This is a genomic window from Amycolatopsis sp. GM8 (genome assembly GCF_021653975.1).
Lineage (GTDB): Bacteria > Actinomycetota > Actinomycetes > Mycobacteriales > Pseudonocardiaceae > Amycolatopsis_E.
The window spans coordinates 236,433-351,775 of the sequence record NZ_JAJKFK010000004.1; the positions used below are offsets into that span (position 1 = coordinate 236,433).

At 67.5% G+C, this 115,343-nt stretch carries 104 protein-coding genes, 1 pseudogene and 1 riboswitch (2 of these 106 cut by a window edge); of the genes and pseudogenes, 68 read left to right on the top strand and 37 right to left on the bottom strand.

The window, feature by feature from the left end; all coding sequences use genetic code 11:
- Both LOZ83_RS19695 and LOZ83_RS19700 read left to right on the top strand, forming a co-directional pair.
- Positions 1-959: the 3' portion of a cytochrome P450 gene (locus LOZ83_RS19695; RefSeq protein WP_236792316.1), read on the top strand. 229 nt of this gene lie to the left of the window's left edge; only the last 959 of its 1,188 coding nucleotides appear in the window; the start codon falls outside the window, past its left edge; the stop codon is at positions 957-959.
- 14 nt (positions 960-973) lie between these two features.
- Positions 974-1,186, top strand: coding sequence for a ferredoxin (locus LOZ83_RS19700; RefSeq protein ID WP_236792317.1), 213 nt, complete (start codon positions 974-976; stop codon positions 1,184-1,186).
- A gap of 77 nt (positions 1,187-1,263) precedes the next feature.
- Here the strand turns inward: LOZ83_RS19700 and LOZ83_RS19705 are convergent, their stop codons facing one another.
- The 4 genes from LOZ83_RS19705 to LOZ83_RS19720 form a co-directional block, all read right to left on the bottom strand.
- Positions 1,264-2,256, bottom strand: a complete 993-nt coding sequence (locus LOZ83_RS19705) for an aldo/keto reductase (protein ID WP_236792318.1) — start codon at positions 2,254-2,256, stop codon at positions 1,264-1,266.
- A gap of 11 nt (positions 2,257-2,267) precedes the next feature.
- Positions 2,268-2,765 (bottom strand): hypothetical protein, encoded by a 498-nt coding sequence (locus tag LOZ83_RS19710; protein ID WP_236792319.1) that lies wholly within the window; start codon positions 2,763-2,765, stop codon positions 2,268-2,270.
- 144 nt (positions 2,766-2,909) lie between these two features.
- A complete protein-coding gene (locus tag LOZ83_RS19715; RefSeq protein WP_236792320.1) occupies positions 2,910-5,711 on the bottom strand; it encodes a LuxR C-terminal-related transcriptional regulator in 2,802 nt (933 codons plus the stop codon).
- A gap of 380 nt (positions 5,712-6,091) precedes the next feature.
- Positions 6,092-6,868, bottom strand: a complete 777-nt coding sequence (locus LOZ83_RS19720; protein WP_236792321.1) for an AfsR/SARP family transcriptional regulator — start codon at positions 6,866-6,868, stop codon at positions 6,092-6,094.
- 259 nt (positions 6,869-7,127) lie between these two features.
- On the opposite strand from LOZ83_RS19720, the gene LOZ83_RS19725 reads away from it, so the two are divergent.
- Positions 7,128-8,339 carry a cytochrome P450 gene (locus LOZ83_RS19725; protein ID WP_236792322.1) on the top strand — a complete coding sequence of 404 codons (1,212 nt, stop codon included), beginning with the start codon at positions 7,128-7,130 and terminating at the stop codon, positions 8,337-8,339.
- Positions 8,340-8,390: 51 nt separating this feature from the next.
- On the opposite strand, the gene LOZ83_RS19730 is transcribed toward LOZ83_RS19725, so the two are convergent.
- Positions 8,391-9,836 carry an MFS transporter gene (locus tag LOZ83_RS19730; protein ID WP_236792323.1) on the bottom strand — a complete coding sequence of 482 codons (1,446 nt, stop codon included), beginning with the start codon at positions 9,834-9,836 and terminating at the stop codon, positions 8,391-8,393.
- A gap of 92 nt (positions 9,837-9,928) precedes the next feature.
- On the opposite strand from LOZ83_RS19730, the gene LOZ83_RS19735 reads away from it, so the two are divergent.
- The 7 genes and pseudogenes from LOZ83_RS19735 to LOZ83_RS19760 all read left to right on the top strand — a co-directional run bounded on the left by LOZ83_RS19735 (position 9,929) and on the right by LOZ83_RS19760 (position 14,737).
- Positions 9,929-10,519 (top strand): TetR/AcrR family transcriptional regulator, encoded by a 591-nt coding sequence (locus LOZ83_RS19735; RefSeq protein WP_236792324.1) that lies wholly within the window; start codon positions 9,929-9,931, stop codon positions 10,517-10,519.
- Positions 10,520-10,566: 47 nt separating this feature from the next.
- Positions 10,567-11,526 carry an alpha/beta hydrolase gene (locus tag LOZ83_RS19740; protein WP_236792325.1) on the top strand — a complete coding sequence of 320 codons (960 nt, stop codon included), beginning with the start codon at positions 10,567-10,569 and terminating at the stop codon, positions 11,524-11,526.
- 147 nt (positions 11,527-11,673) lie between these two features.
- Positions 11,674-12,783 (top strand): acyltransferase, encoded by a 1,110-nt coding sequence (locus LOZ83_RS19745; protein ID WP_236792326.1) that lies wholly within the window; start codon positions 11,674-11,676, stop codon positions 12,781-12,783.
- Positions 12,784-13,121: 338 nt separating this feature from the next.
- A complete protein-coding gene (locus tag LOZ83_RS19750) occupies positions 13,122-13,898 on the top strand; it encodes a hypothetical protein (RefSeq protein WP_236792327.1) in 777 nt (258 codons plus the stop codon).
- 172 nt (positions 13,899-14,070) lie between these two features.
- Positions 14,071-14,202, top strand: a pseudogene (locus LOZ83_RS40795) (hypothetical protein); the annotation flags it as partial.
- A gap of 13 nt (positions 14,203-14,215) precedes the next feature.
- The gene (locus LOZ83_RS19755; RefSeq protein ID WP_236792328.1) at positions 14,216-14,431 is read left to right on the top strand and encodes a hypothetical protein; all 216 of its coding nucleotides are present in this window, start codon (positions 14,216-14,218) and stop codon (positions 14,429-14,431) included.
- Between the two features lie 123 nt (positions 14,432-14,554).
- Positions 14,555-14,737 (top strand): hypothetical protein, encoded by a 183-nt coding sequence (locus LOZ83_RS19760; RefSeq protein ID WP_236792329.1) that lies wholly within the window; start codon positions 14,555-14,557, stop codon positions 14,735-14,737.
- A gap of 93 nt (positions 14,738-14,830) precedes the next feature.
- Here LOZ83_RS19760 and LOZ83_RS19765 read toward each other — a convergent pair whose 3' ends face one another.
- Positions 14,831-15,211 carry a MerR family transcriptional regulator gene (locus LOZ83_RS19765; RefSeq protein ID WP_236792330.1) on the bottom strand — a complete coding sequence of 127 codons (381 nt, stop codon included), beginning with the start codon at positions 15,209-15,211 and terminating at the stop codon, positions 14,831-14,833.
- Between the two features lie 147 nt (positions 15,212-15,358).
- Here LOZ83_RS19765 and LOZ83_RS19770 point away from each other — a divergent pair, with 147 nt between their 5' ends.
- Complete coding sequence (locus tag LOZ83_RS19770; protein WP_236792331.1) at positions 15,359-15,694, top strand: EthD domain-containing protein; 336 nt, start codon at positions 15,359-15,361, stop codon at positions 15,692-15,694.
- 13 nt (positions 15,695-15,707) lie between these two features.
- On the opposite strand, the gene LOZ83_RS19775 is transcribed toward LOZ83_RS19770, so the two are convergent.
- Together LOZ83_RS19775 and LOZ83_RS19780 are read right to left on the bottom strand one after the other, a co-directional pair.
- Entirely contained in the window at positions 15,708-16,427 is a 720-nt protein-coding gene (locus tag LOZ83_RS19775) for a hypothetical protein (protein WP_236792332.1), read from the bottom strand.
- Entirely contained in the window at positions 16,424-17,068 is a 645-nt protein-coding gene (locus tag LOZ83_RS19780; protein ID WP_374202677.1) for an RNA polymerase sigma factor, read from the bottom strand. The genes LOZ83_RS19775 and LOZ83_RS19780 overlap by 4 nt, the downstream gene beginning before the upstream one ends.
- A gap of 412 nt (positions 17,069-17,480) precedes the next feature.
- Here LOZ83_RS19780 and LOZ83_RS19785 point away from each other — a divergent pair, with 412 nt between their 5' ends.
- The gene (locus LOZ83_RS19785) at positions 17,481-18,578 is read left to right on the top strand and encodes a hypothetical protein (RefSeq protein WP_236792333.1); all 1,098 of its coding nucleotides are present in this window, start codon (positions 17,481-17,483) and stop codon (positions 18,576-18,578) included.
- An 18-nt stretch (positions 18,579-18,596) separates the two neighbouring features.
- Positions 18,597-20,360 (top strand): hypothetical protein, encoded by a 1,764-nt coding sequence (locus LOZ83_RS19790; protein WP_236792334.1) that lies wholly within the window; start codon positions 18,597-18,599, stop codon positions 20,358-20,360.
- A 28-nt stretch (positions 20,361-20,388) separates the two neighbouring features.
- Here LOZ83_RS19790 and LOZ83_RS19795 read toward each other — a convergent pair whose 3' ends face one another.
- Positions 20,389-20,775 carry a helix-turn-helix domain-containing protein gene (locus tag LOZ83_RS19795; RefSeq protein WP_236792335.1) on the bottom strand — a complete coding sequence of 129 codons (387 nt, stop codon included), beginning with the start codon at positions 20,773-20,775 and terminating at the stop codon, positions 20,389-20,391.
- A 154-nt stretch (positions 20,776-20,929) separates the two neighbouring features.
- Between LOZ83_RS19795 and LOZ83_RS19800 the strand changes: the two genes are divergently transcribed.
- The 8 genes from LOZ83_RS19800 (at position 20,930) to LOZ83_RS19835 (ending at position 29,586) form a co-directional block, all read left to right on the top strand.
- Positions 20,930-21,886 carry an NADP-dependent oxidoreductase gene (locus LOZ83_RS19800; RefSeq protein WP_236793491.1) on the top strand — a complete coding sequence of 319 codons (957 nt, stop codon included), beginning with the start codon at positions 20,930-20,932 and terminating at the stop codon, positions 21,884-21,886.
- A gap of 1 nt (position 21,887) precedes the next feature.
- Positions 21,888-22,076, top strand: a complete 189-nt coding sequence (locus LOZ83_RS19805) for an NIPSNAP family protein (RefSeq protein ID WP_236792336.1) — start codon at positions 21,888-21,890, stop codon at positions 22,074-22,076.
- A 124-nt stretch (positions 22,077-22,200) separates the two neighbouring features.
- Positions 22,201-22,764 (top strand): dihydrofolate reductase family protein, encoded by a 564-nt coding sequence (locus tag LOZ83_RS19810; RefSeq protein WP_236792337.1) that lies wholly within the window; start codon positions 22,201-22,203, stop codon positions 22,762-22,764.
- A 445-nt stretch (positions 22,765-23,209) separates the two neighbouring features.
- Positions 23,210-23,773 (top strand): hypothetical protein, encoded by a 564-nt coding sequence (locus LOZ83_RS19815; RefSeq protein ID WP_236792338.1) that lies wholly within the window; start codon positions 23,210-23,212, stop codon positions 23,771-23,773.
- Complete coding sequence (locus tag LOZ83_RS19820) at positions 23,770-26,397, top strand: caspase family protein (protein WP_236792339.1); 2,628 nt, start codon at positions 23,770-23,772, stop codon at positions 26,395-26,397. Before LOZ83_RS19815 ends, LOZ83_RS19820 begins: the two co-directional genes overlap by 4 nt.
- Positions 26,398-26,591: 194 nt before the next feature.
- Positions 26,592-28,421, top strand: a complete 1,830-nt coding sequence (locus LOZ83_RS19825) for a hypothetical protein (RefSeq protein WP_236792340.1) — start codon at positions 26,592-26,594, stop codon at positions 28,419-28,421.
- Between the two features lie 51 nt (positions 28,422-28,472).
- Positions 28,473-29,333 carry a recombinase family protein gene (locus LOZ83_RS19830; protein WP_236792341.1) on the top strand — a complete coding sequence of 287 codons (861 nt, stop codon included), beginning with the start codon at positions 28,473-28,475 and terminating at the stop codon, positions 29,331-29,333.
- Positions 29,311-29,586, top strand: a complete 276-nt coding sequence (locus LOZ83_RS19835; RefSeq protein WP_236792342.1) for a hypothetical protein — start codon at positions 29,311-29,313, stop codon at positions 29,584-29,586. Before LOZ83_RS19830 ends, LOZ83_RS19835 begins: the two co-directional genes overlap by 23 nt.
- Positions 29,587-29,929: 343 nt before the next feature.
- Here the strand turns inward: LOZ83_RS19835 and LOZ83_RS19840 are convergent, their stop codons facing one another.
- Entirely contained in the window at positions 29,930-30,280 is a 351-nt protein-coding gene (locus tag LOZ83_RS19840) for a MerR family transcriptional regulator (protein WP_236792343.1), read from the bottom strand.
- 90 nt (positions 30,281-30,370) lie between these two features.
- Here LOZ83_RS19840 and LOZ83_RS19845 point away from each other — a divergent pair, with 90 nt between their 5' ends.
- The 7 genes from LOZ83_RS19845 to LOZ83_RS19875 all read left to right on the top strand — a co-directional run bounded on the left by LOZ83_RS19845 (position 30,371) and on the right by LOZ83_RS19875 (position 37,446).
- Positions 30,371-31,270, top strand: coding sequence for an NAD-dependent epimerase/dehydratase family protein (locus tag LOZ83_RS19845; protein WP_236792344.1), 900 nt, complete (start codon positions 30,371-30,373; stop codon positions 31,268-31,270).
- 495 nt (positions 31,271-31,765) lie between these two features.
- Positions 31,766-31,969 carry a hypothetical protein gene (locus tag LOZ83_RS19850; RefSeq protein ID WP_236792345.1) on the top strand — a complete coding sequence of 68 codons (204 nt, stop codon included), beginning with the start codon at positions 31,766-31,768 and terminating at the stop codon, positions 31,967-31,969.
- A 670-nt stretch (positions 31,970-32,639) separates the two neighbouring features.
- Positions 32,640-33,035, top strand: coding sequence for a RidA family protein (locus tag LOZ83_RS19855; protein WP_236792346.1), 396 nt, complete (start codon positions 32,640-32,642; stop codon positions 33,033-33,035).
- Positions 33,036-33,105: 70 nt separating this feature from the next.
- Entirely contained in the window at positions 33,106-34,392 is a 1,287-nt protein-coding gene (locus LOZ83_RS19860; protein ID WP_236792347.1) for an acyl-CoA dehydrogenase family protein, read from the top strand.
- Between the two features lie 28 nt (positions 34,393-34,420).
- Complete coding sequence (locus LOZ83_RS19865) at positions 34,421-35,311, top strand: enoyl-CoA hydratase (protein ID WP_236792348.1); 891 nt, start codon at positions 34,421-34,423, stop codon at positions 35,309-35,311.
- A gap of 82 nt (positions 35,312-35,393) precedes the next feature.
- The gene (locus LOZ83_RS19870; RefSeq protein WP_236792349.1) at positions 35,394-36,413 is read left to right on the top strand and encodes a phosphotransferase family protein; all 1,020 of its coding nucleotides are present in this window, start codon (positions 35,394-35,396) and stop codon (positions 36,411-36,413) included.
- A 340-nt stretch (positions 36,414-36,753) separates the two neighbouring features.
- Positions 36,754-37,446, top strand: coding sequence for a TetR/AcrR family transcriptional regulator (locus tag LOZ83_RS19875; protein WP_255824469.1), 693 nt, complete (start codon positions 36,754-36,756; stop codon positions 37,444-37,446).
- A gap of 1 nt (position 37,447) precedes the next feature.
- Here the strand turns inward: LOZ83_RS19875 and LOZ83_RS40800 are convergent, their stop codons facing one another.
- Positions 37,448-37,768 (bottom strand): CoA transferase, encoded by a 321-nt coding sequence (locus tag LOZ83_RS40800; protein WP_374202678.1) that lies wholly within the window; start codon positions 37,766-37,768, stop codon positions 37,448-37,450.
- A 127-nt stretch (positions 37,769-37,895) separates the two neighbouring features.
- Here LOZ83_RS40800 and LOZ83_RS19880 point away from each other — a divergent pair, with 127 nt between their 5' ends.
- From LOZ83_RS19880 to LOZ83_RS19945, 14 genes are all read left to right on the top strand, one after another.
- The gene (locus LOZ83_RS19880; protein WP_236792351.1) at positions 37,896-38,279 is read left to right on the top strand and encodes a RidA family protein; all 384 of its coding nucleotides are present in this window, start codon (positions 37,896-37,898) and stop codon (positions 38,277-38,279) included.
- Between the two features lie 386 nt (positions 38,280-38,665).
- A complete protein-coding gene (locus LOZ83_RS19885) occupies positions 38,666-39,715 on the top strand; it encodes an extracellular solute-binding protein (protein WP_236792352.1) in 1,050 nt (349 codons plus the stop codon).
- Positions 39,716-39,719: 4 nt separating this feature from the next.
- Positions 39,720-40,553: an SDR family NAD(P)-dependent oxidoreductase gene (locus tag LOZ83_RS19890; protein WP_236792353.1), complete on the top strand. Its 834-nt coding sequence runs from the start codon at positions 39,720-39,722 to the stop codon at positions 40,551-40,553.
- Positions 40,550-41,503 (top strand): hypothetical protein, encoded by a 954-nt coding sequence (locus tag LOZ83_RS19895; RefSeq protein WP_236792354.1) that lies wholly within the window; start codon positions 40,550-40,552, stop codon positions 41,501-41,503. The genes LOZ83_RS19890 and LOZ83_RS19895 overlap by 4 nt, the downstream gene beginning before the upstream one ends.
- Positions 41,500-43,485, top strand: a complete 1,986-nt coding sequence (locus LOZ83_RS19900; protein WP_236792355.1) for an acetoacetate--CoA ligase — start codon at positions 41,500-41,502, stop codon at positions 43,483-43,485. Before LOZ83_RS19895 ends, LOZ83_RS19900 begins: the two co-directional genes overlap by 4 nt.
- Positions 43,486-44,709, top strand: a complete 1,224-nt coding sequence (locus LOZ83_RS19905) for a PLP-dependent aminotransferase family protein (RefSeq protein ID WP_236792356.1) — start codon at positions 43,486-43,488, stop codon at positions 44,707-44,709. It begins immediately after the preceding gene.
- 11 nt (positions 44,710-44,720) lie between these two features.
- Positions 44,721-45,602, top strand: coding sequence for an LLM class F420-dependent oxidoreductase (locus LOZ83_RS19910; protein ID WP_236792357.1), 882 nt, complete (start codon positions 44,721-44,723; stop codon positions 45,600-45,602).
- The gene (locus tag LOZ83_RS19915) at positions 45,595-46,404 is read left to right on the top strand and encodes an SDR family NAD(P)-dependent oxidoreductase (RefSeq protein ID WP_236792358.1); all 810 of its coding nucleotides are present in this window, start codon (positions 45,595-45,597) and stop codon (positions 46,402-46,404) included. Before LOZ83_RS19910 ends, LOZ83_RS19915 begins: the two co-directional genes overlap by 8 nt.
- Before the next feature lie 46 nt (positions 46,405-46,450).
- The gene (locus LOZ83_RS19920; protein ID WP_236792359.1) at positions 46,451-47,710 is read left to right on the top strand and encodes an acyl-CoA dehydrogenase family protein; all 1,260 of its coding nucleotides are present in this window, start codon (positions 46,451-46,453) and stop codon (positions 47,708-47,710) included.
- Positions 47,711-47,712: 2 nt separating this feature from the next.
- The gene (locus LOZ83_RS19925; protein WP_236792360.1) at positions 47,713-48,771 is read left to right on the top strand and encodes a phosphotransferase family protein; all 1,059 of its coding nucleotides are present in this window, start codon (positions 47,713-47,715) and stop codon (positions 48,769-48,771) included.
- Positions 48,772-48,774: 3 nt separating this feature from the next.
- Entirely contained in the window at positions 48,775-49,575 is an 801-nt protein-coding gene (locus tag LOZ83_RS19930; RefSeq protein WP_236792361.1) for an SDR family NAD(P)-dependent oxidoreductase, read from the top strand.
- 84 nt (positions 49,576-49,659) lie between these two features.
- On the top strand, positions 49,660-50,685 hold the full coding sequence (locus LOZ83_RS19935; RefSeq protein ID WP_236792362.1) for an aldo/keto reductase: 1,026 nt from the start codon (positions 49,660-49,662) through the stop codon (positions 50,683-50,685).
- 90 nt (positions 50,686-50,775) lie between these two features.
- Positions 50,776-52,617: an iron ABC transporter permease gene (locus LOZ83_RS19940; RefSeq protein WP_236792363.1), complete on the top strand. Its 1,842-nt coding sequence runs from the start codon at positions 50,776-50,778 to the stop codon at positions 52,615-52,617.
- Between the two features lie 19 nt (positions 52,618-52,636).
- Entirely contained in the window at positions 52,637-53,767 is a 1,131-nt protein-coding gene (locus LOZ83_RS19945) for an ABC transporter ATP-binding protein (RefSeq protein WP_236792364.1), read from the top strand.
- 198 nt (positions 53,768-53,965) lie between these two features.
- On the opposite strand, the gene LOZ83_RS19950 is transcribed toward LOZ83_RS19945, so the two are convergent.
- On the bottom strand, positions 53,966-54,133 hold the full coding sequence (locus tag LOZ83_RS19950; RefSeq protein WP_236792365.1) for a hypothetical protein: 168 nt from the start codon (positions 54,131-54,133) through the stop codon (positions 53,966-53,968).
- Between the two features lie 141 nt (positions 54,134-54,274).
- On the opposite strand from LOZ83_RS19950, the gene LOZ83_RS19955 reads away from it, so the two are divergent.
- Both LOZ83_RS19955 and LOZ83_RS19960 read left to right on the top strand, forming a co-directional pair.
- Complete coding sequence (locus LOZ83_RS19955) at positions 54,275-55,678, top strand: aldehyde dehydrogenase family protein (protein ID WP_236792366.1); 1,404 nt, start codon at positions 54,275-54,277, stop codon at positions 55,676-55,678.
- Positions 55,678-56,025, top strand: a complete 348-nt coding sequence (locus LOZ83_RS19960) for a DUF779 domain-containing protein (protein ID WP_236792367.1) — start codon at positions 55,678-55,680, stop codon at positions 56,023-56,025. The genes LOZ83_RS19955 and LOZ83_RS19960 overlap by 1 nt, the downstream gene beginning before the upstream one ends.
- A 307-nt stretch (positions 56,026-56,332) precedes the next feature.
- On the opposite strand, the gene LOZ83_RS40445 is transcribed toward LOZ83_RS19960, so the two are convergent.
- A complete protein-coding gene (locus LOZ83_RS40445; RefSeq protein ID WP_236792368.1) occupies positions 56,333-56,581 on the bottom strand; it encodes an MFS transporter in 249 nt (82 codons plus the stop codon).
- Positions 56,582-56,587: 6 nt separating this feature from the next.
- Here LOZ83_RS40445 and LOZ83_RS19970 point away from each other — a divergent pair, with 6 nt between their 5' ends.
- The 3 genes from LOZ83_RS19970 to LOZ83_RS19980 all read left to right on the top strand — a co-directional run bounded on the left by LOZ83_RS19970 (position 56,588) and on the right by LOZ83_RS19980 (position 59,898).
- The gene (locus LOZ83_RS19970; RefSeq protein WP_236792369.1) at positions 56,588-57,226 is read left to right on the top strand and encodes an iron-containing alcohol dehydrogenase family protein; all 639 of its coding nucleotides are present in this window, start codon (positions 56,588-56,590) and stop codon (positions 57,224-57,226) included.
- Between the two features lie 158 nt (positions 57,227-57,384).
- Positions 57,385-58,683, top strand: a complete 1,299-nt coding sequence (locus LOZ83_RS19975) for a DUF1800 family protein (protein ID WP_236792370.1) — start codon at positions 57,385-57,387, stop codon at positions 58,681-58,683.
- A gap of 6 nt (positions 58,684-58,689) precedes the next feature.
- Positions 58,690-59,898 carry a DUF1501 domain-containing protein gene (locus LOZ83_RS19980; RefSeq protein WP_236792371.1) on the top strand — a complete coding sequence of 403 codons (1,209 nt, stop codon included), beginning with the start codon at positions 58,690-58,692 and terminating at the stop codon, positions 59,896-59,898.
- Here the strand turns inward: LOZ83_RS19980 and LOZ83_RS19985 are convergent.
- The 4 genes from LOZ83_RS19985 to LOZ83_RS20000 all read right to left on the bottom strand — a co-directional run bounded on the left by LOZ83_RS19985 (position 59,865) and on the right by LOZ83_RS20000 (position 64,458).
- Complete coding sequence (locus tag LOZ83_RS19985) at positions 59,865-61,178, bottom strand: cell wall metabolism sensor histidine kinase WalK (RefSeq protein WP_236792372.1); 1,314 nt, start codon at positions 61,176-61,178, stop codon at positions 59,865-59,867. The two genes, LOZ83_RS19980 and LOZ83_RS19985, sit on opposite strands and share 34 nt — an antisense overlap.
- Positions 61,175-61,852, bottom strand: a complete 678-nt coding sequence (locus tag LOZ83_RS19990; RefSeq protein WP_236792373.1) for a response regulator transcription factor — start codon at positions 61,850-61,852, stop codon at positions 61,175-61,177. Before LOZ83_RS19990 ends, LOZ83_RS19985 begins: the two co-directional genes overlap by 4 nt.
- Positions 61,853-62,227: 375 nt before the next feature.
- Positions 62,228-63,367, bottom strand: coding sequence for an acyltransferase (locus tag LOZ83_RS19995; protein WP_236792374.1), 1,140 nt, complete (start codon positions 63,365-63,367; stop codon positions 62,228-62,230).
- Positions 63,364-64,458: an alpha/beta hydrolase gene (locus tag LOZ83_RS20000; protein ID WP_236792375.1), complete on the bottom strand. Its 1,095-nt coding sequence runs from the start codon at positions 64,456-64,458 to the stop codon at positions 63,364-63,366. The genes LOZ83_RS19995 and LOZ83_RS20000 overlap by 4 nt, the downstream gene beginning before the upstream one ends.
- Positions 64,459-64,556: 98 nt before the next feature.
- Between LOZ83_RS20000 and LOZ83_RS20005 the strand changes: the two genes are divergently transcribed.
- The 4 genes from LOZ83_RS20005 (at position 64,557) to LOZ83_RS20020 (ending at position 68,506) form a co-directional block, all read left to right on the top strand.
- Positions 64,557-65,525 (top strand): sensor histidine kinase, encoded by a 969-nt coding sequence (locus LOZ83_RS20005; RefSeq protein WP_236792376.1) that lies wholly within the window; start codon positions 64,557-64,559, stop codon positions 65,523-65,525.
- Complete coding sequence (locus tag LOZ83_RS20010; RefSeq protein ID WP_236792377.1) at positions 65,522-66,178, top strand: response regulator transcription factor; 657 nt, start codon at positions 65,522-65,524, stop codon at positions 66,176-66,178. The genes LOZ83_RS20005 and LOZ83_RS20010 overlap by 4 nt, the downstream gene beginning before the upstream one ends.
- A 134-nt stretch (positions 66,179-66,312) precedes the next feature.
- The gene (locus LOZ83_RS20015; protein ID WP_236792378.1) at positions 66,313-67,041 is read left to right on the top strand and encodes an FkbM family methyltransferase; all 729 of its coding nucleotides are present in this window, start codon (positions 66,313-66,315) and stop codon (positions 67,039-67,041) included.
- A 493-nt stretch (positions 67,042-67,534) separates the two neighbouring features.
- Positions 67,535-68,506, top strand: coding sequence for a VWA domain-containing protein (locus LOZ83_RS20020; RefSeq protein ID WP_236792379.1), 972 nt, complete (start codon positions 67,535-67,537; stop codon positions 68,504-68,506).
- 17 nt (positions 68,507-68,523) lie between these two features.
- Here LOZ83_RS20020 and efeB read toward each other — a convergent pair whose 3' ends face one another.
- The 8 genes from efeB to LOZ83_RS20060 all read right to left on the bottom strand — a co-directional run bounded on the left by efeB (position 68,524) and on the right by LOZ83_RS20060 (position 80,013).
- On the bottom strand, positions 68,524-69,744 hold the full coding sequence (gene efeB, locus LOZ83_RS20025) for an iron uptake transporter deferrochelatase/peroxidase subunit (RefSeq protein ID WP_236792380.1): 1,221 nt from the start codon (positions 69,742-69,744) through the stop codon (positions 68,524-68,526).
- A 35-nt stretch (positions 69,745-69,779) separates the two neighbouring features.
- Positions 69,780-71,789, bottom strand: a complete 2,010-nt coding sequence (gene efeU / locus LOZ83_RS20030) for an iron uptake transporter permease EfeU (protein ID WP_236792381.1) — start codon at positions 71,787-71,789, stop codon at positions 69,780-69,782.
- A 144-nt stretch (positions 71,790-71,933) separates the two neighbouring features.
- Positions 71,934-73,556, bottom strand: a complete 1,623-nt coding sequence (locus tag LOZ83_RS20035; protein ID WP_236792382.1) for an NRAMP family divalent metal transporter — start codon at positions 73,554-73,556, stop codon at positions 71,934-71,936.
- 287 nt (positions 73,557-73,843) lie between these two features.
- Positions 73,844-74,019: riboswitch (M-box (ykoK) riboswitch) on the bottom strand.
- A gap of 300 nt (positions 74,020-74,319) precedes the next feature.
- Positions 74,320-75,543, bottom strand: a complete 1,224-nt coding sequence (locus LOZ83_RS20040) for an LCP family protein (protein WP_236792383.1) — start codon at positions 75,541-75,543, stop codon at positions 74,320-74,322.
- Positions 75,544-76,524: 981 nt separating this feature from the next.
- Entirely contained in the window at positions 76,525-77,055 is a 531-nt protein-coding gene (locus tag LOZ83_RS20045) for a VOC family protein (protein WP_236792384.1), read from the bottom strand.
- Between the two features lie 1,333 nt (positions 77,056-78,388).
- On the bottom strand, positions 78,389-78,685 hold the full coding sequence (locus LOZ83_RS20050; RefSeq protein WP_236792385.1) for a YciI family protein: 297 nt from the start codon (positions 78,683-78,685) through the stop codon (positions 78,389-78,391).
- Between the two features lie 66 nt (positions 78,686-78,751).
- The gene (locus LOZ83_RS20055) at positions 78,752-79,711 is read right to left on the bottom strand and encodes a TIGR03086 family metal-binding protein (RefSeq protein ID WP_236792386.1); all 960 of its coding nucleotides are present in this window, start codon (positions 79,709-79,711) and stop codon (positions 78,752-78,754) included.
- Positions 79,708-80,013, bottom strand: coding sequence for a helix-turn-helix transcriptional regulator (locus LOZ83_RS20060; RefSeq protein ID WP_236792387.1), 306 nt, complete (start codon positions 80,011-80,013; stop codon positions 79,708-79,710). Before LOZ83_RS20060 ends, LOZ83_RS20055 begins: the two co-directional genes overlap by 4 nt.
- Before the next feature lie 323 nt (positions 80,014-80,336).
- Here LOZ83_RS20060 and LOZ83_RS20065 point away from each other — a divergent pair, with 323 nt between their 5' ends.
- Complete coding sequence (locus LOZ83_RS20065; RefSeq protein ID WP_236792388.1) at positions 80,337-80,504, top strand: hypothetical protein; 168 nt, start codon at positions 80,337-80,339, stop codon at positions 80,502-80,504.
- 365 nt (positions 80,505-80,869) lie between these two features.
- On the top strand, positions 80,870-81,652 hold the full coding sequence (locus LOZ83_RS20070) for a recombinase family protein (RefSeq protein WP_236792389.1): 783 nt from the start codon (positions 80,870-80,872) through the stop codon (positions 81,650-81,652).
- 747 nt (positions 81,653-82,399) lie between these two features.
- Here LOZ83_RS20070 and LOZ83_RS20075 read toward each other — a convergent pair.
- From LOZ83_RS20075 to LOZ83_RS20090, 4 genes are all read right to left on the bottom strand, one after another.
- A complete protein-coding gene (locus tag LOZ83_RS20075) occupies positions 82,400-83,032 on the bottom strand; it encodes a GAP family protein (protein WP_236792390.1) in 633 nt (210 codons plus the stop codon).
- A 74-nt stretch (positions 83,033-83,106) separates the two neighbouring features.
- Complete coding sequence (locus LOZ83_RS20080; protein ID WP_236792391.1) at positions 83,107-84,435, bottom strand: chloride channel protein; 1,329 nt, start codon at positions 84,433-84,435, stop codon at positions 83,107-83,109.
- A gap of 216 nt (positions 84,436-84,651) precedes the next feature.
- On the bottom strand, positions 84,652-85,197 hold the full coding sequence (locus LOZ83_RS20085) for a hypothetical protein (protein ID WP_236792392.1): 546 nt from the start codon (positions 85,195-85,197) through the stop codon (positions 84,652-84,654).
- A 236-nt stretch (positions 85,198-85,433) separates the two neighbouring features.
- Complete coding sequence (locus LOZ83_RS20090) at positions 85,434-86,180, bottom strand: MFS transporter (RefSeq protein ID WP_236792393.1); 747 nt, start codon at positions 86,178-86,180, stop codon at positions 85,434-85,436.
- Between the two features lie 261 nt (positions 86,181-86,441).
- Here LOZ83_RS20090 and LOZ83_RS20095 point away from each other — a divergent pair, with 261 nt between their 5' ends.
- The gene (locus LOZ83_RS20095; protein ID WP_308190249.1) at positions 86,442-86,798 is read left to right on the top strand and encodes an ATP-binding protein; all 357 of its coding nucleotides are present in this window, start codon (positions 86,442-86,444) and stop codon (positions 86,796-86,798) included.
- Positions 86,799-87,291: 493 nt separating this feature from the next.
- Here LOZ83_RS20095 and LOZ83_RS20100 read toward each other — a convergent pair whose 3' ends face one another.
- Positions 87,292-91,134 (bottom strand): hypothetical protein, encoded by a 3,843-nt coding sequence (locus tag LOZ83_RS20100; RefSeq protein WP_236792394.1) that lies wholly within the window; start codon positions 91,132-91,134, stop codon positions 87,292-87,294.
- A 710-nt stretch (positions 91,135-91,844) separates the two neighbouring features.
- Between LOZ83_RS20100 and LOZ83_RS20105 the strand changes: the two genes are divergently transcribed.
- Positions 91,845-92,219 carry a recombinase family protein gene (locus LOZ83_RS20105; RefSeq protein WP_236793493.1) on the top strand — a complete coding sequence of 125 codons (375 nt, stop codon included), beginning with the start codon at positions 91,845-91,847 and terminating at the stop codon, positions 92,217-92,219.
- A 218-nt stretch (positions 92,220-92,437) separates the two neighbouring features.
- On the opposite strand, the gene LOZ83_RS20110 is transcribed toward LOZ83_RS20105, so the two are convergent.
- Entirely contained in the window at positions 92,438-93,496 is a 1,059-nt protein-coding gene (locus LOZ83_RS20110; protein WP_236792395.1) for an aminotransferase class I/II-fold pyridoxal phosphate-dependent enzyme, read from the bottom strand.
- A gap of 98 nt (positions 93,497-93,594) precedes the next feature.
- On the opposite strand from LOZ83_RS20110, the gene LOZ83_RS20115 reads away from it, so the two are divergent.
- Entirely contained in the window at positions 93,595-95,061 is a 1,467-nt protein-coding gene (locus LOZ83_RS20115) for a class I adenylate-forming enzyme family protein (protein WP_236792396.1), read from the top strand.
- 4 nt (positions 95,062-95,065) lie between these two features.
- Here the strand turns inward: LOZ83_RS20115 and LOZ83_RS40450 are convergent, their stop codons facing one another.
- Genes LOZ83_RS40450 through LOZ83_RS20140 form a run of 5 tightly spaced genes read right to left on the bottom strand, consistent with a single transcriptional unit; the run spans position 95,066 to position 101,002 of the window.
- Entirely contained in the window at positions 95,066-96,988 is a 1,923-nt protein-coding gene (locus LOZ83_RS40450) for a nodulation protein NodU (RefSeq protein ID WP_236792397.1), read from the bottom strand.
- A 59-nt stretch (positions 96,989-97,047) separates the two neighbouring features.
- On the bottom strand, positions 97,048-97,920 hold the full coding sequence (locus LOZ83_RS20125) for a TauD/TfdA family dioxygenase (RefSeq protein WP_236792398.1): 873 nt from the start codon (positions 97,918-97,920) through the stop codon (positions 97,048-97,050).
- 39 nt (positions 97,921-97,959) lie between these two features.
- Positions 97,960-98,586 (bottom strand): 2OG-Fe(II) oxygenase, encoded by a 627-nt coding sequence (locus LOZ83_RS20130; protein ID WP_236792399.1) that lies wholly within the window; start codon positions 98,584-98,586, stop codon positions 97,960-97,962.
- Positions 98,583-99,617: a tRNA pseudouridine(13) synthase TruD gene (truD, locus tag LOZ83_RS20135; RefSeq protein WP_236792400.1), complete on the bottom strand. Its 1,035-nt coding sequence runs from the start codon at positions 99,615-99,617 to the stop codon at positions 98,583-98,585. The genes LOZ83_RS20130 and truD overlap by 4 nt, the downstream gene beginning before the upstream one ends.
- A complete protein-coding gene (locus tag LOZ83_RS20140) occupies positions 99,614-101,002 on the bottom strand; it encodes a hypothetical protein (RefSeq protein WP_236792401.1) in 1,389 nt (462 codons plus the stop codon). The genes truD and LOZ83_RS20140 overlap by 4 nt, the downstream gene beginning before the upstream one ends.
- 592 nt (positions 101,003-101,594) lie before the next feature.
- Between LOZ83_RS20140 and LOZ83_RS20145 the strand changes: the two genes are divergently transcribed.
- The 11 genes from LOZ83_RS20145 (at position 101,595) to LOZ83_RS20195 (ending at position 110,349) form a co-directional block, all read left to right on the top strand.
- Complete coding sequence (locus LOZ83_RS20145) at positions 101,595-101,804, top strand: hypothetical protein (RefSeq protein ID WP_236792402.1); 210 nt, start codon at positions 101,595-101,597, stop codon at positions 101,802-101,804.
- A gap of 101 nt (positions 101,805-101,905) precedes the next feature.
- Positions 101,906-102,796: an aldo/keto reductase gene (locus tag LOZ83_RS20150; RefSeq protein ID WP_236792403.1), complete on the top strand. Its 891-nt coding sequence runs from the start codon at positions 101,906-101,908 to the stop codon at positions 102,794-102,796.
- Positions 102,793-103,452: a 2OG-Fe(II) oxygenase gene (locus LOZ83_RS40455; protein ID WP_236792404.1), complete on the top strand. Its 660-nt coding sequence runs from the start codon at positions 102,793-102,795 to the stop codon at positions 103,450-103,452. Before LOZ83_RS20150 ends, LOZ83_RS40455 begins: the two co-directional genes overlap by 4 nt.
- 38 nt (positions 103,453-103,490) lie before the next feature.
- On the top strand, positions 103,491-105,401 hold the full coding sequence (locus LOZ83_RS20160; RefSeq protein ID WP_236792405.1) for a hypothetical protein: 1,911 nt from the start codon (positions 103,491-103,493) through the stop codon (positions 105,399-105,401).
- A complete protein-coding gene (locus tag LOZ83_RS40460) occupies positions 105,398-106,024 on the top strand; it encodes a 2OG-Fe(II) oxygenase family protein (RefSeq protein ID WP_236792406.1) in 627 nt (208 codons plus the stop codon). Before LOZ83_RS20160 ends, LOZ83_RS40460 begins: the two co-directional genes overlap by 4 nt.
- A gap of 5 nt (positions 106,025-106,029) precedes the next feature.
- Positions 106,030-106,683, top strand: a complete 654-nt coding sequence (locus LOZ83_RS20170) for a hypothetical protein (protein WP_236792407.1) — start codon at positions 106,030-106,032, stop codon at positions 106,681-106,683.
- Complete coding sequence (locus tag LOZ83_RS20175) at positions 106,680-108,026, top strand: radical SAM protein (RefSeq protein ID WP_236792408.1); 1,347 nt, start codon at positions 106,680-106,682, stop codon at positions 108,024-108,026. The genes LOZ83_RS20170 and LOZ83_RS20175 overlap by 4 nt, the downstream gene beginning before the upstream one ends.
- Complete coding sequence (locus LOZ83_RS20180) at positions 108,023-108,784, top strand: tyrosine-protein phosphatase (RefSeq protein WP_236792409.1); 762 nt, start codon at positions 108,023-108,025, stop codon at positions 108,782-108,784. Before LOZ83_RS20175 ends, LOZ83_RS20180 begins: the two co-directional genes overlap by 4 nt.
- Positions 108,726-108,977, top strand: coding sequence for an acyl carrier protein (locus tag LOZ83_RS20185; protein WP_236792410.1), 252 nt, complete (start codon positions 108,726-108,728; stop codon positions 108,975-108,977). The genes LOZ83_RS20180 and LOZ83_RS20185 overlap by 59 nt, the downstream gene beginning before the upstream one ends.
- Positions 108,977-109,777: a 5'/3'-nucleotidase SurE gene (gene surE, locus LOZ83_RS20190; RefSeq protein ID WP_236792411.1), complete on the top strand. Its 801-nt coding sequence runs from the start codon at positions 108,977-108,979 to the stop codon at positions 109,775-109,777. The genes LOZ83_RS20185 and surE overlap by 1 nt, the downstream gene beginning before the upstream one ends.
- Positions 109,774-110,349, top strand: a complete 576-nt coding sequence (locus tag LOZ83_RS20195) for an adenylate kinase (RefSeq protein WP_236792412.1) — start codon at positions 109,774-109,776, stop codon at positions 110,347-110,349. The genes surE and LOZ83_RS20195 overlap by 4 nt, the downstream gene beginning before the upstream one ends.
- Before the next feature lie 67 nt (positions 110,350-110,416).
- Here LOZ83_RS20195 and LOZ83_RS20200 read toward each other — a convergent pair whose 3' ends face one another.
- On the bottom strand, positions 110,417-111,148 hold the full coding sequence (locus LOZ83_RS20200; protein ID WP_236792413.1) for a thioesterase II family protein: 732 nt from the start codon (positions 111,146-111,148) through the stop codon (positions 110,417-110,419).
- 204 nt (positions 111,149-111,352) lie between these two features.
- Here LOZ83_RS20200 and LOZ83_RS20205 point away from each other — a divergent pair, with 204 nt between their 5' ends.
- Positions 111,353-115,343, top strand: the 5' portion of a protein-coding gene (locus tag LOZ83_RS20205) for a non-ribosomal peptide synthetase (RefSeq protein WP_236792414.1). Its footprint extends 2,342 nt past the window's final position; 3,991 of the gene's 6,333 nt are visible here — the first part of the coding sequence; it begins with the start codon at positions 111,353-111,355; its stop codon lies off the right edge, out of view.

Consider the following 115,343-nt stretch of genomic DNA (forward strand, 5'->3'; position numbering starts at 1 on the left):
CCCCGGTCGCGCGCAGCCTGGCGATGATCGCCATGGATCCTCCCGAGCACGACATCTACCGGCGCTACCTGAACCCGCATTTCAGCCTCAAAATGGTGCGCACGATGCGCGGCGACATCGAGCGGATCGTGGCGGGGTTCGTCGACGAGATCATCGAGCACGGGCCGCCCGCCGATCTCATCCCGATGCTCGCCATGCCGTTGCCGTCGCTGGTGATCTGCCAGCACCTCGGGGTCCCGTATCACGATCACGAGTTCTTCCAGGACGCCAGCGGGAAGGTGATGCTGGGCGACGAGTCCGAGTCGGCCACCGCGGCGGACAGCCTGGTCACCTATCTCGACAACCTGGTGACCGAGCAGCTGTCCCGGCCCACCGACGGCCTCCTCGGCCGGCTGGTCACCGAACGGGTGGCCGAGGGCGACATCGGGCACGACGAGCTGGTCTCCATCGCACTGGTGCTGCTGATCGCGGCGCACGAAACCACCGCCTCCTCGCTCGCCCTGGGCATCATCACCCTGCTCGAGCACCCGGAGCAGCTGGCCAAGCTGCACGCCGACATGAGTCGCCTGCCGCGGGCGGTCGAGGAGCTGTTGCGGTTCATCGGTACCACGGACCTGGTCGCCACCCGCGTGGCCAAGGGCGACATCGAGATCGCGGGCACGCTGATCCGGGCGGGCGAGCCGGTGCTGGTGTCCGGGGTGCTGGCCAACCGGGACGAGGCGAACCACCAGCGGCCGGACGAGTTCGACATCCTGCGCGAGGACACCCACCACCTGACGTTCGGGTTCGGCATCCACCAGTGCCTGGGGCAGAACCTGGCGCGGCTGGAACTGGAGGTGGCGTTGCACCAGTTGCTCACCCGGATTCCGACGCTCAAGCTCGCGGTGCCCGTCGACCAGCTGCCGATCCTCGGCGCCGGGACGGTGCAGCGCGTGCTGGAGCTGCCGGTCGAGTGGTAGCGGGGAGCCCCGGAATGCGCGTGGAAGCGGATCGGGACCGGTGCATCAGCGCGGGCCGCTGCATGGCGACGGCGCCGCGGATCTTCGATCAGGACGACGACGGGATCGTGGTGGTCGTGGTCCCGGAGACCGGGCCGGACGACGAGGCACAGGTCCGTGAGGCGGGTTTTCTCTGTCCCGCGCAAGCGATCCGGATCACGGCCGTGCGCTCAGAACCCGGCGACTAGTCGCCGGGTTCTGGTCCGCACGGCCGAAAGTACGTCGCGGCCGGGCCTCCGAGGGGAGCCCGGCCGCGGCGTTCGTGTCAGCGGCCGATGAAGCTCATGCTGTAGTCGTTCCATCGCGCTCCCGCGACGTCCTCGGCGGGAAAGGTGGCCTCGACCGCGGACAGCTCGGCGGGGGAGAGCTGGAGGAACGCGGCGTCGACGTTCTCCTCCAGGTGCGTGCGGTACCGGGTGCCCGGGATCGGCACGACATCCGGTCCGCGATGCTGCAGCCAGGCCAGCGCCAGCTGCGCCGCGCTCACCCCGATCTCCCCGGCGAGGAGAAGCAGCCGCTCCGCGAGGGCGAGGTTCTTCTCCAGGTTGCCCGGGGCGAAGCGGGGCAGGGCGGTGCGGCGGAAGTCGTCGAGTTCGCCGGTGCCGGTGATCCTGCCACTGAGGAACCCGCGACCGAGCGGGGCATAGGCGACGATCGTGATGCCGAGTTCCCGGCACAGGGGCACGATTTCGTCCTCGATGTCCCGCGACCACAGCGACCACTCCGTCTGCAACGCCGCGACCGGGTGCACGGCGTGCGCGCGGCGGATGCTGTCCGGCCCGGCCTCCGACAGCCCGATCTCGCGGATCTTGCCGGCGGTCACGAGGTCCGACAGCGCGCCCGCCGTCTCCTCGATCGGCACTGCACTGTCCACTCTGGTCAGTGTGAAGAGGTCGATGTGGTCGACGCCGAGCCGGCGCAGTGAGGCGTCACAGCATTCCCGTACATAAGCGGCGTCGCCCCGCACGCCTGTGCCCACCCCCGGTCCGGGGCGCAGCACACCGAACTTGGTCGCCACCACGGCGTGGTCCCGCCGACCGGCGACGGCCCGCCCGATCAGGGACTCGTTCTCACCGTGGCCGTAGACATCGGCGGTGTCGAGCAGGGTGGCGCCGAGTTCGAGTGCCCGGTGAATCGTCGCGATCGACTCGCGCTCCTCCGCCGGCCCGTAGAGCTCGCTCATGCCGAGGCAGCCGAGGCCTTGGGCACCGGCGGTGAGCTTGCCGACCCGGCGGGCCGGCAACCTGGTCAACGTCATGTCCGCCGCGCTCACTTCCGGTACAGCACGATCGATGACGTGTAGGTGTCGTGCGTTTCGAGCACCACCGGCCGGAACTGCCGGTACCCGATAGCGCCGCGGAGCGGGCCCGCGACCACGACCGCGGGAATGGTCGCGCTCTCCCCGGCGGTCAGCCGCGCGTCGTCCACCAGCCCGCCGGCCCGGATGATGTTGCCGTCCAGCAACGAGATCCGCTCACCGAAGTAGCCGACGAACTCGCCGTTGTCCTGTTTGAAGAGCATGCGGCCCGCACCGGTGGTGTGGCCGATCAGCTCGCCCGAGGGCGCGAACATGTCCAGTTTCACGGTCGCGAAGTCGCTCTCGGTGGGGGTGGTCCCGGTCATGTCTGGGTTGGTCGACTCGTACGCCGTGACCTTCTCGGTGAGATCGCGGAGAATCAGCGAGTTGCCGCCGTCCTCCAGCGCCGAGACCTCGGCGGAGCCCGCGGCGGGCGGAACGGCGAAAGTGGACAGGACCAATGAGTTCACGACGCTTCTCAGGTGGGAGAGGTTCCTCGTCAGGGGACCCTGGAGCAAGAACACGATCGCCTCCTCGCGAGACCGGATGAGCGGCACAGGTGAGGTCAAACTAGGTCAACCGCCTCAAGTGCTTCTAAAATGCCGGGCCCGGCATCAGCTGGAGCGGGTGGCCGTCGTGATCGCGAGGGTCAGCTGCACCTTCGAATTGACCCCGGTCTTCCGGTAGATCCGGGTGAGGTGGACGTCGACGGTTCTGGTGCTGATGTACAGCCGCTCCGCGATCTCACGGCGTTTCATGCCGGAGCAGATCAGGAAGGCGATCTCGCGCTCCCGCCGGGTCAGGTCGCCGAGCACGTCCGGCTCCACGAGCGCCGGCTCGGGAACGGCCGTCTGCGTGCTCAACCAGTGCTGCAGGGTCAGTGCCCGGGACCTGCTGGCGATCTCGTGGGCGAGCGCGGCGGTCTCGGCGGCTTCCGACGCGCGGCCCAGTCCTTTGAGGACACCGGCGGCCAGGCCGAGCGCGTAGGACTGGTCGATGGACATGTCCACGGACGCGAACTCGTCGGCCGCGTCCAGGTAGCACCGTGCGGCGTCACGGTGCTCATCCCGTTCACGCAGTGCGTGGCCGCGGGCGAGTGCCGCGTAGCCGCGGTTGTGGGGGAGCGGCGCGGCGCGCGCGTATTCCTCGCATCTCGCAGCGGAATCGGACACGGGCAGGCCCGCGTCGTAGGCGGCCGCACACAGCAGCTCCCAGGTTTTCCCCCGCTGGTTCATCGGGATACCGGTGAGCCCCAAGCCCTTGCCGTCGTTGAGCAGCAGCGCCACACAGTGCTTGGGATCCCCGTTCAGCCAGGCCGACATGGCCAGCGACAACGCCGCGATCGAGGCGGAGCCGTTGACGCTCGCCCGGTACGGTGACTGCTTGGCGAGCGCCAGCTGCGCCAGTGCCTTCGCCTGCTCGCTGTCCGCGGGCTGCAACCAGACCTCGCTCATCGATTTGAGCGCGACCGCCTGGGCGTGCCGCAGGGAGTTCCCGGAGCCTGACTCGATGATCGCGGCGTCCGCGCAGTCCCGCGCCTGCACGAGCTGTCCGAGGTTGCGCTCGGCCTCGGACAGCAGAACGAACATGGTCGGCAGCACGAAGATGTGCTGGCGCCGCTGCGCGATCGCGACGCCGCGGCGCAGGTGCCGCCGCGCTTCCCCGTAGCGTCCGAGGTAGATGTTGGCCAGGCCGATGATGAACACGGACTCCAGCCGGCGGCCCACCAGGTGTTCGGGGCAGCGGTCGAGAATCCGGCTCGCGGCCTCGGCGTCGGTGAGCGCGGCGCAGGAGTTCTCGCCGGCGATCGTGGCGAGCGCGCGGACCCCGAGCAGCCCGGCCGTGCTGACCTCGTCTCCGTGCCGGCGGGCCGCGGCCAGGGCCTGCTCGGTCTGGCGGGCGTCCGCCGCGAGGCCCTGCATCGCCATCCGGAAGTCGTGGGCGAGCACGAGCCTCGGCCAGAACTCCTCGTCCGACAACCGGTCGCGGCAAAGGAAATCCGTGAGCAGGGCGAACGCCTGGACGTCCTCGCTCAGCAGGCCTTCCACGATCGTGACGAAGGCGATCTGCTCGCCGAGGGCGACCTGGTCCACGGCGTAGTCGGACTCGTGCACCAGGAACAGCAGCTCGCGGCTCTCGGCCATCCGCCCGGAGAGCCCCAGTGCCGTGCTGAGGGCGAGCCGTGCGCGGACACCGAGTTCGCTGTCGACCGGCACCTCCGCGACGACCGGGATGAGCCAGGACAGCGCCTCGCTCAGGTCGCTGTCCATGATTCCGCACGCCGCGTCCACGATCCGGGCCAGCTCACCGGTTTCGGCGTGGGAAAGCGAATGTACGAGATGGAATCCCAGGTTCCGGTCGGTGACGCTCTGCGCGGACAGCGCCCTGATGGCGCGCTGGTGCGCTTGGGTGGCCCAGCAGGGATCGACGGTGCGGTGCAGGAGCGTGCCGACCACACCGTCGCGGACGGAGAAGAAGCAGCTTCCCGACGAGTCCGCCCGCACCAGGTCCCGCCTGATCAGGCTGCCGAGCACCGCGGGCACGATCAGCGGATCGAGGTCCGCGACGGTGGCCAGCATGTCGACGTCGAAGCGGGAACGCAGCACCACAGCGGCATTGAGGACGTAGCGTTCGTTCAGGGTGAGCCCGCGGGTCTCGCGGACCAGCGCGAATTCGAACGGGGCCGCCACGGTGTCGTTGCCGGACCGAGCCGCCTCCTCGAGCGCCTGCAGGGCGCACAGGTTGAACGGGTTGCCACCACTGCGATGCCTGAGATCGAGTGTCGCGGAGCCATAGGGCCTCGACGAGGACAAGGTCAGCATCTGCTCGTCGGTGAGCGGTCCGAGCCCGATCTGCCGTGTCGAGCCGAAGGCGGCGCCGTGTGCCACCGCTTCCGCGAGTTCGACCGGGGTCTGCCGCGGTCGCAGTGACACGACGACGTCGGCCAGCGGACGGGTCGCGCCGCTCGCCATGTCACTCAGCTCGCGGACGGTCTGTTCGTCGGCCAGGTGCGCGTCCTCGACCACCAGCAGTTCCCGCACCGGGCTCCGCCGGCGGAGCCTCGTCACGTTCGTCTCGGCACCCGTCCCGTCGTGCCCGGCGGACGATCGGCGGGCCTGGCGCATGAGCCGCCGCACGGCGTTGATCACGGTTTCCTGCTCGTTGCGCGCGCACTGGTAGACCACGGCCGGCTGCTCGGTCCACATCCGGCCTTTGACGAGCGCGGCGAGCAGCTGCGTCTTCCCCGTTCCCGGTTCCCCGGTCACGGCGATGAACGTGCCCTCGTCCCCGGGGTTTCCGATCGCATCCCGCAGCACCCGCAGCTCCGCGGTCCGCACGGTCGCCGTGTCCGCCGGTTCCGAGAAGGGCGCCTGGTACGCCGCCGGATCGGTGGTACCGGGTATGCGCGCGGACATGCGGACCTCCCCAGGTGGTCTGGACCAGACAGGGTTCCCGCCGCATTGTCCCGGTGCGCGCCGAACCTCGCCGGCGCGGGCCGCCACTCCCGGATTTCCGGAAACCGGTTGACGACATTGTCAAGTGACCGATCGTCGACCAGTCTCATGTGCTCGAATGGCCTTCCCTGAAAAAGTAGTATATGGACGCGTTTTTGACGGTGTCCAGCCCGACATTCGGGTGAGGGGTGTCACACGCTGCTGCCGATCATCAATATTGCGGTGCCGGGGGCCGGTCAGGGGCCAATTCCTGCGTGTTTCGCATTGTGGTTGATACGAACGGCGGAAATGGAATCCAAAAAGTGTCCCGAGGCGTGAGAAAATGATTTTACCCGGGAGTCTCAGCCGACCGGGGCGGGCGCCGGCGAGCTGTAGTCGGGCTCGGAGTCGAGAATGGCTGTCTGCAGCCTGCGCATGGTCAGCCCCGGCTCGAGCCCGAGTTCCTCGCGCAGGACCTTCCTGGCCGAGTGGTACGCGGCGAGCGCGTCCGCCCGGCGGCCCGACCGGTGCAGCGCGAGCATCAGTTGCTCCCGGAACGCTTCGTGCAGCGGGTGTTCGTCGATCCAGCCGGACAGGTCGCTCACCAGTTCCCGGTGCCGCCCCGTCTGCAGCGAGCAGCGCGCGATCGATTCCAGGCACTCGAGGCGAACGGCCTCGACCATGCGGCTGAAGGTGCTGACGATGGCCCTGTCCCGGATGCGCGCGAGCACCGGCCCGCGGAACAGTTTCGTCGCGGCGGTGAAGCAGGCGAGCGCGCGTTCCGGCGACGAGGGCAGCAGCTCCCGGCCGCGCGCGTGCAGCGCCCGCAGCTCGAACAGGTCGACCAGCGACTCGTCGACCCGCAGCAGGTAGCCGTTCGCCTGGGTCTCGATCACCGCACCGCCGGCGTCCGGACGAGCGAAACCCTTACGCAGCTGGGAAACGTAGACATGCAGTCCGGCGCGGACACGGCGCGGCGGGTTGTCACCCCAGATCTCACCGATCAGCTCGTCGGAGGAAACCGTCTGGTTCGCGCGGATCAGTAGTACGGCGAACAAGGTCTCGATCTTCGGCGCGCCGACGGTTCTGATCTCGCCGCCCTCCACGACCTGAAGCGGGCCCAGCAGCTGGTATCTCACGTCGTCCCCCCGTTGCGTCCGGTACTTGGCTCAGACCATTGTTGCCAACCGGGGGCGGCCGCACATCAGCGGAAAGACCTACTTGGCCCCCTGCGCCCAGTACGTATCGGCGCGGCGGCGAACACTGAAGCCGGGCCAAAGGGGGCGCAAAGCCGCGCCGGGGCCGCGGTTGCCGGGTACCCGAAACCGGTCTTAGCGTCAGCGGCCGACCGGGCCACCCGAAGGCCGTGGCCCGACGAGGAACTGTGAGGCCACCGTCATGGAATCCGTTGCTGCGGCGGAAGCCGCCGGCGCGCCGGTGTTTCCCCAGCCGCGCGAATGTCCCTACCAGCCGACCCCCGCCTACCAGCGCCTCGGCGAGGCCGGCCCGATGCACGAGGTCACCCTGTGGAACGGCGCGCGCGCCTGGTTCGTCACCGGCGACGCGCACGCCCGGCAGCTGCTTTCCGACCCCAGGTTCTCGGCCGACCGCGCCCGGCCGGAGTTCCCGGTCGTGCTGCCCCGGTTCGACGCCGCCATCTTCAAGCCGCTGTACCTCATCGGTTTCGACCCGCCGACGCACGAGGTGCACCGCGGTCTCCTCACCGCCGAGTTCAGCCTCAGGCGAGTCCGCGCCCTGCGGCCCGCGGTGGAGCAGCTCGTGGGCGAGCGGATCGACGACATGCTGCGCAAGGGGCCACCCGCCGACCTGGTGCGTGATTTCGCGCTGCCGGTGCCGTCGATCGTCATCTCCGAACTGCTCGGGGTGCCCTACGTGGACCACGACTTCTTCGAGGAGGCGACTCGCGGGCTGCTGCAGGCGGCGGACGAGAAGGCCGCTGATGCCGCGGGACAGGCGCTCCTCGACTATCTGGACAAGCTGCTCACGATCAAGCAGCGGGAGCCGGACGGGCGCGTGCTCGCCAAGCTGGCCGAGCACCTCGACGAGGAGATCACCCGGCACGACCTGCTCCGGATCGCGCTGACGCTGCTGGTCGGCGGGCACGACACGACGTCGATGATGATCGCGCTCGGGGTCGTCACGCTGCTCGAACACCCGGATCAGCTCGACCTGGTGCGCGCCGACCCCGAGAAGATGCCGGCCGCCGTCGAGGAGCTGCTGCGGATCGTGGCGGTCACCGACATGGCGGGTGTCCGGGTCGCGACCGAGGACGTCGAGATCGGCGGGCAGGTCATCAAAGCCGGCGAAGGCATCCTGGTCTCTTCCTCGATGACCAACCGCGATTCGGCCGCGTACGAGTCGCCGTACACCTTCGACATCGGCCGCACGGGCAGCAAGCGGCACCTGACGTTCGGCTTCGGCATCCACCAGTGCCTCGGGCAGAACCTGGCGCGGATGGAGCTGGAGGTCGCTTTCCGGCTGCTGTTCGAGCGCATCCCGGAACTGCGGCTGGCGGCCGGGCTGGACGAGTTGCCGTGGCGCCGCGGCGGCACCATGCAGGGCGTGCACGAACTCCCCGTGACCTGGTAGGCGCGGGAGGGAAGTGTGCTCCGACAACGCCGTCGGAGCACACCTACGCGATCAGCTCTGCGCCTGTTCGGTCGCCGTCTCGGGCACGGCCTCCCGTTTGCTGCCCGGGAGCAGCCAGAACAGCACCAGCACCAGCAGGCCCGCCACCGCGGCGACGGTGGCCCACGTGAAGACCTCCGAGATGTTGTCCGCCACCACGCCCGCGCCCGCGTTGAACGGGATCAGCAGTACGGCCAGGCCGATGCACGCGCCCACGGTGATCGCGGCCTGCAGGATCCCGGCGGTGATACCGGTGTCTTCCGGCCGTGAAGTGGACAGCACGAGCATGTTGAAGGGAACGATCGCCAGCCCGACGCCGAGGCCGACGATGAACAGCTGGGGCAGGACGTCGGCCGCGTAGCTGCTCTGCCCGTCCAGCCTGGTCAGCCAGCCCACGCCGATCACCAGCAGGACAAGGCCGATCGCCGCGCGAGCCCGCAGGTCGAGTTTGGCCACGACCTTGGTGAGCAGCTGGGTGCTCACCAGCAGCCCGACGCCGAAGGGGAGCACGGCGAGTCCGGTCTGCAGCGGGTTCATGCCCAGCCCCAGCTGCAGGTACTGGGCGATGTAGAACACGAAGCCGCCCAGCACGGTGGCCAGCAGCAACAGGTTGATCATCCCGCCGACCCGCTCCCTGCTGGCGAACACCCGCAGCGGAAGCAACGGTTCCGGCGCGCGCGAGTCGACCGCGAGCAGCACACACACCAGGACGGCGGCGATCACCAGCGGTATCAGCGTCCAGGTGTCGCCCCAGCCGTGATCGGCGGCGTGGACCAGACCATAGACTGCGGCCGTCAGCGCGCCGGTGACCAGGACCGCGCTGGGCAGGCCCAGCGAGTGCCGCGCTTTCGCGGCGTCGGAGAACCCGACCACTTTCAGCGCGACGAGCACGACGACCAGTCCGATCGGGACGTTCACCAGCAGGCTCCACCGCCAGTCGCCGGCCCAGGTCAGGATTCCGCCGAGAATCATCCCGGCGGCGGCACCCAGCCCCGTGACCGTCGAGTAGAGCCCGAAAGCCCGCTGCTGCCGTGCGCCGTCGAACAGGATGGCGAGCAGTGCCAGGCCGGTGGGACCGGCTACGGCGGCGCCGGCGCCCTGTAGCGCGCGACCGGCCAGCAGCACCGGGAAGTTCGGTGCCAGGCCGCCGATCAGCGAGGCGATGACGACGATGCTCACGCCCACGATGAACAGGCGGCGGTGGCCGAGGACGTCACCCAGCCTGCCCGCCAGCAGGAGCAGCCCGCCGTAGGCCAGGAGGAAGACGTTCGGCACCCACGACGTCGTCGTGAGGGACAGGCCCAGGTGGCTCGCCACGTTCGGCAGCGCCACGTTCACGAGTGTGCCGTCCATCTGCAGCATGAACTCCGCGCCGACGATCGCGGCGAGTACGAGCCCCCACGCCTTCGGCGGCGGCGCGCCGTCGATGGCGTCGTCGGGGCTTACTTCGGTGCTCATGGAAAGGACCTCCGGAAATGCTATACTGAGACCGCCTCAGGTTGTCGTCAGTTAACCTGAGGCGGTCTCCGGTAGTCAAGCGGGAGGTTTTCGTGAGCGGCAGTGAGCCGTACATAGCCCGGCGTCCGAAGCGGGCCGACGGGCAGCGCAACTACGACGCGATACTCGCGGCCGCCTTCAAGGCCTTTCACGCCGATGGGGCGAGCGCGTCCCTGGAGGACATCGCGAGTCAGGCCGGCGTGGCCATCGGCACCCTTTACCGGCACTTCCCGACCCGCGCGTCGCTCGTCGAGGCGGCGACGAGGGACGGTCTCACGTCGCTCGTCGACCTCGCGGAGGAGACGTCCGCGTCCGGTGACCCGCTGGCCGCGCTGACCGGCTGGATGTCCAGCGCGGTCGAGCACTTCAGCACTTTCCGCGGGCTGGTGGGAATTCTGGCCCAGAGCATGTACGACGAGGGCACGCCGTCGCACGCCGTGTGCGCGGCCATGCACCAGTCCGGCGCGGACCTGTTGCGCAGGGCGCAGGACGCGGGCCGGGTTCGCGCGGACCTCACCCCGGCCGAGCTGTTCGACCTGCTCAGCGGTGCGGCCTGGGTGCGGGAGAACGCGGCGCCCGGGAAGCCGGGTGCCACCCGCTTCCTGGAGCTGATCCTCACCGGGATCACCGTCGCGCCGCGGTAGGGAGCCTTCTCCGTCCTAAGTGGAATTCACGACAAGGGGGGCAAATCTTGCTGGCAGCAGGTGAAAGCGGCACGGGCCGGGTCGTAGCCGAACCGTTGACCGATCTGACCGTGCGCATGGACCCCGAGCTGGTGCCCGTGTACCTCGCGCCGCGCCCGGGAATGCGCACGATCAGTCCCGGGGCGAAGGTCGGCCACCGGGACTTCGCTGTGAAATCGCCTGACTCCGGTCGCGAGGTCCCCGTCCGCGTCTACGAACCGGAATCGCCGCGGCCGGGCGCACCGTCCATGTTGTACGTTCACGGCGGTGGCTTCGCGGCCGGCACTCCAGCGCAGTTCGACCCCATCTGCGACTTCTACGTCCACGAACTCGGCTGCGTCGTCGTCTCGCCGGACTACCGGCTCGCACCCGAACACCCTTTTCCGGCCGCAGTTGAGGATTGTCACGACGTTTTCCGCTGGCTCGTTGCGGCGCAAGAGGAACTGGGGATCGGCTCCGGCGCGCCGGCTGTCGTGGGAATCAGCGCCGGCGCGGCCATCGCGGCCGGCCTGGCATTGCTGGCCCGGGACCGCGGTGGTCCGCGTGCGTCGCTGCTGCTGTTGAATTCGCCGTGCCTCGACGATCGCCACCTGACCCGTTCGAGCCATGAGATCGCCGATCCGCGTGCGTGGAACCGGGACGCTTCGGCGGCGAGCTGGCGCAGTTATGTGGGCCCGGGCGCCGATGAGGTGTCGCCATACGCCGCCCCGGCACGCGCCGAGGACCTGACCGGGCTTCCCCCGACCTACCTCTCCACCGGGGAACTCGAAGTCAGCCGAGACGAAACAATCGAGTTCGCGCAACGGTTGTCGGCCGCCGGGATCCCGGCCGAACTGCACGTCTACCCGGGTTGCTACCACGGTTTCGAGGTGAAGGACCCGGGAGCCGGGGTCAGCGCGGCGTCGCTGGCCGGTCAGATCCGGGCGCTCCGCGGTGCGTTCCGCGCGCACGAAGCGACCGGGCGGTGACTGTCCGCCTCCACCAGCGTTTTCTTTAGTTCTGGCCTAGGCCTCGCGCCGAGACTGTGGGAAATCCGTCTCTCGTGGCGCTCGGAGGTCTTCGCCTTGACCACATCGCTCGATCCACAACTTTCCCGGCTGCCTTCGCTGACAGGTATGAGGTTCATCGCCGCGTTCATGGTTTTCGCCTGCCACGCCTGCTCGATGGCCTACTTCCACGCCGACGTCGACGCGGCGCTGCTGCCTTACGTGTTCGGCTCCGGCTGGAGCGGCGTCGAGTTCTTCTTCATCCTCAGCGGATTCGTGCTGACCTGGTCGGCGCGGGACGACGACCAGTTACGACGTTTCTGGCGACGCCGTTTCGTGAAGATCTACCCCAACCATTTGCTCACCTGGGCCGTAGCGGTGGTGCTGGCGCTGTGGGCGGGCGAGGCGGTCACCACCGGCCGCGTGCTGCCCAGTCTTTTCCTGGTGCACACCTGGTTTCCTGATCTGACGGTCATCACGTCGATCAACGTGCCGAGTTGGTCGCTCAGCTGTGAGCTCTTGTTCTACCTGAGTTTTCCGCTGCTGCTGCGGCTGGTGCGCAAGATCCGGCCGAACCGCCTGTGGCTGTGCGCCGGCGTCGTCGCGGCGACGATCATGATCCTGCCCCTGTTCGCCGACTACCTGCTGCCCGGCACGCCCACTCTGCCCGGCCAGCACATGTCGCTGGTGCAGAACTGGTTCCTGGTTTCCTTCCCGCCGGTCCGGGTGCTGGACTTCACGCTGGGCATCCTGATGGCGAGGATCGTGCAGACGGGCAAGTGGATCCGGCTGCCCATGAGCGCCGCGGTGCTTCTGCTGGTCGTCGGGTGCGTGTTCGAAGTCCTGCTGTTCCCCACGGTTTACGGCCTGACGGCTCCCGTGGTGATCCCGCTCGCGCTGGTGATCGCGGCCGGCGCCACCGCCGACGTGGAGCGGAAACCGTCCCTGGTGCGCGGAAAGGTCATGGTCTGGCTCGGCGAGATCTCGTTCGCCATGTACCTGGTGCACTTCCTGGTGCTGAAGTACGTGCACGACGCGCTCGGTGCCGACCGCACGTGGGACACGCCGATCGCCGTGCTGATCATCGTGGGGCTCCTGGGACTGACGATTTTCATCTCGTGGCTCATGTACACCTTCGTCGAACGCCCGAGCATGCGCCGGTGGAGCCGCCCACGTTCTGCCGGGCCACGTCCAGGGAGCCGGACTCGGCCGGCAGAAGCAGCGGTGCGTGCGGACTAAACACCTGTGCGGTTCTTGGTCGGTTCGGGTCGGTCGGCTTCTACGTCGTGGCGGCTGGGGTGGTGAACGCGCAGCCGTCCACATAACCGTTCGACGGCTGGGTGGCCATTGTCCAGGCGTCTGACGAGGCGGGTCCTGAGCAGGTGGCGCTGTGGGCGATGGCCGTTGAGCCCGGCGCGCCAGGAGATCGTCCACGCGTGCGCTGTTCGGTCGTTGTTTGCGGGGACCGGCCGTTCCACGGCGTACTCCTCATCGGTGGCCAGGCACGCCTGGACGGACCAGCGATTCCCGGGGCGGGGCAGCCGGCCAGTGGGCTCAACGATGTGGGGAATAGTGCCTTGTCGCAGCTCGGCACGGCAATCGAACTGGGACCTGTTCAGCTGGCGGAGGTCACCATCGACCGGCCGGCGCGTTGTGTCGCCGAGCCGGGAAGCGAGGTGCTGGCGGGAACGGCGTACTCACTGGAGGGCCGGGTGCGGGCGCTGATCCACCATCAGGCCACTTTCCGGGGGATCAGTACTCCGCGGCAGAGCGAGGTTTGGCCATGCGTGGGTGGGTTTCCTGGTGTTGCTGACGGGAATCTTGGTATTTTCGAGGGGAGCGGGGTGCTTAGCGGGACGTGGATGGTCCCTGCGGGGATGCGCACCCGCGTGACCGAGGGCTCCCTGCGAGCCAAGATGATCGTTGACGTCGCGGTTCCACCCCTGCCCGATACCAGCACGATCGACTGGGACGAGCCCGATCCGAATGCGCCAACCGTACGGATGACCGACGTCGACGCGATGGCCAGTGGCCAGCAGATGCTGGCGGCGGGAATCGGCGGTTCCGTACTCGCGAGCTGGCTGTTCGAGGCACTGAAAGGCCGCCTGGGCTCGACGTGGCCCGCCACCACCTGCACGACGACCGCGCCCGGATGGACCTTCACGCCACAGCACCACACCGTCCCTGTCCCACCCCGCCAAGCTCACAATCGGCGGCCTGCTCCTTCTGGTGGGCCTGACCTGGCATCGCCGACGGCGGTAGGGATGTCCCTGAGGAGTCATGGCCACCTAGTCGATCGATACACGTATAACGACATATACGCAACCGATTTGTCGTGCGCCAACACTCCGTAACGCCACATCTCGCAAAACAATCGGCTAATGACCAGGAAGGGTATCGGTTTGTGAATAATGCGTTGTCGTTGCGGTTGGTGCTGGATGAACTGTGGGAGTTGGTGGGCCGTTGATCTCGAAGTTCCAGCGTCGGCCGCAGGGTGGCGGTACGGCCCCGCTGCCGCCGAGCACCGTGGACATAGTCTCGCCACCCACGAACCACCGGACCGACGGCTGCGGCGGCCCGCTCGAGTACCGCATGCGGATCGTCATGGAGATCTTGGACCAGATGCGGGAAATCGTCCCGGACGCGATGGTGCTGGGCATGCGGATCAGCGGTGGGGGGACTCGAGAACGGCCTCGGAAACCCGGAATGGGTGGAGATCGCGAGGCGGCTGGTCGCCACGGGCAAGGTGGACTACCTGTCGTGGGTCTTCGGCCGGATCACGACGCCGGACCAGGCCGAAGGCATCCTGACCGTCTGCACTTTTAGTGGGTGCTTGGCGGGTTCATGGTCGACGTCGTCGGTCGCTGTCAGCTACGTACATGGCTGACATCGGTAGCGGGATCCGTAGATCTGCCGGTGTATCGGAGGCGCGCCTCGACCATCTTTGCTCCATGCCTATGTACCCAGGCATCCGAATGACCGCCCCCCGCCCTCGGAACCGGAACACCCCATGAAACAGCTCACCGATCTCGAACTCAGCGACCTTCAGCACATCCAGGCAGCGATGGCCCGATTCCGCCGGAATCACACATCCGAATTGACTCTCGACGAGATTCGCGAGATCAGTGCGGTCATGACGGCCGTGCGCATCCTCATGCGACGCTACACACACGCACTGCCTGCCGCCATTTAGCGCCTGCGTGACGCGTTGACAGGCATCTCACCCCGACGAAATGTCTGCCCAGTATGCGACGTAGCCTTCGGCCGACGTCGATGTGACCGCCGATCAGTGCGTCACCCGTTTTTCGGCGTGCTCAACGAGATAGGTCCGGTTGAAGTCGATCAGTTCGTCGAGTGCGTCCCGGGCACCCGCGAGACTGGAAATCGCCGACGAAAGTCGGTTCCGCTCACGTTCCATCGTCGCCAGGGCCCGCCGGGCCTTGGTCGTGCTGGGTTCGGCCATGCACGGCACCATGTCGGCAATGGCCCGAGTGGACAGACCCGCGGCAAGGAAGGCCCGGATGAGTTCGACCCGCCGGATGTGATCGTCGTCGTAGTGCCGCTGCCCGCTGGCAGCCCGCGCACTCACCAGCAACCCCTGATCCTCGTAATAGCGCAGGAGTCGCCGGCTGACGCCCGTCCGCGTGGACAGCTCGCCGATCCGCATTCCCCACCTCCTCCTGTGTTCCCGGCCACGGCCGCTTGCCTCTCACATGGATGTCAGCCTTTAGCGTAGCTCGCATACGGATCCGGCCGCGGCCCGGCCAGAAACCGGTCTGACACCCACACGAAGAACACAGGAGCACGGGGACACATGATCAAGTTCGCCTATCTGATCAACCGCGCCGAAGGCATGACCTTCCAGCAATTCGTCGAGTACCACCGCGACCACCACGCGCCGCTGTTCACCTCGATTCCCGAGGCCCGCCAGTATGTGAAGAAGTACACCGTTTCGCACCCGGTGCCGGCGCCCGGTTACCCCAGCCCAGCCTATGACGGTCTGACCGAGATCTGGTTCGAGGACTGGGCAGGCCACGACGCCTTCTTCACGTCGGAGAACTACAAGACGCTGGTGAATCCGGACGAGGCGAAGTTCATCGATCCGAATTCCGTCGGGACAATGGTCACTACCGAGACGGGCGTGATCTGACCAGCCGCGTTCCTCAGCGGGAAGGGCCTTCGATCACCTGTCCGTTTTTGAGGGTGACCCGGATGAGGCTGGTGGTGGGCTGGCCGCTGTTCTGAGCGAACTTGGTCTTCGCGAGGAAGGTGCCGTCACGCAGGATTGCGGGAGTCACCGACTTGTCCGGTCCGACTATCGACACGGCGATCACGTCGCTGGTCGCGATTCCGAAGTGGACGGATTCGGTGGCGGGGTAGTTCCAGTTCCAGGGGGCGAGGTAGTCGAATGGGCGTGCTGCGGTTAGCGCGTTATATGCATCGCGCGTGTTGGTGCCTTGTATGAGGCCCGTGCTGTTGCCATTTTTGAGGACACAGACCACCGCGTACTTGTCGTTGCGGACCGCCAGGAAGCCATTTTCCGCATCGATGTCGATTCGGGCGCCCGCCCGCCAATTCTGAGCCGGCGGGAGCTCGTTGTGGTCGGCCTGGATGCATTCGTTGACCAGTTGCACGTCCCCAGGGGAACCGGCAACGGCGATCACCGCGTCGCCGTTGCCATGGCCCCGAAGCTGGGGGAGCGCGATCGCGACCCCAGCGGCGAGCACGACCACTGAGGCGGCCACGGCCAGCGGTGCGCGCATCGTCCTGAAGCGGCCGCCGGAACCCCGCGTCTCCAATTGCGGCTCGAGCTCGTCCCACAACCGATCCCGCAGACCTTCGGGCATCGGTCGCCGTTCTGGCAGGTCGGAGGTCTCGTTCATCGCCCCTCCTCGAAGGCTGTCGTCTCGATGCCCGTGCCAGTGTCCCGCAGGAAACCGCGCAGTTTAGCGCGGGCACGGGAGATCCGTGCCCGCACGCTCACCTCGGCGATCCTCATCACCTCCGCGGCTTCGGCCGTGGACAGCTCACCGAGCAGGCACAGTTCGACGGCTTGCCGTTCACCTTTGGGCAGCTTGCTCACAGCGTCGAGCACCGTGCGCAGCCGGTGGTCCGCGTCGACTTGGTCGGCCACGTCGTCAGCATGGTCACGCGTGGTGTCATTGAGCGGGATCCGCGTCAGCAGCCGGGAGAACCGGCCCAGCCGGCGGTATTCGTGGCGGGCCAGGTTGCTGGCCACGGTGAACAGCCACGGCCGCGCGCTGGAGTTGACCAGCGTCATGTCGGACAACTTCTGCCACGCGGTGAGGAACGTCGAGGACGTGAGGTCCTCGGCCGTTGCCCACGAGCCGGTCAGCCGGTAGGCGTAGTTCCACACGGCCTCGGCGTGCCGCCGGTACAGCTCTCCGTACGCGGCGCGATCCCCGCGCGCTGCCTGTTCCCACAGCGTCTGGTCGTCACTCAGCGGAAGAGCTTCAGGGTCCGCGTCACCGCCGTGTCCAGCACGCGTTTCTGGTCGCGGCACCCACTCTCCAACCATCGTCACACCGGGTGTGTTCCCGCTCGGCTCGTCGGCGTTGCATGCGCCTCGGGTCGGATACTAGCCGCGGTATGGACCTTTGCTCACTGGCCGGTGCTGAAGGTGGCCCGGACATGGTTGGTGGCTGGCTCACCCGCAATCGTGGCGTGGATCACTAACGCAACGCGGGTCGGGCGGCCGGGAACACACCGGGCATGACGACAAACAGGTTGACCCTCTCCTTGGCTGCGGCCCGGCCTGCGGTTGAGGGCGCCTCGATCGACGGTCTTGCGAAATGATCTCCTTGATACCGGAGCGCAATGGCTCTGTCGGGGAAATTGTGTCTCTGATTGGCTCTCACCCGGAACTGGAGGAGCACAGGGACCACCTCCCGGCTTCACGCCTGACCCGCCTCCGTATGCTCGCCCAACCGGCCGCGATCGTGCTGGCCATCCGCGCCTTGAGCCTTTTCATCACCTGGGCGATGTGCGCCGTCAACAACCGCCCCTTCGATTTCCGAGCCTGGGACGGCGCCTTTTACTACGGCCTCGCCAGCCACGGCTACGGCGGGTTCGACCCGTCCGTCACCTACGACCTGGAGGGCCGCTATTTCCCGGACGCGCCAATGGCATTCTTCCCCGGCTACTCCATCGCGGTGCGCCTGCTCGGTTTGCTGTTCGGCGGGCACCTCCTGGCAGTCGCGGTCCTCCTGTCCGTCGCGGCCTCGGTCGTCGCCGGATATGGGATAGCGCGCCTAGCCCGTCACCTCGGCGCTGGGCAACGTGGCCAGCTGGCCGCGGTCGCCCTCACCGCCGGGGCACCCATGTCCGTGGTGTACGCCATGCCCTACCCGGAGGCGCTACTCGTCGCCCTTGCCGCCTGGACCCTCGTCGCCGTCCTCGAACAGCGCTGGGTCCTGGCCGGGCTCGGCGCCGCGGCGGCCGGGCTCACCTCGCCCATGGCCGCCCCCCTCATCCCGGCGGTCGTGGCAGCCGGGCTGGTCCACCTGTACCGCGCCCACACGCACAGGATCGCGACCTTGGCCGCGGTGATCCTCGCGCCACTGGGACTGCTCGGCTACCTGCTGTGGGTGCACGAGGTCTCCAATGTGCGCGGTGGTTATTTCGGCATTACCCAGCGCGCCTGGGGTAACCACGTCGACTTCGGTGTGACCACCGTCCGTTGGATATTCGACACGCTGACCCAGTCGCGGGATGCGTTCGCCGTGTTGACCGCAACCGCGATCATCGCCGCCGTCATCGCCGTCGTGCGGACCCCGATGCCATGGCCGGTGTGGCTCTACACCGCCGGCACGGTCGCGCTGGTCGTCGCGCACACCGGGATCATCCATGACCGGGTGCGGCTGCTGCTGTCCGCGTTCCCGCTGCTGATCGTCGCCGCGGTTCGACTTGGCCGCTTGCGCGGGCGCACGACTGTGCTCGTTGTCGGCGGTGTGGTGCTGGCCGGACTGTGGTTCGGCGCCTACTCGCTCGCCGTCTGGCCCTCCAGCATCTGAGGCGAAGGATCACTTTTCATGACGGTCGCCATTTCCGGCGCGGACAGACCTGACATCGCGCCGGAAAAACCGGACGAAAGAAAGCCGCGAGCGAAATGGCGCGCCAGCCTGCCCGCCTGGCTTTCGGTGGCCGGTGGGACGGCACTGATCGCCTTGCACGCCATACGTTACGGCGGGTGGATGGTGGACGACGCCGCCATCACGTTCGCCTATTCCCGTAGCGTGTCCGAAGGGCTCGGCCCGGTGGTGCAGGCAGGCGCGGCTCCGGTGGAAGGCTATTCCGACCCGACCTGGCTGGTTCTGCTGGCGGCCGGACGGCTGCTCGGGCTGTTCGATCACGGCACTGTTTTCGGCCTATCCGATTACATCGTCTTTCCCAAAGCGCTCGCGTTACTGTGCTGTGCCGGAATTCTCGTGGCCGGTCACCTGGCCGCGCGCCGGGTGACGAAGTGCGCCTGGATAGTGACGTCGCTGTTCGGGGTCACGCTGGCAGCCATTCCGTCCTTCGTGATCTGGTGCTTTTCCGGGCTGGAGAACTCCCTATACGCGCTGGTGGTCGTCGTATTGGCGGTGCTGTTGTTCCGCGCCGTGCTGGACCACCGCTTGTTGTCGGCACGGATCGCATTGGCGGCCGGCGGGCTCGCCGCTTTCGCCGCACTCACACGGCCAGAAGGTCTCAGCTACGGCGCCGCGTATCCGGTGGTCGTCCTGATCTGGCTACGCAGCACCAGTATCCGTCAGGGCCTGCGTCAGATCGGGCTTTCCGTCGGTGCTTTCGTGCTTCTGACCGGCGCGTATTTCTGCTGGCGATATGTCGAATTCGGCCGCCTGCTGTCGAACCCGACGGTCGCCAAGGGACAGGACGCTCCCGGAATCGAGGCCCTGACCCGGATCGGTGACCTGGTCAGCTACGCCGGTGCGCTCGCCGTGCTCGTGCTCGCCGCAGTCGTCGGGCTGGCGCTGACCAGGACGGTCCACTGGCGACGGGGACTCGTCGCGCTACTGGTACCTCTTGCTATAGCACTGGCCGATTACGCGGTGCTGAGACCCGACTGGATGGGGGTCTATCGCTTCGCGACCCCGGTCTGGGCACTGGGCGCGCTGATCAGCACACTCGCCGCGGTCGAAGTGGCGCGCCAGGCCCGTCCCCGCACCCGTGCACTGCTCGCCGCGGCATTGGCCGTCGCGGTGGTCCCGTCAGCCGTGTCGTTCGTGAATCAATCCGAGCAGTTCCGAGCGGCCCCGACCTTCCCGGCCTGTGCCGTCGCCGACCGGTCCGGGAGAATCTTCAATGCCTACGCCGACCTGGCCGGCGTCCGTCAAGGTTCCCTGCTACTGGCCGACCTCGGCGGATCCTCGATGACCAGCCGGCTGCACCTGATCGATCTGGGTGGGCTCGGCGACTCCAAGATCGCCGACTACATCCACAACGGCGACGCGGCAGGGCTGCGCGACTACGTGTTCGACGAAGTCAAACCGACCTTCATCACCACTCACACGCACGGGAGCGGCTTCCATCGAATACCGGTCGATCCGCGCCTGGCCCGGGACTACGACCAGATTTTCGACTCGCCGGACGGGGAGGGTTTCCCCGGCGGTGACTGGGTTCGCAAGGACGCGGTAGCCACCCCGGCCGTCCTCGCCGAACTCCGCGCCTACGCGCAACAGAACACGGCGCGGGTCGACCGTGCGATGAACATGACGAGCCTCACCGCGCCGGGCTGGACGAACAACTGTGGTCCCACCCTCCGTCCAGGCCAAACCCGCCTCAGCCTCGGCTGACCACCGTCATCACCCGAATTTCGGCATATCAGCCGCGCACCTTTGACTCGCATTGGGCGGCTGTGACGTTGTCGATGTTGTCCTCGACCCAGGTCCGCAGTTGGCGGAGCGGGACGGCCGCACTGCGACCGAGAGTCGTCAGCGCGTACTCCACGTGCAGCGGCACCGCCGGATAGACGGTCCGGACCACGAGGTCGGACTCCTCGAGACGGCGCAGGGTCTGAGTGAGCACTTTGGGGCTGACGCGCTGCAGGCGACGCTGGAGTTCGCCGAATCGCAGCGGGCCATCCTCCAGCGCGCCGATGGCCAGCGCGGACCACTTGTTGGCGAGCAGGTCGAGCATGGCCCGGCAGGGACACTGAGCCGCGTACACGTCGTGGTCGCTGTGCACACCGGTCTGACAGCGCGTCGTCATGAAGCACCTCTCAACTGCATACTTCCCAAAGGGAAGTAGTGATCCTTGCGGGTAACTATATCTTGCTGGATATCGTCGGCTGGTACCGCGAAGGCCACCCGAACGGCCTTTCATCACCTTTCCCCGTAGGAGTACAAGCATGTCCGCGTCCTCGATGCGCGCTGTGGTCCAGCACGAGCTCGGTGGTTCAGAAGTACTGCGGGTCGAGCAGATCGCGCGACCTGAACCGCTGCCGACCGAGATCTTGGTGCGAGTGCGCGCTGCTGGCGTCAACCCCGTGGACTGGAAGACCCGTGCCGGCAACGGTATGGCCGGCGTGCTGGGCGAACCGCCGTTCGTCCTGGGCTGGGACGTCTCCGGTGTGGTGGAACAGGTCGGCTTCGGGGTGACCACCGTCAAGCCCGGCGACGAGGTCTACGGCATGCCGTGGTTCCCCCGCGCGGCGGGCGGTTACGCCGAGTACGTCACCGCGCCGTCCCGGCAGTTCGCCCGCAAGCCGGCGACCATCAGCCACGAACAGGCCGCCGCCGTGCCGTTGGCCGCGCTCACCGCGTGGCAGGCGCTGGTCGATACCGCCGATGTCCAGCGCGGGCAGCGTGTGTTGATCCACGCGGCCGCCGGCGGCGTCGGGCACTTCGCCGTCCAGTTCGCCAAGCACCTCGGCGCCCACGTCATCGGCACCGCCAGCAGCCGCCACCACGACTGGCTGACCAAACTGGGCGCGGACGCGCTCGTCGACTACACCGCCGTGCGCTTCGAGGACGCCGTGCGGGACGTCGACGTGGTCATCGACCTGGTCGGCGATGCGCACGACGACACCAGCACCCGGTCGCTGAACGTGTTGCGCCCCAACGGTCTGCTCGTGGCGATCCCCGCTGGTGTCTCCGCCGAGCTGGCCGCCGCGGCCGAGGCCAAGGGGCTGCGGGTCAGCGCGTTCCTGGTCGAGCCGGACGGAACGGCCCTGACCCGGATCGCCGGCCTCATCGACGCGGGCGAGGTGTCCGTTGAGGTTGAGGCGGCCTTTCCGCTGGAGCAGGCCGCCGCAGCCCACACCCGGGGCGAGAGCGACCGCACTCGGGGCAAGCTCGTTCTGACGATGGGGGAGAACTGAGATGTTCTACGAGATTCGCCGGTACCAGACTCGGCCCGGCCGCCGCGCCGAGTGGGTGCGCTACATGGAAGGGACCGTTATCCCGTTCATGGAGTCTCAGGGCATGTCCGTCACCGCGTCATTCGTCGACGAGGTTGCGCTGACCGCTGGACGCACCATCATGATCACGACGAAGTCCCTCGTTCTGTGACGGATTGTTTTGAAGTCGCCGATCACGGCCCGCGCTTCGAGTTCGTTGGCCCAGGCGTCGCGGTTCAGGCACTCGCGGTTTCGTTCTAGACTCCCGAGACCGAGTGACAGAGAGGCATGGCGCCATGCGGAAGCTGGTCTACGGCATGAACCTGTCCCTGGACGGCTACATCGCCGCGCCGGGCGACGACATCGGCTGGAGCGAGCCGAACGACGAGCTGTTTCAGTGGTGGCTCGACCAGGAGCGAGCGATTGGTCTGTTTCTGTATGGGCGAAAGCTGTGGGAGACCATGAGCTCCTACTGGCCGACCGGCGATCAGCAGCCAGGCGCCACCCCGGCGCAGGTCGAGTTCGCACGGAACTGGCGGGATACGCCGAAAGTGGTGTTCTCTTCGACGGTCGACAAGGTCGATTGGAACACCCGTGTGGTCACCGGTGACGCGGTCGAGGAGATCACCCGGCTCAAGGCCGAGGACGGCGAGCCGATGAGGGTTGGTGGCGCAACGCTCGCCGGCGCGGCCATGCGGGCCGGGCTGGTCGACGAGTACGAGATCGTGACCCATCCGGTGCTGGTGGGCGGCGGCACACCGTTCTTCACCGCGGTGGACAGTTGGGTGAACCTGAACCTGGTGGAGACACGGACGTTTCCCGGCGGCGTGGTGCTGACCAGGTACGAGACGCGGCGGTGAGCGCGATGTCCCCGATAGTCGGGCCGCTCGACCGTGCCGAGGTGTACGCCATTCTCGACCCCGCCCGTAGGTTTGGTTGTCGGTGTCCGAGAGTTGCACACTAACCACAAGCTTCTGCCGCCTGGTTGAGCGTCGTGTTCGGCGGACGGCTTGAGTGCGAGTTCGGGCCCCATGAGATTCCGACAGCTATCACACCAATTTGTCCTGCCCGATGGACTCCTGATCCGAGCCGACTTACCGCTAGCGGGCCAGTTGAATCGGATGCTGGAACGCCACCCCGAGACGACGGTCGCGTGGTGCCATACAGCTGCTTCGCGGCGCGTGGAGCCGCAGCGACAGCACGAGGTGCAGGCCGGGTTACGGGGACGCAACCCTGCCTGCACGCGGACACCTCCTGGCAGCTGCTGGATCTCGCACTGGAGGACAGCGGTGCACCCGGGCCGACATGGGCTTCCTGATCGAGCACATCCCAGACTGCTTCGTACTAGGGACCGATCTGGTGGGCAGGTCGGAGACCTGGCTCGAGCGGGTCAAGCCTTTGCGGCGATTGCTGGATGGGCTGTCGAAAGGCGGCGCGAGAGGCCGCAGCGGCGAGAACGTCCGGCGGTTGTGGTGGGAAGGTAGCGGAACGCGAAGTTCGTGCACGAGAATCGAACTCCAGTCAGTTGGCGAGATGGGGACGTGGATGTCGGACTCAGTGGATGAGCTTCCGTTCTTGGTGACGATCGACGACGAAGCCGACGTGAACGGTGGGGAAAAGGGAATCTTCCGGCGGAACCAGGAGGAATTCGCCGTGCGGAAGGTGCCCGTCGACGTGTTGAAAAAGAATGTCCAACAGGTAGTCGAGGGTTTGCGTGAAGTCCTCGAAGGAGTCGTTGAGGGGGCTGGCGTCCTTCCGCTGAAAACCGCCCAGGTAGCGTTCGAGGTCACCGCGACCGGCGGCATCACGCTCGTGGGTACGGCGCAAGTCTCAGGCAAGGGAGCCATCACATTGACCTTCGGTCAATGAACCGGTCGCCGTTTCGGGCGCTGTTGATCGGTGTCCCGCACTACCGGGACGAATCGATCGCCGATCTTCCGTTCGTCGATGACGACCTGGACGAACTGGCGCACGCCCTGGAGGAGGCCGGGTACGAGGTCGACCTCAACGCCCCCGACGAAACTGATCTCTCGCTCCTTCAGTACCGCGTCGAGAAGTTCGTCGAAAACGCCGCTCCCGGTCAGACGTTGTTGATCTATCTCAGCGGTCACGGCATCCATCAACAGGGAATGGACTACCTGGTGCCTGCCGGCGCGATGACCGACGCGCACGACTTCGCCGGGATGTGCCTGCCGATCGACTTCGACAAGTATGTCGAGAACAGCGCGGCCTCCTCTGTCGTGACATTCGTCGACGCCTGCCGGGAAGGCATCACCACCCCAGCGAAGAGCGTAGCCGTCCAGGGCTGGACCAAGCGGCAGGTGGCGCACGTGGCAGCGCAGCGCATCGCCTACCTGTATGCCTGCTCGCCGGGTGAGCGAGCCGGCTACAGCAGTGATGGCTTCAGCGTCCTGTCGAGGGCATTGAGCACCGTGCTCCAGCAGCGGCTCCGGACCGGGAGCCTCGCCGACGTGATGCCGGCGCTGCAGCGGGAGGTCGACTCGCTGACGCGTGAGCAGCAGCTGCGGCGACAGAACCTGCGGTTGCTGACCGAGGTAGACCGTGACGAGCTAGTGCTGGTTCCGGCCCCGGCCCGGCATCCCGCCGGTCATGGACACGAATGGTCTGCGCTCGCCCGCGAACACACTGCCTGGACACTGGTTGCGGACCGGCCGGGGGTGGAGGAGCTGCGGGACGCAACCGTGGACCTGGTGGAGCAGCTCGCCGCGCGCATCCCGGACATGTCGGAGGATCCCTGGTACGAACATGGATTCGCCGCGAGGACCACGGTGCGGACCCAATGGCTGGTCAGCAAGGTACTCGACCCGGCCACGGTCGGTCTGAGAGCCGCGGAAGCGGCGCTGCTGGTGGCTCTCCCGTTCCTGCACGAGTACTACTGGTTGACGGTTGCCGCGGGCGCCTGGACCGCGGTGCGCGATGGGGAGGGGTCGCAGGCGGAGCAGTTCTCCCGTTTCGTGGCGGGCCATCCGCGGCTCCACCGGCGGCTGGAGTCGGGCGACGGAGCCGAGGAGATCCGCTGGTGGCTCTTTCACCGGTGGCTGGTGACCCGGCCGGATTCCCACCTGGGGCACGAAGATCTGCTGAGCTTTGAGCTCAATGGCCTGGCCGCCGAGGTGTTCGATCCCAGGCATCTCGCCGCGCTCGTCTGCTCGGTGCGCATGGATACGACGGTCCTCGTGTCCTCGGACCGGGAGAACAGCTTGTGTGAGCGCAGGCTCGTCGCCAGCTCCCTCGATCTGGAACAGGAGGTGCGTGAGCGCCTGATCGCACTGGTGATCGCCACAGCCTACCGGTTCGCCATCGCCCCGGCGAGCCTGCCCGACGTTGTCGCGGACCATCTGGGAATCGTCCATTCGATCGATCTGCCGGCCCTGCACGCCACCGTCGCCGCCGCAACCTGGGAGAAACGTGGCAGAAGCCGGGTATTGAAGGCACGTTGCCAGCACCAGGCGGTCGGACAGGCGCTGACGGAGCACGCGAGCTCGGTCGACGAGTTCCTCGGGCAGGTCGATGCACTCGCCGACCGGTACGAGGCGCTGAAGCCGCTGGCCGGCCTGCCCACAGGGGCGAACGCGGATCTCGTCCGGGGCGCACCCGGTGCCTACGACGGGGCGTTCCGTTTCCGACTGGCGGACGACCGCGTGCAAGAATTGCTGACCGGCGAGCAGTTGTACGGCGACGCGACCCTGGCGGTCAGAGAGCTCTACCAGAACGCCCTCGACGCGTGCCGGTATCGGCGTGCCCGGCTTGCTTTCCTCCGGTCGACGGGAGCCGCTCCGCAGCCCTGGAAGGGCCGGATCTCGTTCCGGCAGGGAGTAGACGAACAGGGACGCCCCTACCTGGACTGCGTCGACAACGGTATCGGGATGGGCCTCCGGGAACTGGTCGACGTGTTCTCGTACGCGGGCGTGCGGTTCCACGACCTGCCCGAGTACATCGAGGAACACGCGCAGTGGCGGGAAGCGGGGATCGAACTGTTTCCGAACAGCAGGTTCGGGATCGGCGTGCTGAGTTATTTCATGCTGGCCGACGAGATCAGCATTTCAACGTGCCGGCTCGATCGGAAGGGCAGGCCGGGGCGGCGGCTCAGCGTGAGCATCGCCGGGCCCGGGACGCTTTTCAAAGTGCAGGACCAAGGGCGGGGCGAGGAAGCGGGGACTCGGGTCCGGTTGCACCTGCGGATGGGAGTAGGACAATTCTCGTGCGCGGATGTTCTGCGGAGAATCCTGTGGATCAGTGATTTCGACGTCGAAGCGCGAGGCGTCACCGGTGAACTGGGCTACGGGGCTGGAGACCTTTCGGATGATGCGCCGATAGGGGCGAATGACCCGCTCGCCCCGACGCCCAGCGACTGGTCAAGCGGGTGGTGCCGACCAGCGACCCGGCGATCTGGTGGTGCGACGGCAAAGGTGGCCTGCTCGCGGACGGAATCTGGGCAGGGAGTGCGCTCCACGGTGTCGTGGTCGATCTGACCGCGGCGCACGCCCCTCAGCTGACGGTGGACCGCACCCACCTGATCTCCTACGACCGGTCCTGGGTGGAGCAGGCGCTGCTGGCTCAGATCCCACACCTGCTCACCTCCGAGGCGGGCGTCCTGTCCCACGAATGGCTGGCGAACTTCGTGCTGCACAGCCCTCATGTCGCGGACGAGATCTTCGCTCGCGCGGTGGCGGCGAACTTCGCGCCCTGGGTGGTCGCCGGGCGTGAGGTCTCGATCGGGCGAGCCGGCTGCTTCCCTGCGGACGACCACCTGTTCCGGAGTGACCGGAACCAGTTCGAGGTCGTCGACCAGTTGCCAGCTCGCGTGCTGGGATGGCGGCTGGAGACGAGGCCGGAGGCTGGTACGGCAACCGCGGGTGGGGGCGTCGCCGGGGACATCGTCGCCCGCCCATCCGACCACATCCTCCTTTCGAGCCGGATCAACCCCGATGAATCGAGACCACTGGCGACCAGGTCTTCGTGGCTGTCAAAGCTCTTGCCCGTACGGCTCGGACACCTGGTGTCCGTTTCGCTCGCGACGAGGAAGCCAGTGCCCGAGCTCGCCGGTCGCTTGCGGGACCTGGGATTCGAACTGGAACTTCCCGACCACGTCCCCGCCGATTTGGCGGATGGGGATGTGATTCTCCTCAGTGAGAAGTGTGACGGGCGAGACCCGTGGCTCAGGTTGTCGTCGAAGGTAGGCGCCGGACACCTGCTGGCCGCGGCCGCCGCGACCGGGCGCACTGTCGCTCAGGTCGCCGACCGGCTGACGCGGTTCGGGTACCGCGTGCCCGACGTCGAAGCTTTCCCGCTCGCTTACGACCGGAACGACCTGGTACTGGTGAGCGTGAACCAGGATGGGAAATCGCCTTGGCATGCCGGAGACTGGGTGCAGTTGGGGCATCTGCTGGCCGGTGCGCTCAAGACCGGGAGGTCACCCCGCGAGGTCGCGGACAGATTGAGGCTGTTCGGATTCCATATCCCGGCAGCGGAGGAAATTCCGGACCGTGTCGAGCAGTTCGACCCCCTGCTACTGAGCTTCGGCCTCACCGGCAGGTCCCCCTGGCTTTTGCCCAGGTTTGGGGTCACCGCAGGCCGTGTCTTCAGCCTGGCTGCGGACACGGGAATCTCGCCACCCCTCATTGGGGCGAGACTCCATGCACTCGGTTTTCGCCCGCCTGAACTGCCGGAAATCCAGCCGGACGACGCGGTATTGATAAGCCGGGATCTCGACGGCCGCGCGCCTTGGCTGAGTGTGTGGGAGACGGTCCCGTGGGGCCACCTGCTGGTGGCCTCCCAGCTCCTCGGTCGATCGCCCGAGGAGGTGGGCAAGCGGCTGGGCCTGCTCGGTTACCAAGTGGAGACGCCCGGTTCGCACTCGTTCGACGGCGGGGATCCTGGTGACAAGCTCCTTGTGAGCATGCTCCGGAACGGCAGAAGTCCCTGGCGGAGCGTCGACAAACCCCTCACGATCACCGAGGTCCTCCAGATTGCGAAGGAGTCCGGGCGGCGCAGGATCGACGTCGCGAAACGGCTCGGGCGACTCGGATACGAGGTTTCGGAGTCATCTCTGCTGCCAGAGGAGTCGGAGGTGATCGACCAGTTGATGATCCTGCCGGACCAGAACCTTCGTGGCGCGCGGCCACTGGACATCGAGCGGGTGGTGCCGCCGGGGCACATCTACGCCACCGCCCGGAACCTCGGCCTATCAGTGCCCCAGGTGGTCGCCGGGCTGCGCCGGTTCGGGTTCCGCATTCCTCCGCTTCCCGCTTACGAAAGGAAGATCACTGAGGACGAGGTCCGTCTCCTCAGCAAATACCTGAACGGAAGGTCGCCGTGGCTGCCGGCCGAGGAGCCGGTGCCGCCCGCACACGTGGTGAGAATCTTGGCGGCGGGATGGGAATTGCCGCGAGCGGTCGAAGGACTGGCGATGTTCGGCATGCGGATTGCCAAGCCTTCCCGCTCGCGCTTCGGCCATGCCGACAACGTCATCCCGAAGTTGTCACGTGGCAGGTAGTACGACGGGTCAGCTGCGCTGGGCAAAGCAGCCGAAGGCTACCGGCTGCGTGTGCTCGCACTGGATGACGAGTGTGCGGCTGTAGCACGGCGGATCTTCGGGGAGTATCTCGACGGTCTCGGTGACCGGGCGACTGCCAACGGGCTGAACCGTGATGGCATCGCGTGTCCGTCGATGAACCGGCCCGAGGAGAATCGGCATAGGCTCGCCGACGGCTGGCAGGGCAGCATTGTGCGCTCGATCCTGGAGAATCCCCGCCACACCCGCTACGTATTCTTCGGTCGCTGGACGAAGAAGGAGACCTTGCTCGATCCGGACGACGTGGCGGCGGGACACGTTGTCCGGTCCCGTCGCTCGGCGCCGGAGCGGGTGGTTCGCTCGCGGACGCAGGCGCATCCGGAGATCGTGTCGGTAGAGATGTTCACGCAGGCACAGTTGCTGCGGCGCGCCAAGTCAGCGGGCGGCTTCGCGACCGCGCGAAAGTCGGAGCGCAGGGCGTCGGGCGTAGCGCGGACATACCTGTTGCGCCGTCGTGTTCGGTGCGTAGCGTGCGGCCGGAAGATGCGGGGCGAGACCGTACGCGAGTCCGCCTACTATCGGTGCGCGGCGCGGACGATCGCTCCAGGCTCTCCGCAATTGGCGGACCACCCAAAGACGGTGAACCTGCGCGAGGACACAGTGGTGTCAGACATCAATGTCTGGCTGATGCGGGTTTTCGCACCCGAGAACGTGGACACGACGGTCGCAGGACTGCTTGATGTTCGGAGCTTGCCGGATGCCGGAGCAGGCACCGCGACCGCACGGAAGCGGCTAGCGCATACTGACGCCCGCCTGCGGCGATATCAAGCCGCCACCGGATCGGCGCGTAGACCCGGCCGCGCTGGTGGACGTGATCCACCAGGCTCAAGCTGAACGTGCGGCGGCGCTCGCCGAACTGGCGAATACGCCCGAGGAGAAGCGAATCACCGACGCAGAGGTCTATGCGATGATCGACTCGCTTGGTGACGTCGCGACAGTGCTCACGGCGAAAAAGCTGCCCACGCTCGAATGGCTATACCGTCGGCTGGACCTCGAACTGCGCTACAAACCAAAAGAACGGACTGTCGATGTGACGGTCCGTCCCCGTGTGGTTAGCGCGTGTGTCCGAGGGGGAGTTGCACGCTAACCACACGCCTGCAGTTCGCTGTGTGATGTCCCGAAACACGGGTGTCCTCCTGACAGTCCGCTCTGTGAGAGTTGAGGAGGGTGCCGAACAATCGACCAGTTCATCTCAGGGAATCCGCGCGGTCGTTAACCTGCCGTTGCGCGCGGTGGACCAGCGGCAAGCAGAGCTAAGGGGCCGGTCGGTCACGGCACTTCCACGCCCCGGGCATGGACCTCGTCGCGTTATTACACCGCCGAGTCGACGCGATGCTTCACAGCCGTGCGCCACATCGACGCGGCCCTCTTCGCCTGACCGCTCTCCACTCGAAGCACCGGCGACGGATCGTGAGCCCGGACGTAAACGGTCAGGACGGCTGCTGGCTCAGGAACGCGGTGAGGGCATCCCGGGTCTCGAGAAGTCGATGAGCCTTGTCATCCATCTCGTCGCGGATCTCCGTCACCCGGGCCATGATCCCAGAACACTCCCCCTCGAGCGGACCGGCTTCGCCCGTACACGGCAGGACGCGTTCAATCAGTGTCATGGGGAACCCCAGGTCGAGCAGCGACTTGATGGTCGAGACCACACCCACCGTCGCCTCGTCATAGTCACGATATCCATTGGGCCGCCGGACGGACGATATCAAGCCGAGCTCCTCGTAGTACCGCAGGGACCTCGGACTTGCTCCGGACGCCCGGCTCAGCTCGCCGATCTTCATGCCCCACGCTCGCTTCCACTTGACATTGACACCGATGTAAGAGTTTAGCGTGCTGGTTCGACAGCGAAACCGCTGAGGAACGGAATCACCATGAAGGTCTTCATCACCGGCGGGACGGGCTATCTCGGCACCGTCCTCGTCGAGCACCTCGTCACGGCCGGACACGACGTCGCAGCCCTTGCCCGCTCGGACGCCGGCGCCGCCCGCCTGCACGAGGCGGGTGCCACACCTGTGGCTGGGTCGCTCAGCGACACCGCCGTCCTCACGGGCGCTGCGGCAGCGGCCGATGCCGTCATTCATGCCGCGGTCGACTACACGATGACCGACGAATCGACGGCGACGGAACTGGCCGCAGTCAAGGCGCTGGTCGCCGGCGCCGCGTCCGGGACTGTCCCGAAGCCGTTCGTGTTCACCAGCACCGGGCTGGTCTACGGGTTCGAGGAGGACCAGGACACGTCGGAGGATGCTGTTCTGCCGGAGGTCAGCGCGCAGCCGGTGAAGGTCGCGGCTGAACGCATCGTCCGCGGCGAGGCAGGCATCTCCGGCATCGTGATCCGCTCCGGGCTGGTCTTTGGCCGCGGTGGCTCCGCGCTCGTGACGGGACTGATCCAGTCCGCCCAGCACACCGGCACGTCGATCTACGTTGGAGACGGGGAGAACGCATGGACCCCCATCCACATCGACGACCTCGCCGACCTGTACGTCGCGGCGCTCGAACACCCGGTCTCTGGCGTCTATAACGCTGTCGGCGCCGTGCCGTTCGCGTTCCGAGCGCTCGCTGAAGCGATCGGAGACCTGACCGGGAAGCCGGTGGCATCCGTGCCGCTCGAGGTCGCGGAACAGAACTTCGGACCGGCCGCCCGCACCCTGACGACGACGAGCCGCCTCGATGCGTCCAAGGCCCGCGACACCTTCGGCTGGAGTCCCGCGCCGCGATCGCTGACCGACGATGTCCGTTCCGGCTCTTACGCCGAGGCCGCTGCGAGATGACGGCCTGATGGACCATCTTCCTAGTGCCGCGTCACGCAACGTTGGGTAGGTAATCCGGACGGCGGACCTTTGAGCCGACCGCGAAGTGGCGTTTGGGGCGGCAATGCCGGTTGCGCCAACGGAGATAGCCGGCGTTCGCGGCTTCCTGAACGTTATGAGAGGGATAGTCGCTGCCATCCCACTCGGTGACCTGGGCCTTGGCGTGTGGCTTGTAGTTGTCGCAGCTCCGCCTCCGCTTCCCAGTCGGGGAGCGGAGGCGGAGCTGTTTGCAAAAGTCGAGGAACTGCGGCCGGCGTTTGCGGTCACGGTACCGGTAGAACACCTGCCCGAGACCAGATCCAGCCTGGCGAACATCTGCCGCATTCCGGCCTTCCGGTTATGAGTGGCGCGCAGTCGGGCTGGTTGGCCACGCCGGAACCAGCCGTGACCAGAGCGGGGTTGCGGGTTCAGTGGCCCGAACTCGTCGACACAGATCACGCGACCATGGGTGGGTGGATGGTCATACAGGTCCAGGATGCGGGCCATCTTGGTGGCGAAGTCCGGGCAGCGGCGGAGACGCTGAAGAAGCGACTCGCGACAGCGGAGACACGGCTGCGTCGTCTTCAAGCGGCGATCGAAGCCGGTGTCGATCCGGCAGCCCTGGCCGAGTCGATCAGCGAGGCGCAAGCACAGCGCACCACCACCCAACACGATCAATGACGCTGAGCTGTACGCGAGGATCGACCCGCTCGGTGACGATGGTACTGCGTTGAAGTACGCGAACCTGGATGCCCTGGAACGACTCTACGACAAGTTGAATGTTCAGCTCGAATGCGAACCAACAGGACGCACCGCCATCGCTTCGGTGTCGCCCCGTGTGGTTAGTGCGTGTGTCCGAGGGGACTTGCACACCTGTTCGTTGCATCCGCGCACGGGATGCGTGTTCATGCGATTGACCATAGCTGGAGTCAGTGCTTGACTGCCAGTCGGATCAGTTGGCTGGGAAAGAATATTCGACCATTTGCTAGTGCGTGGCAATACTGCTGCTCGCCGTGCTGCACGGTCCGCTTCATTGTTCTGATGCAACTTGAGGCTTGCGGTGCTGAGAACGTGGTTTGGGCGCCAGCCCGTTAGGCAGCACTGCGACTCGCGGGCGCGGTTCGTCCTGCGCGGGAACAGATTCCTCGCGGCCGCCGGAGCCGGTTCGTCGGACCTGCTGTTCTGCGCGCAACCGGTTTCGTGCCGCGACGATCTCGCGAAGCGTCCGCCGGCCCTCCGCCGCCAACCGCTGATGACCTGCGGCTCGGCCAGTCACGGCCGCCGGTCTGCAGCCTTGTGCCACCTTGACACGCCCGCTACATTGAGACCGAATTCAACTTCAGGAGCGCTCATGGTGGCGAAGACGCCTGCGAACACGAACTCACGTAAGGGCATGTCCGGAGCGGTGCGTGTCGGCGACTTGATCTTCCTTGCCGGCCAAATAGCGTTCGATGAGAACAGCGACGTCGCCGTGGGTGACATCGAGGCCCAAGCCACGCAGTGCTTCCGCAACATCGAACGGGAGTTGGCCGAATTCGGCGCGACCCTCGACGACCTGGTCGAGGTCACGGCCTTCGTCGCGCACCCCTTCAACCTCGATGCCTATGTGCGGGTTCGAACCCAAATGTTCTCGCCGACCCACCCGCCGGCGACCACGAGTGTCGTAGCCGCGCTCGGATCGCCCAATTGGCTGGTCGAGGTGAAGGCCATCGCAGCCATTGGCCCCTGGACCGAGAACGCAGAATAGAGTCGGAAAGCTAAACAAGATATCGCAGGGAGACGGCGAATTCAATGCATGACTCGTCGGTGGGTACGCAGTGAGCTGGGACTTCAGTACGGACGCCGAGACCGAGGCGGAGCTGGTATGGACCCGTGAGTTCATCGATACACAAGCGATTCCTCTGGAGGCGCTTGCCCTGCCTGTCAACGAGTTCGACCGTGCGGCCGCGCCGCTGATCGACCAGGTCAAGGCGCGCGGGTTGTGGGCGGCGCACCTAGGACCTGAACACGGTGGAACCGGACGCGGACAGTTGCGCTTGGCATTGATGAATGAAATCGTCGGCCGATCGCGGGTAGGTCCGATTCTGTTCGGCACCGCACCACCGGATTCAGGAAATCTGGAACTACTTGCCGCGCACGCCTCCGCAGAACAGCGAGAGCGGTACTTTACTCCGCTACTGGATGGGACGGCTCGATCCTCAGTCGCGATGACCGAGCCCGGGGCTGGTGCTGATCCGACGTTGTTGAGTTCCCACCTGGAGCGCTCCGGTGACGGCTGGGTACTCAATGGGCACAAATGGTTCGCGACGAACGCGTCGCTCGCGGACTTCCTGTTGGTGGTAGCCGTCACTGATCCTCAGGCGCCGCCGCAAGAACGGGCCACTGTTGTGATCGTCGATCGAGACACGCCTGGCGTGGAGGTTCGGCGGGATATCGCGTCAATGGAGGATCCCGATCCATTGCCGGGGCAGATCGAGAATCACTGCGAAGTGACGTTCACCGACGTGAAGTTGCCCGCGAAGGCTGTGCTCGGCCGGCGTGGGCAAGGTTTTGCCATGATGCAGGAACGGCTCGGTCCCGCTCGGGTGCATCACTGCATGCGGTGGATCGGCCAGGCCCAGCGGGCACTCGACATGCTGTGCGAGCGCGCGACCTATCGCTATTCGCACGGCTCGACCCTGGCTGACAAGCAAACCGTCCAGAACTGGATCGCCGACTCGGCCGCCGAGATAGCCGCCGCCCGCCTGCTCACGCTCCACGCCGCCTGGCGGATCGACACGGTCGGGTCCAAGGAGGCGCGCAAGGACATCGCACTGATCAAATTCTACGGCGCCAAGGTCCTGCACGACGTGATCGATCGCGCCATCCAGGCTCACGGCTCGCTCGGCTTCTCCGCAGACCTGCCGCTGGAGGCGATGTACCGCCGCGCCCGCGCCGCGCGTATTTACGACGGTCCCGACGAGGTGCACCGACAGAGCGCGGCGCGCCTGCTCCTGCGGGACTACAAGCCACCCGCCGACGGCGTACCGCTCGAGTACGTTCCGCGCCGTCGCGAGGCCGCCCTTCGCCAGTTCGCAGTGGACGAGCCCGGCGGCACCAGCTAACGACGTTTCACAACGAAAGGGGATGCCAATGACGTCTACCATTCGATACGAGGTTGTGGAAGGGATCGCGATGATCACGCTTTCCCGGCCCGAAAAACGCAACGCGCAGAACGTGCGGATGACTTATGAATTGAACGACGCGTTCGACAGGGCAGCGCGCGACGATGATGTGAAGGTTATCGTTTTGGCCGGCGACGGGCCGCACTTCTCCGCCGGGCACGATCTGGACGACGTGGTGTGGCACGAGGAGTTCGAACAGGTCAGTACCTGGGGTGGATACGGGGAACCGGGCGCCGAGGGCTGGGTGGCCCGGGAGGAGGAGATCTACCTCCAGATGTGTGCGCGATGGCGATCGATTCCCAAGCCGACCATCGCCGCTTGCCATGGCAAGACCATCGGCGGCGGCCTGATGTTGGCCTGGGTGTGTGACCTGATCGTGGCGTCCGACGATGCGACGTTCGCTGATCCCGTGGTGGCGATGGGGATCTGTGGGGTCGAGTGGTTCGCGCATCCGTGGGAGCTCGGACCACGCAAGGCGAAGGAGATGCTCTTCACCGGGGATTTCTGGACGGCGCAGGAGGCTCACCGGTTGGGCATGGTCAACCATGTCGTTCCGCGGGCTGAGCTGACCGAATTCGCCCTCAGCCTGGCCCGGAGGATCGCGGCGCAGCCGATGTTCGCCCTGCGCCTGGCCAAGGAGGCGGTGAACCAGGCCGTCGACGTGCAGGGGCAGCCCTCCGCAATCCGCGCCGCGTTCACGCTCCACCAACTCGGCCACAGCCACCTGCTCGAGCGTTTCGGGATTTGCATGGACCCGGCCGGCATTCCACCGGCGTTACAGGAACGCTTTCCGTCCGCCGAACCTGGCGACGTGCTCCGCGAGCGCCGCCGAGCGGCCCGTGCCGGCACCAAGCCGTGAGATGCGCGGCAGCACCGGACCCTTCGCCCGAGCTGATTCAGACCGGTGACGAACGGGAGCACTCCGGAAGCCCGGCGATCTGATGGGCGCCGACGACCCGCCGAACCTGCCGCTTGATCGGCTGGGGACCTGGCTCGAGGCACAGGTACCGAAGGTGGTTCCGCCCTTGATCGGGACCCTCGTCGCGGGCGGGCGCTCCAACCTGACATACCGGCTCATCGATGCGTGTGGTCGTTCGCTTGCATTACGCCGACCGCCGGCCCACACCGAGGTGCCGGGCGCGCACGACATGGTCCGCGAGTTCCGCATCCTCCGAAGCCTTGCGGAGCGGTCGCGGGTCCACGTTCCAACGCCGCTCGCGTTCTGCCGCGATACGGCGCTGATCGGGGTGTCGTTCTATGTCATGGAGTTCGTCGAGGGGATCGTCGCGCGCGACCCTGACACCGCCGCCGCACTGCCTGAGTCCGCGCGGCGCACGGCCGCCTTCGCACTCGTCGACGAACTGGTCGAGCTGCATCTGACCGATGCGGCCGATGTCGGGCTCGGCGATCTTGGACGATCGACCGGCTATGTGGAACGCGAGCTTCAGCGTTGGTCCGGCCAGATATCAGGCACCTCGGCAGCCAGCCGGCTACTTGCCGAGGTGCACACCCGGCTTGTCGGACAAATGCCACCACAACGTCGCACCGCGCTGGTGCATGGCGACTACGGGCTTGACAATGCGATCTTCGCGGCCAACGGGGAGCTGCGAGCGGTGCTGGATTGGGAGTTGTGCACGCGGGGCGACCCGCTCGCCGACTTGGGCTGGCTGCTGTTGTTCTGGCAGCCCGAGTCCGACCTGACAGAGGTCCTGCCACGTGGCACCACACTTCGCGGATTCCCGGGCCGGCAGGAGCTCACGTCGCGATATGCCGCCGCGACGGGCGCCGAATTGCGGGACCTGTCCTATTACGTAGGTCTTGCGGCCTGGCGGCTCGCGATCATCACTTTGGGCGTCGCCTCACGATATCGAACTGGTGGCCGAGCCGGATCAGACGTCGATATCCACCGTCTGAACGGCGACGTGGAGCGGCTCGCTATAGCCGCTTCGCGCCACGTGTGATGGTCGCCCAACTCGCCCGTCGCGGCCGAGGTAAGCCGGCACGGCATCATGGTGAACGCGGTAGCACGCGGCCCCACCCTTGCACCTGAAGGTGAATTCGGATACAGTCCGCGGTAAGGGTTATCAGCTGCGATGGGGGGTCGGCACATGGAGCCATCGTCCGCCTCACGGAGCCGGCCGGTTGCTCGTAGGCACTCGCCGCGCAGCGGCGAACACTCACGCGGCGCTGCCGTCTCGAACGTGTTCATGCCCGGGTCTTGCATGGTGCGAAGCGCTTACTCGACCAGGGCGAAGTGGCCGGTCAGTGAACGGTTGACAGTTATCCGAGCGAAGGCACCTGATGCGACGATCCGGTAATGCGGAGACTCGACGCCGGCAAGCGGAACCCCCCGCGTCGGCGAGCGAGCCAACCGTTCAGCGCCGCTCGCCACGCGCCGAGCGAACGCGGGCCCGCCTGTTGGTCGCGGCGCGGAAGGTCTTTGAACGTCAAGGATTCGTGAACGCGCGCATCACCGATATCGCGGAGACGGCAGCGGTCGCCATCGGATCCTTCTACACGTACTTCCGCACCAAGGAAGAAATCTTCGTTGCCTTGATATACGAGATGGAGGAAGAATTACTACGCCCCCATCGCGATATTGCCAGTTCGAAGAACGCCAGTATCTACGGTGCGGTCGAGTCGGCGAACCGCGACTACCTGAACACGTACCAGCGGAACGCTGCCCTGATGGCGGTGCTCGAGGAATTCTCAACCCTCGATGACGAATTTCGGACAATCCGCATCCGGCGTGGCATTGCGTACCAAGAGCCGAACATTCGCTCCATAAGGCGACTGCAGGAACGTGGTATCGCGGACCCCGAGCTGGACGCGGTTCTGACAGCCCACTCGCTCGGTGGCATGGTCAGCCGCGCCGCCTATCAGGCCTTCGTCCTCGAAACCAGCGACGATATCGATCAACTTGTCGCCACTCTGACCCGGCTGTGGCTGAATGCTCTCGGAATCGACCAGAAGTTCTGGTCAGAACCGCTCTAGCTTATGAGTGAAGCGCCGATCCTGAGCCTCGCTTCTGACAATTGGGCGCACACTCGGGCGAAACCCAAAGGATCTTTGACTCAGGCCGTGCATGAGGAAGGTCTATCGGGCGCGCTTCTGAGTGATCTGTCGCGAGGCGGCTGGGCGTGGCGCGGACCACGACCCGGTCGGCCATCCGGCGGACCGCACACCGTCCCTCTTCTGTTTTCAGATCGACGGCCAGACTGCGTTTGTTCCGGTTCACGCTGAGCGAGATGCCGCACCCGTCGAGCCAGGGCGGCGTGATCTGACGCTCGGTGAAGCCAGGTTTCGGGCAAGGCAATCAACACTATTTGCCGGTACCTGTGGCTTTTTGTTCTCGATGAAACCGCGTCAGCACTCCTCGTCGGGGTTGTGATCTCACTGACCGCGGCGTACCTTGAGGATGAATTCAACTTCAGGAGACTCTCATGGTCGAGAAGGCATCCGCCAACAGAATTCTGAGCAAGGGTATGTCCGGCGCCGTTCGTGCGGGCGATCTCGTATTCCTGGCCGGACAGATCGCCAACGACGAGGACGGCAACGTCGTTCCGGGTGACATCGAAGCCCAGGCGACACAATGCTTCCGCAATGTCGAACGCGAACTGAAGGCGTTCGGCGCGACCCTGGAGGACCTCGTCGAGGTCACCGCTTTCGTTGCCCATCCTTTCGATCTCGATGCCTATGTGCGGGTGCGCACGGGGGAGTTCTCGCCGGAGCATCCGCCCGCGACCACAACTGTCGTGGCCACCCTCGGGTCGCCGATCTGGCTGGTCGAGGTGAAGGCTGTCGCCGCCCTCGGACCGTGGGTCTAGGACTCCGGTCGCCACAGGGCAGCCCCAGGAGCCTTCACGGGCGCTGAGCAGGCATTGCCGTTCGCCGCGGGATCAGTCCGCAATGGACGGTCATATCGGCGCGCCCGCTCGCCGGAGCGGGCTGTTAGCCGCGGGCCCGCGGAGGCGGCGGCAAAGGCCAATTGTGACCCTTGCCACCGCCTCCGCGGACACCTAGCATGAGCCTGAACTCAACTTCAAGTTGCCCGCCGGGCCGGCATCCACCGGTACGTGTCACGTCGGGCTCGGGATCGGCCGGCGCGCGACGGCGCGCCTGAGGTCGCGTCCCGCGGTCTCACCATCGTTTCCCTCAAACGGTTCCTGGAGCAAAGGTGCATCAGAAACTCAGTCAACCCATCACACGTCGCATGGGCCTGTCCATCATCGCGTCCGTTGTCCTCGGCGGGGCGCTGGCCGCATGCGGATCATCATCAGGGGACAGCGGCGACACGACCACCGCTGATCCCGGGCTCGAAGGCGACGCCCGGTGGAAGGAGACGATCGCCGCGGCGGAGCGGGAGGGAGTCGTGGTCTTCTACAGCAGCGCGCCACAGACCGCGATCGACCGGCTCCAGAAGGCGTTCAAGGACAAGTACCCCAAGATCGACATGCAGCCGACCCGGGTGACGGGTCTCGAACTGGCCACCGCATTGGAGAACGAACGCCACTCGGGCGGGAGCGGCGCGGACATCGCACTGCACGACATGGTTCCGTTCCAGTACGACAACCTGGCGAATTTCACGCCGCCCACCGGGCCGAACCCGCAGCGTGCCGAGTTCAAACGCGAAGGCATCACGCTCAAAGGCGTGTCGCAAATGCACAACATCGTGCCGTTCGGCCTCGCCTACAACACCTCGCTGGTGCACACCCCGCCGACCGACTTCACCGCGCTCGCCGATCCGTCGTTCGCCGGTCAGGTCGGCCTGTTCGACTTCGCGTCGCCGGGCTCGGCGGATCTCTACGGCTTCCTGGTGCAGCACTACGGCGGCGAGGACTTCCTCCGGCGGGTCGCGGCCGGCAAGCCGCAGTTCTACCCGTCGGTCGCGCCGACATTGCAGGCGCTGACCTCGGGCGAAATCGCGATCACCGACTACGCGAGCAGCGTCGCGGTGCAGGACCTGGTGGATCAGGGGGCGCCGGTCAAGTTCGTGCCGACGAAGCCACAGTGGGCGATCCAGTTCTACACCTACATCGTCGGCTGGGCGAAGCACCCGAACGCCGCTCAGGTGCTGTACGACTTCATGGCGACCCCCGCCGGGCAACAGGCGATCAACAAGGACGCGATCAGTGTCCTGCCCAATATCCCCGGGACCGTCGGCCAGATCGGTGACGTGCAGACGATGAACGTCGAGAACGCCATCAATGCCAACACGGTCAATGCGGCCAACGCCCGGTGGCGCGCGATCTTCGGACGGTGACGACGTGGCAGGCGTAGCGACCCACACGGTTCCCGGCGTCGGCCTTCCCCACGACCTCGTGGGGAAGGTGGCGATCGTCCTGGGCGCCGAACGGCGGAACAGCATCGGTCGTTCCGTGGCGACCGCACTGGCCGCCCGAGGGGCGGAGGTCGCGGTGACAGGGACGGCCGCTTTCACGAGCACCGGCGATCCGGGGTGGCGCGGTGCCGACTCCGTCCGCGCCGATCTCACCGAACGCCTTGGCGTTCGGGCATCTTCGCACCTCGTCGATGTGCTGGCGGAGGAACAGGTCGATCGGCTCGTCGCCGATGTCGCCGGACAGCACGGCCGTGTCGACATCCTGGTCAACACTGCGGCCGTGCCGGCCGGAGACGCCAGTCCGGTGACGGAAATCAGGTTGCCGGACTGGCAGCGGACGCTCGCGGTGAATCTCACCGGCGCCATGCTCGCCAGCCGCGCGGCAGTGCGCTGGATGATCGAGCACGACGTCGCGGGCCGGATCGTCAGTATCGGTTCGGTACACGGTCGCGAAGGAGTCGCCTTTCGCGCGGCCTATTCCGCGTCGAAGTTCGGTCTGGTCGGCCTCATGCAGAGCTTGGCCCAGGAACTCGCCGTCTCGGGTATCACGGTCAACACCGTGTGTCCCGGGGTGGTCGCCACGGACCGGGTCAGCGGTGCCGACGAGGAGAGCCTGCGCCGGCTCGTGGGCAAGATACCCATGGGGCGGATGGCCACCGGCCAGGACATCGGCGAGGTCGTCGCCTTTCTTTGCACGCCCGCGGCCGCCTACATCACCGGGCAGGCCCTCAACGTCGATGGTGGATGGCAGATGCGATGAGCGGGACGGACGACGACTTGGCCGGCGGATACGCCGAGACACCGGAATGGCCGAAGCTGCCGCGAGATCTGGACTTCGCCGGCGACGCGGCGGCAGTCGCGATCGGACCGGACGAGCTGATCTACGTGTTCAACCGCGGTCCACAAAGGATGATCATCCTCCGGCCGGACGGCACATATGCCGGGGGATGGGGTGACGCCGGCACCTATGCGCGCCCGCACGGGGTGACTGCCTGTGCGGACGGTGACCTCCTCCTCGTCGACGCGGGGTCGCACATCGTCGAGAAGGTCCACCCGGACGGCGAGCGGGTGTTGCGATTGGGTATCCATGGTCGCGCGTCCACGGCGTATTCCGGGGAGCCGTTCAATCAGCCCACGGATGCCGCCGAACACCCGCGGACGCGCGAGATCTTCGTCGCCGACGGGTACGGGAACTCGCGCATTCACCGCCACGACGCCGACGGGCGGCACGTGCTGTCGTGGGGTGAGCCGGGGACCGGCGCGGCACAACTGTCGAACCCGCACGGGATCTGCTTTCTCGACGACGACCACTTGGCCGTGTGCGACCGGGAGAACTACCGGATACAGATCTTCGAACTCGACGGAAAACTGGCCGGGACCTGGCATTGGCACCACCCCTGTGCCATTCGCCGGTCCGGCGACCTGCTCTACATCGCGGAACTGGGGCCACCGTCCTATATGCACGGAACGATTCCGAACATGGGGTGCAGTGTGACGATCGCGAACAAGGACGGAAAGGCACTCGGCCGGCTCGGTGGCCGTTTACCCGGTGTCGAGGACGGCAGGTTCCTCGCACCACACGGAATGGCTGTCGCCGAGGACGGTGCCCTCTATGTCGCGGAAGTGAACGCGGTGTACCTCGAGGCTCTCGGAAAACCGGTTCCGCCGCGAGAGACGCTGCCCTGCCTGCGCCGCTGGAGCCGAACATGACCGCGAAGCCAGTATCCTATGGCGACATTCTGTGGAAGCCGTCCCCGGAGGCCGTCGACGGTCTCCGGCTGACGGCGTACACCCGCTGGCTCGCGGAGACACGCGGCCTGCACTTCGCCGGCTACCACGAACTCTGGGCGTGGTCCATTCGCGATCTTCCCGCGTTCTGGCAGTCGATCATCGACTTCTTCCGCATCCACTTGCACACCCCGCCCGACACAGTCCTCACGGACGACCCGATGCCGTCGACACGCTGGTTCCCCGGGGCCACGGTCAATTACGCCGAGCACGCGCTGCGGCACACGGGCGATGCCCCGGCGATCCTGGCGTTCTCACAAACGCGAGATCGGCAGAGCCTGACGTTCGACGAGCTTCGTGATCAGGTCGGCCGGGCCGCGGAGGGACTCCGCCGCCTCGGTGTCGCCAAAGGCGACGCCGTCGCCGGATACCTGCCCAATTGCGCCGAAGCCGCCGTACTCCTGCTCGCCTGTGCGTCTATCGGCGCCGTGTTCTCGTCGTGTGCCATCGAGTTCGGCACCGCGCTCGTCGTGGACCGCCTCACTCAGATCGCCCCAAAGGTGCTGGTCGCCGCGGACGGCTATCGCTACCACGGCAAGGAAATCGACAAGCGGAGCACCATCGAGTCGATCTCGGCTTCGTTGCCGTCGCTCGAAGCCGTGGTCGTCGTGCCGTATGCCTTCCCCGAGCGCGAGACCGACGCCATGTCCTGGGCGGAGCTGACGAGTGAACAGGGCACGCTCTCGTTCGAGCCGGTCGACTTCGACCACCCGCTGTACGTGCTCTATTCGTCGGGCACGACCGGGCCGCCGAAGGCGTTCGTGCACTCCCACGGACGCATTCTCGTCGAGCATTTCAAGGCGCTGGGCCTGCATCTCGACCTGGGGCCCGGCAACCGGCTGCTCCAACCCACCACCACCGGCTGGATGCTGTGGAACGTCGGGGTTTCGGCGCTGCTGGTGGGTGCGACGATGGTCTGTTTCGACGGTGACCCGCTCTACCCCGATCCGGCGGAGATCTGGCGGATCGTGCACGACAGCGGGGCCACAGTGCTCAACACGGGTGCGGCTGTCGTCGTCGGAACGATGCGCAGCGGCCGGATTCCACGAGACGAGGTGGACCTCTCGGAGCTTCGTACGGTGTCCGTGACCGGATCTCCGCTTCCGCCGGTAGCCTTTCAGTGGCTGTACGACGCGGTCAAGCCGGACGTGTTCGTCACATCCGCGTCCGGTGGGACCGACGTGTGCACCGGATTCCTCGGTGGCGTGCCGTCGCTGCCCGTCACTGCCGGGGAGCTGACGGCTCCCTATCTCGGGGTGGCGCTCGACTCCTACGACGAGCACGGACGACCGGTGCGCGACGCCGAGGGTGAACTGGTGGTGACCCGGCCGCTGCCGTCGATGCCCGTGGAACTCCTGCACGACCCGGACAAGATCCGCTACCGCAAGAGCTACTTCGACGTCTACCCCGGGGTCTGGCGGCACGGGGACTGGATCCGCATCGGGTCGAACGGCGCGAGCGTCATCAGCGGCCGCTCGGACGCCACACTGAAGCGGGCCGGGGTGCGGATCGGCACCGGTGAGATCTACTCGGTGCTCGACCGGATCGGCGAACTCGACGACACCGTCGTCGTGCACCTCGACGGCGGGGGAGCGGACGTGCTCGTCCTCGTCGCCGCGCCGCGGTCCGGCGTGCCGGGCGACGAACAACTGGCGTCGTGTATTCGCAAAGCGATCCGCGCGGATCTGTCGCCCCGGCACGTTCCGGATGCCGTCCATTTCGTGCCGGCGCTGCCACGGACGATCAGCGGGAAGAGGTTGGAGATTCCGGTGAAGCGCATCCTCGGTGGCGCGCGCCCGGACGAGGTGCTCGATCCCGAGGCGGTCACGAATCCGGCGTCGCTGGTGCATCTGGAGGCTGTGCGTGACGCGCTCGCGGCAGCCGCCCGTTCCGAATCCGAGTGAATGACGACCGAACAGGCAGGCATGGACATCACCGAACTCCTCAGCACGGCTTCGTCAATGACGAGACCTGACCCGGTTGCCGGCAGCGCCCGGCCGGGTTCCATCGTTTTCGGATCAGGCGTGCCGGATCCCGTTCTCTACCCCCGCGCGTCGCTCGTCCGGGAGATCAGCAGGGTGCTCAGCGAGCCGGGAGTCGATCTCGGCTACAGCCGTGGCCGGGGGCAGCCCGCGTTGTGTGCCGCCGTCGCGGATCGGCTCAATGTCAGATCGGGGAGCACGCTGGACGGCGACGACATCACGATCACGGCCGGAGCGTCGGGTGCGCTGCAGGCCACCGCCGCCGCACTGCTCGACCCGGGAGATGTCGTCGTGGTCGAGGAGTACACCTATCCGGCCGCCGTGGACACCTTCCGGCAGCGGGGCGCGACTGTCGTCACCGTCCCGACCGACGAGCACGGCATCGACGTGCACGCCCTGGGCGCCGAACTGGATGCCCTGGCCGGCGCTGGCCGCCGGGTCAAGGCCGTCTACACGATCGCCCCGTACCAGAGCCCCACCACCGTGACGTTGAGCGCCGAACGCGCCGGCGTCCTCGTCGACCTGGCGGCGCGGCACGGCGTTCTGGTCGTTGTCGACGACACCTACGGAGAGATCCAGTTCACCGGGCGGTCGCCGCTGCACGGGCCACTCCTGTCCAGCGGGCAGGCCGTACACCTCGGATCGTTCAGCAAGACGCTCACGCCGGCACTGCGGCTCGGGTGGGTCGCGGGGAATCGAGGCGTCGTCGACGCGATCACGGCGATGCGCACGGACATCGGCGTCAGCCTCGTCCTGCAGGAGGCCGTGGCGCGAATGCTCGCCTCGGGCGAGTACGCCGAGCACGCGGCCACCGCGAGCCGCCACTACCTGCGCAAGCGAGACCTCCTGCTGGACGTTCTGGACACCGAATGTGCCGGCATGGCCAGCTGGCAGGTGCCGGAGGGATCGTTCTTCCTGTGGTTGAGGACTTTCTCCCCGACCGAGGAGATCGCCGCCGCGGCGAGCGATCTCGGGGTGGGTTTCGTGCCCGGCAGTGTCTTCGCCGTCGACGGCGAAGACCGGCACCACCTGCGGCTGGCCTTCGGCTTCGTGGGCCTCGACGAGCTGGCCGACGGCGCCCGCCGGCTCGCCCGGTCGATGTCGCGGGCGTCCGGAAACGAGCCAGTGAGCGCGGTCGGGCGATGAGAGTCGGCGCGGTGCTGCCTACGACGGAGATCGGCGCGGACACGGGCGCCGTCGCGCATTGGGCGGCAGGGGCGGATGAGTGCGGCTTCGACGCGATCGTGCTCTACGACCACGTCGTGGGCGCCGAGCACCAGGGACGAACCCCGCCCATCACGCGCGACTACGACGAACGGACCTCGTTCCGCGAGCCGTTCGTGCTGCTGGGCTACCTCGCGGCGGTGACACGCACGGTCGAGCTGATGACCGGTGTCCTGGTCCTGCCGCAGCGGCAGACGGCGCTTGTCGCGAAACAAGCGGCCGAGGTCTCCCTGCTCAGCGGCGGGCGGTTCACGCTGGGCGTGGGCATCGGGTGGAACGTCGTGGAGTACGACGCGCTCGGCATGAGCTTCGGCGACCGTGGGCGACGCCTCGACGAGCAGGTGCGTCTGCTGCGCATGCTGTGGGCCGACGATGTCGTCAGCCTTGACGGCCGGTTCCATCGGATCGACCGCGTCGCCATCAGCCCCCGCCCGGACAAACCCATCCCGCTCGTGTTCGGTGGCGGCTCCGCCACCGCGCTCCGGCGTGCCGCCCGACTGGGCGACGGGTTCCTCTTCAACGCCCCGTCGCCGGAGGCGCTGGATCTCCACGCGACGCTCGACGCGCAACTGGCTGGTGCCGGCCGTGCGCGGGAGGGGTTCCGTGTCCTGGTCCAGGTGCACGCCTGCCACGGCGAGGAGCAGCTGAGGCACAGCCTCGCGCCCTGGCGGGGGAGGGACGTCGACGACGTCGTCATTTCGACGATGCGCAACCGCATGATCGGCGCCACCGCTGACGTGTGCGACGGCGCCGAGGAGCATCTCGCCCTCCTCCGCAGAACGCGTGAGATCGTCCGGGAGGTACTGGGTGACTAGCCAGGACACGGCGGGGCTCGCGGCGCTCGACTCGGCCGACGAGGCCTATCGGCTCGATGGCAAGGTCGCTTTCGTCACCGGCGGCGCGTCGGGGATCGGGTTCGCCACGGCGGCGGTGCTGAGCCGCCAGGGCGCCGCGACGGTGCTGCTCGACATCGACGCCGACGGTGCCCAACGGCGAGCGGAATCCTTGCGCGCCACCGGGCATCGAGCAGCGGCCGTCGGCGTCGACCTGGCTGACAGCGACGACATCCGGCGCGCCTTCGGGGCCGGGCTCGCCGCGTTCGGCGCCTTGGACATCCTGGTCTGCTCGGCGGGTGTGGTCGGTAGCCCGCACGGCGTGCTGGACGTACCCGAGAGCGTCGTCGAGACGAGCCATCGCGTGAACGTGCACGCGAACTTCGTGCTCTCCCGGCTCGCGGGTGAGCACATGATCGGCCACGGCGTGCGAGGCCGCGTCGTCTACCTCAGTTCCAGCTCCGCGTTTCGCGCCGAGATGTCCTATCCCCACTACTCGACGACGAAAGCCGCGCTGGGACAGCTGGCCCGCAGCTTCGCGGCGGAGGTCGGGCGGTACGGGATCACCGTCAACGCGGTGGCGCCCGGTCCCACGAACACCCCGATGAATGCCGGTGGCCGGGCCCAGCTCGACGTCCGGGTCCGGTCGGGGCCACTGAAGAACCTGACGGGGTGTGCGGCCGAGCCGGAGGACGTCGCGGAGGTCGTCGCGTTCCTCTGCCTCCCCGCGAGCCGGCTCATCACCGGGCAGGTGATCCAGGCCAGTTACGGCGCCATCGTCTGAGGCCCATCGCAACACCCGTATCGCCGAAGTAAGGAGTAGCCGACCCGTGACCGCACGAACGGCCCCGCCCGCCGCGGGACTCAATGATCTGGAGATCTCCGAGAAATCGAGGCCACTCCTCGACGACGTGCGGTCGTTCGTCGCCGAGGAGATCGAGCCCGTCACCGCGAAGTTCTACGAGCTGGGCGCGAACCGTCTGGAACGCTGGTCGTATGCGCCGGGGCAGCTGGAGCTGCTCGAGACGTTGAAGGACAAGGCGAAAGCCAATGGCCTGTGGAACTTCTTCCTGCCGGACGCCCGGACGGGGCAGGGGCTCTCGAACCTCGACTACGCCTACATCGCCTTCGAGCTGGGCCGGAACCCGCTCGCTCCGGAATGCCTCAACTGCGCGGCACCGGACACGGGGAACATGGAGGTGCTCGAACGGGTCGGCACGCCCGAACAGCGCGAGCAGTGGCTCACCCCACTGCTCGACGGGCGGATCCGCTCGGCCTTCGCCATGACCGAGCCCGGCAGCGCGTCGTCGGACGCCCGGAACATCGCCTGCTCCGCGGTTCGCGATGGCGGAGACTGGGTGATCAACGGCGAGAAGTATTTCATCTCGGGCGCCGGTGACCCGCGTTGCCGGCTCCTCATCGTCATGGTCAAGACCAATCCGGACGCGGCGCCCCGGCAGCAGCATTCGCAGATCCTGGTGCCGTTGCCGCACCCCGGTGTCGAGATCGTCGGACCGATGCATGTGTTCGGCCGGGACGAGGCCCCGCACGGGCACATGCACATCTCGTTCCACGACGTGCGGGTGCCACAGTCGAACGTGCTCCTCGGGGAAGGGCGGGGTTTCGAGATCAGCCAGCTTCGCCTCGGGCCCGGACGCATCCACCACTGCATGCGCTCCGTCGGGGCCGCCGAGCGTGCGCTGGACCTGATGGTCAGGCGGGGACAGGACCGGACGGCGTTCGGGCGGCCGATCATCGCACTCGGCAAGAACACGGAGTGGGTGAGCCGGTCCCGCATCGAGATCGAGGCGATGCGACTACTCGTCCTCAAGGCGGCGAAGGCCATGGACGTGCTCGGCAACGAGCAGGCCCGGGTCTGGGTGTCGGCCGCCAAGGCCATGGTTCCGGAGCGGGTCTGCGACATCATCGACCGCGCCATCCAGGTGCACGGCGCCACCGGGGTCTCCCAGTGGAGCCCGCTCGCCGACATGTACATCGCGCAACGGGTGTTGCGCATCGCCGACGGGCCGGACGAGGTTCACCACATGGTCGTGGGACGGGCCGAGATCGCCCACGGGCTGGGTGGGTAGCCGTGGCCATCCTGTCCGGGCAGCGGGCGGAGCCGGTGGGCGATCCGCCGGGCATTCGCCGGGAGTCGGTCGTCCCGTGGCTGGCGGCGCACGTCCCCGGGCTGCGGCCGCCGGTCCGGTTCACCAGGATCACCGGTGGCCGCAGCAATCTCACGTACCGCGTCGACGCCGCCGACGGTGCCACCTATGTGCTGCGCAGGCCACCGCTCGCAGGGGTGCTGTCGACCGCGCACGACATGCGCCGTGAGCACGACATCCTGGCCGCATTGGCTCCGGGTGAGGTGCCGGTTCCGCCGGTGGTCGCCCTCTGCACCGATGACAGTGTCACCGGAAGTCCGTTCTATGTCATGACATTCGTGCCGGGGCGCGTGCTCGCCGACGGTGCCTGGCACGGGCATCCGGAGGCGAATGTCCTGCGGGCGCGAGTCAGCCGGGAACTGGTGGACATCCTCGCGCGCATTCACGGCGTCGACGTCGACGCGGCCGGACTCGGTGGGTTGCGGCGACGCGACCCGTACCTCAGCCGGCAGCTGGCCCGCTGGCACCGGCAGTACACCGAATTGAGCCAGGTCCGGGTCGCGCGGATCGACCAACTCCACACCGAACTGGTCGCCCGGCAGCCCGATGAGGTGGAGTCCACGCTCGTGCACGGCGATTTCCGGCTCGACAACTGCCTTGTGAGCGATGCCGGGAACGTCCTCGCGGTACTCGACTGGGAACTCGCCACGGTCGGTGACCCGCTCGCCGACCTGGGCCTCTTCCTCGCGTATTGGCGGCCGCCGGCGCACCTCACCGTGCTGCCCGCGACGTCGGCCGCGGACGGTTTCCCGACCCGGGACGAGGTCGTCGATGCCTACCATCGGAAGACCGGGCGCCGCGTGCGCGCCATCGACTACTACGTCGCCTTCGGTTACTGGAAGCTCGCCTGCATCCTGAGCGGAGTCCATGCCCGCGCCGCCGCCGGTGCGATGGGTTCCGCTGCCTTCGACGTCACGAGCTATCCCGCCCAGATCGAACTACTCGCCGAGGCCGCCGCCGCGAGCCTGAATACGAAGTGGTGACCGATGCCGACTGACCAGTCTCCGGCGCCGATCTCGATGCGGAGCATCCCGGCGATGTTCCGGCTCGACGAGAAAGTCGTCGTGGTGACCGGAGCCTCGTCGGGGCTCGGTCACGCGTTCGCCCGCGCCTGCGCCGCTGCCGGCGCCGACCTCGTCCTCGCGGCGCGGCGGCGCGAGCACCTGGACCTGACCGCCAAGCTGGTCGAAGCGCAGCGGCGCCGCGCGGTCGTGGTGCCCACCGACGTGACCGATCCCGGCCAATGCCAGGCGGTTGCCGACGCGGCCGTGCGGGAGTTCGGCCACGTCGACGTCCTCGTCAACTGCGCGGGCACGGCGAGCGCCAACCCCGCGACCCGCGAGACACCCGAGGAATTCCGGGAGGTGGTGGAGGTCAACCTGCACGCTTCCTATTGGATGGCACAGGCGTGCGGGCGGGTGATGCGTCGCGGTGGAAGCGTCGTCAACATCTCGAGCGTCCTCGCGCTGACGACGGCGGGCCTGCCACAGGCCGCGTACAGCGCCTCCAAGGCCGCACTTCTCGGGCTGACCCGCGACCTCGCCCAGCAGTGGGGGCCTCGAAAGGGCATCCGGGTCAACGCGATCGCACCCGGCTTCTTTGCCACGGAAATGACCGACGACTATGCCCCGGCCTATGTCGAGAACGTGCTCCGGCCCCGGATGTTGCTGGGACGCAAGGGAAACCCCGACGAGATCGCCGCGACCCTGGTCTGGCTGGTCTCGGACGCGGGTGCCTATGTCACCGGTCAATGCATTGTCGTTGACGGCGGAATGAGCATTACCTAGGCGCTTCGATCCTTGCTGTTGAACTTGAACTCAGATACAGTTTTGAGGGAACCGATGATGCTGTCCTCCCCAAGGAGCCGGTGCATGGACCTGCCGCTTCGACCGCTCGGGAGCCAAGGCCTGGCCGTGTCCCCGCAGGCGCTCGGCACGCTGTCGATCAGTGAGTTCTACGGCAGCGAGTTGAGCGATCCGCCGGACGTGGAGGAGGGGATCGAGACCATCCATCGGGCGCTCGAACTCGGCGTCCAGTTCTTCGACACCGCGGACATCTACGGCAACGGTCACAACGAGCAGGTGCTCGGGCGGGCCTTGGGCCCGGTCCGTGATCAGGTGATCATCGCGACGAAATTCGGTGCGATCCGCAAAGCCGGCGCGACGTCACATGCCTTCGACGGGCGGCCGGAGTACGTCCGGTCCTCTTGTGAATCGTCCTTACGGCGGCTCGGTACCGATCACATCGACCTCTATTACCAGCATCGCGCCGATTCCCGGGTGCCGATCGAGGACACCGTCGGTGCGATGGCGGAATTGGTACAGTCCGGAAAGGTCCGGTACCTCGGGCTCTCCGAGGCTTCGGGAGACACTCTGCGGCGGGCGCACGCGACGCACCCGATTTCCGCACTGCAGAGCGAATACTCGCTCTTCAGCCGGGACATCGAGGCCGACGTCCTGCCGGCCTGCCGGGCACTGGGCATCGGACTCGTCGCCTACAGTCCGCTCGCTCGCGGGCTCCTCACCGGAACCATTACGACCGAGACGACATTCAGTGGCACCGACTGGCGGCGGACGACTCATCCGCGATTCAGTACGGAGAACCTCTCGCGCAATCTGGAACGTGTCGCCGAGGTCACGGCGATAGCCGGCCGGCGAGGCGTGACCCCGGCACAGGTTGCTCTGGCATGGCTCCATCACCAGGGCAACGACGTCATCCCGGTTCCCGGGACGAAGCGGCAACGTTATCTCGAAAAGAATGTCGCGGCCTTCGGTATCGCCCTCGACGAGAGCGAACTCGCAATACTCGACCAGCTCGTTCCCGTCGGCGACCGATATCCGGACATGTCCACCGTGAATCGAGATACGCCCGGCACACTCATCGATTGCGGGGAATGACCATGAGGTCCGGAAATACCGGCGGCCCACGGCCGGCGCCCACCGAGCCGGCGCCGGCGAGGAAGCAGTAGTTCGAACGAGACATGCCCGGTGCCGGGCGACGTGGCGCTACTGTCACGCGTCCGCCGGCACCAGCCCGACAAGGAGGTCGTGGTGAACGGGATCGGATCGACGAGGGCCGGGAACAGCAGTGGCGGCGTGCTCGTGCGGGAGAAGCAAACCGAGCCGCCCAGCGAGCGCCCGGCGGAGCGCCGGCCACGGCCTGCGCGCAGGCGCGGCCGGCGAGCGCTGAACACGGTGCTCACCGCGATCCTGGCCGTCGCGCTGGCGTACCTCGTCCTCTTTCCCATCATCCGGCTCGTCCTGCTCGCGCTGCAAGGTGGCGGCGCGAACATCGCCCGCGCCGTCGGCACGCCGGCAATTGGCCAGACCTTGCTGACGACCATCGTGCTGGCTGTCGTGAGTGTGGTCATGGCGGCCGTGCTCGGGACGATTCTGGCGTGGCTGGCGACCAGGCTGCCCCCGCGGCATCGCTGGGCGGCCGTGCTGCCCCTGCTGCCCATCGTCCTGCCGCCGATCGCGAGTATCAGCGCCTTCGCCTTCCTGCTGGCGCCGCGATCGGGCCTGGTGAACGACCTTTTGCGCAACCTCCCCCTGTTCTCGGGCTATACCAACAAAACCGGCGGTCCCATCAACGTCTACAGCTTCGGGTGGATCATCGCCATCACCGGGTTGTACCTGACCTCGTTCATGTTCGTCTTCATCCGGGCCGGCCTGGCCCGCGTGGGTCCGCAGGTGGTCGAGGCGGCCCGATCGAACGGCGCGACACCCGGCCGGGCGTTCTTCCGGATCGTCATCCCGTTGCTGCGCCCGTCCTTGACCTACGGCGGCGCGATCTGCCTCCTGCTCGGCCTCAGCCAGTTCACCGCGCCGCTGATCCTCGGCGGCAACGAGAACATCCGCGTCCTCACCACCGACGTCTACTACTACGTCGGCCTGCACGAGTACGGGCTGGCCGCCGCACTGTCGATGCCGCTCCTGCTCATGGGGACCGCGCTGGTACTGGCACAACGTGGCCTGCTGACGAACAGCCGCCGGTTCGCGAGCGACGTCGGAAAGGGCGTTCAGGGCACTGGGCGCGCCTCCCGCTGGGCGCTGCCGGGGCTCTTGCTCTACGGGCTGCTGATGGTGGTCGTACCGATCGCGACGCTCGTGGTGGTCTCGTTGTCGCCGTTCTGGAGCGGGCACGTGGACTTCAGCACGTTCACATTGCGGAACTTCTCCGCGACGCTCGACCTGCCGGCCGCCCGCACCTCCGTGCAAACGAGCCTGCTCGCGTCGGTGGCCGGCGTGCTGGTGGCGATCCCGGTGGGCTACCTCGCCGCGGAGGTGATCTACCGGCGCCGCGGTGGGCGGGTGATCTCCAGCGTGGTCGACTTCATCGTCGGGCTGCCGCTCGGGATTCCGGCGGTGGTCTTCGGTCTCGGCTTCCTGTATTTCTACTCCCAGCCCGGGTTCGAGCTCTACGGGACGCCGTGGATCATCATCCTCTTGTACGTCACGCTGATGCTGCCGTATGCCGTCCGCCTGCAACTGACCGCGCGACTGTCCCTGGGGGACTCCTACGAGGCCGCGGCGCGCTCGTCGGGAGCCGGCGTCCTGCGCACCCACCTGCGGGTGGTCGTGCCGATGATGCGCAGTTCCATCGCCGGCGCGGCGGCGCTCATGTTCGTCCTGCTGAGTCACGAGTTCTCCGCCTCCGTCTTCGTGCGATCGGTACGAACGCAGGTGATGGGGACACAGCTCTACGCGTTCTGGTCGACCGGAACCGCGCCGAAGGTAGCGGTGATGGGCATCGTCATGTGCGTGGTCACCGCGGTGGGCGTGTCGCTCGCCTCCTGGGCGGGTTCCGGCACCCTCGAGAAGCTCTGACGGCGAGAAGGAGAAGCCGATGCTTTCTTTGCGTGGCCTGGAGAAGTCGTTCTCCGCGAAAGGCGACATAGTCCGGGCGATCGACGACGTCTCCCTCGAAGTCGGTGAGGGTGAGCTGCTGGTCCTGCTCGGCCCGAGCGGGTGCGGCAAAACCACCGTCCTGCGGTGCATCGCCGGGCATGAGTCCGCACAGGCCGGTGCCATCGAACTCGGCGGTGAAGCGATCTTCGACGCTTCTCGCGGGCTCGATCGCCCTCCGGAGAAGCGCCACATCGGGATGGTGTTCCAGAACTACGCCCTCTGGCCGCACCTGACCGTCCGCCGGAACCTCGAGTTCCCGCTGCGCGCGCAGAAGATGAAGAAGGAACTCGCGGCGGGCGAAGCGGTGCGAGATGTCGCCGGCCTGGTGGACTGCCTCCCCTACCTGGAACGGTTTCCCAGCGAGCTGTCCGGCGGGCAACAACAGCGGGTCGCGTTGGCTCGCGGGCTCGTGGCCAGGCCGAAGTTCATGTTGTTCGACGAACCGTTGAGCAACCTGGACGCGTTGCTGCGTGCCCAGGTCCGGCACGATCTCCACGAACTGCACCGCACGATCGGCTTCAGCGGCATCTACGTCACACACGACCAGAGCGAGGCCTTCGCACTCGGCGACCGGCTCGCGATCATGCGCGCCGGCCGGATCGAGCAGATCGGCACGCCGCAGGAGATCTACAGCAGCCCGTGCACGGAGTACGCCGCCAACTTCGTCGGGCTGAGCAACCGGCTCGTCTTCTCGCCGATGGGTGTGGACAGGTGGGGTTTCGCCGGTGAGGACGGGGGAGAGGTCCCCATCACCACACGTGCGGGCATCGACGAGCTGACACTGCGCTGCCGGCCCGACGACTTCGAGCTGTTGCCCGGGTCGGCGAACGCCTACGACGGCCTGGCCCTGGAGGGCCACATCGCCGGCTCGGTGTACGAGGGACGTCATTACGACCTGAGCATCGTCGCCGGCTCGTCCACCGTGAACGTCCATGCCGGTGTCGCGCAGGGGGCGGGACTCACCACCGGCGATCCGGTCAGGATCGGGATGCGGTGGCAGAAGGGTTCCTGGTTCAGCGCGGGCACGAGGGTCGATGTGGTGGCCCGCGAAGGAGTCTCGTCACCGTGATCAGCGAACTGAGCCGACGGCACGCTGCGCCGCCGGCTCAGTTCCTTCGGCGTTTTGCAGCTGGAACAACTCCAGCAGTTTGGCCTGCTCGCCGGAGGCGGCCACCACGTTGAGGCGGCCGTGGCTGTCAGCGGGATCCGCGTGGCGCCGGTGCCCGGCCTTCCGTCGCGCGGCAACCACAAAGGCCGGGATCCGGTTTCACGACCCCTTCAGGAACCTCAGGTAGAACGCGCCGAACACCAGGACGATTCCGGCGTTCACTGTCAGCCGCGCCCAGAAGTGGTTTCTGAAGAAGAGGATGTCCACGCCGACGATGACGGCCACCATCGCGACGGCGTAGAGCACGAGGGCTGTCTGCCTTCCCATTGTTCCTTTTTACTCCGTGCGGCCGGATGTTCCGCGATGCTGCCGTTTCGGGCCCGCGTCGGGACTTTTTCCTCTGTGCCCGAACGCCGGGGCACGCGGTCCCTGGCGGTGCACAAGTGATCCCGTGTGGAGGAGACTCACGTGAAATACGTACCCCCTGGACTGTCCGGCAGCATCGTGCTCGTTCGCGCCCGCTACGAGAACTTCATCGGTGGCAAATGGGCGGCGAAAGACGCGTGGGGCGCGATGTCCCATGCCGGGCGGGCCAAGGTGCTCAATGCGGTCGCGGACGCGATCGAGGCCAACGCCGAAATGCTCGCGGTCGCGGAGAGCTGGGAGAACGGCAAACCGGTCCGGGAGACCCTCGCCGCGGACATTCCGCTCGCCGCCGACCATTTCCGGTATTTCGCCGCCGCGATCCGGGCCGAGGAGGGAACGATCTCGGAGATCGACAAGGATCTGATCGCATACCATTTCCGCGAGCCGCTCGGGGTGGTCGGGCAGATCATCCCGTTCAACTTCCCGCTGCTGATGGCCGCGTGGAAGCTGGCGCCCGCGCTCGCCGCAGGCAACTGCTCGGTCCTCAAGCCGGCGTCCCCGACGCCGTGGTCGATCCTGAAACTCGCCGAGGTGATCGGTGACGTGCTGCCTGCCGGGGTGTTGAACATCGTGACGGGCCCGGGTGGCGAGATCGGCAAGGCGCTGGCGGCGAATCCGCGGATCGCGAAGGTGGCGTTCACCGGTGAGACGGTGACCGGGCGGCTGATCATGCAGTACGCGGCACAGAACCTGATCCCCGTGACGCTGGAGTTGGGTGGCAAGTCGCCGAACATCTTCTTCGCCGATGTGATGGCCGCGGACGACGAGTTCCTGGACAAGGCCGTCGAGGGCCTGGTGCTCTACGCGTTCAACAAGGGCGAGGTGTGCACGTGCCCGTCGCGGGCGCTGATCCAGGAGTCGATCTACGACGAGTTCATGGCTCGCTGCCTGGCCCGGATCGAGGCGATCAGGCAGGGCGACCCGCTGGACACCGAGACGAAGATCGGCCCGCAGGTCTCGGCTCAGCAGCGCGACAAGATCGAGTCCTATGTGGACATCGGCAGGGCCGAGGGCGCGGAAGTGCTGATCGGCGGGCACCGGGTCGACCCCGGCGGCGCGTTCTCCGGCGGCTACTTCTATGCCCCGACCGTGCTGAAGGGACACAACAAGATGCGGGTGTTCCAGGAGGAGATCTTCGGCCCGGTGCTGGCCGTGACCACGTTCACCGACGCCGGCGACGCGCTGTCGATCGCCAACGACACCCTCTATGGCCTCAGCGCCGGGGTGTGGAGCCGCGACGGCGACCACGCGTACCGGATCGGCCGCGGGATCAGGGCCGGTCGCGTGTGGACGAACTGCTACCACCAGTACCCGGCCGGGGCGGCGTTCGGCGGGTACAAGATTTCCGGCATCGGCCGGGAGAACCACAAGATGATGCTCGATCACTACAGCCAGACCAAGAACCTGCTGGTGTCCTACAGTCGCAAGCCGTTGGGCCTGTTCTGATGGCCGAGCCGATTTCGGCCACTCCGGCGGCGCGGGCGGCGATCCGCCGTCTCCGTGCCGCCCGGGGCGGCCCGGTGATGTTCGTGCAGTCCGCGGGCTGTTGCGCGGGCAGCACCCCGATGTGCTTCGACGACGGCGAGTTCGTGATCGGTGCGGGCGACGAGCTGCTCGGCGAGATCGAGGGCTGCCCGTTCTACATCGACGGCGCGCTGCACCGCGCCTGGGGCGGGCACCCGCTGGTGCTCGACGTCGCACCCGGCGACGCCGAAGGATTTTCGCTGCCCGCGGGAGAAGGGCGGCGGTTCGTCACCACGTCGGACATCCGCACCGCGGAGGAGGCGCGATGAAAGTCGGTGTGGTGAACGAAACCGCTCCAGGTGAACGGTGTGCCGCGCTCACATGACCGCGGCGCTGAGAAGAACTGACCGACTCGGACCACACGCGGGTACGTCATCGAGGTGGCAGACGTGCCACGGTGGTCGACTGGGGCCCGCTCGCGTCGAAGGTGGTGCGGTCCCGGTCACCTCGAACGCGGCGTGTTCTCCGTGCATGCCGCGCGCTGTAACGAGATCGACCTGGCGTCGGTGATCGAGCGCACCGTGGCGGCCCGCCACGGCTCGACGCCGCTGGTGCTGCGGCGTCGAGCGTGGCGAGCTACGGGGTCCGCGCGGCGCGGGCGGCGTGGCTGAGGTCGAGCCCGGTCGTCTCCGGGGCCAGCCGCTGCGAGACGAGCCCGCCCAGGGCCAGCACCGCGGCGCCGATCAGCAGTGTCGGGCCGACGCCCAGGTGGTTCAGCGCGATCGGGAACAGGAACGTGCCGATCGCCGCGCCCACCCGGCTCATCGCCGTCGCGAAGCCGACGCCGAAGACACCTGCGCCCGCCGCAAAGTCTACATCGGACACTCATCGGTGAAACCGCGCACCGCGGTGCTCGACCCGGAACTGACCCTCGGACTACCCGCCCACGTCACCGCCGCCACCGGCCTGGACGCTTTGGTCCACGGCATCGAATCCCTGGCTTCGCGCGGGTCGACGCCGTTCTCGGCGGCCTATGCCACGCAGGCGATCAGCCTCGTCGGGCGCTGGCTCCCGGCGGCCTACCGCGACGGCGGCGACCTCGAGGCGCGGTCCGGGCTGATGCTCGGCGCGCACCTGGCCGGCCACGCGCTGACGTTGTCCGGGCTGGGGCTGGTCCACGGCATCGGGCACGCGCTGACGGCGTACACCGGCACCCCGCACGGCGTCGCACTGGCGGCGGTGCTGGAAGAGGTCATGACGTTCAGCGTCCCGGCCGCCGCGGACGCCTACGAAACGACAGCCCGCGCGTTGCGGCTGCCGCCGTCGCCGGACTGTCCGGCCGCGGCGATCGAGGCGGTCCGGGAGATCTCGGGGGCGATCGAGATCAAGCGGCCATTGCGCGAACTCGGCCTCACCCGCGACGAGATTCCGGGAGTGGCCGCGGACGCCGTCGCCGACACCGTCACCAAGAACGCACCGCGCCTGCCGTCGGAAGCGGAGGTGGCGGAACTGCTGCATTCGGTGTTCTGAACGATCTCGGTGACGAAGGCGGGATGACGGGTCGCGGTGCCCAGGTCGCGCCGGATTCGCTGCGCCGGGCTGGAGGAGTGACGGCGGCAGCTGTGGATCCGCTTAAAGAAAGGTCCGGCCGGTAGCCGGCAGCATGGCATCCGCTCGATGATCGGGCCGTGGTGGTCATTTCTCAGCGCGCGGCGGTGCGCCGGCTGCACGACCGGTTCGGGTTCGGGCCCAGGCCCGGCGACCTGGACGCCGGTTTCGCCGAGTCCCTGGCCCGGCTGCTGACGCCGGGTCCCGACCTGGGGACGCAGGCGACCCCCATCCCGCAGCCGGGCACTCCACCGCGACAACCGGGCAAGCAGGATACAGCGGCGAAAAAGCAGGCCGCGCAACAACTTCAGGGCCAGGCGACGCAGGCGGCCCTGTGGTGGCTCGACCGGATGGTTGCCGCCGACGCTCCGTCCGTCGAGCGGCTCACCTGGTTCTGGCACGGGCATTTCGCGACCAGTGAGCAGAAGGTGCGCAGCCCGGAGCTGATGCTCACGCAGAACCAGACCATGCGGACGCTCGGCATGGGCAGCTTCACCCAGCTCGCGCACGCCATGATCGTCGACCCGGCAATGCTGCTGTGGCTGGACGGAAACAGCAACAAGGCCGGTAAGCCGAACGAGAACCTCGCGCGGGAGTTCATGGAGCTGTTCACACTGGGCGTCGGCCACTACAGCGAGACCGATGTCCGCGAGGCCGCCCGCGCCCTGACCGGATGGACAGCCACGCGTGACACTCAGACCGCGCGGCTGGTGAACCGGTGGCATGACAACACGGCCAAGCAGATCTTGGGCCAGACCGCGGACCTCGACGCCGCCTCGTTCGTCGATCTCGTGCTGGGACGACCGGAATCGGCACCCTTTGTGGTCGGCCGGATCTGGTTCCGGCTCGTCTCCGCGACCGCGCCCGCGGCCGACGTGCTCAACCGGCTCGTCGCGGCATACGGCCGCAACCGGGACATCCGGTCACTGCTGTCCGCGATCGCCGGCGAAGCCGCGTTCCACGAACCCGCGACCTCGTTGGTCAAGCAGCCGGTGGAATGGCTCGTGGGGTTGATGCGCGCGCTCGGGGTCCGGCCGGGCGCGCTGGACGGCAAGGCCGGAACACAGCTGCTGGCCGGGCTGCGGGGGATGGGTCAGGTGCCGTTCGAGCCGCCGAGCGTCGGGGGCTGGGCGTCCGGTGGTGCCTGGCTGACGACATCGGCGGGGCTGGCGCGACTGCGTCTCGCGCAGCTCGTCGCCGAGCATGCCGACCTGGACGCGGTGTCGAAGGCAGGCGACAAGCCGGCCGCGATCGGTGAGATCCTCGGCATCGACGCCTGGTCCGACCGGACCCGCGCCGGCCTCGGCGGCGTCGCGAGTGATCCCCGGCAGCTGGCCGCGGTGGCCGCCTGCGCCCCCGAATACGTGGTGAGTGGGTAGGAAGGCATGAACAAGCTGACACGCCGGCGGTTCCTCATCGCCAGCGGAGTGACGGCCGCCGGTGCGCTCGCCGCCGGGGCTACCCAGGTCGACTGGGCGCACCTGATGTCCGCGGCCCAGCAGACGCCACTCGATCCGCACTCCGGTGTACTGGTGGTGGTGACGCTGTACGGCGGTAACGACGGCCTCAACACGGTCGTGCCCGCCGGCGACTCCACCTATCAGAACGCTCGGCCGGAACTTGCCTACAAACCCGGAGAGGTCCTCGATCTCGGCGAGGGGCTGGGCCTGAACCCGGGCATGAAAGGCCTGAAAGGTTTGTGGGACAACCATGAACTGGCGATCGTGCGCGGGGTCGGCTATCCGAAGCCCGACCACAGCCACTTCCGGTCGATGGCGATCTGGCAGACGGCCTCTCCGGACACGGCCGTGCCGACCGGCTGGCTCGGCCGATGGCTCGACGCGTCCGGGGACGACCCGCTGCGCGCGTTGTCGGTGGAACCGGTGCTGCCGCCGATGCTGGCCGGCGCCCAGACGGCGGCCGCGTCAATGCCGGTCGGTGGCCTGACCCTGCCGAAAGGCGCGCTGGGCAAGGCATTTGAGAGCCTGGGCGCCGCGCAGCCCGGTGAGGGGTACTGGCAGGCGAAGGCGGCTCGTTCGGTCACCGATCTGTACCACGCGGAGCAGGTCCTCGGCGCCGCCGCGCACCCGGCCGCCAAGAGCGGACAGCGGCAGGGAGCGTTGGCGGCGCAACTCGACGTCGTGGCCGGGCTGATCGAAGCCGGGGTGCCGACGCGGGCGTATTCGGTGTCGCTGGGCGGATTCGACACGCACGCGGACGAGCGCGGCACCCAGCAGCGGCTGCTGACCGAACTCGATGGGGCGCTGACGCCGTTCGCGCAGCGGCTAGGCCGTACCGGCCGCGGCAAGCAGGCGGTCGTGCTCGTCTACTCCGAGTTCGGCCGCCGGGTCGCGGCCAATGCCAGCGAAGGTACCGACCACGGCACGGCCGGTCCCGTCTTCGTCCTCGGCAGCGGGGTGCGGGGTGGTTTCCACGGCGCCGAGCCGAGTCTGGCCGATTTGGACGACGGCGATCTCAAGGAGACCACCGACTTCCGCGACGTGTATGCGACCCTGCTGGACCAGGTACTGGGCACCGACGCCGGCCGCGTGCTCCCCGGCTACACCGGCCGGCTGGACGGGCTGCTCGCCTGAACCGGGGTGAGACCGGACAGCACGAACGCCGCGCCACCGCCGGGCGCTTCGACACACCGGAGGTCACCACCGTGCGCCCGCGCGAACCCGCGCGCGATGGCCAGCCCGAGGCCCGATCCGCCGGCCCGCTGGTCACGCGCGTCGTCGAGCCGCACGAGCCGGTCGAAGATACGTTCCCGGTCTTGCTCCGGAACGCCGGGCCCGGTGTCGGAGACGGTGAAACCGTCCGGCGCGACGGACACGGTGAGCGCCCCATGGCCGCCCATCGCCCGCAGTGCGTTGTCGACCACATTGGACAGAACCTGGGTGAGCCGGTCCGCGTCGCCGAGCACTGTCGCGTCCACTCCGGTCACTTCGACGGTGACCGCGGGAGCCACCAGCGCGCCACGATCAGCCTCCGCACGGGCGAGGGGAAGCAGCGGCACCGGATCGCGTGCGATCTCCGTGCCCGCGTCCAGCCGGGCCAGCTCCAACAGGTCACTGACGAGTTTCCCGGCGCGCCGTGCCTCGCGAGCCAGCAGTACCTGAAGCCGCTCGGCATCCTCCGCGTCGGGTTGCTGCTGCAACAAAGCCTCCGCGGCCGCCTGGACACCGGCGATCGGCGTGCGAAGCTCATGCGCCGCGTCGGCGACGAACCGCCGGGTTCGCTCCTCGGATCCTTCGAGCGCGTCGAGCGCCGCGTCGAAGGCCACCGCCGTGCGGCCGAGTTCGGTGTTCGTCCGGGTCGGTGCGAGCCGGCCGCCCCGGCCACCGGAGACGATCGAACGGGCCAGCCTGGTCATCGCGTCCAGCGGGGACAGGGCCAGCCGGACCCCGACGAGCAGCGCGAGCGCTGTCACCACGACGGCGGCGAGCCCGGTGACCAGCAGCAGGTTCCGGAGCCTCTGCTCGGCCCCGGCCACGACCGAGTCATCGGCGATCAGTGTCAGCTTCGCGCCGTTGATCCGTGCCGGCCCCGTGAGCGTCGCCTTCACCTGCTTCAGCCGGGTGTCGGGTATCTGGTCCGGCTCGCCGGCGAAGGTGCCGTCCGGCAAGGCGATCCAGCCATGCACCCCGGTCGTTTCGACCCGGCGCAACAGGTTCGGCGGGCTCACGTTCTGCCTTGCCAGCTGCTGAGCCAGCTGGACCCGGCCCGCCAGCACCCGGTTGACATCCTGCCCGGCCTGCGCCCGGAACACCGCGTCGACCACGATCCCCAAGATCACCAGCACCGCCAGCAGCACGACCAGCGCCGTGACGGTGACCCGGCGGTACAGGGAGGTGGTGCGCAGGCTGCTCAAGGCTGGTCACCGCGCAAGACGTAGCCCTGCCCGCGCACCGTGTGCAGCAGCCGGGGCCCGTGCACCTCGAGTTTGCGGCGCAGGGTGCTGACGTTGACCTCGACGAGATTCGCGCTGTACTCGTCGTAGCCCCACACCGCGGTCAGGATCTGTGTCTTGCTGACGACGCGGTTGCGTTGCGTCGCGAGATAGCTCAGCAACTTCCACTCCGTGACCGTCAGGTCGACCCTCACCCCGTCGTACAGCGCCAGCCCGGAATCAAGGTCCACCACCAGATCGCCGACCTCGATCGCCGGCTGGGCACGTCCCGTGCGGCGCAGCACCGCCGTCACCCGCGCGACCAGTTCGGCGAGCACGAAGGGCTTCACGACGTAGTCGTCCGCACCGTCGCCGAGCCCGCGAAGGCGATCGTCGACACCGTCACGTGCGGTAAGCATCACCACTCCGGCCGTGCCGAGTCTCCGAATGAGCCGCAGCAAGGTGAACCCGTCGCGGCCGGGCAGCATTACGTCGAGCACCACCAGGTCCGGCCGGAACCGGCCCAGCTCGGCTTCCACGTGATCGCCGTCCGGCAGCGCGCGCACCGTGAATCCCGCTGCCCGCAGCGCCGTCTCCACCGAGACCCGGATCGCTTCGGTGTCCTCGATGACAAGGATTCGCGGCTCGACAGGCACCGACGGCTCCCTCAGCCCGCCGGCCCGGTGATCAATACGACCTGGTGGCCGTGGAATGACAGGTTCCCGACGCTGCCGATGGGCCAGAGGCCGTCGTCCGCGTCCACGGGAAGCCACCTGTCTTTGGCCGCCCGGATCCCACCGGCGTCGATGCCGGCCGTGCGGCGTCGTGGCGGACTGGTGGGTACGGCGCGGTCACAACGCGGTTGCCCGGCTATGGGACGGCCCACGTGAGAACGACGCACGAGCGACATCATGTCGTATTCATCGCGGTATCGCTAACGGCGCGCACCGCCGAGCGCCCTTTACCGAGAGATCGGTCCGGCGGATGTGGGTGCACAGCACCTCGGCGCGTGGGTGATCGTCCGGCCAGCGTCATTGTGGACGAGATGCGGCGCCGCCTGCGTCACCGCGCCGGGTCGTTTCGAAGCGGTGGAGCAGGAAGGTCAGGCAGGCGAGGGTGAGTGCGAAGGCGGGAAGCCAGAGTAGCCGGTAGAGGGGCCAGTCGCCGGTGGGTGCGCCGAGCAGTCCCGGTGCGTGGCCGGCGAGCAGACCGGTGAAGGTGACCAGCAGCAATGCGGTCTGGTGCCAGCAATAGATGGTCATCGCGGCCAGATTCAGTCCGGCAACCGGGGCCCAGACCGCCGCGCGGCGTAGCAGCCGGGCGAGCCATGGCCGCAGGAGCAGGAATACCCCGAGTTGGGTGGCGGCCAGGGCCAGGGTGAACAACGAGGGCGGGGACAGGTTCGACCACCTATCACCCGGCACGCCGACCGCGTTCGCCGGATACCCGGCGAACAGCACCAACACGGCGCCGAGGACCGCTCCTGAAACTGCCAATGTGGCACCGGCCGGCCGGGGAACTCGGCGTTCGGCCAGCGCGATTCCCAGCAGGTATGGCGCGGCCCAGGCAAGCGGCGTGATCAGCAGTTCCAGCCAGCCGGGCGGGCTGTCTGACCGGACCGTGTCGTTGAGCGCGACCAGCACCACGGGAGCCAGCGCCGCCCACAGTCCCCACCGGAGGACAACGGCGCGCAACAGCGGGGTGCACAGGGTCAGTGCCAGGTACACCAGCAGGAACCACCCTGGCTGGCTCACCAGGGTCCAGACCAATTGCCGGGTGTTGCCGGGCGCGCCTATGAGTGTCAGCGGCACCAGTGCCAGCGACCACGCCGCCGCGGGCACGAGCACCGGCCTGGTCAATCGTCGCATGCGGGAAAGCAGCCAGGGCAATGGTTTTCGGTGTCTGACACTGCGGGCCGCGGCGAAGCCGCCCGCGAAGAAGAACGGTCCGAGTGTTTGCAGGAACCAGGTCACTGGCGCGAGTTGTGGTGCCTGTGTCAAGGGGCTGGCGAGGTGCAGCGAGGCCGGCTGGTACGGGTCACTCACGACGGCCGTGACCAGCCAGTGCCCGAGTACCACCCCGATGATCGCGATCGCCCGGAGGGCATCCACGGTCCGGTCCCGGTGCCGGGGTGTTCGTGCCGCGATCCGCGCCGCCCGGCTTGTGGTCATGAGCGCGGGTCCGTGTCGGTGCCGGAGGTGGCGATGGAAGTCAGGCTGCCCAATGAGTCCGTGCCGGGGCTGAGGTAGTGATCGTGGTCGGGCACGCCGACTGTGGGGAAGATGCGTGCCCCGAACCTGGGGTCGGTGGGTTTGGTGCCGTGGCCGAGCCCGAACACCTGGATGCCGGGAACCCACTTGATCCAGTCTCCGGTGGACTGGCCGACCCACACTCGTGCGGTGGTGTGCAGTCCCGCCACGTTGTCCGCGCTCATTCCGGGGCTGCCGAACACCGCGATATCGGTGACGGCCCCGGGCAAACGGGACGCGGCAACGCCGATGACCGTCGAGCCGTAGCTGTGCCCGAGCAATGCGATCGTCGCGTGTGGACGGACGGCCACCAGGCCGGCAACGAACCGATCCAGCGCCGCCGCGCCCGCGCGCGCCACATCCTCCCGGGCCGCGGAGATCCCCACCCCGTCCGGGGTGTCGTAGCCGAGCCAGGCGATCACGGCGAAGTGCGTGACCGTGCCCTCCTGAACCGCAGACTGGTACAGGTTGCCCGCCTGGACCGCCGGGGCGCGGTAGCCCCGGTCGCCCACTCCGGTCCAGAAGTTGTTCAGCTGGTTGCCGACGCCGGGCACCAGGATGGCGATCCGGTCGGCGGTCGCCAGATCTCCGAACACCTCGGCGATCCGGCCACGGCCGCGCGGATCGAACAGCAGGAACGACCCCGCCTCGTCCCGGTATGGCGGGCCGGCCGTGTGCATGAGGAGCTGGTTCGCGGCGTACCGCAACTGCGGCGCGGCACCGTCCAGCGCGCCGATCACCCCCGGATACCGGGTCACCAGGTCCTGTTGCCCGGTCTGGCCGGCCGCGGCCAGAAAGTGGTGCAGGGCGGCGGGATCCGTGCGGACCGGGTCCGGGAGGTGCCGGTTGTCGGCGCGCCACGCCGTCGCCCCTGCCGGCGGGGTCAGCGTGGCCTCGGCGGGCGCGGACAGCAGCGTCGCCACGGTTGGCACCGCCGTCACCACGAGGACGAGTACCAGAACACGGAATTCGATCACAACGGAAACGGTGCCGATCTCGAATGCCGCTGACATCGGCCCGGCGATCACAATTGCCGTGGCCGCGGTTAGGCCGGCGGGCGTACGCCCGTGAGCCGATGCCAGGCCCGGTGAGCAGCGGTTACGATCGCCGCATGCCTGTCGATCGCCGTCCGTCGCCGCCGGTGCGGGCGTGGACGGTCCTGATGTGGTGTGCGTTGGGGCTGTCGCTGCTCGCGCTGGCCCTGCCGTTCCAATTCCGGACCTGGCAGGCGGTCGCCGCCGGTGTCGTGATCGGCTATCTCGCCTCCACCGTGCCTCCCCGGGTCTCGATCGGCATCGCGTTCGTGACGCTGTTGCTGGAGCTGTCCGCGGCATACGCCTTGGCCCCGGTGCCCAACCGGGACCAGAACTACCTGTTCCGTGACGTCCCCATCATGATCATCTTCTGGCTGCTGGGGAACACCGTCCGCATCCTGCGGCAGAACCGGGTGTCCCGGCAGACGCAGACCGTGCAGGCCGAGCGGCTGCGGATCGCCCGGGAACTGCACGACATGGTCGCGCACAGCATCGGCGTCATCGCGATCCAGGCCGGGATGGGCAGCCGGGTCATCGACACCCAGCCGGACGAGGCCGGCAACGCGCTGCGGGCCATCGAGGACGTCAGCCGGGACACGTTGGCCGGCCTGCGCCGGATGATCGGTGCGCTGCGCCGGTCCGACGGCGAACCCGTCTTCGGCGAAAACGGTCTCGGCGACCTCGACGATCTGGTTACGCGGTCGGCCGGGGCCGGCGTGCGGGTCAAACTCGAGTGGCTCGGTGAAAGGCGCCCGCTGCCACCGGATATTGACCTGTCGGCTTTCCGTATCATCCAGGAAGCGGTCACGAACGTGGTCCGCCACGCGGGCACCGACCGCTGTGAGGTGGTCATCGACCAGCGGGACCAGGAACTGTTCATCACCGTGACCGACAACGGCCGGGGCGGAGTCCCGAACCCGGGTTACGGCCTGCGCGGAATCGAGGAACGGGTGGCTCTGCTCCAGGGCGAGTTCACGGCCGGGCCGGGCCCGGACGGCGGCTTCCGGGTCGCGGTCCTGATTCCGATCCCGGCAGGGGTCCGGTGACGGTCCGGGTCCTCCTCGCTGACGACCAGCCCCTGATCCGCAGGGGCCTGCGCGTGCTCATCGCGGAAACCGAGGATCTGACCGTGGTCGCCGAAGCCGGAACCGGCGCCGACGCGGTCCGGCTCACCCAGGAGACCCGGCCGGACGTCGTGGTGATGGACATCCGGATGCCGGGCATGGACGGCGTCGAGGCCACCCGTCAGGTCATCGCCGGCCCGCAACCCCCGCAGGTCCTGGTCCTGACCACGTTCGACGAGGACGAGTACGTGTATGGGGCGCTACGCGCCGGGGCCAGCGGTTTCCTGGTCAAGGACATGGCACTGGACGACATCCTGACCGCGATCCGGGTGGTCGCGGCCGGTGACGCCCTCATCGCGCCCAGCGTCACCCGGCGTCTGATCGCGGACTTCGTCGTCCACACCGAACCGTCGCCCGCCCGTCGGCCGGTCACCGGCATCACCGAGCGGGAATGCGAGGTGCTGACCCTGGTCGGCCGGGGCCTGTCCAACAGCGAGATCGCCGGTGAACTCGTCATCAGCGCGGCCACCGCCAAGGCACACGTGGCGCGCCTGTTCACCAAACTGGACGCCCGCGACCGCGTCCACCTGGTCATCATCGCCTACGAGATGGGACTGGTCGCACCCCCACGCTGAGTGCCCTCGCCGCTTGGCGTACGCCCCGAGGCTATGCCGCCCAAGGGAATGTGACCCGCGGGCCGATGAAATCCGCGCTCGCACCCGGCATCGTGGCCCGCGTCCTGACGTCGACCCGACTGCCCGAGGAACCGATGCTCCGACTCGACCGATCCACCCTGACCACCACGACGACGACCATGCTTGCCCGCCGGACACGCTTCCTGGACACCGAGCTGCACACACTGCGTGGGCTGGTCCGCCCGGGTGACGTGTGCCTAGACGTCGGCGCGGCCGCCGGCCTGTACAGCCAGACATTGTCCCAACTGGTCGGGCCGGCCGGGACCGTGCACAGCATCGAGCCGCTGCCCTTCTCCCATCCATTGTGGACGCGGGTGCTGGGCGCGTGGGAACGGCCGAACGTCACCCGACACGTCCTCGCACTCGGTGCCGAAACCGGCCAAGCAGCGATGCGGGTCCCCTTCGACCGCCACGGGGCGGCTACCAGCCGGGCCTTTCTCGACTGGAACACCAATGGCGTCGGGTCCAACGCCGAATACCTTTACCACGTCGACATGCTCGTCGACACCAAAACCCTCGACCGATTCCGCGCCGATCTGGACCTGACCCGGCTCGACTTCGTCAAAATCGACGTCGAAGGCGGCGAACTCCACGTCCTGCGGGGCGGCGAGAAGACCATCGACACGTTCCGGCCAACCATGCTCATCGAGATCGAAGCACGGCACATCGACCGGTACGCCCACACCCCCGAGGACGTCGTGCAATGGCTGACCTCCCGCGGCTACCGCATGTACGCCTGGTGCGACGGCTGGCAACCGGTCAGCCAGGTGTGCCTGCACGCCAACAACTACCTCTTCCGGTGATCCTCACACCCCGGACAGCGCGAATATCCCAGACCACACGACGGGCGTCGGCCATTGCCATCGGGTCGGGCAGCCAGGCTTCTGCCGATGTGCGGCGAAACAGTCCGACTTGCAGCGGCCGCGTGCCGGCCCGTGGTGTGGACGAACCCGCCGCCGGGCAGCGAGCTCGCCGCCGACATCACGCATCGATCGGCGAATACCTTTTCGACGTGCACCGCCAGATTGGCCAGAGGACGCGATTCCGGCCTCGTGGAGTGCTTGGTCGACGGGTCGTCGGACTCGAAAAACGGCCTGCCGCACCACGCGCCGCGGCGGTACGAGCGCCGTGAAACCGACCTCGACGACATCAGACGGGGAGGTGCCGCGATCACGCGGCTGGCAAGGAGGCGCATGACATGGACGATCATGCGACTCGTGTGGGACGACGATCTCCTTATCGGTCATCGCCGCCTCACGACCGTCTTACCCGTGGGCGGGTCAAACTGAGCCGGCTATGGCGCTGCAGGGCTTCACCACACCCGCCTGGTTCGGTCTGCTGGCCGTGGTCGCGGCTTTGGCCGTCGGCTATCGGCTTGCGCAGCGTGCGCGTCGTCGGCGTGTCCTGCGTTTCGCGAATCTCGCTCTGCTCGACCGCGTCACGTCTCCTGAGACGCGGTCCTGGGCACGGCATCTGCCAGCGATATTCTCGCTGCTCGCTCTCACGATCTTCGTGATCGCGCTTGCCGGCCCGACCGCCGACGCGCAAGTCCCTCGCGACCGTGGGACTGTGGTCCTCGTCATCGACGACTGGTTGTCGATGGCCGCCGCCGACGTCAAGCCCAGTAGGCTCGCGGCGGTCGAAACCGCGGCCAGTGATTTCACCCGGGGCTTGCCGCCCGGCATCGACCTCGGCCTGGTCACCTTCGCCGGCACCGCCACCGTCGATGTCCAGCCCACCACCCAGCGGGCTCCGGTCCTGCAAGCCGTCCAGCGCATCAAACTCGCCGACTCCACCGCGACCGGAGAAGCCCTCACCGCCGCCTGCAACGCCGCCCAGGAGATCAACCAGCTCATGGCCGGCCCCAACGGCCCGCCGCCCACCCGGATCGTGCTGCTGTCCGACGGCGCGCAGAACACCGGCCGCGACTCCGGCGGGCCCGCGCTGGATTGCAAGAACGCCGGCATCGGCATCGACACCATCTCCGTCGGCACCACCGGCCCCGAAGCCACCGTCACCATCGACGGCCACCCTGTCGCGGTACCAGCCGAACCCCAAACCATGCAACAAATCGCCGCGCTGTCGGGCGGACACTGGTACAACGCGCCCGACACGGACACGCTCCACCAGATCTACACGACACTGGGCCACCAGATCGGCTACGAGACCCAGCGCACCGACGCCAGCAAACCGTGGTTCGTCCTCGGCACCATCATGTCCATCGCAGGCCTCGCCGCCGCCCTCACGCTCTACCAGCGGATCCCGTAACCGATGGACGGCGCGGGTCAGGTGAGCAGGCCACGGCCATACCAGTCGGCGGTGTCGCGCACGCCGGGAAGGGCGAAGAAGTAGCCACCGCCATAGGGCTGGATGTAATCGACCAGCGGCTCGCCCTTCAGTCTGCTTTGGACGGTCTCGAACTGGCGCTCGACGTCCTGCTGGTAGCAGCAGAAGATCAGGCCGACGTCGATGTTGCCGTTGAGGTCGGTGCCGAGGTCGTAGTTGTAGCCTCGGCGTAGCAGGCGGCTGGCCGCGGTGTCGGTGGTGCGTGGGTTGGCGAGCCGGATGTGTGAGGTGAGTGGGATCGTGGTGCCGTCCGGATCGGCCGCGTAGTTCGGGGTGTCGAACTCACCCGCCCCGTCCAGCGGCGCGCCGGTGTCCCTTTTGCGGCCGAACATCTTCTCCTGTTCGGTGATCGACACCCGGTCCCAGAACTCGACGAGCATCCGGATAAGCCGCACCACCTGGTACGAGCCGCCGGTTGCCCACGGCGGCTCGCCTGATCCCGCCGTCACCCAGATCAGGTTGTCCGCGGCGCTAGGGTTCGAGATGCCGTCCTTGAAGCCCATGAGGTTCCGTGGTGTGCCGGATGGCCGTGGTGGTGAGGAGAAGCCGTTCATCCGGTACCGGAGTTGCATCGCGCCCCGGGTGTGTTTGGTGATGTCCCGCAGGGCGTGCTGCACGGTGTCCGGATTGTTCGCGCACAGTTGCAGCATCAGATCGCCGTGACACCACTTCGGGTCGAGCGAGTCGTCGGGGAACGTCTTCATCGCGGTGAGCTTGGCCGGTTTGGCCGACGCGAGCCCGTACCGATCGTCGAACAGCGAGGCGCCGGCCGACAGGGTCACGGTCAGCCCGTCGGCGGGCAGTATCGGGCCGAGCACCCCGCTGTCCGACGGTGGCGAGCCCACGCCGAGGTCCACCGCAGTGCCGCCGGCCGTCAGGAAGCGTGCCCGGTCGGTGAGGGTGTGCAACAGGTCGGTCAGCGTGGCGCGGTCGGTGGCGGTCACATCGAAGGCGGCGAAGGCCGCGGCGCGCTGTTGTGGGGTGAAGACGCCGGCCTGGTTCTCGCCATGGAAGTCGACGACTTCCGCGAGGGCTTGCTGCGCGCCCGTTGCCGAGGTGGCGTCCGCGTGTGCGCCCGCGGCGATCAGCCCGCCCGTCAGCGCGCTGCCCGCGACGCCTGCCCCGGTGCCCTGCAGGAACCTGCGCCTGCTCAGTGTCATCGTCGTGCTCCTCGTAACCGTCTTGATCACCGTGGTCAGGCGTGCCGGATTTCCAGCAGATCGGGAATGGGCGCCAGGGTTTCCAGCGCTTGGCCGATGGCCGCGTTCACGCGCTGACGTTGTGCGGGTGGCGCGGTCCGCGGGCTCGCGGTGGTGGCGTTGAGCGCGGCCTCGAGCGTGTCCAGGTCCGTTTTCGCGGCAGCCACCAGCCCGGCGCGGCGCGCATTGACGAGCGGGGTGAGCTCGTCGAGCACCACCCGGGTGGCCTCGACGTCGGCGAGTGTCTCCTGGTAGGCGGAGCCGGCACCTTGGTCGGAGTTGCCGGAGAGCTTGTCCCGCAACGCGTCTTCGAGGATCTCGTGCGCGCGTATCGGGAGATCGGCCGGATCGGCGGTGATCGCCGGCAGTTTCTGCCGCAGCGTGGCCAGATCCTGGCCCAGCTGATCGGCGATCGGCGCCAGGTCGGCGGCGCTCTGGCCGTGCCACAGGCCGTATTCGATACGCCGCAGACCGGTGAAGTCCTTGTCGTTGACCCCGTCGGCCAGGCCGTTCGGTTGCCCATCGATGGCGTCGGCGAGGTCGCCGAAGCTGCCGTAGGCCGCACCGACACGTTCCCACGTGAGCTGCGCCTGCAGCCAGTCCACTTTGGCGCCTCCGACGTCCCCGCCGGACAGCGCGGCTCGCAGGGCGTCCACCTGGGTGGCCATTGTGGACAGTTGCGGCGTCACGTAGTCCTGGTACTGCTTCAGCGGGCCGTCGAGGTCCCCATCGCGTACCGGCAGCACTGCGGGCAGCGCGAGCCCGCCGGCGCCGGTGGCGGCGAGCGTCGCCGAGGTCTGCACGGGCACTCCGGACATCACACAGCGCCACGCGTACTCGCCGGCGGTCAGGTTGACCGGCATGCTCCGCTGGGTGCCGGGCGCGATGCCCTCGATCTCGCCGATGACCCCGCCGTCGCTGGTGTGGATCAGATAGATCTCGCCGGAGCGTCCGGACTTGTTGACGATGGTGAACTGCTGCTGCCCCGCGGTGAGGGAACCGGAGTCCGGGGCACAGGCCGAGGCGGTGATGGTGACCTGTGCGTTACTCGTCTGAGACGACGGGACCACCAGTGCGAACACCCCGGCCGCCAGCAACGGCACCACGATCGCGGCGGTGACGACGATCCACCGCTTGCGCACCCGGGGCGTGCCCGGCTCGGCCTCGACTTCCTCGGTGACCGGCTTTTCCGCGACGGTCTTGGGCTTGCGGAAGAACGCGGTCAGCACGACAGCCAGATAGACAAGGTAGGCGACCACCTGCAGCCAGGTCATGCTGGGCGTCAGGTTCAGCACACCCCGGATGAGGGTGACCCACCACGCGTCCGGCGAGACCGTGGCGGTGAGGTCGAAGGCGAGCCAACTGTGGCCGGGCAGCACGCCCGCGCCCTGGAGATCACCGAGACCGTAGGCGAGCACCCCGGCAGCGATCACGATGAGCAGCACAGCGGTGCGCGAAAAGAACACGCCCAGGTTGAGCCGGAACGCGCTGCGGTAGAGCAGCCAGCACAGCAGGACCGCGATCGCGATGCCGATCGCCGCGCCGATCAGCGGCGCCGTGGACTCACCGGCGGCCTGCACCGTGGTCCACAGGAACAGCGCGGTTTCCAGGCCTTCCCGGCCGACGGCGAGGAAGGCGGTCAGCGCGAGCGCGCCGGCGCCGATCTGTACGGCGCCGCTGACTTTCGCGGACAGCTCACCGGACAGGCCGCGTGCGGTCCGTCGCATCCAGAACACCATCGCCGTGACCAGGCAGACCGCGATCAGGCTGAGTGTCCCGCCGAAGGCCTCCTGCGCGGTGGTCGACAGCGCGGCGCGCGAGAACGTGAGCACCGCACCGAAACCGACCGCGAGCGTCGCGGCCACCAGTACGCCCAGCCAGATCGGAGCCGGTGAGGTCTTGGCACCTGTGCGCTTGAGGGCGGCCAGCAGAATGCTGACCACCAGACCGGCTTCCAGCCCCTCCCGCAGCCCGATGAGCAGATTTGGCACACTATCGGCCCACACGCGCAACTCCTCCAGCAAACCCAGGCGTAGGTTGGTTTGCCTTACCTTAGATGCGAAGCGCGTGAAAGATAAGGTAGCCAATCCTTATTTGGCCGTTAGTTTGCCTAACTCGCACAGCGTGCGGGCACGACCGCTGGGGCGTCGTCAGCGGCTGAGGGCTACACCCACGAGCTTGACGACGACGAGGATCATCGCGATCAGGAGGTAGCCGCGCAGGGCGCTCATGCCGATGCGGCGGGCGGCGGACATGGCCGGGCGGGCCAGGGTGTCCAGTGCTGGCATGCGCCAGTGCGCACGCCCGGACCGATCGATCAGTTGCGCGGTGCCCTTGCGGCGGAACGCGACGAAGCCGCCGGCCAGCACACCGATCGCGGCGCAGCCGCCCATGATGTCCAGGATGGTTCCGGCGGTGATGTCCGGGAACAGCACCGACGCGGTGAGCACGATCGAGAGGATGACCAGCACCCCGACGACGGCGGCGGTGAACAGGTTGGTCCTGCGGCCGTTGACCCAGGGGCCGAGCACCTCGTTGTCGTTGCACAGCAACAGCAGGAACACCGTCGCGGACGGCAGTAGCACCCCGGCCAGGGTCTGCACGCCTTCGGTCACCAGGCCGAGCGGGGAGCCGGGGATCAGCACGATCGCCGCGGCGGCGGCAACCAGTGCGGCGTAGACGGCGTAGAAGCCCTTCGCGCCGCGGACGCCGCGGTGAAGCGAATGCTTCATGCCCAGCACATCACCGATCGCGTAAGCCGTGGACAACGACACCGCGAAGGCGCCGATGATGGAAGCGTCGAGCAGCGCGATCGCGAACAGCACCCCCGCGAGCTTGTCCGCGCGCGTAGCCAGGCCATGCGCGATCCCGGCGGCGTCACCGAAGTTGCCGAACCCGCCGGTGCCGGCGAACGCCGCCGCGGCGAGGCCCATCATTGCCGCCGCTCCGATGATCACGATCGCGATGCCGAGCCACAAGTCGACCTTCTCGTAACGGATGAATCGTGGCGTAATGCGCTTGTCGATGACGTAGGACTGCTGGAAGAACAGTTGCCACGGCGCGACTGTCGTGCCGACGATGCCGATGATCAGCAGCATCACGGTCGACAGGCCGCCCGCGCCGCCCGGCAGGGTCGGAATCACGAACCCGGCCAGCATGTCCGAAGTGGACGGGTGTGCCAGGAAGTAGATCGGCACGAGCAGCAGGGACGCCGCGCACAGCGTGATCGCGATCCGCTCGAACCGGCGGAACGACCCGGTGAACGCCGAGGCGACGATGATCACCCCAGCCACCACGACGGACGCGATCTTGGGCAGGCCCAGGTAGCCGGTGGCCAGGGTGATCCCGATGAACTCGGTCACCAGCGTCAGGGCATTGAGCAGGAACAGGTCGAGTACGCTGAACGCACCCCAGAACTTCCCGAACCGCTCCAGAATCAGCCGGGCGTGCCCTACGCCGGTGACGGCGCCGAGGCGCAGCACCATCTCCTGGTTGACGTAGAGCACCGGGACCAGCAACAGCAGCGTCCACAGCAGGTGGGTGCCGTAGTTCTGGCCGGCCTGGCCGTAGGTGGCGAACGCGCCGGCGTCGTTGTCACCGACCATGACGATCAAGCCGGGGCCCACGATGGCCAGCAGTGTCTTGAGCTTGGCGGACAGGCCACGGCGGGCGCCGGTGTCGTCCACGCGGATGGTGCCCAGCGCGCCGCGGATGTCGCCGACGTGGGCCTCGTCCAGCACAGCGGGGCGCGTGGTTTCGGTGGTGGCGATCATGACAAGCCTCCTAGCCCCCAGCAACTGGGGGAGGGCAGGGGCATGGGCAGCCGGGTTTTCCCGTTGCAGCACAAGGACACCTGCCCAGGCGTCGGTGTTGCCTCGGCGGGGTGCACGCGTTGGGAAAGTGGTTACCGCATGCCGGAAGGATGTGAGGACAGGCGGGGCAGGGGCCGACTGTGGCCCGGACTACTACAACTGCAATCCATGTCTCTCGCCTCCTTCCGGCCGGGACACCCGCAGCGGTGTCGTGTCGGCGCGGCAAGGGGCACCGGCCCGAACAGGCCGGTTCACCCCAACTCGTCAGAGCTTTGGCACTTCACGGCGTAATCCCACCCGGAGTGGGAAGCCACTTGGCCTCACCCCTTAGGCCGGGGAGAGGTGTCCTGAACCTGGGCGTCTCTCGACGTCGTCGGGTCAGTGGCCTGTATCCGTGAAGACGCCTCACCGAACGAGGTGCCACTCACAAAATCCGTAGTAACCATACGCCCTCGCCCGTCAGGTGTTACACCCCGAGTGTCAGAGACCGTCGTCACGCCCGACGGGGAACGTGCCACCCCGCTGTCGCGATGGGCGGCACAGCAATCGGATCGTGCCGACGCTCCCACCGCGGCCAGCCCGCCCAGTATGTAGGCGCTGGCGAAGGGGACGCCGAGGCAATGGGATACACGCAGGTCGAACACGCTGCCGGCGGTCGCGCCGGTCATGGCAGACCTCGAATCGGTGCGGGTAGTGGCTGCGCCATATCGTCCATTGTGGATCTCTATTTCACGCAGGGGATTCCGCCGCCGCTCAGTGCGGACAGCGCGTTGGCCGTGTCCGGAGTGGAGGGAGGCGGGGTGCTGGGCGTGCTCGACACGTGGTTCGGCGCGGGTGGGCTGACGTCGGCGCCGATAACCACGCGTACGTGTCCGGCCGGGACGTCGGTGTCGGCTGCGCTGGTGAGCCCGCCCAGGGCGCCGGCGATTGCGTTCGCCGCCGTCGACGCGTTGCTGCCGTAGTACACCGTGGAACGGGACAGATGGTGTGAGTCGGTGCTCAGGTGGCCCTTGCTGTAGCCCTGCGCCGCCAGTAGTTGCTGGACCTGCACGGCCAAGCCGTTACGGCTGGTGGCGTTCATAACGTCTACTGTGGCCGATGGACCGCTGGACGCAGCCGGCGTAGCCGCCGTGGAGGTGCTGCCACTGTTTCCGCTTGTTCCGAGCAGTTGGGACACGGTGGCGCGAACCTGGGCGAGGTTGACGATGTTGACGTCCTCGCCGATCGGGTCCTTGCCGAAGTGGTCGATCGGCAGTGTCACGAACGTGACGTTGCCACTGGTCAGGTTGAATGCCTGCCGGGCGAGCAAGAGTAGGTCGAGGTTGGCGTCGACGGCGGTGTTTTGTTTGGCCACGGTCAGGTTGCCTTGGAGTTTGGCACGTTCGGTGAACGTGCCTGCCTGCTTGAGCTGGTAGGCCAGTGACGCGATGAACGCCTGCTGGCGGCGTTCCCGGTCCAGGTCGGTGAAGTTCAGCGACGGATGGACGTTGTCACGGCGCTGGCGGCCGAACGTCACTGCTTGTTCGGCGTTGATCTGTTTCTGTCCTTTGTGGAAGTTCGTGCCGGAGTAGCTGTCCTGGGTGTCCTCGTTGACGCACACCGTCACGGGCTGCACCACTTGCGCGATCTGGAAGAACGCCACCAGGGCGACTTCGACGAAGTGGTCGATAGTGACGCCGCCGAGGAATTGGCGCACGGTGTCGATCTCCGCCTTGCGCCCGGCCTCACGCGCCTGCTGCTCGCGCTGTGCGGTGTTCGTCGCACCCTGTGCGGCCAGTTGTTTGGCCTTGGCGTCGAACGGCAGCCCATAGGCCTGTTTGATCTTGCCTTTGCACTGGTTGTCGGGGCAGCCGTCGAGGTCGACGTAGTCGTCGCGGGGGATGCAGATCGAGGTGGCCTTGCCGCCGTCGCCGGGCACGGCCTGGGCGTATTGGTTCGCCTTGGCCATGGTCGGCGCTTTTGGGACGACGACGGTGGGCGTGCCGCATGTTGGATTCAATGTTCCATATGTTCTATCTGCTGGTTTCTATTGTATTGTCTTGATCGTCGTATTTGCACGCTGATTTGGCGTCGAGCGAACGCTGTCGGTACATGGAATCAACACGGTCCGCCGGGAATCGTTCTATTGGGCGGCCGTGGTCGCGACGTCCGCGGTGGGGGATTTGACCGCGACGACGTTGAACGGTCGATCGTGCTATTCGCCGCGCTGATCCTCGTTCCCACGGCGGGCTACCGCTGGCTGAGGTGGGTTGGACGCCGCGAGGCAGATGCCTCTATTGTGGACGGTGACATTGTCGGTGCTGCCACCGTGCGGAAGGCAAGGCAAGCGGTCAGCTCTCAGCGCGCTGTCCGCGCCGGAGCGAGAGCGCCACGACCTCGCTCAACGATTGCACGACGGACCGATTCAGACATTGCCAGCAGCCGGCGTGGTGCTTCCCCGAACCGGATCCCGTAGCTCACAAGGGTTCACCCCATACACGAGCAAGGGGAGCATCCGGCAGTTACGGACACTGACCGAGGACATCCTTCGCACAGATATTCCTGCTGCGGATCTCACCACATCCGGATGCCGGGCGAGAGCCGGCCCGCGGACATCACCGGCGAACAAGCACTGATCATCGCCCGCAGCGCGGGAACTCGTACGCAGCGTCGTACGACACACCAACTAGAACCACCAATGCCGGCGGCGCGCTGTCCCTCCGATCAGGTTCAGAGACGAGTTCCGCGGTCACGATCCAATTGCGGTAGAACCTTGGGCAATGCCGCCAAGGTCACACATGCTTGTTGTGGCTCGCGGCTTTGTAGCCGATCATCCAGCAGCGAGACCCGGCTCTTTCGTTACCCCAGAACAGGCTCGGCGTGTCCACCCGCGGTAGGCAGACGCACCACCTGGAGACGCGCGGAGTGTCAAGCCATCCACTCGGCCGCCTCATTGACCAGACGTCAGCTTTTTGAGCGTTCCCCAGAACTGGTCGACCGCCGGCGATTGCTCCATCAGTTCGACGAACACGCCATCGAGCGGCCCACCTCCCAGGCTGGCCGTACGCGCCGGTGAGTCAGGCGATGTCTTGTCGTAAACGATCGAGCAGTCGGTGTTGACAAACCGGCCGATGGGTTCTCCCAGCACCGGAACCTGAAAGGCCAGGTGGTGCAGTCCTTCGCCGCGCTCAGTGAGAAAGGCACCGTGAGGAGACTCATGATCCAGGGGCTGAATAATCTCCAGAAACAGATTGTCGAGTCGTAGGACACCGACAGATACTCGAAGATCTGGTGTCGTGCTGCTGTCCGTGAGCTCAGCGGTGTCGACGTCCGGCACAGACCAGCCTTCGACCCCGAACATGGTGCCCAGATACTCGAGACTGCGGTCCCGGTCCGCAACGACGATCCCGACGTGGTGTACACCACCGAGAGTTGGCTTCGCTTCCATGATCCACGGACGGCCGAGGCCAGTCACTTCCACGGGAGCGAGCGAGTACGTCCATGCCGAGGTAGTGGCGGCCTTCGATCCGCTCGTTGTCGCCGGGGAAGCGCGAAGGCAGCGGTACGCTGGAAGACGGTGAGCCAGGCAGCCTGTTCCGCGATGACCGGGATAGCCTGAATACCGGAGGAGCCGGTCCCCCTTGGTATAGACAAGCAGGGACTGATCTGAGTCCAGAGCGCGAGGTAGCGGCGCGTCGCGGACCTGACCCGGGCCCACCCGCAGCGCCACCGACGCGTTGACCCTCATCGCAGGACACCATCCATCCCTTCGCCGGAGGCGCCATGCGCGCCATGCACTGCCGCGACCTGCCTTGGCCCACCGATGTTCTCGCCGGCGTCGGCGGAGCGCAGGTCACCCTGTCGTACTTCATCGAACCCAACCCCGGCCGGCACGGCTGGCGGCGGCGGTACAGATCAACGAGAAGGCCCTGGCCGAAGATGAGAGGCGAGCCAGGTCCAGCAACGACACCGGCGAATGGTTCTTCGACTCTGATCACCAGAGCGCGCCGGGGTCCTTGCACACCGACATCTGGACCGGCTGCCGAAACAAGGCACACGACCGCAGCGAGGATGGCGCTCGCTGCGCCGAGGTCCTCTCGATCGAGACGACGGACGTCGACGTCTGGACACCGGTCGCCCAGCACATCACCGCCCCCACCGGCACCAGCGACCAACTCGTTCCTGCCTCAACAGCGCGATCTCACTGCACTGCGGACTGATCATCACCGCCGGGACAGACCTCACACAACCCGCGCCTGATGTCGCGAAAACCAACCGCAGCAACGATTCCTCGTCCAATCGCCACACGACTCAATGGCGAAGATCGACTCCATTCCCAGTCAACCCGAGGCCCTCGTCGCCTTCGCGGCGCCCGACACCGGGTACGGCACCACCGGCTACCCCGCCGATGCCCTCGCCTCCGATTGCCTACCCGGCGGACGCTGGACCACCACCGGCGCCATCACCGATATCACTGCCAAACAACCCGAACTGATCATCTCGGCAACGAGTTCTACTCCCAAGTCCCACCGACGACCTTCGCGACTAACCTCACCAACGTCGTTGACACGCGTCCGTCGGCCGTGGTCGTTCGTACCCCTGTGGCAAGGGGAACATCCAAAGAAATGAGGCGGAACCCTTTCGCCCGCCATCCGCCGGGTCTCAGAGTTGACGCTGGGCTGGCTGGGTTCAGGCTACCTGTCACATCGCAGCTGCGGGTGCCCACCGCATTCGGCGGCGACGGCGGCAAACCTGGCAGGCGCGGGGGAGCGGCGCCCCGATCGCGGGGCGCCGCTCGATGGAACTGTTTTAGTTCACATTCCCGGCATGGTGAGGCACTCGAGGACCTCGATGGTGCCGATCTGGGTGTGGGGGTGGTTTTCGAGGATCGCGTCAAGTGCGTCGCGGGATTTGGCCTGAAGGACCGAGTAGCCGCCGATGGACTTGTCGTCGCCAGACACGGGTGAGCCGCCGTCGACGACGGCGTCGCCGGCCTTGGCGAACCAGTCCATCCAGGCCTGCATGCCCGCCTGCTGTTGCTCGGGGGTGGCGTTGGCCATCTGCTCGGCGGCCGAGACGTCGGCGCGGTAGAGAACGAGGAAGTTGGTCATGTTCTTCTCCTTGGTGTTGTGAGGGATTTTTGGGTCTGGGGTCGGTCCTGGGCCTTGCCGTCCTTGTCAGCTCAGGGAACGGCCCGAGTATGCGGCAAGCCGGTCCAATGCGCCGGCTTCAGCGGGAGCGTCCACCGCTGCGCGGAAGACACCGCGCTCGCGGCTGCCGTCGATGGTCGGGAGTCCGCGCTGGGACACGTAGGCGACGAGTTCGTCGGAGACCTTCATGGTCTTGCCGCTCGCTCTGGCGAAGTCCCAACCATGCAGCAGCAGCTCCAACGAGAGGATTGTTTTGGCGGTGTCGGCGGGAAGGTCGCCGCCGACGATCGTGTCGCCGCGGTGCGCCAGCCACGCCTTGATCACCTCGCCGGTCATCTCCGAGACACACGCCTCCAGCGAACCGCCGTCAGGGCGGGTCACCGTCGCGCCGGCCATGTCCCCCAAGGTCGTCAGCGACCCGAACAGGTGCTCCGCAAGGGCGTGGCAGTCGTAGTCGTCGCATGGCGTCGGCCTCGTCCGGTCCTCGTCACGCAAGCCGCGCAAGATCGGCTGCAACGCCGCCAGCGATGCCTCGGCCGCGATCAGAGGGTCGATGGGGTCGGGAGCCCAGGCCCACTCGTCGGTGCCGGCGTCACCGGTGGCAACGTAGCGCTGCAGGCGGTCGAAGTAGTGGTTCCAGCCCTCGGCGTGGGAGGCGGCCTGCGCCGCCGTCAGGCCCTCGTGCACCAGGGTTATCCGAGTGCTCTCACCGACGGGCTCGAGCGTGATCGTGACCGTGGACATGTCCGGCGCGAGCTCATCGCCTTCCCAACCCCAGCCGAAGACTACCCGCTTGCCCGGCTCGATCTCCTTGAAAGTGCCACTGGCGCGGTGGCCAGGTGTCACAGTCCAGTGGTACGCACCGCCGACTCGCAGGTCGACCCGCGCCGACACCGTCTGCCAGCGGCGCAGCCGCTCCGGCTGGGTGACAAGTGCGAACGCCTCGTCGAGCCCGACAGGCAGCACGACGGTCTTGGTGAACGTCATCCGTTATCCCTCATCTTCTTCGCGTCGGCGACGAGTTGATCCAACTCATCGGTCCAAAAGCGGTCGATCTCGGCTTGTAGCGCCCGCAGCCCATCCGGAACCACGCGGTAGTGACGTTCTCGGCCGACCTTCCGCGCCTCGACCAACCCAACCTCGGCCAGCAGCAACAGGTGCTGCGAGATCGCCGAACGCGTCACCGGAAACTCGCTCGCGATCTCAGAGACCGTCCGGGACCCCGAAGCGAGCAACTGCAGGATCCGGCGCCGCGTCGGCTCCGCTGCGGCGCTGAGTGGGTCGGTCACCACGAATACGTTAGCAGCGACTAACGCATTCTGCCAATCCCGCAAGCCGTGTGCCGACGCCGCTCGCAGCGCCGTCCGGGCGTGCCACTTGCCGAGTCCGAGCCGAGATCGCGAAGCCGATGTCGGCTACCTCGTTGCTGATGCGCTAGGCGGACCGGTACCGGGGACCCGCGTCAGCGGGAGTCGGCGCCGGACTGCATCGTGATCACCGCCGCGCGCGATCTCGACACGGTGCGAAACGCCGTGTACCTCGGAGCGGTGTACTACCTCGTCAAGCCGTTCGGCTTCGACCAGCTGCGCGCCCAGCTCGACGCGTACCGTGAATGGCACCCGAACACAACGCCGCTGGCGAGGCGGATCAGGCCACAGTGGACAGTTTGTACAACATCCTGCGCGGCCCGTCCTCGGCGCTGCGCGGCATCGGTCCGGTCGGGTTCTACGGACGTTGCTCGACCGAGGACAACCAGGGCCCGGAGACGCCGCACGGTTGACAGCTCGCCAACGCACAGAAGTTCGCTGAGCCGCTCGGTGGGCGTGTCGTCGCGGATTACTTCGACGTGGGCCAGTCCCGGTCCGTGCGGTCGGAGCGGCGAGGCGGTCCGGCTACTACTGGTCGCGTTGAAGGACCCTGCGCGTGGGTGAAACGCCCTGGTTGTTAGCGGGGGGATGCGCTGTTGGTTCGGGAACCAGTTCTCCCTGATCGCACCCAAGTTCGCCGCATACGGGGTTGATCTGTGGGTGCCTGAGCTGGGCGGGAAGTTCGATCCACGGAACGAACAGTCGTTGCCCCTCCGCGCGGCGGCCGGAGCAGAATCCGCACCGTCCGGTCGATGGTTGGCAGGGCAGTTCGGTGAGAATGGTTTTGGAGAACCCGCGCTACACCGGTTATGCGTTCTTCGGCCGTTGGACGAAACAGGAGACATTGCTCGACCCGGAAGGCGTCTCGGCTGGCAATGTCGTGCGGTTCCGACGCGCCGAGCCCGTCCGCGTCGTTCGCTCGCGGCGCCCGGCGCATCCCGAGATCATCTCTGTGAAGGATTTCACCAGGGCACAGCTCATGCGCCGCTCGAAGGGTGCGAGTGGTTTACGTACCGCGCGCACGACCGAGCGGACCCGGACGACGATCAAGCCGCCGTTCCTGTTCCGTGGGCGCATCCGGCACGCCGGCTGCGGTCGGAAGATGGCGGGCAGTCCGCGGGCCCACGGCATCCATTACCGCTACCCCGCGCGAACCCTGGCGCTCGGCTCGTTGGCGCTCGCTGATCATCCGCCGACCGTGTACCTGAGGGAGGCGATTCCGGCGGAGGCAGCCGGGTGGATTGGCGGACTGTTCGCCCGGGAGAATGTTGATCGGACGGTAGCGGCGCTGATTGCCTCGCAACCGGCGACGGGTGGCCTGGCCGATGACCGAGCGACGGCGAAGCATCGGTTGGCTGACGCCGAGACGCGGTTGCGACGACCGCAGGCAGCGGCGCGGGCGGAGTTGGACAACGTGCCGGAGCTGACCACGGCGACCGATGCCAAGGTGTATGCGCCGATCGACTCGCTTGGCGACGTGGGAACGGCCCTCGCAGGACCGAAACCGGAGAAGGCCGCAAGCCCATACGACCTGCTACGACCACGAAGCCACTGCGGCTGACGTGACTATCCGTCCGATGAAAGGGGTGAATAGTGTGCGTGTCCGAGGGGGAGTTGCACACTATTCACCCGGCTACAGGTGGGCGACGCGTAGACGGCTGCATGCTCTGCTATGGGTCGAGGGCGCGTCGCTGCACTGAACTGGCGCGGAGGCGGTGTAGTGCGTGTCTCAGTGAGCAACTCGGGAAGCGAGTCCTGTTAACACTCCCGCGCCGACTAGTAGCGCCAGCGTGAGTGCGGCGAGCAGCACGGCGGGCCATCCCGCTGGGACAGTTCGCCTTCGGTAATTGACGCCGAGTGCTCCGATGCAGGCAATGATCGGCGTTGACCAGATCCAGTGCGGAAACCGTACGAGGCCGAGAATCGAAAGTGCGAGTATGGCGAGGCCGATTAGCCATGCGCCGACATACGAGTTCCGGAAGATCGGGCCCGTCGTCTACATGCGCGCCGCGGTACCCGGTGTTCTCGCTCTCCTGCTCATCGGCATCGCGGTTGCGGCCGTCGCCTGGCTCGTGCCGGAGTTGGTCCTGCTGCCGAGCTCCTCCCGCGTCAACGCCGCGGTCTGCCGTCCAGACGTGGGGGCCGTCACGGCAGCGGTCGAACCAGACCGCCACGGTGGACGCGATGGCCAGTTGCAGTCGTCGGCCGGCACCGTTCGAGAGCGCGGGCGCCTGCACGAAAGGCTAGGAATGGCAGCGAGCGGCGCTGGAGGACCCGGTGCACCGGTGAATTCCCCTCGGGACGTTGGTCACACGAGGTGAGCGATGCCCGAGACGATGAGGTACACGCCGAAGCCGGCCGCGACGATGATAATGATGGTGCGGCCGTGTTTTGCCAGCCAGGTGTTCACGACCGTGACACCCCGGACCGTGGCGTCGGGCCAGATGGTGTGGGCGATGATCGGTATCTCGATCATCAGCATGTAGATCGCGGCGATGAGGATGATGCTCAGCACGGTCACCAGCAGGCTGGCGTGTCCCTTGGCGATGGCATGCAGCGAGGCCAGGTACAGCGGCGACGGCGTGTACATGAGTATGCCGATGCCCAGAACCCCGATCAGCCCGAGTTCGCGGCGCTGCTTGGCGGCTTTGGGCCCACGCGGCGGCCGGAAGTAGATCACCATGGCGGAGCCCACCAGCAGGATGCCGATGGCGAGGTCGATCCACGGCGACACCGTGTGGTGCTTCGCGCCCTCGACTCCGCTGCCCTGCAACACCAGCACGACGACAAAGCCGACGACCAGGGTGATGAGCACCGCACCGGCCAGGAAGATCAACGCCCGCTTTCGGGGATGGGGGTTGACCAGCAGGAATGCGATGAAAAGCAGAGCAGACGGGGAAATCGCCGCGCCCAGCGCGGCGGGTACGGCTTCGGACAACATCGCTGACACTCCTCCGCGTCTACTCGAGCCGTTCGCGTCGACGGGTTGCCGCCTCTTTCCCAGGCCGGCGGGTATTACCCGGCTCCACCGGCGTCGCTGCCCTCGGGATCGGCCGCGGGTGCGGGTCGCGGAGTCAGCCGGGCTGTGACGACGTATGCGACGACGGTGGAGACGATCACCAGCGGCATCACGGCAATGCCATCCGAGAGCAACAGCAGAGTCGCCAGCATGACGGAGGTGAGGGGGAGCATGAGCATGCTCGCGCACATCGCGCCCATGCCCATCGCCACACCGGCCACCAGCGACATCCCGGGTAAGTGCGACATCCCGACGCCGGCCGCAGCGCCAAGGAACAGCGAGGGGAACACGGGGCCCCCGCGGAACGAGCTGAGCGACAGGCCGTACGCCAGGGCCTTGCACACGAGCAGCACGACAATGGCGGTGACGGAGTAGCTGGACGCGTTCGTGATCAGCGGGCCCAGCGCCGTCTGGCCGGAGAACAGCACGTCCGACGAGCTCTTGCCGGTGATCTCGGCGTAGCCGATGGCGAGTGCGGCGATGACGATTCCCACCAGCGGCGTGAGGATGATCGCGCGCCCTTCGATCAGCGGGCGGACGAGCAGCGCGAGCCGCCGGATCGCCGTGCCCAGGAACGCGGCGGCGAACCCGATGGCCAATGCCCATCCGAACTCGGCGATGCTGAGATGGCTGAACGGAGGCAGGCCGGGTATCGACAGGGAGAACGTGCCGAGGCCGGTCCAGGTGTCCAGCCCGAGGAAGATGAGCGCGCCGATTCCGGAGGCCAGCAGGCCGGGCAGCAGCACGAGGATGAGCGTCTCCCCGCCCAGGCCCGAGGCCTCCATCAGGAGGAACGCTCCGAGGATGGGTGAGCCGAGCAGCGTGCTGACCGCCGCGAAACTGCCCGCCGACGCGATCATCGCGACGGCCTGGGCCGGCATGTCGCGCTGGGCGAGCCGTCCCGCCAGCACGGCGAGCCCGCCGCCGAGCATGATCAGCGGCGCCTCGGGGCCGAGCACGACGCCCAGGCACAGGGCAGCCAATGCGGCCAGCACGATGCCTGGCAGGTCAGCCGGAGCCGGCGTCCCGCCCGCCTTGAACCCGTCCGCCGGGGAGTGGCCGCCGGTTCCCGGTAGGTACCGGATGGCCAGTGCGACGAACAGGCCCGCGAGGGCCAGGAGCGGCAGCGGCCACCAGGACGGCGCGGTGGCGAAGCCCATCCTGACCGGAAGGCGCGTGAACAGTTCTTGCTGCAGATAGTTGACCAGTGCGAGGAAGCCGTATGCGGCGGCCGCGACCGGTGCTCCGAGCAGCGCCGACAACAGCAGCAGCCCGACATACTTCCTGCTGCGTACCAAGGTCCGTGGATCACCCGGCGTCGTCATCTCCCGTTACCCCCATCGCCGGCACGTGTCCGTGCCGGCTTCGGCGAGTTCGATCGCGAATCCCAGTGCCCAGGCCATGTTTCGGGCTGCGGAGAAGGTTCACCCGTCCGGGACGCCGGATCCGTCGCGTCAGCCTCTGCGGCGGCTGACGCGCCTGGCGGTGCGGCGGGCGGTGCGGCGGGCCATCCTGCGTGATCGGAACATGTCGTGTCTCCCTTACTTGGAGCTGGCAGCAGCCATTTCCTGCTCGTGCAATTCTTTCGCTTCCTCAGCCGAGACGAGTCCGATGCCGATCAGGTCCAGGGGACTGATGAAGCCTTCGCTGACGCGGAACCCGCCGGCGCGGACGACGGCGTCGCGGAACGGGATGGCCCAGCGGTGTTCCAGCAGCAGCAGTGCGGCCGCGCTGCCGTTGGGGATTTCGTCCAGCACATCCCACGCGTCCTCGTCGGAGAACGGCTGAATGTCGTCGGCGGCGGCCTCGGCCCCCGCTCGCGCGTCTTCGCCGGAACCCGCGTCGCCCTCGATGCCGAGCCCGATCAACGCCGCGACCTTGCTGCCGAGTTCGGCCGCTTCCTCGTCGGAGATGTTGCTCAGATGGGCCACTTCGATGTCGCCGTCGAGATCTTTGTGCACGGCAAGTGCGTCCACGACGCGAACGGTGTCGGTTGCGCGCAGGCGTTCCAGCTCGGCGATGATCTCACCGTGGAAGTCCGGCTGGGGAAACCCCAGTACGAGCAGTTGGATCGGGCCGATGGTCATGGTGGTTCCTCCGTATCCGTCGCGGTCGGTCGTGCCTGGCATCACCGTTCGAAAACCTGCCGTCCGGTTGCATCGCCCGACATGGGTGAACTCGCCGGGGTCGGACGGTCGAATCATCTGCTCGCACTGCTCGCGGAAGCACTGATGACCGGGTTGTTCGTGCCCGCGACAGCAGACGTAACAGGGAACGGTTAGTGGCGGACGTGGTAGGGGCCGGCTGAGTTCGTGACCCGCGTTCAGCGGGGTGTGCGTCCGGCGAACGTGACCGCGAGCGCTACCAGAGCCGCCCCGGCGCAGGCGGCGGCCACGATCGCGAACGGAGCGGCGCCGCCGGGGGAGTCGCCGAGAATCATGGCCACTGCCGCGCCTCCCGTTGCGGCGCCTACGAACCGCAGCATGTTGAACACGCCGAGGCCGGCGCCGGAGTCCGCTTCCTGTGCCGAACGGCTGGCCCCGGCGGCCGCCGGGGTCTGAGTCAGCGCCATGCCCGCCCCGATGCACGTGGCCGTCGCGACGAGTGTCCACATCGGACCCGGACCGGAGTCGCCGGATGCCAGGACGGCCATGAGGCCCGTTTCCGCCAGTGCCAGGCACAGCAGCCCGATTCGCAGTGCCTGGCGGGGCCGCCAGCGTTCGGTGAGCAGGCCCGCCGCCGGAGCCAGCACCGTCATCGCGAGTGGTAGCGCCACGACGAGTATTCCGGCCGTTCGGGAACCGGTGCCCCACCGCGTGGTCACGTACAGCGGGATCGTGAGCAGGGTGGCCGTCAGGCAGAACATCTGGCACATCGCGGCTACGGCGGAACGGGCGAAGCGCGATTCGACCAGCAGCTTCGGCGGGACGAACGGTGCTGCCCGGCGTCGCTCGATCACGACGAACGCGCCGAGCACGGTGGCCGCGAGCACGAACCCGCCCCACGCCAACGGTGAGCGCAGGCCAGACGCGCCCACGATCGAGGCGCTGACCTCTGCGGTAAGCGGCACAAGCCGGCCGGTTGAGCATATCCACGTCTGCGGTGAAGCTCCGCCGCCACTGTCGTCGTGGGACGACTGAACTGTCAGACTTCCGGTGGTGATAGCTGAGGTGATCAGTACACCGCACCGGACAAGAGCACGCGGTCAAGGTCAAGTCAGCGCGCTGACGCCCATGAGTGGCGAAGCGCATTTAGAACTGGCGCAACCCGGCCGTATCCATCGCGCCACAGTGCACGCCGATGCGGCCGTGGACGGCAAGCCGGCTACTCGGTGCTGTTCGACACCGCCAGCAACTGGATCGCCCGCCTCGCCGAAGCGCACCACTCCAACCGCCTCGAGGCCGAGCTCAAGAAGATCCGCCGCCACAAGCTGATCATCATCGACGAAGTCGGATATATCCCCTTCGACCAGGACGCGGCAAACCAATTCTTCCAGCTCATCGCCTCCCGTTATAAGCAGTGCTCGGTGATGGTGACCTCGAACCTGCCCTTCGGCCGCTGGGGAGAAACCTTCTCCGATGACGTGGTCGCAGCAGCGATGATCGATCGCCTCGTCCATCACGCCGAGGGTCTCCACCCTCAGCCGCGACTCCTACCGAACCCGGCAACGCCGCAACCTGCTCCGTAAACAACAGCAAAATCCCGAGAACACCCAGAGGGGCAACATTGGCAAAGCGTTGACAGCTTGGTTAAGGTAAACACGCGCGGACTACTCAAGCTACGATCCTCAATCCTCGCTCGCCGCGCCCGGGGCAAATCGACGTCTGCAAACAGCCGAATTCCGCCAGACGGCTCAGTGACTACGCGACGGCACAACCAAGCATTCACGCACCAGGCCCGCGACGACGCACATTGTTCGAGGACAACCCGGCATGGCCTGTCCTCGGTCGCGATGCGGCGCAGACACCGCATCTGGCTCGCTGACACCAAAGCCCGTTAACCGCACATTCTTGCGGACTGTTCGGTCGGCCAGCACGAACCTAGCACCTTCGGTGAGACGACGGCTGCAGCGCATGATCCGCATAGGCGGCTGTACCGTCGCCACTACCCACTCCGAGGCCAGCGGCGCCTAAACCATTATAAGAAGGCCATTCCAGACACGCCGACCGGCTTGAATCCGGTCAGTCCGCGAAGTCCGAGAGGTGCCCCGGGACGGGGTCGGCGTCGCTGACGAGCATCCGCTTGAACCCGCGAACGCATGCGAACGGGACCCGCGGATCGTCGATGAACGCCGCTGCCAGTGGGTTCGGGCTGACGATCACAGGCCACATCGTCCAGCCGACGGGATCCTCCGCGGGCAACCCGGTGGCGTTGAGCGCCGCCGTCGTCTGCCGCCGGAGCGCATCGGCTTTTGCCAGCAACTTTCCAACTTCCGCCTTGTCCGGGCTCGTCTTCTGCTTCGCCTTCGATCGCTCGCCTTCGCGCATACCGTGGAACTTTCGCACTTCATTCAGCACCTGTTCGATCGAGTAGGGCTTGTGCCGGTTCTTGGCTTCCACGACCCAGATCCGGCGACGGACGGGGTCGGCCACGAGAAGGTCGATCTCACCAGGGATGATCAAACCGTCCTTGGCGGCCTTGTCCGGGCGAAGTACCGCACGCACATGCCGGAAGCCGTTCTCCTCGACGGCAACGACGACTTCTTTCTCGAAAGCGCGCTGCCCGGCCTGCGCCCACTTCTTTACGACCGTGCGCAAGGCAGCCGGGAGGGACTCGTCCGGCCACGGAACCCGCTGGCTGCCGAGATAGTTCGCGAAGATCTGTTGTGTCGCATGGGCTTGCCGGGGGAGAACGCAAACCCTCGCCCCTGCCCCTTTCCTGGGCAGCCCGACCAGCGGGCGGGTCGCGAGCCGGGCTTGACGTCGCTCGACGTTCCAGAAGTCGACTCCGGTGGCGGCAAGACTTGCGTGGTTCAAGGTCAGTTCGCGCACCGCGGCCTCGACCTCGTCGATTGCCAGTCCCGACCACTCGACGACCGATTCGACAAGCGCGTCGACAGGGACATCCGCGACGAGCACATCACCGGACACCGGCCAGGCCGCAGCAGTTTGCAAAACGGCGAACAGACCCTCGAGACCGGTGCCGAGGCTGGCTCGTGAGGCTTGGTCGAAATCGAGCAGCGCTCGTCGCATCGCCTTGTTTCGGTCGTCATTGGGAGCTTCACTCAGCGCCACGCTGAACGACTGGAACGGTCTCTCCGTTTCGGTCGCCGGTTGGGGTGCGAACGACTCTTCGAACCGGTCAGTCTGTCGATCGAGGTGTACCCGCAGCAGCTCTGCGTTATAGGCTGCGAGGTCCAGACGCCCGGCGCTGACGTGGACCGTCACCACACCGTCCGAGGCGACCGTCACGTCCAGCTCCTCCGCGCCGGAATCAGCCGCGCTTGCCCGACCGCTCAGCTCGAGGGCAAGCGCGGCGAGATGAACCAGACGAAACCAGTCGCGGTCATCGAGACGAGCGTGCCCGACCGGAGTTGTGTGCATCATCTGTTCGAGGACTAAGTGAGCAGCCCGCCACCCCACGGTGTTCAGCAGAGCGTCCTCGGCCGTCGCGCCATCGATGGTTTCAGAGGACACCGAACGCCTAAAATCGTCCCGGCTGTTTCCCGCCAGCGTCCGCTCGATTTGAGCGGCCACGGCCGGAACCGCTTGCACGGGGTCGAAGCGGGCCAACTCCTGGTCGAGCACAGCTATGACCGCAGGCACCACCCGTTGCCGGAGCAGCCGTGTCGCTTCTGCCCCGGACGCCCGCAACGGACCGACCCGTTCCCCGTGCAGCACTCGCGCCAAGTCCCTTCGAACCCGGGCGTCCCCGACGGGAGCCAGCTGCGCAGTCGATGAAACATCCTGCACCGCGAATGGGCTGGCCACTTGTGCCACATGGAGTTGAACGGGCAGGTCTTTCCATCTCTCGAAAACAGCTTCGTACACCTCCAACGCAACAGAGTTGTCCGCCATAGCGAGGTCGAGGTCATAGGTACCATCCTCTGGCGGCGCCTCCGACGAGGTGACCATTGCGAACATCGCCAACCCCTCCGCGAGGGAAGCCCCCAGCAGACCATGGATGGTCTCCGAGTCTCGAAGCCCGACGAACCGCGGGTCGAAGGTCAGCACGATCTCGTCGTTCATCAGACCAACGAATCTGACCGGCCGATGTTCAGCATCCGGGAACGTCAGCGGTATGAGACCGACTCGCAATGATATGTCCGGAACCGGCAGCGAGATGCCAGGGACGATTTGGCGAAGACCGCTGCAAAGAGTTTCTGCAAGTGCAACCTTCAGTGAATGGTCAACCTTCACCTCCGACTCTCGCACCACGACGACAAACGAGCTCGTCGAGTTCATCAACGCCAAGCAGTACGGTTCGAGTGAAAGGGCAATTGCGCGATCATCGCCCAATTGCGCCCACCTGGGCCACTTCTCCATCCGCGGGAGGCCGACTTCGAGCGCGAGCAAGTCGAACCGTTCGACAGCGGCCAACCGTTCCCACTCTGCTGCGGTATCGGCGGGCAGAAAACCGAGCTCAAGTTTGTCGGCTCCGGAGCCGTGTAGAACACCATTCTTGCGGAATTCCTCCCAAAGATCGAAAATGCTCCAAGCTCTGGCCACCCGAACGCCCGGTAATGCCTTGAGTTCGTCGAGGAAAGCCCATAACTCCTCGGCTTGGCTCGCTTCACGCACGAGCCGGCTCCACTCCTCCACCCCGAGAACGATCGTGCCGCGACGGAATTCCTGTACCGACTTTCGCGGGCCGTCCACAAGAACGACCCTCGTCACCTCGACGTCGTCTCGGATGTCGACGGGATGTCCGTCGAGCACGGACAGGTCGAACGGATAGTCGCCGGGTGGAGGTTCATCGAGCTCCACCGGCTGCCCGAGCCGGACCGCACAGCCGGCGACCACCCGCTCGACCGCCCGTTTCGCCTTGTTGATCGCGATGGCGCTGTCACCGGTGGGATCGACCGCCAGACTGATCGCAACGAGGTGTCGCGCGGCGGACGCGATAAGGATCAAGGGGGCACTCCGGCCGATGTCCACCACGCGCGCGCCTACCAGGACTACGGCCGGGAACGCCAGCAGACTGCGGACCACCATGTTCTGTGCCTGGTCGAAAAGGCGGGCGACTGTGTCGGACGTATCCCGGCGTCCACGTATCGAACGCTCCAACCGAGCGGCTTCGCGCGCCAGGCGATGCGCCAGTTGGGCAAGGGCCTTAAGCATCAGCCCGCCCGGCATCGGGAGCAGCCCGGCACCGGTCGCCAACGCGAGGGCTCCCAACTCCTCGTATTCATGGCCCACATGCAGACGGGCGGACGCCGGCCTGGCGGTCGCCCAGTCAAGCGCACGCGCCAGGCGTTCCTTGTTTCCTTCTGCGACTGGTGCCAGTCTCTCGAGAAGCAATTCAGGCAGCGGCGAGTCCGCTGGTTGCGAGCGCCAGATGGCGAGTAGCCGACTGACCGCGTTCACTTCGGCCTGTGTCACCGTCGCGGGGTCGTCGGACCTGCCCACCCGGTCACGGACCCAATGCGACTTCACGACCTCCCTTTCCAGCCCCATTATCCGCAGCCCAAGTTCGGTCAGGTCGCTGACGCCGAAACCGAGCGAGTCCTGCAGAACCGGGTCCACGGCATGGGCGAGGCGCCGGATGAGTTCCAGCGTCTCCCGAGGCCGGTCGAGGCAGCCGGGGTGGAGCGGCCACAAGACGTCCGACCATTCCACCGTGACCTTGAGCCGTGGATCTGCGGGAACCCAGTCTTCCGTCGCGAGGTAACCATCGAAAGCCAGCGTCGGCGCCAGTAGCCAACCTGAGAGATCCTCCGATGTTGCTTCACGTCTGCCGATCGAGGGGTTACTCCACGTTCCGACGAGAAGCGCAGCCAGCGTCGGGAGGCGGTGTACGGCGGACGGTGATGAGCACGCGGCGTGGATCACGGCGTGCACGCTCTGCGGCTCGAACCCACTCACAGCGGCGGCAATAGCCAGACCCACTGGAGGTGGCAACCAGTCGCCGGGACGGTCTGCAGCGGGGCGGGACGAAGGACCTGACATTGGGGCTCACCGTTGGGCTTGATGGTCGAATAGAGGCTTAGGGTCCCACAGAACGATCTTGCACGTGTACCGGATTTCGCCGGCGACTTCCTGCGGTGCCTCAACGGCCCGGTGCCCTCGGCGACGTCCGGAGAGCACGGCGACACGGGCGAGTACCCAGATTGCGACGCACTCGGGGTGGCTGGACTACCGACGGCGACCACGAGGTTCTGTCCGAGCGCGACGAGGACGATGATCACGGCCGCAAAAACGCCGAACATAAGCAGAAACGCCGCAAACCAGCACCAGGGCAGCCGCGTGACCACCATGCTCCCCGACGGCGATACTCACCGCCGGGTCGGTGACGAGGCCGACCGACAACGGCACGCGCGGGGACACCCCGGGTGAGCCGGACGGCGCATCTGCGTCCCTCATTTCACGTGGTGATCTCAAGCGCTGCGTTCATGCGTGGCAGATTCTGCATCTGAGAGGCGGACCGCATCCGAACCCACGGAAGACGGCAGAGGATTATCGACTGCGCGTGCTCGCCATCGACGAGACAGCGGCCTAGGTGGTGCGGCGGATCTTCGCGGAGTACCTGGCAGGCAAGGGCGATCGGGCGATCGAACGGTCTGAACCGCGATGGCATCCCCTGCCCGTCGGCTCGGCGGCCGAAGCAGAACCGGCACCGTTTGGCCGATGGCTGGCAGGGCAACGCAGTTCGCGTGATCTTGGAGAACCCGCGCTACACCGGCGCGTTCTTCGGCCGATGGACCAAACAGGAGACGCTCCTGGACCCGGAGGATGTGTCCGCCGGTCATGTCGTCCGTTCTCGGCGCCCGGCACATCCGGCGATCATCTCGGTGGAAACGTTCACGGAGGTACAACTACTGCGCAGGTCGCGCGCCGCAGGTGGTCTGGATGCTCGCCGGAAGCTGGAACGTGGGCCGAAGAGGACCAAGAAGGTCTATGCGCTGCGGGTGCCAGGGTTCAGCCTCGGAAGTCGATTCAAGACGGGGTGAAGCGAGTGCGACCCGTGCGGTCGTCATGCTATTCAGTGCTGACACTCGTGCTAGCCCTGATGGTTCGCGCGGCTGACGGGCTGGCCTGGCAGGGTTCGGATTGGGTTTTGGCGGCGTTTTCTGGTTGTGGGGTGTGGTTGGGTGGCCCGTTCAGCGGGTGGCTGCCGGGGGTCGTGCCCTGCGGAGTGGCGTAGGAACGGCTCCGCGTGATCCACTGCTCAAGATCCGTAGCCGAGCAGGGAGGTGAACTCGGCCAGCACATCCGTTGTCAGGTCCGGATCACCGACGGTGAAACGGATGTGCCCGGACAGTCCCTCGGCCTCGGTCAGCAGCCGGATGCGATAGCCGCGCCGGGAGAATTGTTCCTGCAACGTGGTCGCGGCCAGTGGGGTGCCGACGGGGATGGTGAGGAAGTTGCCGCCAGACGGCAGCGGTTGATGGCCAAGACTGGACAACGTCGCGACCGCGTGCTCCCGTGCCTTGCCGATGTCCGACCAGATGCGGCCCAGTTCGGCTTCTCTAGCCATGAGCGCTCTGGCCATCTGCACCGCGATCGCGGACACGGTCTGCTCCGTGCGCTCGCGTGCCAGCTCGGCCACCAGTTCCGGCTCGCCGGCCAGCAGAGCCAGGCGGGCCCCCGCCAGGCCGTGTGACTTGGACAGGGTCTGCACCACGACCACGTTGGCGCCGCGGCGAGCCAGGTGATGTGTCCACGGGCCGGTGAAAGCCTGGTAGCAGCTGTCGATCACCAGCAGATGGTCCCGCTCGGCCGCTATGCGGACAAGATCGTCGAGGACCGGTTCCGGGGTCGTCCAGCCAGCGGGACCGTTCGGCGTGCTCAGTACGACGAGCTGACCAGAGGTGCGGGCGGCGGCCTCGCACAGGCTCCGGTTCGCCTGGTCCGGTTCGCCGGCGATCCGCTCGACGGCCAGGCCCGACCGGGCGGCCACATCCTCCCACGCGTCATAGTTGGGCCACTGGAGAAGCAAACCGCCGGTCCCGTGCCGTACCTGGCGCCAGGCCAGCAGCCGGATCGCACAGTCCGAGCCGGGAGTCAGCATGAACTCCTGCGGATTCAGCCCGACGTGGCCCGCGATGTCGTCGATCGCCTCGGCGGTCACCGGATATCGCCGGATCAGCGTCGGCCCCAGGCCGGCCAGCGCCTCCTCCAGCAAAGTGTCCATGTCCTGGTGCAGCAGTTCGTTGCTGCTCAGATTGCGGCGATTATCAATCCGCCGGCGCTTGTGCGCGGTGAGCACTTTTCCGCCTTCGTTCATCGTCCACCCCCGGTGGCAAGAATAGCCAACACAAGCTCTGGAGAACAGGCCGGCGGGCGTGCTACTTTCGTTATGTCGCTGTCCGGTCAGGGGGTGCTGTGAGTCAGCTGGAGAGTATCACGCAACGTGTGGAGCGCTTGGCTCAGGAAAAGGCTGATGATATCGCGTTGATACTGCCGAAACGGTCGGGTGAAGACCGTCAGCTGACCTGGCGTGAACTGAACGGAAAATCGAACCATCGTGCTCGGCAAATTGCCGAATGTGGTGTCGGGGAATCAACGGTCGTCGCGGTTGCGCTACCCGGCGAGCTGGATCACGTGATCACGACGTTGGCGGCCTGGAAAATAGGCGCGACCGTGGTTCCGGTGGATCCGCACCTGTCCGATGCCGAGGTCGACCACATCGTCTCGGTGATCTCTCCCGGACTGTATGTGACCCGGTCGGCGTGTTCGCCGGACTGCCCGAAGATCGACCCCGAGGTCTGGGCCGATGGCTGGTCCGAGGAGAATCCTCCACCCCCGTCAGGTGAGCCGAGGAGCGCCTCGACGACTGGTGGGACGCAGGGGCGGCCGCGGGTCATCCATCGCAAACGCGGGTGGATGTTCGACCCGGACGGTATTCCCACACCGCACGAACGACGTATGGGATTCACCTCTTACCAGACCCATCTGGTCGCGGCGCCGCTTTTTCACAGTGGCTTCGGCGCGCTTTTCGGTCCGCTCGGACTTGGTCATCGGGTGGTTCTTCTCCCGCGCTTTCACCCGTCGTTCGTGCTGGATTGCGTGGAGCGCTACTCGGTGAATTTCATGCGTCTGGTTCCGACCATGATGAAGTTGTTGCTCCTGCCCGGCGCGCGTATCGCCGATCGCGATCTCTCGTCCATCGAGGTGATTCATCACGGCACCGCGTCCTGTCCGCCGAACGTCAAAATCGCGTGGTTCGACCTGGTTGGTCCGGAACGAGTTTACGAGGGTTATTCGTCGCAGGAACAGTTCGCCTATATCTATATCCGTGGTGACGAATGGCTGGCCCGGCCCGGAAGTGTCGGACGGCCGGATCCCGGGGCCGTGGCGATTGTCGACGAAGCCGGGGACCAGGTGCCGGCCGGAACGACGGGGCGGATCTTCCTGCGGTCCAACGACGGCAGCGGGCCGGACTATCTCGGTGCGGGAGAACAGCTGCCGTCCTGGCAGGGGAAGTACTTCACCGTGGGCGACCTCGGTCATCTCGATGACGCCGGTTATCTCTATGTCCAGGGCCGGGCGAACGACCTCATCAATGTCGGCGGGATCAGCGTGTACCCGGCGGAAGTGGAAGCCGTGCTGCTCGCGTCGGACCAGATCGTCGACGCGTGCGTCGTACCGGCTTCGCACCCGGTGCTGGGCCAGGTCCCGCACGCTCTTGTCGTGCCCGCGCAGGGAACCGAGCTGTCGTGGCCCGAGCTGGAGGCCTACTGCCGTGCGCGCCTGTCGGCCCACAAAGTGCCCCAGTCGTTCACGGCAGTGGACGTGCTGCCCCGGACCGGGGCCGGGAAGCTCCGGCGATCGGCGCTGACCGTTGAGTGACCGGTCAGCCGGCGTCATCGTCGGAGCGGTGGGGCACCAGCGGGTGGGTGCCGAAGGCGGCGAAGTGGACGGCGTTGCGTTCGATGGTCCGCTCCGCCCGAACCCGGAGTCCGGGGTCGTCGGCCAGCCGGCGATCGAGTTCGATCCGGACCTGGCGGGCCTGCTCCGGGTCGCGGATGTCCAGCCGCTGCGACAGCGGCAGGTCCGCCAGGTACAGGTGGAGCAGCAGATCCGGCAGCTGATGCGGATTGTCCCGGTCGCGCACGGCCCGTACCCGCTCGGCGGGCAGGTCGGTGAACGGAGCCCGCGTACGGGGCCGCGGCCCGTCCGCGGTGAACTCGGCGAAGCCCTGGAGTTCGATCCGCGTCCGGTTCACGTACGCCACGCGGATTCCCCGGCTGAGACAGAAGTGCAAGGCCTCGACGATCGAGTCGATGATCGGCTCGCCCTTGTCGTTCAGCGAGGTGTTGGCGAGCATGGGCACGCCGGTACGCCGCTCGAACGCGAGGATCAGCTCGTGGAGTTCGCGGTTCTGGGCCCGGGAGACCGACTGGACCCGTGCCGACTGGTCAAGATGCGCCACCGTCGGTATGCGGTCACGTCGATCCGGTCGGATGGTGAAGGTCCGCAGCATGTACCGCGACGGTTCCGGCGCCTCGAACCAGTCGCTCATCCGTTCCTCGAGGACGACCGGAGCGACCGGGCGCCACCACTCCCGTTGCTTGATCTCGTTGAGCTTGTCCTTCGTCGTCGGGGAGGACGGATCGCCGAGCAGGCTCCGATTGCCCAGCGCGCGCGGTCCCACCTCGGAGGCGCCGTTGAACCAGGCCACCGGTCCGTCGAGCAGGTCGTCGACCGCGATCTGTTCGTCGTACTCGGCGACGCCGGCGACGAACTCGTCGAACTCGGCGAGGGCCGCCGCCAGATCTGTGTCCGTCCGGCCGAGATACGCACCCGGATAGGTGAACCGCAGCCGCCGCTCGGCCTTCTTGTGGAAGGCGGCCAGGCCGATGCCGACCGACTGACCGTCGTCGCCCACGCTCGGCGGCGCCAGGAAACCGCGGAACCCGAACCGTTCCATCAGGTGCGAGTTGGTCGGGCAGTTCAGCGCATAGCCGCCGGCCATCGCCAGGTGCGCGTCGGCGGGGTCGATCGCCCAGGTCTCCAGCGTCCGCCGGACGTTGCGTTCCATCAACGCGACCGAGAAGGACTGCACCACCTTCATCACCGCGCTGATCAGGTTCTCCTCCGGGGTGAACGCGTCGTCCAGGGCCAGGGTGGGACCGACCTGTCGCACGATCTCGTCGAACACCTCCTGCGACCGCTCCACGACGTCGGCGCGGTCGAACCGGCGTTCTTCCAGCAGCGGCAGCCAGTCGCACTCACCGCTGGCCTTGCTGGCGGTGGCCAGCGCCATCAGGCTGCCCTCGCGCATGCGGAACCGGTCCCGCGCCTCGCAGTACAGCGGTCCCGGCGACTCGACGGGAAAGAACGCGACTTCGCCCGCCCGGACGACACAGCCGGCGAACCAGTGCGCCTTCGGCACCCGGTCGAGCAGCCGGTCGGGACCGCGGTCGACCGCGAACCCGACGATCGTGCCGTCATAGAAGACTTCGCTGTCCAGCAGTATCGCGCTGTAGAGGTGCGACACGCTGTGGAAGGCGAGATCGGGCAGTTCGTGCACGAGGTGGTAGTTCTCGTCGCGGCTCAGCTCGGGGTTACCCCAGATCTCGACCAGGTCGTGGAGGCCGATGCCGTGTGGCGCCAGCAGGTTGTTGATGAACTCCACCTGGTCGGTCAGGTCGAGGAACGGCGTGCGGTGCATCTTCTGGCCGGTGATCCGCTCGAGTTCCCAGTGGTTGAGCAGATCCACGCGCGGTCCGTCCTTGCGCCACAACGAGATGTTGTGGTCGTGGCGGAGTCGCACGTTCGCGACACGGTGCAGTCCCGGAGGGTTGAGATAAGTCGAAAGGTAGTAACCGTCTTTCATGCGTCCGCCTGCAGCTCGGTGAAGATGTGGACCTTGTACACACGGCGTGGCGTGAAACCCGTCTGGCCATCCGCACCGGTCACCTCGGTCGGAAACGGCCGCCGGCCGTGCGCGACGCGCAGGTTGTCGAGAATGATCAGCTCACCCGCCTCGAGCTCGACCTCGAACTTGACCTCCGGACTGTTGAGCGCCTCGTCGAAGGCCATCAGCGCGTTCAGCCGGTCGCCGGACAGGCCGGCCCGCTGGGCGAGCAGCACGATGTAGATCCAGTAGCGGAACTGCCAGGTGCCGTCGTCATGGCGGTACAGGATGGGCTCGTCGCGCTGTGCGTAGTCGAATTGGTGCTCGGTGCTGATGGCCGTCGTCGTCATCAGTTCCAGCACCGACTCGGCTGGGTCCGGACCGAGGTCGGCGTACAGCTTGCGCACGGCGTCGTCCACCCGGGCGATGGTGGTCTGCCCGTTGTCCACCGACTCGTTGTCCACTTCGATGCCCTGATGCATCATCAACATGGCGTGCAGCTGCGGGGTGACGGGCACCTGGCTCGCCGCGGTGTGCAGGGCGAGAACCTGTCCGAACGTACGCTTCTTATAGGACTCGGTATTGCCGAGCCAATCCAGCGGCTCATCCGGCGAGGGCGTCTCGCCCTCCTTCACCATCGGCGCCAGTTCACCGAGCTGGCGTCCGAAATGGACCAGTGCGACGCCGTCGACGGGAAAGCCGCGAACCACGACGAGTCCGTCCGAGCGCAGCGCCTCGACAACCTCGCGGCGAAACCGGGGATCGGCGTTGTGGCCGGTCGGTGCGCCCGTGTAGTCGAGCCTGCGCAGTTCCAGCGGCCGGATGTCCGACTTGAGCGCGATCGTCATGATGATCACCTTTCGAGTGTGCCGATCTCGTCACGAGGATCAGCGGCGGAATGTCGCGGTCAGCGAGCGGCGCGGCGCCGGGGCCGACGAGGAGAGCGGTTCGACGGCGTGCCAGGACGACTCCGAGCGAACGAGTACGGCGCTGCTGCCCAGCGCCGGCGCCAGCACCAACCGGGGATGGCTCACGTCCGGTCGGTCGAGCACCAGCAGACGGCCTCGGTCGCTTTCGGACCAGGACTCGGTGAAGTAGAAGATCTGCGTGACGACCTTGTCCGGTTTGTCCACGTGTGGGGCGAGCCAGTCGCCCTCGCGGTATTCCCAGACCGCGAGCGAGAGGGACGCGTCGGCCAGGGGAATGCCGGTCAGCTCGGTCATCGCCCGCCGGTAGGCGGACCCGTTGAGCGCCATGGCGAACGCCGCCCAGTCGGGATCGTCCGCCACGCTTTCCGGGTCGAGATCGGCCGTGCCGAATCGGTAGGTCTTCTGCCGTTCGCGTTCCTCGCAGTCGGTCAGGCTGATCTTGCCGAATGCACGGGACAGGCGCAGTGCGGTCGCCGGCGGCACGACGGTGGGCAGATACGCGTGGTCCCACGGGTTCCGGACGAGGTTCGCGGCGCGCAGGCAGGCGACGATCTCGGTCTCGATCTCACTGCCGGCGTCTGTCATCCGGCCCCTCCCGCCAACGTCGCATACGACGTGATCTGCCGCAGCGCAGCGGTGGCGTAGCTGCCGGACGGGAGGAAGAAGTTCAATGCCACCCGGTGCCTGCCCGCGTGCTCCGGATCGCCCTCGACCGGCCCGACCGAGATGGTCGTCTGCACCACGGTCGTCCGTTCGGACGCGGTGGTGACCGGTTCGCCGTCGACGAACCCGTACCGGGTGAAGGGCAGGACCGGGCTGGCCGCGAGCACCTTGGCCGACGCGAGCGGTGAGTTCACGTACCGGAACGGGATCCCGTCGACGACGGTCTCGAAGTCCTTGCCTCCGCAGGTGGTGCCGACGAGCGCTCGCAGTGCCGCGTTCCAGCCGTGCGACGAGTGCGCAGCGAGATAGAAGGACGCCGTCCGGGGATCCAGCGCCCGGAAGTGGTCCTTCGGGTGACCGGTCCATCCCGCCGCCGTCGCGCTCTCCGGCGCGCCCAGCCCGGCGAGTTCGTGCAGTGCCTCGTCCCACCGGCCGTCGACCATCGCGGCGCCGACCAGATGGGTGCGCTTGGGCCCGTTGGGCACTCCGAAGCGCTGCGTGTCGTAGTAGTTGAGGAAGAAGGTGGTGATCTTGCGCGCCCCGGCGAACCGCTCGGCGAGTTCGGGCGCCATGTTGCGCACTACGACCCGGAAGCCGTTCCCCTCCAGCCGGCCGATGCTCAGCGGAGCCGGACCGTAGCCATAATGGTGCAGTTCCCACCACCGGCCGTCTTCCCGGGCGCCGGGCAGGTCCGCGGCCACGGCCTGGGCGGGAACGGCCACCAGCTGCTCGGTGACGCCGTCCTCATCCTTGAGGCCGCCGTAGGTGACCTCGGTGCTCGCCACATCCAGTGCCGCGGCCAGATGCCTGATGGCCTCCATCGTCGTATAACCGGACTTGCGTAACAGGAGATAGCGGTACTCCGCCGTCGCGTCGGCCAGCGGGACCACCATGGTCTCGCGTACGACGAAATCCTCCGGGACGTGCTTGAGCACCGGCCCCCGAGCGGTCATCGATCTTCCTCCTCGATCCGTGCTCCGAGCCCGCGCAAGGAGCCGACCAGGTCCGGGTATCCCCGGGCCAGATGGTGGGTTCCCGTCACGACGGTTCGGCCGGGCACCCGGAGCGCGGCGAGCAGCAGTACCGCCGCGGCCCGCAGATCTGGAGCGTGCACGACGCGGTCGGCCACCTGCGGCGGACGGACTCCGGCGATCTCGACCGCCCCGTCCCCGGCGGTGAGCTGCACGCCGAGATCCCGCATGCCTGCCACGTAGCCGAACCGCTTGGGCCAGACCGTCTCGCGGATCGTCGTCGTTCCTTCGGCCAGGCAGGCCAGCAGTGCGAAGAACGGATGGCAGTCGCTGTAGATGCCCGGCGAGGTCACGACGATCTCCGCCGGCCGCAACGTTTCCGCGGGGTGCACGATCAGCTCGTTCGCGGTCGAGTCGAGTCCGATGCCCATGCGGTCGAACACCTCGCGTTCCGGACGCAGCGCCGCCCAGGCGCGCGATAGGCCGGCGCCGCGGATGCGCAGCGGTCCGTCGGCCGACAACGCGCCGGCGGCCACCCAGGTGACGACCTCGATCAGGTCCGGCAGTAGCCGGTGCAGCACGGGTTGGTCCAGCGCCGCCGGCCCGCGCCCGTGAATCACCAGCGAACCGGTCAGGGTGGTCTCGATGTCGGCGCCGAACTCGGAGAGCACGGTGATGAGATCGGTGACGTCGGGCTTCGGGTAGGGATTGTGCAGGAGGCTCGTACCGTGGGCGACCGCGGCGCACAGGATCGCCATCTTGCTGGCCCCGGAGTACAGTGGACCGGTCCGAAGTGGACGAATAGCGGTGTAGTCGAGCAGATCGATCTCGCATCCGCGCAGACCCGCCGTGGCCAGAATCCTCGGGTTCCCGGCCCGGTCGGCATCCACTACGGCGCCGAAGCGTTCGAGCACACTGAGGTACTGCTCGATCGGACGCTTGCCCTCGGCGCTGTCCCCGATCCGGCAGCCGCCGTCAGTCGGGATTGCGACTTCTCCCAGGCGCGCGAGCAGGCCCGGCACCAGGTAGACGGAGCCATGGATGCGCTCGGCCGCGACGGTGAACGACTCGGCGCTGGTGATTCCGGCCGCGTCGACGACAAGCGAACCGATGCCGCGGTGCGCGACACCCCCAAGGTCGCGGAGCACGTCGGCCAGCACGTCGGTCTCCACCAGAGCGGGACAGTTGGTCACCATCAGCGGGGCGTTGGCCGTGCACGCGGCGCCGACGATCGTCACGAGGGAGTGCTTGAAACCAGAGACATCGACGTGTCCACGCAGTCGGGCAGGCCCACTGACCACGAGAGTGTCCTGGGCGAGACCCTCCGCCGGGGTGGCCTCGGCGCCGGTCCAGATGCTTGTCGTCATGCCGTGTTCGTCCCCCCAATTCAATTCGTGTGATAACCCGATGATCACCGGCGGCGGGCACGTCAATGCCACCGCGATGCACGCGGCGAGCTTCCCGCGAAGAGAAGATGCGGCGACCGACCAACGCGCCGAAAAGACCCGGCGCTGGTCGGTTTTAACTGGGCGTACAAGGTGTTCTCGGGCCGTCCCGTCGTCGACCCATCCCCCAGAATAAGTACGTGAACCATCACGCAGCGTACGCACACCTTCTTGGGCAGTGCAACCACCTATTGGCAAGGTGTGGCGATGGTGCGGCGATCAATTCCTCGGATGGCTTCTTGCGCCACTTCGTCCCGTCGTGTAGGCATTGAAAGGGAACCTCGCGGGTTACGGCCGGTGCGCCGCGCGAACGCAGGGAACCGTTCTGCACTTGGGGAAGGGAAAGAGCGCTGTGCGATTTTCGTTCTCCGCTTGGGCTTGCCGACGATGGTCGTGCGACTTGTTTGTCGACCGCTGAACTTTCATTCTCGACACTAATCGAATTTCTGGCGGCTCGGCAGATTGCCCGGTGTGCGCCCGTGTCCACATTCAGGTAAATCGGATAAGGGGAACCATGCCCATCCTGGATATCAACGCACTGCTCGACGATCTTGGCGCAGATCCGGGCCTGCGGCGCGAGTGGGAGCTGAATCCGGACGAGGTGGGCGCGCGGTACCACCTCACCGACCGGCAGCGTGAGCTTCTGTCGCAGGGAGATGTGGACGGCCTTGTCGCGGAGGGACTCGCCGAACGGCATGTCCAGCAGATGCGCGTCTCGTGGTGAGGGCACACCACCGCACTGACTGAGACCACGGTGTGGCATTTGGGGGGACCTTGCATATCAACACGCTGGGTGGCTCCGGTCTGCGCATCCCGTGTGTCGCAATGGGATGCGCGCAGCTGGGCGCCGACGTGACAGGCTCGGACGCGATCACGCTGGTACGTGCCGCGCTCGCCGAAGGGCTGACCTTCTTCGACACCGCCGACGTCTATGCGGGTGGCGAGAGCGAACGCCTGCTCGGCCGGGCACTGCGCGGGCGGCACGATGAGTGCGTAGTGGCCACCAAGTACCGTCATGGTGCCTGTCCCGGAGCCGGACGCAAGAGCGTGCGGGTGGCGGTGGACGGCAGCCTCCGCCGGCTCGGCGTCGACTATATCGACCTGTTCCAGCTGCACGCGCCCGATCCGGCGACACCCCTGGCGGAAACCGTCGGCGCGTTGCAGGACCTTGTCGGCCAGGGGAAAATCCTTTATTTCGGGCTCGGCAACACCACGGCGGCCGATGCGCTGGCCGCTGCCGAACTCGCCTCGCCCCGGGTCCCGGTCACCAGTGTGCAAGCGCCCATGAGCTTGCTGGACATCGCGCGGCTGGACGCCCTCGGACAGCTCGCGAACCGGACCGGGATCGGCCTGCTCGCCGCGGCGCCGCTCGCCCGGGGGCTGCTGGCGGGTTCCTACGATCTCGGCCGGCGCCCGCCGCCGGGGCATGCGCTGTTGTCCCGCAAGGGATTCGGCTACTGGACCGACCGGGGACGCGCCGTCGCGGAACGGGTGCGGCAGGTCGCCGCCACGCACGGCACGACTCCGGTGCGGGTGGCGCTGTCGGCTGTGCTCGATCACCCAGGGGTGTCGGCGGTCGTGGTCGGCTGCCGCTCGCGCGAGCAGCTGAGCGGCTGTGCGGACGTTCGGCCCGGCCTGCTCGACCCCCTGACGATCGAACAACTGCGCGGCGTCCTGACCACAGACACGATATCGAGCAAGGAGCCAATCACGTGAGTAACGTCATCGACTTCGACGAGATCGTCGCCGCGCAGTTCCACGACGAGCCATACCCGTGGGCGTACTACAGCAAGGCATTGCGTGATCCGCAGGGCCTGGCCGAGGTCTTCCCCGATATCGGCTTCGGCTGGCACTCGCAGCGGCAGATCCTGGAGAAGCTGGGGAAGAAGGGCAGCGACGCCTGGTACCAGCACAGCGTCGCCACCCGGCCGCTGATCGAGCTGGGGAAGACGGTGCCGTACGACTCCGCGTCGCTCGACGACCGGTGGCTGGCCTTCGCCGAGGATCTGCTCTCTCCCGAGTACCGCGAGAGCCTGACCGAATCCACCGGCCACGACGTGCGCGGGCTGCGGATGCAGGCGCATTTCTGGCGGTTCGAGGAAGGATCGTTCTTCCAGCCGCATGTGGACAAGGCGCACAAGATCGTCACGCACCTGATGTACCTGACCGAGGAGTGGACCCCGGAGATGGGCGGGTGCTTCCGGGTGCTGTCGTCCGATCAACCGGACGACGTGCACATCGAGATTCCGCCGCTGCCCAACAACTCCATCGTGTTGCGGCGCACGGACAACGCCTGGCACTCGGTCTCCGCGATCCCCCGCGGCAGCGGGCAGACCCGGCGGCTCGTGCAAGTGTGGTTCTGGGGCGAGTGACCCCGCTGGTTTCGGACGAGTCCGGGAAGGCTTTCATGGTGCCGACAACGAGTGACACGACCGTTCGGTGGTATGACACCGAGCCGGAGTATGTCGCGGCCGCGAGTGCTCCGGTGGCCGGATGCGCGGTGCCGGTGCTCGCGCCGACTCGACCGGACCTCGCCCGCCGGTGGGCCGACGTGCTGACCCACCGCTACGGCGCGCCGCACCAGCAGCGGCTGGGACTGCGGGTCGTGGTCGCGTGGGGTGCCGAAGCCGAACCCGCGGCCCGGGTGTTCGCGGCCTGCAGCGGATCCCGCCTGGCGCTCGCCATGTCGGTCGACGACGCGGTGACGACGGTGCGTGACGCGCCGGAGAGCGCCGCTGTCGTCGTCGGGTATGCGGCCCGGTTCACCGTGTCGGCACTGGCCCGGCTGACGTCGGGTGCCGGGCGTCCGGTGGGTGTCCTGTGTGGACGAGACAGCGCCGCGTTGTCCTTCGCCGTTGCCAAGGCGCTGCTGCGACCCGCGGTCGCGGTCGCGGACCTCCGCCTGTTCGACGCGCCATCGCACCGCGCGGAGGACAACCCGCGGCTGCCCGTGACCGAGTTATTGGCCGGACTGCGCACGCCATCGCGGGTCGCGGTGCTGCGCAGCCATGGCGAGGGCGGTCATGCCAAGTACGGTGGCGTGGTGGTGTGCGGCTTGCTGGATCAGGCCGAGTTCCCCCGGGGGGCGCACGCCGGCTGCGTGCGCGAGCCGCGGTCGTGCAAACGCGCCACGGCCACCGGCGCCGAGGTGGTGTTCGGCGACGAGATCGCCGCGACCACGGTATGTTTCTTGTGCTGCAACGGGTTCAACGTCGCGCAGGAACTCTACCCGTCACCGGTCTCGATGGCCCTCTCCCTGAGCGAAGGGGTCGCGGCCGCTGTCATCGCGCCCACCCGTCCGCTGGTGGCGCCCGACACCCTCCTCGAATCGGTGCGTGCCGGACTGACCGGCGGCACCGCGCTGGGCGAGCTGGTGGTCCGGCTCAACCAGTTCGGCGCCCGCCTCGGCCAGCGCGATGCGTTCGTCCTGCTGGGTGATCCGTGCCAGGCGGCGATCGAGGGCGATGCGGAAACCGGCGCCGGCCCTTCCGCCCAACCGACCGAACTGGCCGACCTGCGGGTCTGGTTGGCGTCCGTGCTACGGCACACCGAACGCGGGCGCAGGCTGGTCCGAGCGCTGCGCTCCTGGCTGGCCGAACGGGCGGACGACCTGCTGGCCGATCCGGTGCGCCGGCTCGACGATGTGGAGCGGCTGGCGCTGTACGCGCTGAAATGGGCTGAGGTGGAGCCCGCCGGCGAGGCGTTGCGGCGGCTGCTGCGCTCCGCCACGGTGATCCGGCTGCGCATCGCCCGCTGGGACGAGACGATGGCCGGAATTCTCCTTGACGTGCGCGACACCGCCGACGTGTTCGACCTCGGACACTACGACCAGCTGCTACTGCGGATCGACGACGGACCACCCTGTGCCCGGTGTGGCACGCCGACCGAGCACCACCGGTTCGGCGCGGGCGAACCGGCCGGGCTGCAGCGCGTCGCGGTGTTGTGCCGGGTGTGCGGCCCGATCCGGGAGTCCGGGATGACCGGACCGTCGCTTGTGGTCCAACAGAGCCCGGCCTACGTACGCGGCGGGGAGAACATCCGGATCGTGGTGGAGCTGGACTTCCCGGGCGACCGGTCCCGGGTGACAGATGTTGCGCGGCTGCGGTTGCGGTTGTTCGACAAAGCCGGCGACCGCTGCGTGCACGACGAGACGCGGGTCGTGCCCACGGAGCGCGCGCTGCTGGAATTCGACTTCGCGGTGCCGCCCGAACTGGGGGTGGACCTGCACAGCGCGCGGCTGGTCGCGGTGTCCGGGTTCGACGTGGCCTACGCCCGGGTCCGGGTCGCCGGACTGCCGCGAACTCCGGATGTGATGGCGTGACGACCGTACTCGCGCCGGACTGGGCCGATCGCGAAGCTCGATCGGAACCCTATCGATGGCTGGCCACCCACCCCGGTGAGCTGTTCGACCTGGCCGTCGCGCGGGACTTGGTCAGCTCCTTCCCGACCGACGGCTTCGAACGCCGGGACGCGACCGGACGCCCTGCCGGCAAGACCTACCGCAACTACTCACGGACGATCGTCGGTCCGGGATCGGGACCGCCCGCTGACCTACCCGCGTTGTGGCGCGGCCTGGTCGCCGATCTCACCAGTGCCGCGTACGGCCGTGACGTGGCCCGCCTGCTGGGGCAACCGGTCGCCGCCGCGGTGGAGATCCGCCTCGTCCGGCACGCTCCCGGCGACTGGCTCGGCCCGCACACGGATCGAGCGGACAAGCTGTTCAGCCACATCATCTACTTCAACGAGGACTGGCGGGCCGAGTTCGGCGGGCGGCTGGATATCCTGGGCGGCAACGACTCCGCGGCCGTGGTGGCGAGCGTGGTCCCGGAGCTGGGCGCCTCGGCCCTGCTGGCTCGCGGCCCCGACTCCTGGCACCAGGTGTCTGATGTGGATCCCGGAATGGCCCGAAGCCGTGCCTCGCTCCTCACCCATGGGTTGCGGTGATTGCGATGACCGGGCCGAAACGGCTTCTGATCCTGGGTAGCCCCGGCGCGGGCAAGACCACGCTGGCCCGGGAACTGGCCAGGCGCACGGGCCTGCCGCTGCATCATCTCGACGACGCGCACTGGGGATCCGGCTGGAGCAGGCCTACCGCCGACGAATGGGCCCAGCGGCAAGCGGCTCTGGTCGCCGGGCAGCGGTGGATCGTGGACGGGAACTACCTGCCCACCCTGCACCTGCGCGTTCCACACGCCGAACTCGTCGTCCTGGTGGACGCACCGGCCTGGCGCTGTGCGGGCAGGATCATCCAGCGGGCCGGCCGGATCCGCCGGGGCGGGGTCGCCGACCTGCCGGCCAGCGTGCGCAGGCAGGTCCTGGACGGCGTCTCGGTACCCGCTACGAACGACCTGCGCCGTCTGTTGTGGATGGTGGCCCGGTTTCCCGGGCAGAGCTGGCCCGCCGTGGTGGGTCAGGCCGCCGCGGGACCGGGAACGCTGTTGGTCGCCGTGCAGCCTGGTCTGCTCGGCTCGCGGATGGGCGCCACACGACGCAGGCTGCGAGGCAAGGGCGTCCGAGTACTGGTCCAACCGCTGCCGCAGGCCACGGAAACCGTTGTCTCGTTGGTCAACGGACATCTCCCCACCACAGGAGCGCTCACATGAAGGTTCTGGTCTGCTGGCCGCCGCATGTGCCGAGCTATTTCAACGCCGGGCACCATCTGCCGGTGTTCTCGATCGCCGCGTTCCTCCGCCGGCGCGGACACGAGGTGGACGCCCTCGACGCGGGGGCGCTCAACGTGACATGGAAGGATTTCGCCGATCGAGTGTTCCTCGGTGACTACGACCTTGTCGTCCTCGTGAACGACTTCGACGTCGTGGAAGGCGTGCGGCGAGCCGCCGACTACATCCGGGCGTTGTGTCCCCGGTCGGCGGTGATGACCGTCGGGCGGCTGAGCTATCAGACACCCGGCTTCTTCCGGGGCCTTGCGCTCGACGCGGTCGGACACAGCGGTGACTACGAGGCCGCCGTCAGCGAGGTGTTGCGCTGGCTCGCCGCCGGGCGGCCGGACGACGCCGGCCTCGCCGGCGTGTCGTGGCGGGCCGGGGACGGGTGGCGCGGCCCGCAGCGACCGGGCACTTGGCTGCCGGCCGACGACTGGGTGCTGCCGGACGTCGACGAGATTCCGTATGTCCACTATGAACAGTTGTACATCCGGGACCAGAACAAGTTCTGCGGCATCCCCGAACGGCGGGAGCTGGTGGTTCCGGTGGCCCGAGGCTGTCCGGTGGGATGCGACTTCTGCGACGTGCCGGTGATGCAGGGACTGCGCGAGCGGCGCATGGACGTCGACCGGGTGGTGTCGTACATCCGGGAGTGCTTCGCGCGTAGCCCGTTCGAGTACGTTGCCTTCTACGCGCCGACCTTCACCCTGGACAAGCGGTGGGTTCGGCGGCTTTGCGACGCGCTGGCCGGTGAGCCCCGCCGGTACCCGTGGAAGTGCGCGACGACGATGTTCCATCTCGACGCGGACCTGGTACGGCGGATGGGGGAGGCCGGCTGTGTGCGGATCAGCGTCGGCGTGGAGACGTTCGAGGAGGAGGCCGAGCCCGGACTTCCGACGGTCAAGAAGTCGGCGCGGGCCCGGTTCGACGAAGTGGCCCGCTGGTGCCTCGACGCTGGCGTCGAGCTGAACTGCTTCCTGATCGTGGGGTTGCCCGGCACCACCCCGGACGGCGCCCGCCGGGCCATGGACGTGATCAACGGCGCGGGCGCCCGGGTGCGGCCCACGCTCTACACGCCGTACGACCGGATCCGCGCCGACATGACCGAACGGGAGGTGAGCGCCTTCAACCGCCAGCTGTTCGTCGACGAGGACGAGATCCGGGCCACCGGCATCGACCCAGGGGAGTACCTGGCCGTGCTCTATCGGAAGGACGACTACGTCACGCCGAGCACGGCCCGGATTCCCGGTCTGACCGTGCGGCTTCCGGCGGCGGGCGCGTGACCGCGGCGGTCGTCGCGAACCTGCGCGACCTGGGCGGCACCTCCACGATCCGGTCCGGACGGGTGCGCGACGGCGTTGTGCTCCGGTCCGCCGCGCCCGCCCACCTCCCGCCCGATCGCGCGGACCAGTTGGTCGCCGCCCTCGGCCCGGTCGACTACGTGGATCTGCGCACCGACCGCGAGGTGGAACGCGACGGCGGGGCGGAGGGACTGGTCGAGCGGGGTTGGTCCTGGCACCGGGTGCCGGTGCACGACGCCGAGCCGGGACTTCGGGAAACAGTGTCCGACCGGAACCTGCGGACGCTGCCCCAATACAGCGTGGCCGCCCGCGCGGTTGTCGACCTGATCCGCGGTTGCCGGCCGGTACTGCTGGCGTGCTCGGTGGGCAAGGACCGGACGGGCGCCGTGGTCGCGCTCCTGTTGCACCGGTTCGGCGTGGCCGCGCACGTGGCCGCCGCCGAGTACGAGGCGGGGAACGCGGTGCTCGGCGCCGAACGCGCCCTGCTTCCGCCGCGCTGGCGGGACAACAGCTCTCCGCTGCGGGCGGTCCGGGCCACCGAGATCGACGCCGTCCTGCGAGCCGACCGGATGTCGCCGGCAGACCGCGCCGCGCTGGACCGCGCACGACCATTTCTTCTGACACCGGAGGCGCCACCCGGCGCTGCTCGGAAAACACTCCCGCCAACAAAGGGATCGCGCCATGACAACCTCAGTTCGAAACCAGGTCCTGGCCATCGTCAAACGCGTTCTGAAGCGTGAAGAAATTCCGGAGAACGTCGATTTCTTCGATCTGGGTGCCTCGTCGCTGGCGGTTATTCAGATCGTCGAACTCGTGCGCAAGGAATGCGACTCCGAGGTGTGGATCACCGACGCGTTCGACGCTGCCGACATTGCCGCGTTCGCCGAACTCGCCGAGCAGGGAGTTCGATCCGGCGCGAGCGCGACGAAGTGATGCGGGTCCTGGTCACCAACGACGACGGGATCGACGCACCCGGGCTGCGTGCGCTCGCGGGGGCCGTGACCGGCGCCGGGCACGATGTCGTCGTCGTCGCGCCGCTCGACGACCGCAGTGGCTGCGGCGCGGGCATGGCCTACACCCCGGGCGAACCGGTGGCCACGGTCGAGAAGGAGTTCCCCGAACTGCCCGGGGTGCCGTTCGTCGGGATCGACGGCACCCCCGCCCTGGCGGTCATGCTGGCCAGGATCGGGACGTTCGGCCCGCCGCCCTGGTGCGTCGCGTCGGGCGTCAACCGGGGCTCCAACACCGGCCGGGCGATTCTGCACTCGGGCACGGTCGGCGGAGCCCTGGCCGCGGCGTCACTGGGCATGTCGGGCATCGCGGTCAGCATGGACTCCGACGAGCCGGTGCATGTCGGGACGGCGGCAGAAGTAGCGGGGTACGCGACGAACTGGCTGGCCGGGGCGCGGAAGCGAACTGTGCTCAACATCAACGTCCCCGACCTGTCGCTGGCCGAGGTGCGCGGCGTGCGATGGGCCAGACTGGCCGCGGTGGGCCGGCGCGTGCTGCGGGCCGATCGCCGGGAGGGCACCGGGCCGAGGGTGTGGCTCGACGCCTCGGGCCTGCCTGAGGATCCGACCACCGACGCGCAGCTGCTCGCCGACGGGTATGTCACTGTTACCCCGGTCGGGACGCTGCACGGCCTACCCGACAACGGTTCCGCACAGGCGCTGGATGAGGCGTTGATGTGCACCGCACCGCAGAGAAGGACTGAGGAACAGCCCGACCGATGAACAGCGATATCGCGGGTGACACCCGCACCGGACAGCTCCACCGCGTGGTCATCCTGGGTACCTGTGGCTCAGGCAAGTCGACCTTGGCGAAGAAGCTGGCGGCCAGGGCCGGGTCCGAGCACATCGAACTCGACGGTCTCCATCATGGCCCGAACTGGACGGCCGCACCCATTGAGATCTTCCGGGAGCGGGTGTCCACCCAGACCGACGGGCCGGCCTGGGTGGTCGACGGCAACTACATCGACCTGGTCAGCGACCTGCTCTGGCCTCGGGCCGACACGATCGTCTGGCTGGACATTCCGTTGCCGTTGATCCTGCTGCGGATCATCCGGCGAAGTCTCGGCCGGATCCTGCGGCGGACCGAGCTGTGGAGCGGAAACCGCGAGACGTGGAGCAACCTGCTCGGGAAGGACTCCCTGGTCAAGTGGGCGGTGAGTTCGCACCGGAGGCATTGCGCCGAACTGCCCCTGAGGTTGGCGCCCCCGCGGCTGACCGGGGTGTCGGTGGTCCGGTTGCGATCGTCGGCCGAGGCCGACCGATGGTTCGCATCGCTGCCGCCGCGGCAGGCCTGACTGACCGTTGACGGCCCTCGTCCGGGCGGTGTCCGCGCCCGGACGAGGGATCAGGAGCGCGGCCGGATCAGCTCGCCAGGCCCAGCCGGGTGGCGAGAACCAGCCCGAGTGAGGCGGCGATCGTCTCCGGTGACCGCCAGGCCGCGAAGTGGTCGCCGTCCACGAAATGGGTCTCGAACCGGGCACTGGTGTGCTCGGCCCACTGTCGCAGCGCCGTGCGGTCCACCAGGTCGTCGGCGTTGCCGCCGTAGGCGGTGATCGGGCAAGACAGCAGCGGCGCCGCGGTGGGCTGGTAGGTCTCGTACCAGGTGAAATCGGCCCGCAGCACGGGCAGCACCAGTTCGACGAGTTCCGAGTTGCCCAGGAGGTCCTCGTCAAGACCGCCCCGGGCGCGGATGGCCGCCAGGAAGTCCTCGTCGGGCAGTTGGTGCACCAGCGCCGGGGAATCGCCGCGCCAGCCCGGGGCGCCTTCTCCGGACACGAACAACTGCACCGGTCCGGGCCGGCCCCGGGCGGTGAGGACCCGGGCGGCCTCGTAGGCCAGCAGCGCGCCGCCACTGTGACCGAACAGCGCATACGGCTCGTCGGCGGTTGCCGCGATCGCGTCCGCGACCGCCTCGATCACGTCGGAGAACCGGATCAGCGGATCTTCGAGGAAGCGATCCTCGCGCCCGGGCAGCTGGATCGCCCGCAGCTCGATCCACCCGGGCAGGACCGGCGCCCACGGCAGGTAGGCCGACGCACCGGCGCCGGGAAACGGCAGGCAGTACAGCCGAATCTTCGCCGCCGGGTTCGGCACACTACGGGAATACGGTGAATCGGATACAAAAATGTGACTGGACTCCATATTGCGCCCCCGCGATGGTGCTCAGAATTTACCTGACAGCCTAACGTAGTGGAGAACCGGACCGAAACAGCGAGTTCCGGTTTAACCAAGTGACAATTCACTCTTGCGTTCCACGTGCAGACCGCTACGGTCGATGTTGTGGATACTCGCCGAGTCGTGTCCTCAAGCCAGGAAGCGCTGTGGTTCCTGACCGTGCTGGAGCCGGACAGTCCCTTTTACAACATGCCGTCCGGCTATCTGCTGCGCGGCGAGTTGTCGGTGGACGCATTGGTCCGCGCGCTGGCCGATGTGACGCGGCGCCACGCGGTGCTCCGCTCCCGGATCGTCGATTGGGACGGAGAACCCGGGCTGATCGTCGATCCGGCCGTGGATCGCTGGCCGCTCGACGTCGTCGACCTCGGCGACCTGCCAGCGCCTCGCCGGGACGAGGAACTGGCGCGGCTACAGGAGTCCGCGGCGTCGCGGCCGTTCGACCTGGCCCACGACAAGCTGTTGCGGACCACCCTGGTCCGCCTCGGGCCGCACGACCATGTGCTGCTGATGACGTTGCACCACGTCGTCGCCGACGGGTGGTCGGTGGACTCCGTGCTGACTCCGATGCTCCTCGAGCGCTACCACGCGCACGTCGAGGGCGGGGCCGCGCCGGTCGTCGAGGCACCGAGGCAGTACTGGGACTTCGCCGCGTGGCAACGGGAAATGCTGGCGGCCGACGGTCAGCGGCTGGCAGACTACTGGCGCGAGAGCCTGCACGGGGTGGCGACGGTCGTCGAGGTGCCCGGGGATCGGCCCCGGCCGGCCGCGCAGACCTTCCGCGGCGCGGTGTGCGACCTTTCGTTCCCGGCGGAGCTGACGGCCGGGCTGGCCGGGATCGCCAAACGGGCGCGCGCGACGCTGTTCACGGTAGCCCTGGCCGCCTTCTCGGTGCTGGTGTCCCGCACCGCGTGCGTCGAGGACTTCGTCGTGGGCACGCCCACGGCTCAGGGTGACCGGTCCGAGTTCGGCGACGTCGTCGGCCTGTTCGTCAACACGCTGCCGCTGCGCACCGACCTCACCGGTGACCCGACATTCGTCGAGCTGGTCCGGCGGGTGCGCGGCTCCGTCCTGAATGGACTTTCCCACCGGAACCTGCCGTTCGACCGGATCGTCGACGACCTCGGCGTGCACCGGGACCTCGGGCGCAACCCGTTGGTACAGGTGCTGTTCCAGCTGGCGGCCGCGCCCTCGGCCGCCGAGCTGGACGGGGACGACCTGTTCGTGGGGCTGGTCGAGACACCCCAGTCGGCGACGCGGTTCGACTTGGAGTTCAACCTGTGGTCGGCCGAGGACGCCGGCATTCGCGGACATGTGTCCTACGCGACCGACCTGTACGACGAGAGCACGGTGCTCGCGCTGATCGAGCGGTTCGCCACCATGGCGGCGGCACTGGCCGGGTCGCCCGACGCGCCGTTGTCGACGTTGGTGGGCCGGGTGAACAGCGGTCCACGTCCCCCGCTGGCCGGAGAGCCGCCGGCGGCCGAGGACTTGACCGGCGACGGTCCGGCCACCGAGGCCCAGCGACGCGTCGCGCAAGTGTGGCGGGATGTGCTCGGGCGCCGGGCGGACGAACCGATCCCGGTGACCGCCAACTTCTTCCATCTGGGCGGCAACTCCCGGCGCGCGGTGCAGGTTGTGACGCGGTTGCGCGATGTGTTGGGGGCCGATCTCTCGGTGCGTGAGTTCTTCCAGCATCCGACGGTGTCCGCGCTGGCCGCGGCCCTCAGCATCACCGAGACCGAGACCGAGACCGGCACTCCGGCCGTGCGCGCCGGTCGCGGCGTGTACCCGCGCCTGTCGTTCTCCCAGGAACGACTGTGGTTCCTGGACAAGCTCGTGCCGGACAACACCGCGTACAACCTCGACGTGGCCTTCTGGCTGCACGGACAGCTGGATGTGGCGGCGTTGCGCAAGGCGCTCGCGCGGTTGGTGCACCGCCACGAGGTGTTGCGCACCGCGTTCCCCGTCACGGCCGACGGCGTCGCCTGGCAGTCGGTGACGGACTGGGAACCCGAACTCGCCCGTGTCGACCTCACCGGCCTGCCCGCCGGACAGGCCCGGGCCGGTGCGCTGGCGGGCGCGGCGGAACTGGTGGCCACCCCGTTCCAGCTGCGGACCGGACCGCTGCTGCGGGCCGCCCTGTTCGCGATCGCGCCGGACGAGCACGCGCTGGTGCTGGCGGTGCACCATGCGGTGTGCGACGGCGTCTCGCTCGGGGTGGTGACCGATGAGCTGGCGCGGCTGTACGCCGGTTACGCGGCCGGACAGGACTGCCCGCTGCCGCCGCCCGTCCTGCAGTTCGCCGATTTCGCCGCGTCCCAACGGGAACGCCTGAGCGGGCAGCGGCTGCACGACGGGCTCGCCCATTGGCGGAGCCGACTCGCCGGAGCCGAACCGCTCAACCTGACGACAGACCGGCCGCGGCCTGCCGTGCACCGGCTGGTGGGTGCGGTTCACGAGTTCGCGCTGTCCGCGGAGCTGACCGAGGCGCTGGAGCGGCTGAGCCGAGCCGAGGGCACCACCTTGTACATGACCCTGCTGGCCGCGTTCTCCGTGCTGTTGGCGAAATACTCCGGCCAGGATGACGTGGTGGTCGCGTCGCCGGTGGACTCCCGCCCCGGGGCGGGCGACGGCGGACTGGTCGGGTTCTTCGTCGACACCGTTCCGATGCGCATCGACCTGGCGGACGACCCCACATTCCGCGACCTGCTGTACCGGGTGAAGTCGACCACGCTGGACGCACTCGACCACCAGGACATCCCGTTCGACCTGATCGTCGCCGACCTCGGGCTCGAACGCGACACCAGCCGCAACCCCATCGCCCAGGTGGTATTCGTCTACAACGACGTGGCGCCAGAAGAGATGGCGTTCGGTTCGGTGCGGGTCCAGCCGTTTCCGGTCAGCAATCCGGCCACCCGGTTCGATCTCGAACTGCACCTGCGGCTGGCTGACGGCGCCCTGCGCGGAACGCTGACCTATGCCGCGGACCTGTTCGACGAGCGCACCATCGCGCGGATGCGGCGCCACCTCGAGATCCTCCTCACGGCCGTGGCCGGTTGTCCGACGCGGACGCTGTCCGAGACGCCGCTGCTGGACGAGGCTGAACGGCGCCAGGTGGTCGAGGCGTTCAACGACACAGCGGCCGACCTGGGCGGGCCAGCGACACTGCACGGTCTGGTGGCGGAGCAGTCGCGCCGGACCCCGGACGCCGTCGCGGTCGTGTGGGCGAACGGATCGGCGACCTACCGCCAGCTGAACCACAGCGCGGACCTGCTGGCCGATCGACTGCGCGCGGCCGGGGTGGGCACCGGCGACATCGTCGCCGTGCACGCCGAGCGCTCTCCGGAGCTGGTCGTCGCGTTGCTCGCGGCGTTGAAGGCCGGCGCGGCCTTTCTGCCGCTGTCGACCGAGGACCCGCGGGAGCGGCTGGCCGAGGTGCTGGCCGACGCGGAACCGGCCGTCGTGCTGACCCAGTTCCGGCTCCGTGACCGGCTTCCGGACGACGTAACGGTTCTGGACATCGACGAGCGGGTGCTCGCCGACCCGGGTGACCGTCCGCGTGAGGCGCGGACCGTCGACGCAGACGCCGCCTACGTGCTGTACACCTCCGGGTCGACCGGTTCTCCGAACGGGGTGATCAACACCCACGCGGGGATCGTCAACCGGCTTCGGTGGATGCAGTCGGCCTTTCCGTTGCGCCCCGACGACGTGGTCCTGCAGAAGACGCCGGTGACGTTCGACGTGTCGGTGTGGGAGTTCTTCTGGCCGCTCATCGCCGGTGCCCGACTGGTGCTGGCGCAGCCGGGCGGTCACCGCGACCCTGGATACCTGCGTGAGGTCATCGCCCGGGAAGGCGTCACCACGCTGCACTTCGTGCCCTCGATGCTGGGCGTTTTCCTGGACACGGCCGGTGTCGGCGACGCATGCCGGTCGGTGCGCCGGGTGATGTCCAGCGGTGAGGCGCTGACCCCGGCGTTGGTCCGCCGGTTTCACGATGTGGTGGGGGCGGAACTGCACAACCTCTACGGCCCGACCGAGGCCGCCATCGACGTGACCTGGTGGCGCTGTGATCCGTCCGTCGACTTGGTGCCGGTCGGCGCTCCGATCGCGAACA

What these genes read in the sequence shown, in the direction of transcription:
- LOZ83_RS20125 (WP_236792398.1), bottom strand. Translation starts at nt 97,920, where the DNA reads ATGACGATCGCGCTCAAGTCGGACATCCGGCCGCTGGAACTGCGCAGG.
- LOZ83_RS19800 (WP_236793491.1), top strand. Translation starts at nt 20,930, where the DNA reads ATGCGCGCTGTGGTCCAGCACGAGCTCGGTGGTTCAGAAGTACTGCGG.
- LOZ83_RS20070 (WP_236792389.1), top strand. Translation starts at nt 80,870, where the DNA reads ATGGTTTTGGAGAACCCGCGCTACACCGGTTATGCGTTCTTCGGCCGT.
- LOZ83_RS20170 (WP_236792407.1), top strand. Translation starts at nt 106,030, where the DNA reads ATGACCGGGCCGAAACGGCTTCTGATCCTGGGTAGCCCCGGCGCGGGC.
- LOZ83_RS20075 (WP_236792390.1), bottom strand. Translation starts at nt 83,032, where the DNA reads ATGTTGTCCGAAGCCGTACCCGCCGCGCTGGGCGCGGCGATTTCCCCG.
- LOZ83_RS20055 (WP_236792386.1), bottom strand. Translation starts at nt 79,711, where the DNA reads ATGACGTTCACCAAGACCGTCGTGCTGCCTGTCGGGCTCGACGAGGCG.
- LOZ83_RS20150 (WP_236792403.1), top strand. Translation starts at nt 101,906, where the DNA reads ATGGGATGCGCGCAGCTGGGCGCCGACGTGACAGGCTCGGACGCGATC.
- LOZ83_RS20145 (WP_236792402.1), top strand. Translation starts at nt 101,595, where the DNA reads ATGCCCATCCTGGATATCAACGCACTGCTCGACGATCTTGGCGCAGAT.
- LOZ83_RS19905 (WP_236792356.1), top strand. Translation starts at nt 43,486, where the DNA reads ATGACGACCGAACAGGCAGGCATGGACATCACCGAACTCCTCAGCACG.
- LOZ83_RS20110 (WP_236792395.1), bottom strand. Translation starts at nt 93,496, where the DNA reads ATGAACGAAGGCGGAAAAGTGCTCACCGCGCACAAGCGCCGGCGGATT.
- LOZ83_RS20175 (WP_236792408.1), top strand. Translation starts at nt 106,680, where the DNA reads ATGAAGGTTCTGGTCTGCTGGCCGCCGCATGTGCCGAGCTATTTCAAC.
- LOZ83_RS19885 (WP_236792352.1), top strand. Translation starts at nt 38,666, where the DNA reads ATGGGCCTGTCCATCATCGCGTCCGTTGTCCTCGGCGGGGCGCTGGCC.
- LOZ83_RS19895 (WP_236792354.1), top strand. Translation starts at nt 40,550, where the DNA reads ATGAGCGGGACGGACGACGACTTGGCCGGCGGATACGCCGAGACACCG.
- LOZ83_RS19870 (WP_236792349.1), top strand. Translation starts at nt 35,394, where the DNA reads ATGGGCGCCGACGACCCGCCGAACCTGCCGCTTGATCGGCTGGGGACC.
- LOZ83_RS19845 (WP_236792344.1), top strand. Translation starts at nt 30,371, where the DNA reads ATGAAGGTCTTCATCACCGGCGGGACGGGCTATCTCGGCACCGTCCTC.
- LOZ83_RS19840 (WP_236792343.1), bottom strand. Translation starts at nt 30,280, where the DNA reads ATGAAGATCGGCGAGCTGAGCCGGGCGTCCGGAGCAAGTCCGAGGTCC.
- efeB (WP_236792380.1), bottom strand. Translation starts at nt 69,744, where the DNA reads ATGACACTGAGCAGGCGCAGGTTCCTGCAGGGCACCGGGGCAGGCGTC.
- LOZ83_RS19730 (WP_236792323.1), bottom strand. Translation starts at nt 9,836, where the DNA reads ATGAGCACCGAAGTAAGCCCCGACGACGCCATCGACGGCGCGCCGCCG.
- truD (WP_236792400.1), bottom strand. Translation starts at nt 99,617, where the DNA reads ATGACCGCTCGGGGGCCGGTGCTCAAGCACGTCCCGGAGGATTTCGTC.
- LOZ83_RS20000 (WP_236792375.1), bottom strand. Translation starts at nt 64,458, where the DNA reads ATGTCAGCGGCATTCGAGATCGGCACCGTTTCCGTTGTGATCGAATTC.
- LOZ83_RS20020 (WP_236792379.1), top strand. Translation starts at nt 67,535, where the DNA reads ATGGCGCTGCAGGGCTTCACCACACCCGCCTGGTTCGGTCTGCTGGCC.
- LOZ83_RS19820 (WP_236792339.1), top strand. Translation starts at nt 23,770, where the DNA reads ATGAACCGGTCGCCGTTTCGGGCGCTGTTGATCGGTGTCCCGCACTAC.
- LOZ83_RS20130 (WP_236792399.1), bottom strand. Translation starts at nt 98,586, where the DNA reads ATGACAGACGCCGGCAGTGAGATCGAGACCGAGATCGTCGCCTGCCTG.
- LOZ83_RS19765 (WP_236792330.1), bottom strand. Translation starts at nt 15,211, where the DNA reads ATGCGGATCGGCGAGCTGTCCACGCGGACGGGCGTCAGCCGGCGACTC.
- LOZ83_RS19785 (WP_236792333.1), top strand. Translation starts at nt 17,481, where the DNA reads ATGCTCGCCCAACCGGCCGCGATCGTGCTGGCCATCCGCGCCTTGAGC.
- LOZ83_RS19950 (WP_236792365.1), bottom strand. Translation starts at nt 54,133, where the DNA reads ATGGGAAGGCAGACAGCCCTCGTGCTCTACGCCGTCGCGATGGTGGCC.
- LOZ83_RS19700 (WP_236792317.1), top strand. Translation starts at nt 974, where the DNA reads ATGCGCGTGGAAGCGGATCGGGACCGGTGCATCAGCGCGGGCCGCTGC.
- LOZ83_RS19805 (WP_236792336.1), top strand. Translation starts at nt 21,888, where the DNA reads ATGTTCTACGAGATTCGCCGGTACCAGACTCGGCCCGGCCGCCGCGCC.
- LOZ83_RS19850 (WP_236792345.1), top strand. Translation starts at nt 31,766, where the DNA reads ATGGTCATACAGGTCCAGGATGCGGGCCATCTTGGTGGCGAAGTCCGG.
- LOZ83_RS19760 (WP_236792329.1), top strand. Translation starts at nt 14,555, where the DNA reads ATGAAACAGCTCACCGATCTCGAACTCAGCGACCTTCAGCACATCCAG.
- LOZ83_RS20050 (WP_236792385.1), bottom strand. Translation starts at nt 78,685, where the DNA reads ATGACCAACTTCCTCGTTCTCTACCGCGCCGACGTCTCGGCCGCCGAG.
- LOZ83_RS20195 (WP_236792412.1), top strand. Translation starts at nt 109,774, where the DNA reads ATGAACAGCGATATCGCGGGTGACACCCGCACCGGACAGCTCCACCGC.
- LOZ83_RS19815 (WP_236792338.1), top strand. Translation starts at nt 23,210, where the DNA reads ATGGGCTTCCTGATCGAGCACATCCCAGACTGCTTCGTACTAGGGACC.
- LOZ83_RS19745 (WP_236792326.1), top strand. Translation starts at nt 11,674, where the DNA reads ATGAGGTTCATCGCCGCGTTCATGGTTTTCGCCTGCCACGCCTGCTCG.
- LOZ83_RS20085 (WP_236792392.1), bottom strand. Translation starts at nt 85,197, where the DNA reads ATGACCATCGGCCCGATCCAACTGCTCGTACTGGGGTTTCCCCAGCCG.
- LOZ83_RS20005 (WP_236792376.1), top strand. Translation starts at nt 64,557, where the DNA reads ATGCCTGTCGATCGCCGTCCGTCGCCGCCGGTGCGGGCGTGGACGGTC.
- LOZ83_RS19900 (WP_236792355.1), top strand. Translation starts at nt 41,500, where the DNA reads ATGACCGCGAAGCCAGTATCCTATGGCGACATTCTGTGGAAGCCGTCC.
- LOZ83_RS20185 (WP_236792410.1), top strand. Translation starts at nt 108,726, where the DNA reads ATGACAACCTCAGTTCGAAACCAGGTCCTGGCCATCGTCAAACGCGTT.
- LOZ83_RS20015 (WP_236792378.1), top strand. Translation starts at nt 66,313, where the DNA reads ATGCTCCGACTCGACCGATCCACCCTGACCACCACGACGACGACCATG.
- LOZ83_RS19880 (WP_236792351.1), top strand. Translation starts at nt 37,896, where the DNA reads ATGGTCGAGAAGGCATCCGCCAACAGAATTCTGAGCAAGGGTATGTCC.
- LOZ83_RS19775 (WP_236792332.1), bottom strand. Translation starts at nt 16,427, where the DNA reads ATGAACGAGACCTCCGACCTGCCAGAACGGCGACCGATGCCCGAAGGT.
- LOZ83_RS19795 (WP_236792335.1), bottom strand. Translation starts at nt 20,775, where the DNA reads ATGACGACGCGCTGTCAGACCGGTGTGCACAGCGACCACGACGTGTAC.
- LOZ83_RS20140 (WP_236792401.1), bottom strand. Translation starts at nt 101,002, where the DNA reads ATGACGACAAGCATCTGGACCGGCGCCGAGGCCACCCCGGCGGAGGGT.
- LOZ83_RS19705 (WP_236792318.1), bottom strand. Translation starts at nt 2,256, where the DNA reads ATGACGTTGACCAGGTTGCCGGCCCGCCGGGTCGGCAAGCTCACCGCC.
- LOZ83_RS19715 (WP_236792320.1), bottom strand. Translation starts at nt 5,711, where the DNA reads ATGTCCGCGCGCATACCCGGTACCACCGATCCGGCGGCGTACCAGGCG.
- LOZ83_RS20080 (WP_236792391.1), bottom strand. Translation starts at nt 84,435, where the DNA reads ATGACGACGCCGGGTGATCCACGGACCTTGGTACGCAGCAGGAAGTAT.
- LOZ83_RS19930 (WP_236792361.1), top strand. Translation starts at nt 48,775, where the DNA reads ATGCCGACTGACCAGTCTCCGGCGCCGATCTCGATGCGGAGCATCCCG.
- LOZ83_RS19945 (WP_236792364.1), top strand. Translation starts at nt 52,637, where the DNA reads ATGCTTTCTTTGCGTGGCCTGGAGAAGTCGTTCTCCGCGAAAGGCGAC.
- LOZ83_RS19995 (WP_236792374.1), bottom strand. Translation starts at nt 63,367, where the DNA reads ATGACCACAAGCCGGGCGGCGCGGATCGCGGCACGAACACCCCGGCAC.
- LOZ83_RS19855 (WP_236792346.1), top strand. Translation starts at nt 32,640, where the DNA reads ATGGTGGCGAAGACGCCTGCGAACACGAACTCACGTAAGGGCATGTCC.
- LOZ83_RS19935 (WP_236792362.1), top strand. Translation starts at nt 49,660, where the DNA reads ATGGACCTGCCGCTTCGACCGCTCGGGAGCCAAGGCCTGGCCGTGTCC.
- LOZ83_RS19790 (WP_236792334.1), top strand. Translation starts at nt 18,597, where the DNA reads ATGACGGTCGCCATTTCCGGCGCGGACAGACCTGACATCGCGCCGGAA.
- surE (WP_236792411.1), top strand. Translation starts at nt 108,977, where the DNA reads ATGCGGGTCCTGGTCACCAACGACGACGGGATCGACGCACCCGGGCTG.
- LOZ83_RS19810 (WP_236792337.1), top strand. Translation starts at nt 22,201, where the DNA reads ATGCGGAAGCTGGTCTACGGCATGAACCTGTCCCTGGACGGCTACATC.
- LOZ83_RS19770 (WP_236792331.1), top strand. Translation starts at nt 15,359, where the DNA reads ATGATCAAGTTCGCCTATCTGATCAACCGCGCCGAAGGCATGACCTTC.
- LOZ83_RS20065 (WP_236792388.1), top strand. Translation starts at nt 80,337, where the DNA reads ATGGCACCCGAACACAACGCCGCTGGCGAGGCGGATCAGGCCACAGTG.
- LOZ83_RS19960 (WP_236792367.1), top strand. Translation starts at nt 55,678, where the DNA reads ATGGCCGAGCCGATTTCGGCCACTCCGGCGGCGCGGGCGGCGATCCGC.
- LOZ83_RS19725 (WP_236792322.1), top strand. Translation starts at nt 7,128, where the DNA reads ATGGAATCCGTTGCTGCGGCGGAAGCCGCCGGCGCGCCGGTGTTTCCC.
- LOZ83_RS19980 (WP_236792371.1), top strand. Translation starts at nt 58,690, where the DNA reads ATGAACAAGCTGACACGCCGGCGGTTCCTCATCGCCAGCGGAGTGACG.
- LOZ83_RS19865 (WP_236792348.1), top strand. Translation starts at nt 34,421, where the DNA reads ATGACGTCTACCATTCGATACGAGGTTGTGGAAGGGATCGCGATGATC.
- LOZ83_RS19875 (WP_255824469.1), top strand. Translation starts at nt 36,754, where the DNA reads ATGCGACGATCCGGTAATGCGGAGACTCGACGCCGGCAAGCGGAACCC.
- LOZ83_RS20035 (WP_236792382.1), bottom strand. Translation starts at nt 73,556, where the DNA reads ATGATCGCCACCACCGAAACCACGCGCCCCGCTGTGCTGGACGAGGCC.
- LOZ83_RS20040 (WP_236792383.1), bottom strand. Translation starts at nt 75,543, where the DNA reads ATGGCCAAGGCGAACCAATACGCCCAGGCCGTGCCCGGCGACGGCGGC.